This window comes from Vagococcus sp. WN89Y (genome assembly GCF_052220145.1).
In the GTDB taxonomy this organism is placed as follows: domain Bacteria; phylum Pseudomonadota; class Gammaproteobacteria; order Enterobacterales; family Enterobacteriaceae; genus Kosakonia.
In genome coordinates, this window is sequence record NZ_JBQPOM010000032.1 from 56,923 (window position 1) to 169,088 (window position 112,166).

Here is a 112,166-nt window from a genome sequence, read left to right on the forward strand (position 1 = left end):
ATCACCGCTATTTATAATAAGTTTGGCAAGAGTAAATGCCAGAGACTTTTTACTGGCTCCCACGGATGCGTGCTCTGCTGCTTTGCCTAACAGTTTTTCAACATGGGATACGAGATTGAAGCTTTTTTGTTCCCCAAGCCTTGTAAGAGTTTTCCGAAAGTAAATTTCAACCATATCCAGGACCACATCGTCTCTATGGTAAATTTCACTTACCGAAAACACTAACCGCTTGTCCTCTCTAAACATATCCCGGCAGGCGCTACGATAGTATTCATCAGGCATAAGGCAAGAACCATAGTTTACTAACCGCTGCCCGCCTTGTTTTACTTTTTCTATGGTGGCCATATGATCCGCATGCATGTCTTTTAATGCATGTGTCAGCGCGATAGCTAATTGCTTATTAGACTGCATTTTCAGTTGCAAGTATGTTTGTGCCATTTTATATAACCTTGCTGTATCATTATCATTCAATAATTGATCAGGGTAGCCAAAGAGGGCAAGAAGGAATATGAGAAAAGCCAAAAAAGTGCTAATTTATGTTCTTACCGTTATTATTTTCTTTCTCATTATTCCAGAGATCATTTTACGTGTTCTTTCTCCTGAACAGCTAGGTAGGCTGAGTGATTTTACAAGCCTGGGGGGGTTGATACATCCATTGCTTTCCTTGCTCATCTTTCTTGGTCTTTTCTCCATCGTTTTAGCTATCGTAACTGTGTCTGTAGTGGGTAAGATCTTAAGGATGAGGGCAAGATCAGAGAGCCAATGAGCCCTGAGTAATCCATGAATTAACCTTTCCGAAGCCATGCATGCATAACGTGTCTTAAATTGCATGCATTTCCTGGCTGTTTTCTTGGGGCTCCATGCCAGAGCTGGCGCGGTTCCAAGAGTCTCATGCAACTGCATTAAAACCGGCCCCTGAAGCGGGCAGGCGAGGCGGGGAAAGCACTGCGCGCGGGAAGTTAATACTTCTGCTTTTTTTTCATCTGCATTAAAATAAAAAGGCTTTGCTGATTACGCTAATAGAGCGAAACATTACCAGACATAGGATTAATGGTTGTATGGGAAGAAGAGTAGGAGACATGGGGCATAATGATTTTGCGAAGCTATGCTCTTCCGTTGGGTTGATCTGTAACAATTCGCAAAACAACGATTCCGCAGGATGGGATTCTTTTGTAGAGTTCCCGTTACCTTCCCATACAAGCTTGACAATGCAGCAACCTACGCAGCCTATACAATGTATGGTCCAAATTAAATCAACTGATAAAAATAAAAAATCAGTAAGCGTTAAGCTTTCTAATCTCAAAAGGTTTTGTGAGTCTCATCTTCCATGTTTTTTCTTTTTTGCTGAATATGGAAATGATATCAATCCGGTAGCGATCTATCTGGTGCATATTGATCGAGAATGGATCTTCAAAATTTTAAAAAAGGTAAGGGAGTGTGAAGTAAGCCAGGCCTCGAATCTTCATAAAAAAATGATGTCCGTCACATATAGTGATAAAGATAAAATTAGTGAATATAGTGGCGCTGCGCTTAAGAGAAAAATAGAATCTTATGTTCAGGATGGTATGGGAGCATATGCATCCAAAAAATTGGAACTTTTGAAAACGCTGGGGTACGAAAATGGTATTCTGGATTTAAGCTTTGACCTTGCCTCAAAAGATGATTTGAAAGCGATAGTAAAAGCCTCTCTTGGTTATGATAACGAAGTAAATATCACTAATATTAGAGGGTGGGATAAACGATTTGGTATTAAAATTAAAGTTGATAATCTTAGTCTTGAAAATGCAACTATAAAATTAACAGAGGTGGCGGCTAATTTCTGTGGTAACGTTTTCTTTGAAAAGGATAGTTTTGAATTAATGTTCCCTTGCCAGTGTTTTATGTCTCCTTTGGCTTTAAGTGCCCCTGAAGATTTGTCTGAATTTAGAGTGAAAGCTGATAACTTTGATTTGAATGTAGGTATAAAAAAGCCTATTGCAGAGATCATCTTTTCCTCGGAGGATAAGGTCGTTAATTTGCTTGAGTTAAGTGATTTATTGATGCTGAAAAAATATCTCTATTGTGACGCAAGTTCACTTAAAGTTCGCTTGGTTAATGGAGAGGGGAGGGAGTTCTGCTACAAAATAACCGGCAATGATAAAGTTGATAAAAAAGAGATAATAAAGCTTAAACTACTTCATGACACAATGAAAGATTTCGTTCTATTAGCGAACAAATATCATTTTGTAAAACATTGCCAGCTTAGTTTTAGGGATTTTTATGAAAATTTAAATAATATCAAAACTATGGTTTCTATGTTGAAAAATAATGGCTCTAGACCTGCATTGAGAATTAAATTCCCTGATGTTCAGTTTAAGTTTGATCATACAAAAAAAGTGCATACGTTCATTGCGATACCTCTTAATTTCACTTCTATGATCGTATGCCTTTTATTTACAGCGAGTGGGTTTGGATATTTTAATGATGACGAATATTTATTCTCGAGTTATGAAATTAAAATTAATAAGATGATGCATGGAAGAGATATTACTCAATTGCACAACCAGATAATAACGGTTGTGCAAGATTTCCGCAAAAGAAGTGAAAATGAAGATGCTTATTTCTATGACTCAGTTTCATCAAGTTTGCTTGAGTGTTAATTAAATTTCGAGGCTATAATTTTTAAACGTAATAACGTTTATTCTAAGCCAATCATTAACCTCGCGTATTCTGTCCTGCAGCGGCATAAGTTCATTACGCACAAATACCTTCGCGACCTTCTCAACATCTCCCACTGATCCGGCGTTCTCCGGTTTACATCCCATAAGCTGAAACGGTATGCGGTGTGCGTCGAGTAGATCACCGGCGCTGACCTTCTTGATATTAAAAAAGTCATCTTTTGTCGCTACCTCACTGAGCGGCACGATTTTAATGCCGTCTGATTTTCCATTCGGTGCGTAGAAAAACAGATTCTTAAAGTTGCCGAGCCCTTTCGAGCTGCGCATGGCGTCGCGCAGCGCCTCAACATCGGTACTGCTTTGCGCAGCGTCGGTGACGTACATGATGTAACCCGCATGCGCGCCGTTCTGGTAATACTTGCGGCGGAACAGCGTGGCGGATTCATTCAGCCAGGCCGAATTTAATGCGCTGAGGTATTCCGGCATCCCGTAAAGCTCCTGATTGATATCCGGCTCCAGCAGATGAAACACTGAGCCCGGCGCGAACGGCTGCGGCTGGTCAAATGACGGTACCCACCAGTAAACATCCTCCTCCACGCCCCGGCGGGTATATTTGGCCGGGGACGGCTCCAGTTTCATCACCTTGCCGGTGGCGCTGAACCGCTTTTCTAAAAAGGCGTTACCGAACACCAGAAAGTCGAGCACAAAGCGGCTGAAATCCTGTTGAGATAAGAGCGGATGCGGAATAAACGTCGAGGCCAGAATATTGCGCTTCACGTATATCGGCGAGCTGTGATGCACCGCAGCTCGCAGGCTTTTCGCCAGCCCGGTAAAGCTTATTGGCGGCTCGAACCATTTACCGTTACTGATGCACTCCACATAATCCAGAATATCGCGGCGGTCGAGCACCGGCAGCGGCTCGCCAAAGGTGAATGCCTCCATTTTCGGTGAGCTGGCAGTCATAGTGTTAACCGGCTTTTGCTGCGTTGCACGGCGCTTTTGTTTACTCATTAATTAAACTCCAGAATGGATGGGGATGCATGGCCGCTACCGGCGGTCAGCGGTTCGTTTAACAGCGCGTGCATGGTCGCCCACGCCACATCCGCGTGACTCGCTTCCTCGCTGCGGCTGGCCTCGTAGGTGGCACTGCGTCCGCTGCTGGTCATGGTTTTGCGGATTGCCATAAACGAAGTGGTGATATCGGTGGCGCTGACGTCATATTCGAGACAGCCTCGGCGGATCACGTCTTTCGCCTTGAGTACCATCGCGGTTTTCATTTCCGGCGTGTAACGTATGTCACGGGCGGCGGGATAGAACGAGCGCACAAGCTGGAACACGCCGACGCCGAGGCCGGTCGCATCGATACCGATGTACTCGACGTTATATTTTTCGGTGAGCTTGCGGATGGAATCGGCCTGTGTGGCAAAGTCCATCCCTTTCCACTGGTGACGCTCCAGAATGCGGAACTTGCCACCGGCAACCACTGGCGGTGCAAGCACTACGCATCCGGCGCTGTCGCCGCTGTGCGAAGGGTCGTAACCCACCCATACCGGGCGCGAGCCGAACGGATGCGCGGCAAAGGGCGCGAAGTCGTCCCACTCCTCCAGACTGTCGACCATACAGCGTTGCAGCTCCTCGAACGGAAACACCGACGCCTTGTCGTCAACGAACTCGCACATAAACAGGTTACGGAAATCCTCGGCGCTGTTTTCCTTGCGCAGCGTGTCCAGGTCAAACAGGGTACAGCCCCCGGCGAGGGCGTCCTCGATGGTGACAATCTGCCGCCACTGACCATCGTCACAGGCAACGCCACCGGCCAGCGCGGTATGGTTGATATCAATTTCAACACGCTCTTTTGCGCTGCTGCGCCCCTTGTTGAACAGGTCGCCAGACCAGAACGGGAAAGCGCCGTGCCCGAGGGTTGAGGGCGTGGAGAAGTAGGTCGAGCGCAGGTGTTTTTGCGAGGCCATGCCGGAGGCAACTTTGCGCAGCCGCTGGAAATTAGGTATCCAGAAAATCTCATCGACATACAAGTCGCCGTTATGGCTCTGCGCAGTGTTGGAGTTGGTGCCGAGGAAAATCAGCTTTGCGCCGTTGTTGCCGATGACAATCGGGTCGCCGCTCAGGTCGACATCCACCCGGCGCGCAAACTGGATGATGTATTCACGAAACACATACGCCTGCGTTTTACTGGCGGATAAAAATATCTGGTTATGGCCGGTTTTCAGCGCACGCAGCAGCGCCTCGCGGGAAAAATAAAATGTCGCGCCAATCTGGCGGGATTTCAGAATGTCGCGGATGCGGTGCGCCAGCCCGGCGCGATACCAGTGCAGCTGATAGTCGAAGGACTCCGCGAAAAAAATCTCCTCCAGCTTTTCGACAGCCTCGTCGCTGAAAAAATTCTTTTTCGGCTTTTTACGCTCGCCCTTGTTGCGGTTCGCCACGTTCGGATTCAGGTCAGCCTCGTTACCCGTCTGGCCGTAGCGGGTGATGCGCGCAAAGCGCTCCATCTGGCGCGCCAGAAAATCCGCCACCTTAAAATCATGCGCCGTCATTTCCGGCTTGGCGTACAGCTGGATTAACCGCGCTTCTAACGTGTTTTCAACCCGGTTAAGTGGTGCCGTTTCGTCCCACCCGTCGCGCTGTTTCCAGCTCTGCACCGTTGGCCGTTTGGTCTGCAACATCGCCGAAATTTGCGGCACGGAAAACCCCTGCCAGTAAAGCAGCGCAGCCTTTCTGCGCGGGTCGTGCAGGAGTGATGTGTCTGTGGTGATGGTCATGGATGCCTCGCCGTTGTTGGTACACGGCAAGGCTACTTAAGCGGGAGCGGCGATTCGCTAAGGTACTGATGTGTCGCGGGCAAGCCATCCGTGACTGATGGCGAACCAACGGACGAGCCGGGAAACTATCCCCTGAAAAACGTGAACCCTTCTCACACAATCAGGACTCCTGACGATGGCAAAAAAAGTATCAAAATTCTTTCGTATCGGCGTCGAGGGCGATACCTGCGACGGGCGCATTATCAGCGCGACCGATATTCAGGAAATGGCCGCTAGTTTCGACCCGCGCGTCTATGGCTGCCGCATCAACCTTGAACACCTGCGTGGCCTGCTGCCGGATGGCGCATTTGCCCGTTACGGCGATGTGGTTGAGCTGAAAGCGGAGAAAATTGAAGACGATTCCGTGCTTAACGGCAAGCTGGCATTGTTCGGCAAAATTGCCCCGCTCGACACACTGGTCGACATGGTGGCGAAAGGGCAGAAAGTTTACACCTCAATGGAGATCCAGCCGAATTTCGCCAACAGTGGCAAATGCTATCTCGTTGGTCTGGCGGTCACCGATGACCCGGCAAGCCTCGGCACCGAATATCTGGAATTTTGTCGCAACGCAAAACACAACCCGCTCAACCGCTTCAAAGCGAATCCTGAAAACCTGATTTCCGTGGCAACCCTCGCCGAACTGGAGTTCGAAGACCTGCCCGAAACAGTATTCACCGCCCTGACCGAAAAAGTGAAAGGCATTTTCAGCCGCAAGCAGGCCAGCGATGACGCCCGTTTTCAGGATGTACACGAAGCCGTGACCGCCGTCAGCGAGCATGTGCAGGAAAACCTCAGCGCAACGGATAAACGCATCGCGGAGCTGGAGACCTCTTTTACTGCGCTCAGGCAGGAGGTGACCAGCAAAGCCGAGCAGACCAGTCAGGCATTCACGCAGCTTAAAACCACGCTCGACAGTACCGAAAGCCTGACGCAACAGCGCCGTAGCAAAGCCACCGGCGGCAGTGGCGAAGCGATGCAGACCAACTGCTGACAGTGACCCGACAGGCCAGAGCCATAACCCGATAAATACCTTATTCAGGAAACCGTATGCGCCCCGAAACCCGATTTAAATTTAATGCTTTTTTGTCCCGCGTTGCCGAGCTGAACGGTATCGACGTCGGTGATGTGTCAAAGAAATTCACCGTTGAACCGTCCGTCACGCAAACGTTGATGGATACCGTGCAGGAGTCCTCAGACTTTCTGACCCGCATCAATATCGTGCCGGTCGGTGAGCTGAAAGGCGAAAAGGTTGGCGTCGGCGTCACTGGCTCGATTGCCAGCACTGCCGATACCGCTGGCGGAACCGCGCGCCAGACGCAGGATTTTGCGCAGCTTGAATCCAATAAATACGAATGCGATCAGATCAATTTCGACTTCCATATCCGTTACAAAACCCTCGACCTGTGGGCGCGTTATCAGGATTTTCAGTTGCGTATCCGTAACGCCATCATCAAGCGTCAGTCGCTCGATTTCATCATGGCCGGTTTCAATGGCGTGAAGCGCGCAGCCACCTCCAACCGTGCGGAAAACCCGTTATTGCAGGATGTCGCGGTCGGCTGGTTGCAGAAGTACCGCAACGAAGCCCCGGCGCGCGTATTCAGTAAGGTGACGGATGAAGAGGGGCAGGTCATTTCTGATGTGATCCGCGTCGGTCAGGGCGGGGACTTTGCCAACCTTGACGCCGTGGTGATGGATGCGACCAACAACCTGATCGCGCCGTGGTATCAGGAAGACCCTGACCTTGTGGTGATTGTCGGTCGTCAGCTACTGGCCGATAAATATTTCCCCATCGTCAACAAAGAGCAGGACAACAGCGAAATGCTGGCCGCTGATGTCATCATCAGCCAGAAGCGTATCGGCAATTTACCGGCGGTGCGTGTGCCGTTCTTCCCGGCTGACGCGATGTTTATCACCCGGCTCGATAATCTCTCCATCTACTTTATGGATGAGAGCCACCGCCGCGTGATTGATGAGAATGCGAAGCTCGACCGCGTGGAAAACTACGAGTCGATGAACATCGATTACGTGGTGGAAGACTACGCCGCCGGTTGCCTGGTGGAAAACATTAAAACCGGTGATTTCTCTGCGCCAGCAAAAGCCGCTGACGACACGAAAGCGGAGGCGTAACCGATGACGAGCCCCGCACAGCGTCACATGATGCGGGTCTCGGCCATCACGACCGCGCAGCGGGAAGACAACCCGCTGCGACATGCCACTGCCTATGAGCAGATGCTGGTTAAGCTGGCCGCAGACCAACGCACCCTGAAAGCCATTTACTCGAAAGAGCTGAAAGCCGTGAAAAAGCGCGAGCTGCTGCCCTTTTATCTGCCGTGGGTCAGTGGCGTGCTCGACCAGGGCAAGGGTGCTCAGGACGACATTCTGATGACGGTCATGCTGTGGCGTCTCGATGTCGGTGATATCGCCGGTGCGCTGGACATCGCCCGCTATGCGTTTAAGTACGGTCTCACCATGCCGGGCAGGCACCGCCGCACCCCGCCTTACATGTTCACCGAAGAGGTGGCGCTCGCCGCCATGCGCGCTCATGCCGCCGGTGAGCCGGTCGAGGTGAGTCAGCTACTCGACACGCTTGCCCTGACCGCTGCCGCCGATATGCCCGATGAGGTGCGCGCAAAGCTGCACAAAATCGCCGGGTTTGTCCTGCGCGAAGAGAAGCAATTTGCCGGTGCGCTCGAACATCTGCAACGGGCGATGCAGCTCGACTGTCAGGCCGGAGTGAAAAAAGAGATTGAACGGCTTGAGCGCGAGCTGAAACCGAAGCCCGCAGCCAGAGCACCCGTAAAAACACCGCGCAAAACAAAAAGCGCGACCCCGGCAAAACGCGGTCGCCCGCGAAAGAACGCCGGTTAACCGAATGCGCCCCGCGCCAGGGCGGCACGCCGGTCAATGCAGGTGGTTCACCTTCGCTGCGACCGGCGTCCACCGCCCACCTTTTCAGAGGTAGTCATGACGACGCTGATTATTCAAAAAAACGAGGAGCCGCAGCCTGTCGGCGGCACGGTGGTTATCCCACCGTCAGCGAGCGATGAGCCGGTGATAAAGAATACCTTTTTCTTTCCCGACATCGATCCGAAGCGTGTACGTGACCTGATGCGCCTTGAGCAGACCGTCGCCCCGGCGCGCCTGCGTGAAGCGATTAAATCCGGGATGGCCGAGACCAATGCGGAGCTGTACGAATACCGCCAGGCGCAGCTCGCCGCCGGGTTTAAACAACTGGCCGATGTGCCGTCAGACTCGCTCGATGGCGAAAACATGCGTGTGTTTCATTACGAGCGCGCGGTTTGTGCGATGACGACCGCCACGCTGTACGAACGTTATCGCGGCGTTGATGCGAGCGCCAAAGGCGACAAGAAAGCTGACAGCATTGATACCACGATTGATGAGTTGTGGCGTGATATGCGCTGGTCAGTGGCGCGCATTCAGGACAAACCCCGCTGCATTGTGAGCCAAATCTGATGAAGGTTTACGCGCAGCAGGGCGACACGCTCGATGTTATCTGCGCCCGGTATTACGGGCGCACGGAGGGCGTTTTCGAGACGGTGCTCGCCGCAAATCCGGGGCTGGCTGAGCTGGGGGCTGTGCTGGCGCATGGCACTGCCATTGAACTGCCTGCCGTCCAGTCATCACCCGTTACGGAGACCGTCAATCTGTGGGACTGAATATCGAACGGATCACCTCGTTTATTGCTTACTGGCTGAGTGCGGCGCTGGCCGCGTTCGGGGCGATGACGCCGCAGGATTTTGCCGCCTGGTTCGGTGTGCTGGGCGTCGTCCTGACCGTGGGCGTGAACTGGTATTACCGGCGCAAAAGTTATGCGCTGCTGTCGATGCAGCTTGAGCAACGCACCATCACCGGGGAGGCAATGCGTAATGTCATTAACCGTTAAACGTTGCAGTGTGGCCGCCGTGCTGGCGCTGGCGGCACTGGTGCCTGATTTTCGTTTACTCCATACCTCGCGGGAGGGGCTTGCCCTGATTGCAGACCTTGAAGGTTGCCGTCTGCGCCCCTACCAGTGCAGCGCGGGCGTATGGACATCAGGCATCGGCCACACTGCCGGGGTGGTACCAAAAGGAGACATTACCGGGCAACAGGCGGCCAGCAATCTGGTTGCGGATGTGCTGAACGTTGAGCGCCGTCTCGCGGTCTGCGTGCCGGTGGATATGCCGCCGCGCGTGTATGACGCCGTGGTGAGTTTCGCCTTTAACGTTGGAAGCGGCGCAGCGTGTAAGTCCACGCTGGTTTATTTCCTGAACCAGAAAAAATGGAAACAGGCGTGCAGTCAGCTCACCCGCTGGGTGTACGTCAACGGCTCAAGGAATAAAGGGCTGGAGAATCGACGCGCGCGGGAACTGGCGTACTGCATGAAAGGAGTAACCCAATGAAGAACGCTCTGATTTCACAGATTTTTAATGTCCTGTTGGCGCTGATGCTGTTCAGGGGACTGACAGCCCCGCAAAGCGTGGCGGTTAACTTTGTGGCTGCGTGGGCGCTCTTCGAGTGCCTGGTTTGTATTGTTATCAGCCTTGCCGGTGTGGCCGCATATGACCACTGGCTGAGAAACAGACACAAATCTGGCTCTCTGAATGACAGGGATATGAAGATTTTTCGCGCAGTCTTTTGTCGCGAACCCTCTGCGCTCAGCACCTTCTGGTCGTTGATGATTTTTGCTGGCACTTTCGCCTGCCTGGCCGGTGCAGGCTGGATTTTTACGGCGCTACTGTATGTGATGTGCGTGCAGATATTCAGGGCAGTGCGCACCTCTTACCGTCAGCGCATTGAGGAGGCTGGTCTGTGTCCAGACTTGCTGTGATATTTTTGACCGGGTTACTGGCGCTCGCCGGGATGCTGTGGCTGCGCCATGAAAACGGCAACCTGAGCCGCTCACTGGAAAAAGCTAACCGTGTCGCCAGTGAACAAAAAACAACGATCGGCATGCTGAAAAACCAGCTCATTGTTGCCAGTGACCGGGCGGATAAAAACGAACGGGCGCAGGTGGATTTACGCCAGAAGCTGAATGCCGCCAGTGAACGTGAGGCGCAGCGGGAGAAAACTATCACGAGGTTACTTAATGAGAATGAAGCCTTTCGCCGCTGGTACAGCGCTGATTTGCCTGATGCTGTGCGCCGGTTGCACAAGCGCGCCGCCTGCGCCAGCGCCGGTGATTGTTTACAACGCCTGCCCGAAGGTGAGCCTCTGCCCGATGCCGGGAAGCGATCCGCAGACTAACGGCGATTTAAGTGCCGATATCCGCAGCCTTGAGCGTGCATTAGAAAACTGCGCGTTACAGGTTGAAACTATCAAACACTGCCAGGACGAATTAAATGCTGAAACCCGACAGCCTGCGCCAGGCGCTTACTGATGCGGTGCCGGTGCTGCGCACCAATCCCGATATGCTGCGCCTGTTTATTGATAACGGCAAAATTGCCGCCACGCTGGCCGCGTCGCTGTCATTTGAAAAGCAATACACGCTCAATGTGGTAGTGACAGATTTCACCGGTGACTTTGACCTGCTGCTTGTGCCGGTGATGGCCTGGCTGCGCGAGCATCAGCCGGACATCATGACCACCGACGAAGGGCAGAAAAAGGGCTTTACCTTTTACGCCGACATCAACAATGACAGCAGTTTCGATATCAGCATCAGCCTGTTGCTGACCGAGCGCACGCTGGTTAAAGAAGTTGACGCTGCGCTCCATGTGCAGACGGTTGCCGAACCTCCACCGCCCGAGCCGGTCACCCGCCCGGTTGAGATGTATGTTAACGGCGAACTGGTGAGTAAGTGGCATGGATGAGTTCGCGCCGTTCGATAACAAGCTGGCCGGGCTGATCGCTGCGCTCTCACCAACCAGCCGCCGGAGTATGGCTGTCGATATTGCGAAGAAACTGCGCCAGCGCCAGCAACAGCGTATTAAAGCGCAGAAAGCGCCGGACGGTACTGCATATGCCCCGCGCAAGCCTCAGCCCATACGTGGCAAACAGGGGCGTGTTAAGCGTGAGATGTTCGCGAAGCTGCGCACGAATCGCTATTTGAAAGCCAGAGGGGATGACAACGAAGCAGTGGTCGAGTTTACCGGCAAGGTGCAGCGTATTGCGCGGGTGCATCAGTATGGACTTAAAGATAAACCGGCTCGTAACCATACCGCAGTCGTCTACTCTGTACGGCCGTTGCTAGGAGTCGAAAAAGACGACATCAATTTCATTGAAGAAAGATTACTGGACAGCTTAAGATGAACTGGAATGGCATATATAAAAATATCTGGGAGCTTAAATGAAGTTTTTGGTCTATTTAACGATTATTATATCGACTATATGGAGTACTGTTGCATTCCCTGAATGTTCTATTTTTGCATTTTTATATGCAAATATATTTGAGGCAATGTGGAATACTATTGTTGGTGCATATAAATATATACTACCATCTGTAATGTGGGTTGTGGTTTTAATATATTTTTATGATTTTGGTATGGCGATGCTTAATAAAGGCACACCTTATTTTAGAGAGCTTTATAAAAGTACAAGATTTGAGCTTTTTAACCTGCTGGCATTTTTAATGGTTATGGGCTTCATATATGCAACAACAGCGTCAAAACTTACAAACGTTACTATTGATATTAGTATGGCTGGATTTGGATTCATGCTTTTTGGGAATGTTAGCTTATTTAGGTTATTTAAATATAAAGTGGGGCGCAAAAAATATCCGAAGAAAGCGGCGATAGTTTTAACTACGATGAGCCTGTTAACATCTTGCTATTTCTTAACGGTGTCTTTTGATATTGCGAATGGTAAGTTCAATCTAATACAGTCAATATGGTGGCAAATTACCGTGTTGTGTTACTCAATATCATTATATTTCCTTGCCAAACATGTTGTTTTTGTGATGGATAAAGGGAAATTAGAAGCGTCACCTGTCCTCCGGAAACTGTTTGAGAGTTTCCCTGTAATAAATAATTTGTATGAGCAAGCAGCTATGGGTGTAGAACTGTGGAATAAACAAGCTGAAAAAGAACGAGCTATAACGAATTCGTTGGAACGAAAAAGAAGAAAGAAGCATAAAAATAAAAAGCGCTAACTAAAATGAGTGATGAAAGTAGCTCAATTTACGAGACTGGCGGCAGATATTTAGCCGCCATCGTTTTTAAAACTCTGTTTTCCTGCTTGCTGCTTTTATTTTCACGATTTCAGGTTCTGCGGTTATTTCACTCCTGGTATGCTTGCACATAATATATGTAATAACCAAAATGAGAAGGATAATGGAAATGAACTCTGACATTGTTGAGCTTGGCATTGCCATCAATATAAGCCATAAAACCATAGTGAAAAATGCGATAAATTGATTGATTTTAGATACGGAAAAATTCCCTGAATCATATAGATGATTTTTCCATTTTTTCTCTTTGGTTGTTAACGGTTTTTTATATAAGACGGTTTTGTAAAGAGGGCCAGTTATTTCATCTTCCAGTTTATCAATGTGAAATTCCCAATTCTCTTGCCAGAATTTGCTGCCTTTATTAAGAAGGAACCAACCATAAGAAAAGATAAATCCTGCAAAGGCAATTAAAATGAGATACCAATCGCCGTTTTGTATCGTTTTTTCAGAGTTTTTTGAGGCAAGCAGTATGTAACCTGCGAATATAGCAGCGATAATTGTCCAGAAATAAGTGGTTCGCTTCCAATATAAATCGATCTCAAATTTCCTAATCTCATGCGCCTTTTCAAGAGCAAGTTTGTTTTTTTCTATTTTGGTTCTGTGTGCTGAAAACTTTCTAATAGAAAATGCCTTATCATAATTATTCGAGTCCATTTCCTTTCCTTATGTTTTTTAAAGGATTACAAATCTTGTTTGGCTGATAGTAGAACGACATTTGATTGGTTGACAAGCATATATTTCGCACACTACGTACCATGAACACACTAGCAAACATCAACGAACTTGCCCGTACGCTGCGCAATATGATCCGCACCGGCGTTATTGTCGAAACCGACCATATTGCCGGTCGTTGTCGCGTGCAGACCGGCGGCATCTATACCGACTGGCTCCAGTGGCTGACGCACCGCGCCGGGCGCTCGCGTACCTGGTGGGCTCCATCCGTTGGCGAACAGGTGTTAATTCTGGCCGTGGGCGGCGAGCTTGATACCGCGTTTGTGCTGCCCGCTATTTTTTCCGATGACCATCCTGCGCCGTCAGCCTCGGCGGATGCCTGGCATATGTCTTTCCCGGATGGCGCAGTGATTGAGTACGAACCCGAAACCAGTGCGCTGACGGTCAGCGGCATCAGAACGGCTGACGTCACGGCATCCGAATCCCTGACCGCCACCGTGCCGGTGGTGACGGTCAAAGCTTCTTCCCGCGTTACGCTTGATACGCCGGAAGTGGTCTGCACAAACAAGCTGGTAACCGGTTCGCTGGAGGTGCAAAACGGCGGCACGATGCGCGGCAACATCGCGCATACCGGCGGCGCGCTGTCCTCAAACGGCAAGGTACTGCACACCCACCAACACCCCGGCGACAGCGGCGGCACAACAGGAGCGCCACTATGACCGCACGTTATATTGGCATGAGCCGAACCAACGGGCGCACCATTACCGATGCCGAACATATCAGCCAGAGCCTGAGCGATATCCTGCGCACGCCGGTCGGGTCGCGCGTAATGCGCCGTGATTATGGTTCGCTGCTGTCGGCGATGATTGACCAGCCGCAGACGCCTGCCCTTGAGCTGCAAATCATGGCCGCCTGTTATATGGCTGTCCTGAAATGGGAGCCACGTATCACCCTGACATCCGTCACCACGGAGCGCCAGTTTACCGGGCAGATGATTGTCAGCCTAACCGGCCAGCATACCGATACCGGCGAGAGCCTTTCTTTAACCATCCCTGTGAGTTGAAACCATGCCGATTATCGACCTGAGCCAGCTCCCCGCGCCTGATGTGGTCGAGCAGCCCGACTACGAATCCATTCTGGCTGAACGTAAGGCGACGCTGATTTCCCTGTTTCCCGAAGAGCAGCAGGAAGCAGTTGCCCGCACGCTGGCGCTGGAGTCCGAACCGCTGACCAAATTTCTGGAGGAAAATGCCTACCGTGAAGTGATCTGGCGTCAGCGGGTCAACGAAGCCGCCCGCGCAACGATGCTGGCCTATGCGGCAGGTAATGACCTTGACGTTATCGGCGCAAATTACAACGTTTCGCGCCTGATTATCACCCCAGCCGATGAGAGCGCCATTCCTCCTGTTGCGGCGGTGATGGAGTCGGACAGCGATTTTCGTCTGCGCATCCAGCAGGCACTGGAAGGACTGAGCGTCGCCGGGTCTACCGGTGCTTATGAATTTCATGGCCGCAGCGCCGACGGGCGTGTTGCAGATATTTCGGTTATCAGCCCGGAGCCTGCCTGCGTAACGGTCTCGGTATTATCGCGTGAGGGAAACGGCGCGGCATCGGACGAGTTGCTTGCCGTGGTGCGTAATGCGCTTAACGATGAGGATGTCAGGCCGGTGGCTGACCGCGTGACGGTGCAGTCAGCGGAGATTATTGATTATCAGATTAACGCCACGCTGTATCTCTACCCTGGCCCGGAGAGTGAGCCGGTACGTAGCGCCGCTGAAACAAAGCTCAAGGCCTACATCGGTGCGCAGCACCGCCTCGGGCGCGATGTACGCAAATCCGCCATATATGCGGCGCTGCATGTGGAAGGTGTGCAGCGCGTCGAGCTGGCCGCACCGGTGGCCGACATTGTGCTCGATAAAACTCAGGCGTCTTACTGCACCGATTATCAGATTGTGATCGGGGGCTCCGATGAGTGATTCGAGGCTGTTGCCGGTGGGCTCCTCGCCACTGGAAGTGGCCGCCGCGCGCGCCTGTGCGGATATCGAAAACACGCCGATACCGTTGCGCCGTCTGTGGAACCCGGACACCTGCCCGGTGAACCTTTTGCCGTATCTTGCCTGGGCTTTTTCGGTAGACCGCTGGGATGAGAACTGGCCGGAAGAGACCAAACGCGACGTGATCCGCAGCGCCTGCTTTATTCACAGCCACAAAGGCACTATCGGCGCAGTGCGCCGCGTGGTGGAGCCGCTCGGTTATGTCATCAAAATCACTGAGTGGTGGACGACCGGCGATCCGCCTGGCACCTTTCGCCTGGATATCGGCGTACTGGAAACCGGCATCAGTGAGGAGATGTATACCGAAATGGAACGGCTTATCGCTGATGCAAAGCCCGCCAGCCGCCACTTGCTCGGTCTGAATATCCTTCAGGATGTGCCCGGCAATATGTACACCGGCGGCGTCGCGTATGAGGGCGACATTATTACGATTTATCCCGGATAAACGAGGCGTCATGAGTAAAAAATACAGAACGGTGATCACCACCGCCGGTGCGGCAAAATTTGCCGCCGCTTCCTTACCGGACGGTAAAAAGGTCAATATCGTTGCAATGGCTGTGGGCGACGGCGGCGGCAAACTTACGCAGCCGGATACCAGCCAGACGGCTCTCGTTAATGAGGTCTGGCGTCACAGCCTGAATAAAATCAGCCAGGACAACAAGCACAAAAATTATATCGTTGCTGAACTGGTGATCCCGCCGGAGGTCGGCGGATTCTGGGCGCGTGAATTAGGTCTGTATGACGACAGCGGAACGTTGATTGCGGTTGCGAATATGGCGGAAAGCTACAAGCCTGAGCTGGCTGAGGGTTCCGGTCGTGCGCAGACCTGCCGCATGGTCATTATTGTCAGCGAACTTGAATTGATTGAACTGACCATTGATTCAAGCACCGTGATGGCAACGCAGGATTATGTCGACGACAAACTCGCGGAGCATGAGCAATCGCGCAACCATCCTGACGCCACGCTGAAAGAAAAAGGGTTTACGCAGTTGAGCAGCGCGACGGACAGCGACGCGGAGTCACTGGCCGCGACGCCGAAAGCCGTTAAAGCGGCTTATATGTTCGCCACGCAAGCGAACCAGAATGCAGAAAGTCGCGTACCAAAAGGCGCGGGGCTGAATACCTATGCGGAAAGTATCAGTAATGTTGCGACTGACCTGCGCCAGCGCTCCGGCTTTTTTAATGCCTCTGAGGCTGTCAACGGTATGCCCGGCGGACATGCCTGGAAGCATTATTTCAACGCCGCGCACAGTAACAGTCAGGGCTATAACACGACTATCGGCATTGATTTTAACGGCGAAATGATGGGGTTTGCTGCCGTGAGTGCGGGCGTTTTTAACGGCTGGAAAATGCTCCATCACGACGGCTATAACAACTGCCCGGTGGGGATGCCGATACCGTGGCCGTCCGATACGGTGCCGTCAGGCTATGCGCTGATGCAGGGACAAACCTTTGATAAAAGCGCTTATCCGTTACTGGCAGAGGCCTATCCTTCAGGCGTCATTCCTGATATGCGCGGCTGGATGATTAAAGGTAATCCTGCTGGCGGGCGTGCGGTTCTGTCGCAGGAACTTGATGACATAAAAGCTCATACACATAGCGCAAGCGTAGCCAGTACGGATTTAGGCTCGAAGAATACCACCACCTTTGACTACGGTTCAAAAGCCACCGGTGGGTTTGATTATGGGTGGAAAAGTACAGATAACACCGGCGCTCACTCACACGGTATTGTTTCCGGCACGACTGCATTTGGTGGGCGAGTCAGTGCCGGTACGAACACCAGTGCGGTTATGGCGTATTCCGAGGTGGCAGGGGCGCATGCACACAGCGTTTATATTGGCGCTCACAGCCATGATATTTCTATCGGTGCGCACGGGCATTCCATCACGCTTGGTTCTCACAGCCACGCCATCGTTATTAATGCCGCCGGGAATACAGAAAATACCGTCAGAAACATTGCGTTTAATTACATTGTGAGGCTTGCCTGATGTCCTTCAAAATGACCGGAGAAAACCGGACTGTCACTGTTTATAACCTGCGTGCGGACACGTATGAATTTATTGGTAAGGGTGACGCATTTATTCCTGCTCACACGGGATTACCAGCAAACTGTACGATGTCCGTTCCTCCGGAAACCAAAAAAGGATTTATCCCTGTGTTTGATACAGAAACACAACGGTGGAATATCAGCGAAGATCACCGGGGAGAAATTGTCTTTGATACTGAAACGGGCAATCAGTTTTATATCACTGAGCTCGGGGCTTATCCGTCAGGCACCACAACAATTGCCCCGTCATATCAGTGGCAGAAATGGGATGGTGATGCATGGGTGCTGGATGCCACAGCAGAGCGAACCGCATTAGTCAGCGAGGCTCAAACCACAAAAAGCAACAGCATGAAAATGGCGAATGAAATTATTGCCACCCTGCAGGATGCTGTTGATTTTGATATGGCAACGGAAGAAGAGAAAACGCGCCTTATTACATGGAAAAAATATCGGGTTTTGCTGAACCGTATTCAACCGGAGGATATGCCGGATATTGAATGGCCTCAACAGCCCGAATAACTGCCGGGTGGGCATCTGCCCACCTTTTCTTTTACCTGTTGTACCACTCCAGCCCCAACCCGGATAAATGGCGTCCGCTGATGGCGCACCGGACAATAACACTCACCCCATAACCCCGGAGTTAAACGGATGAGTGATTATCACCACGGCGTGCAGGTTGTCGAAATCAACGACGGCACGCGCGTTATTTCCACCGTCTCGACCGCAATTGTCGGCATGGTCTGTACCGCCAGCGATGCCGACGCGGCAACCTTTCCCCTTAATGAGCCGGTGCTGATTACCAGCGTGCAAAGCGCTATCGCCAAAGCCGGTAAAAAAGGCACCCTGGCCGCCTCCCTCCAGGCTATTACCGACCAGTCGAAACCGGTGGTCGTGGTCGTGCGTGTCGAAGAGGGAACCGGTGACGACGAGGAGGCTGCACTTGCGCAGACGGTTTCTAACATCATTGGCACCACGGATGAGAACGGCAAATACACCGGCCTGAAAGCGCTGCTGACTGCCGAGGCGGTGACCGGCGTGAAGCCGCGCATTCTCGGCGTGCCGGGCTTCGATACCCTCGACGTGGCGACCGCGCTTGCGCCTGTCTGTCAGAAACTGCGTGCCTTTGGTTACGTCAGCGCGTGGGGCTGTAAAACCGTCTCCGACGCCATTAAGTACCGCGACAATTTCAGCCAGCGCGAGCTGATGGTGATCTGGCCGGATTTTCTGGCGTGGGATACTACCGCGAACGTCACGCAAACCGCGCATGCCACCGCCCGCGCGCTCGGCCTGCGTGCGAAAATCGACCAGGAACAGGGCTGGCATAAAACCCTGTCTAACGTTGGCGTGAACGGCGTCACCGGCATCAGCGCGTCGGTATTCTGGGATTTGCAGGAATCCGGCACCGATGCCGACCTGCTCAACGAGGCCGGGGTCACGACGCTGATTCGCAAGGATGGCTTTCGCTTCTGGGGTAACCGCACCTGCTCGGACGACCCGCTTTTCCTGTTTGAGAACTACACCCGCACCGCGCAGGTTATCGCCGACACGATGGCGGATGCGCATATGTGGGCGGTCGACAGGCCGATCACCGCGACGCTTATTCGCGACATTGTTGACGGGATTAACGCCAAATTTCGCGAGATGAAAACCAACGGCTACATCGTGGATGCGACCTGCTGGTTTGATGAAGACGCCAACGATAAAGAGACCCTGAAAGCCGGGAAACTGTATATCGATTATGACTATACGCCGGTTCCCCCGCTCGAAAACCTGACCTTACGCCAGCGCATCACCGATAAGTATCTGGCGAATCTGGTCTCCTCGGTCAACAGCAATTAAGGAGCCTGATAAATGGCAATGCCACGAAAACTTAAATATATGAATGTGTTCCTCAATGGCTACAGCTATCAGGGGATCGCCAAATCCATCACGCTGCCGAAACTGNGATGAACGGTGCCGCGCCGGTTGACCTCGGTCTCGATGATGATGCCCTGTCGATGGAATGGTCGCTCGGCGGCTTCCCCGATGCGGCCATCTGGGAGCTGTACGGCGCAACCGGCGTCGATGCCGTGCCGGTGCGCTTCGCGGGCTCCTACCAGCGCGACGACACCGGCGAAACGGTGGCGGTCGAGGTGGTCATGCGTGGCCGCCAGAAAGAAATCGACACCGGCGAAGGCAAGCAGGGCGAAGACTCGGAATCAAAAATCTCGGTGGTCTGCACCTACTTCAAACTGACGATGGACGGTAAAGAACTGGTTGAAATCGACACCGTCAACATGGTCGAGAAGGTGAACGGCTCCGACCGCCTCGAACAGCACCGCCGCAATATCGGCCTGTGATTTCCCCCGGCCAGCAACCCTGGCCGGTTAACCCTGATTAAAGTGAGAACCCCATGAGCACAGAAAACATTATTACCCTGGAGAATCCCCTCAAACGTGGCGAGCAGGTTATCGGGGAAATCACGCTGATAAAACCCAACACCGGCACGCTGCGCGGCGTCAGCCTGGCGGCGGTGGCAAACTCCGAAGTCGATGCGCTGATTAAGGTGCTGCCGCGTATGACCGCGCCCTCCCTGACCGAGCAGGAAGTTGCCGCACTGGAGCTGCCTGACCTTGTGGCGCTTGCCGGTAAGGTGGTCGGTTTTTTGTCGCCGAGTTCGGTGCAGTAACGTTTCCGGCAGACCTGTCGGTCGATGACCTGATGGCGGATATCGCGGTGGTCTTCCACTGGCCGCCGTCAGAGTTAAATCCCCTGAGCCTGACCGAGCTCATCACATGGCGCGAAAAAGCGCTCCAGCGAAGCGGAAACACGAATGAGTAACAACGTTAAGTTACAGGTATTGCTCAGGGCTGTTGACCAGGCGACCCGCCCCTTTAAAGCCGTGCAGGCCGCCAGCAGAACGCTGGCGGGGAACATCCGCACGTCGCAGGGGGAACTGCGGGAGCTTAACGCGCAGGCTGGCCGCATCGATGGCTTTCGTAAAACCAGCGGTCAGCTTGGCGTCACCGGCACCGCCCTGAAACGGGCGCAGGAGGAAGTCGCGAGGCTTGCCGTGCAGATGCGCAGCACCGCCAGTCCGACCCGTGCGCAAATCAAAGCGTTTGAAGAGGCCAGACGCAGCGCCGCAGCGTTAAAAACAAAATACGACAGCCTGAAAGAGTCGGCGCAGCGCCAGCGTACCGCACTGAGGGAGGCGGGTATCGATACCCGTAACCTGTCCGGTGCCGAGCGGCGACTGCGCAACGATATCGCCCGCACGACCTCGACGATTGAGCAGCAGCGCGCGGCACTGCTTCGCGTCAGTCAGCAGCAGGAAAAGCTCAACGCGGTGAGTAAACGTTATGAGCGCGGCAAAGCCATCGCCGCTGGCGTGCGTAACACCGGTGCGGCTGCATTCGGTATCGGCACCGCCAGCCTGTATGCGGGGAGTCGCATGATGGCGCCGGTGGTGGAAACACAGAAAAACGGCACGCTGATTGCTGCCCGCCAGGGCGAGAGCGCTGAACAGGGGCAGCAGTACACGCGCATTATTCAGGATATTAACGGCTCCGGCGTCAGCGACAATATTGAGCAAATCACCGAAGCGCTGTCAGCGGTGCGCAGTACGCTCGGCACGATGGGCGCTACCGGCGAGGCTGAGCTCGACCGCATCACCCGTAAGGCGCTGGATATGCAGACCGCTTTCGGCAGCGACGTCCCGGAAAGCATTCAGATTGCCGCGATCATGATGAAAAACGGTCTTGCCGCCAGCAGCGATGAGGCGATGGATTTGCTCGTTTCCGGGATGCAGAAAGTCTCTGCGCAGATGCGCGGTGAACTGCCGGAAATCCTGCATGAATATTCGACCCATTTCCGCAATATGGGATTCAGCGGCGCGGAAGCGATGTCGCTGCTTGTCGATATGTCCCGCCAGGGAAAATTCGCGCTGGATAAAACCGGCGATGCGATAAAGGAATTCAGCATTCGCGGCTCGGATATGTCGAAAAACAGCGTGGAGGCTTACAAGAAGATTGGCCTGAACGCGGCAAAAATGTCGTCAGCGATTGCCAGCGGCGGGGACAAAGCCCGTCAGGCAATGCAGAAAACCGCACAGGGGCTGTTATCCATTAAAGACCCGGCAGAGCGGGCGAATACCGCCATTATGCTGTTCGGCACGCCGGTCGAGGATTTATCCGTCGACCAGATCCCGAAATTCCTCGCGGCGCTGGCGGGCACAAAAAACCAGCTCGGCGATGTCAGCGGAGCCGCTGAACGAATGGGCGGCACCCTGCGCAATAACCTGTCGGGTGATGTGGCAAAACTCCAGGGCGAGTTTTCGCGTCTGCGTTTTCAGGTCTTTGCTGAAATGGATACGAGCCTGCGCAAACTGACGCAGACCGTCAGCGGATGGCTGGAAAAGCTGAACACCTGGGTAAGTAAGAACCCGGAACTGGTGACAAAAATCGTCATGGTGACCGGTGCGGCCGCCGGGCTAATCGCCGTGCTGGGCGGGATCGGGCTGGTTGTCTGGCCGGTCATCACCGGTGTGAATGCCATCATTGCCGTGGCCGGTGTGCTGGGGACGGTGTTCGGCGCGCTGACCTGGCCGGTTGTCGCCGTGGTGGCGGCGATTGTCGCCGGTGCGCTGCTTATCCGTAAATGCTGGGAACCCGTCAGCGCTTTCTTTAGTGGCGTTATCGAAGGGATCACGGCTGCATTCGCGCCGGTCGCGGAAATGTTCTCGCCGCTCAAACCGATGTTTGACTGGCTGGGCGAAAAACTTAAAGCCGTATGCGACTGGTTTAAAAACCTGCTGGAGCCGGTTAAGTCCTCTCAGGAACAACTTAATGCCTGCAAAGATGCCGGGGTGCTGTTCGGCCAGGCGCTGGCGGATGCACTGATGATGCCGCTGAACGCCTTTAACAAGCTGCGCTCCGGCATCGACTGGGTGCTGGAAAAGCTCGGCATTATCAATAAAGAGTCTGGCGACCTTGACCAGAAAGCGGCGAAAGCCGATGCCGCTTCGCGCCGAAGCAGCTCGCCGGGAAGCGCACCGGGTTATAAGCCGGTGGTCGCCTCAGCGGGGCGCTCTTATGTCGACCAGAGCAAAAATGAGTATCACATCAGCGTGTCCGGTGCGGGTTCATCCGGCGCAGGGATAGACCAGCAGATTAAAGAGGCCATTGAAAAACGTGAGCGTGAAAAGCGCGCCCGCATGCGTGCCAGCATGGCGCACGACGGATGAGGAGATAACGAAATATGATGCTTGCTCTCGGGATGTTTGTATTTATGCGCCAGACGCTGCCTTACCAGAATATGCAGCGTGAAACGAGTTATCGCTGGCCGTCAAACAGCCGCATCGGTAAACGGGATGCCTTTCAGTTTCTCGGCGTCGGGGAGGAGAAAATCACGCTTTCCGGCGTGCTTTACCCTGAGCTGACCGGCGGCAGGCTGACCATGACCACGGTAAGACAGATGGCAGAGGAGGGGCGCGCCTGGCCGTTGCTGGACGGCAGCGGCACGATTTACGGCATGTACGTTATTAACAGCGTGAGCGAAACCGGAAGCCTGTTTTTTGCCGATGGTTCGCCGCGCAAAATTGACTTTACCCTGACCCTCACCCGCGTGGATGAATCGCTCGCTGCGCTGTATGGCGATATCGGCAAACAAGCAGAATCACTTATCGGCAAGGCCGGTGAGATGATGTCAAAAGTGACCGGCATGCTGGGGGCGGGCTAATGCTGGATGCGCTGACAACGAATGCCGGTGGCGCGCTGACGCCTGATTTTATGCTGCGCCTCGGGCAAAAGGATATCACCGCCAATATCAGCGACCGGTTGATAGCTCTCACGCTTACTGATAATCGCGGCTTTGAAGCTGACCAGCTCGACATTGAGCTGGATGATTCAGACGGGCTGTTTGAACTGCCAATACGCGGCGCGGTGCTGGATTTATTTATCGGCTGGAAAGGCGCTGCGCTGACGTCAAAAGGCAGCTTTACCGTTGATGAGGTGGAGCATCGCGGCGCACCGGACACCGTGACCATCCGCGCCCGCAGCGCTGATTTTCGTGGCTCATTAAATTCCCGCCGCGAGGAGTCCTGGCACGGCACCACGCTCGGCGCGATGGTGGAGGCAATCGCCAGGCGGAACAGGTTGACCGCCAGCGTCGCGCCGGTGCTGGCCGGGATTAAAATCCCGCATATCGATCAGTCGCAGGAGTCCGACGCGAAATTCCTGACGCGCCTTGCTGAGCGCAATGGCGGCGAAGTCTCGGTCAAGGCGGGAAAGCTGCTGTTTATGAAAGCCGGTCAGGGCGTGACGGCCAGCGGCAAACCCATCCCGCAGGTTACGATCACGCGTGGCGATGGCGACCGGCACCAGTTTTCTATCGCCGACCGTGGCGCGTATACCGGCGTCACGGCGAAATGGCTGCATACCAAAGACCCGAAGCCGCAAAAGCAGAAGGTGAAGCTCCAGCGGAAACCCAAAGCACAGACGACTGACGCAGCGAAGCACCCGAAAGCGAAAAAGGCCAAAGAGCCGGAAGCGAGGCAGGGCGAGTATATGACCGGTGAGGCGGATAACGTCTTTGCGCTCACGACCATCTTTTCCACCAAAGCCCAGGCGATGCGGGCGGCTCAGGCCAAATGGGACAAATTGCAGCGCGGCGTTGCTGAATTCTCAATCAGTCTCGCTGTCGGGCGGGCTGATCTCTACCCAGAGACACCGGTCAAAGTATCAGGCTTTAAGCACGTCATAGACGCGCAGGCATGGACAATTACAAAGGTAACACACGCGCTCAGTAATAACGGCTATACGACGGCGCTGGAGCTTGAGGTGCGGCTTATGGATGTAGAGTATGACGCGGCGAACGAACTGGAATAAACTCATTCTCAAATTGTGAAAAAGTGGGTATCATTCATTCACCAAGTGTGAATTGAGGGGCGTTTCATGTTCCATTGTCCGAAATGTAAGCACGCGGCACATGCGCGCACCAGTCGTTATCTCAGTGAAAACACCAAAGAGCGTTATCACCAGTGCACAAATATTAATTGCAGCTGCACTTTTGTGACGATGGAGTCGATAGAGCGCTTTATCGTAACGCCCGGGAAAGTGGATCACGCGCCACCGCATCCGGTTAGAGGTGGGCAACAGCCTATGTGGTTCTGAGACAAACCAGCTGATCCAGCCCACCGCGTGTGGGCTTTTTCTTATCTACACATGGGCAGGCGTAAAAAATCTATCGCCATTTTATCGCCACTATGAAAATCTCAAACAAAAAAGCCATCGCAAAGGATGGCCTAAATATATGATTCTATAAGGGAAATTTGGTGGCCCCTGCTGGACTTGAACCAGCGACCAAGCGATTATGAGTCGCCTGCTCTAACCACTGAGCTAAGGGGCCGTGGCGGAGAATTATAATGTAACTTATCCCCGCAATCCAGCATGAATTATCTGCTTGTTGTTTTTATAAACAATGCATTTTCAATCCCTTATACTTAGATAATCGTTTTTTATAAGGAGATGTGCATGATCAACGATATTCTGGCGCCGGGATTAAGAGTCGTGTTTTGTGGTATCAATCCGGGAAAATCTTCTGCCCACACAGGTTTTCATTTTGCGCATCCCGGCAATCGCTTCTGGAAAGTCATCTATCAAGCGGGGTTCACCGAACGACTGCTGCGCCCGGAAGATGAGCGACATCTGCTGGATACTCGCTGCGGGATAACGATGTTGGTCGAACGACCAACCGTGCAAGCCAGCGAAGTCGCACTCCATGAGTTGCGCACTGGCGGCAGGGAATTGATTAAAAAAATCGAAGACTACCAACCTTCTGCGCTGGCAATTCTGGGTAAAAAAGCCTTTGAACAAGCTTTTAGCGTGAGGGGAGTAAATTGGGGCAAGCAGCAAATGACCATCGGCGCGACGCAAATCTGGGTGCTGCCCAATCCCAGCGGGTTAAACCGCGCGACGCTGGATAAACTGGTGCAAAGCTATCGTGAGCTGGATGAAGCGCTGATCACGCGTGGGCTGTAGCGGCGCAATAAAAAAGGCTCCCCGCAGGCTAATGCCGATCGTTTAAGGATCGGTTGACCGATCCGGTGGCTGATGTAAAAAGGGTTCATGTCTTCACATGGACCCTTTTTAATGGAACTTTCACAGGCCCTCGGCATTATTAATTTTACCGCTCCCGATGAAGTTCAGAGTCTTGCCGACCTTCTTCCCCCTGACCTCATTCAGCAGGCCTTTACCCTCACGGATACCGTGACGCTACGTAAGCGAAGCTTCCCCTTGAATCCATGGTCTGGCTGGTTATCGGTATGGCGATATTCAACAACAAGCCCCTCTCTCATATCGTCAACCTGATGGATATCGTTGACCGTACCGGCAGACCCTTTACTGCGCCCGGTTCCGTCATTGCCCGCCGCAAAAAGCCGGGGGAAGATGCCATCCGTGAACTGTTCAACCTCACGCAACAGCACTGGCACAAGGCAGGTGAGAACCGCCACTGGCTGCTGCCGCTGAAGAAAGGCACGCAGTATGAAGTGATACGCAGACTGGGCAGGCAGGATGAACTGATAACGCTAAAGACCACCCGCAGGCCAGAAAACAGTGGGAAGGTCTGCCGGATGAATTCACTGTCCGGTTAATCAGGCGGAAGGTTAACGGCATGGAGCGTCAGGTTGTCACATCGATGACGGATGCGATGCGTTACCCGGCGGCAGACATAGCGGAACTCTATGAACACCGGTGGGAAATCGAACTGGGGTATCGTGAAGCGAAGCAGTTCCTGTGCGGCAACCGCTGGACGCTGAGAAGTAAATTACCGGAAATGGTCAGACAAGAGCTGTGGGGAATATTACTGACATATAACCTGGTGCGATATCAGATGGTGAAAATGGCGTTCAGCCTGAAAGGAGATTATCTGCCGTATCAGCTGAGCTTCAGTGGTTCGGTGGCAGAGATACTGCGGCTGTTAATCGGGCTGCCGTGGTCCTCACCGGGAGCAGTGCCGGGACATCTGAAGCACTTCTACAGCAATGCCGCGATGCTGAAACTCCCCCCGAGGCGTGAACGGGAATACGCAAGGGAAATCAGGGAGAAGATAGCTAAATATCCCTTAAAAAACAATGCCGGTCACCTTAAATGACCGGCATTACCCCGCAGGGAGCCTTCTTATTATTGCCTGAAACTTAATCGTCCAGGAAGCTGCGCAGCACTTCAGAACGGCTCGGGTGGCGCAGTTTACGCAGCGCCTTCGCCTCAATCTGACGGATACGTTCGCGGGTAACGTCAAACTGTTTACCCACTTCTTCCAGCGTATGGTCGGTATTCATATCGATACCAAAACGCATGCGCAGAACTTTCGCTTCACGTGCGGTGAGGCCAGCCAGTACATCGTGCGTGGCAGCACGCAGGCTCTCGGTGGTCGCAGAGTCCAGCGGTAGCTCGAGAGTGGTATCCTCGATAAAATCACCCAGATGCGAATCTTCATCATCACCAATCGGTGTTTCCATGGAGATCGGCTCTTTGGCGATTTTCAGCACTTTACGAATCTTATCTTCCGGCATCAGCATGCGTTCAGCCAGCTCTTCCGGCGTCGGTTCGCGCCCCATCTCTTGCAGCATCTGGCGGGAGATACGATTGAGTTTATTGATAGTCTCAATCATATGCACCGGAATACGAATGGTGCGCGCCTGATCCGCGATAGAACGGGTAATAGCCTGACGGATCCACCAGGTTGCATAGGTGGAGAACTTGTAGCCGCGACGATATTCAAACTTATCGACCGCTTTCATCAGGCCAATATTGCCTTCCTGAATCAAATCGAGGAATTGCAGACCACGGTTGGTATATTTCTTGGCGATAGAAATAACCAGACGCAGGTTCGCTTCAACCATCTCTTTCTTCGCACGGCGCGCTTTCGCTTCACCGATAGACATACGACGGTTGATATCTTTTACCTGTTCGATTGTCAGGCCGGTTTCTTCTTCAATCTGCTGCAGTTTCGCCAGGCTACGCTGAACTTCTTCTGCGACTTCGTGCAGTTTCTCTGACCACGGTTTATTCATGGCCAGCGCCGCATTGAACCAGGTTTCGCTGGTTTCGTTGCCGGTGAACAGCGTGATGAAGTTTTTCTTCGGCATTTTGCACTGTTCAACGCACAGTTTCATGATGATGCGTTCCTGAGTACGCACACGATCCATCATGACGCGCATGCTGTTCACCAGGTAGTCGAACTGCTTCGGCACCAGGCGGAACTGCTTAAACACTTCAGAAAGCTTAAGGATCTCTTCCTGAGCAGCGGCGTGGCTGCGACCTTTCGCTTTGATCGTGTCGCGGGTCAGTTCGTACTGCGTACGCAGTTCTGCGAATTTCTCACGCGCCAGCTCCGGATCGATGCTGTTGTCATCATCGCTGCTGTCGTCGCTATCTTCTTCGTCTTCTTCATCGTCCTCGTCATCCATTTCTTCGCTGGATAATTCAGAACCAACATGTGTCGCCGTCGGCGCCATATCTTCTTCAGCGTTAGGATCGACGAAGCCGGTGATAAGATCGGAGAGGCGAGCCTGCTCTGCTTCTACGCGGTCGTATTGTTCCAGCAGATAAGTAATCGCTTCCGGGTACTCGGCAACAGAGCACTGAACCTGATTGATCCCATCTTCGATACGTTTGGCGATGTCAATTTCGCCCTCGCGGGTCAACAGTTCAACAGTACCCATTTCACGCATGTACATGCGCACCGGGTCGGTGGTTCGCCCGATTTCAGATTCAACGCTGGAAAGTACCTGCGCAGCCGCTTCTGCTGCATCATCATCCGTGTCGGCGGTTGTTTCAGCGAGTAACAGATCATCAGCATCAGGCGCTTCTTCCATCACCTGAATGCCCATGTCGTTGATCATTTGGATGATGTCTTCGATCTGATCTGAGTCGACGATATCTTCCGGCAGATGGTCATTGACCTCGGCATAGGTCAGATAGCCTTGCTCCTTACCACGGGTGACAAGAAGTTTGAGCTGTGACTGCGGGTTTTGCTCCATAAGACGGTATCCACTCTTAAATTCATGAGGGTTGGTGTCGGTTAGCGAAATAAAACCGCCAACATTTAACTCGAGGGTATATTTATATTTTTGCCGCTGGCCCTCATCGCGGCTGTCGGGATCTACCCGATCGATTATCGGCACTTAAGCCGTTGAATTCACTTTTTTGCCAGTTCCTGGTTTAATTGCCAGAGTTCACGGCGTTCTTCGCTACTTAAACCATGCGTGCGATCGCGAGCTATCAACTCTTCTTGTCGCCGTTCAAGCATCGAATCAAACATATGATTGAGCGCGTCGGTGAAAGTCTTTTCCGCAATGTCCTTATCGGCTATATCGTCCCACATCGACAGTTTTTCAAGGGTTGCGGCTTCTTTTGTTCCGCGATAATGTTCCAGCAGCTGCCCTGTGGTCAGACCTGGCTGAGACAAACAAGTGTTGACCAATTCTTTAAATAAGCCAAGTCCAGGCAACCTTGAGGGGTCCAGACCACTCAGAGACGGTACCTGCGGCGCCAGCTCAGGATTTTGAATCAGCAACCCTATAAGTATACGCATGGTTGTGCGTTTTAGCTGCGGAGTCGGACGTGCGGCTGCGTTATCCGCAAGCCTTGGCATTAAACGATCGAGCTGTGTGTCGTCGAAAATGCCTATCTTATTCCCCAGTATCTGCCGCAGCTGGATGCGCAATGTCTCGCCGGGCACCTGGCTGATTAACGGCAGCGCCAGCGCGGCAAGCTGCGTTTTGCCATCCGGCGTCGTTAAATCCGCTTGCGGCAACAGGCTGTTAAACAAAAACGTGGAGAGCGGCTGAGCCTGCTCCATCCGCGCTTCGAACGCCTCTTTGCCCTCTTTACGCACCAGCGTATCCGGATCTTCACCGTCCGGCAGGAACATAAAACGCAGCTGGCGACCATCGCTCATATAAGGCAGCGCGGTTTCCAGCGCGCGCCATGCGGCATCACGGCCTGCACGGTCGCCGTCGTAACAACAGATGACGTTTTTCGTCACCCTGAACAGCAGCTGGATATGGTCAGCCGTGGTGGATGTCCCAAGCGACGCGACGGCATAATTGATGCCATACTGCGCCAGCGCGACCACGTCCATGTATCCTTCGACGACTAAAAGCCGCTGAGGTTCATCGTTATCCTGCTGCGCTTCATAAAGGCCATACAGCTGGCGGCCTTTATGGAAAATATCGGTTTCCGGAGAATTCAGATATTTCGGCGTATCGTTACCGAGCACGCGCCCGCCGAAACCAATCACCCGGCCACGCTTGTCGCGAATCGGGAACATAACCCGTTCACGGAAGCGATCGTAACTGCGCCCCTGATCGTTGGTTACCAGCATACCTGCATCGATCAGCGACTTACGGTTTTCGCTATTGCCACCAAAACGTTTTAAGACATTGTCCCAACCGGGCGGGGCGTAACCGATAGCAAATCGTGTAATAATTTCACTGCTCATCCCACGTTTTGCCAGATACTGGCGCGCGGATTCAGCGGCAGGTTGTGTCAACGATTGCTGATAAAATGCATTCAGGCCATCCATAAGTTGATAGAGATTTTGCCGCTGATGACGCTCTATCAGGCTTGGCCCGCTGCCTGCTTCGAATGGCACTTCAAGGTTATGCATGGCGGCAAGTTCTTCCACGCTCTCCACGAACTCGAGCTTGTCGTAGTTCATTAAAAAGTCGAGAGCATTTCCATGCGCGCCGCAGCCGAAGCAATGGTAAAACTGTTTCTCACCATTGACGGTGAAAGAAGGGGTTTTTTCGTTATGGAATGGACAGCACGCATGGTAATTCTTGCCCTGCTTTTTGAGCTTCACGCGCGCGTCGATAAGATCGACAATGTCGGTGCGTGCCAGCAGGTCATTGATAAAAACGCGTGGGATTCGTCCAGCCATAGGCCCCGTTTATTCAATATTCGTGGTCTTGCAAGTCGTCTCGTTTTGGCTGCTTTCGCGCACCGGCGCGCACACTATCTGTGCGACAAATGCGTGGCTTAGCTGCCGCTGTAGAAGCAACCCAGAGTCCAAAGAATAGTCAGCTTATAAACGAAAATAAGCCGCGCATTCCTTTCGGAAGCACGGCCTTACAACTTCAACTCGGTCTGCTATTGAGGACGCAGGTCCCCAACAGAATTAGTACAGACGAGTACGGCGTGCGTTTTCGCGAGCCAGTTTCTTCGCGTGACGTTTCACAGCGGATGCTTTAGCGCGTTTACGTTCGGTAGTCGGTTTTTCATAGAACTCACGACGACGAACTTCCGCCAGAACACCTGCTTTCTCGCAGGAACGCTTGAAGCGACGCAGAGCTACGTCGAACGGCTCGTTTTCACGTACTTTAATTACCGGCATGTGCCTCTCACCTTTGATTAAATCGGTTTGCCGCTGGCGTTCACGCCAGCTTATTTCAAAATGGTGCGGAATTTTACTGCAAGTGCTGCTGCTTTGTAAAGCACCGCCGCCCTTTTTGAAAGGGGACTTTTGTAAGGGGCGGAAGTATACACGAACTATGCTGAAGGAGTGAGCAAAGTTTTACATCGACCCGCATTCGCCCTACACTGCGCGGTATTGCAAAGAGGTAAACAGAGCCATGCGCGTACTGGGCATTGAAACATCCTGCGATGAAACTGGCATCGCAATCTATGACGAACAACAGGGGCTATTAGCCAACCAACTGTATAGTCAGGTAAAACTGCACGCTGACTACGGCGGCGTCGTGCCGGAGCTGGCCTCCCGCGACCATGTGCGCAAGACCGTGCCGCTTATCCAGGCGGCGCTGAAAGAGTCGGGTTTGAGCGCGAAGGATATTGATGCCGTCGCTTATACCGCAGGGCCAGGGCTTGTCGGCGCGCTGCTGGTAGGCGCGACCGTTGGGCGCTCTCTGGCTTTTGCCTGGGGGGTTCCGGCGATTCCGGTTCACCATATGGAAGGGCACCTGCTGGCACCGATGCTCGAAGATAATCCCCCCGCGTTCCCGTTTGTGGCGTTGCTGGTTTCCGGCGGTCATACGCAGCTTATTAGCGTGACCGGTATCGGGCAGTATGAGCTGCTCGGCGAATCTATTGATGATGCGGCAGGCGAGGCTTTTGATAAAACGGCTAAACTGCTGGGGCTGGATTATCCTGGCGGTCCGATGCTGTCTAAACTGGCTTCTCAGGGTGTTGCCGGGCGTTTTGTTTTCCCGCGCCCGATGACCGATCGTCCGGGGCTGGATTTCAGTTTTTCCGGCCTGAAAACCTTCGCAGCTAACACCATTCGCAGCAGTGGAGATGATGAGCAAACCCGCGCCGATATCGCGCGCGCTTTTGAAGATGCGGTTGTTGATACATTAATGATCAAATGCAAGCGCGCGCTGGAAAAAACCGGTTTTTCCCGTCTGGTGATGGCCGGAGGCGTGAGCGCTAACCGTACGCTGCGGGCAAAACTGGCGGAGATGATGCAAAAACGGCGCGGCGAAGTGTTCTATGCGCGCCCTGAGTTTTGTACAGATAATGGCGCGATGATCGCTTACGCGGGTATGGTGCGCCTGAAAGCGGGCACCAATGCCGGTCTCGGTGTAACGGTACGCCCGCGCTGGCCGCTGGCAGAGCTGCCTGCGGCGTAAGCGCCAGCCCGGCGGCGTGCGGCTTCCGGGCTACTCTCCCTGCGGTTTTTTCTTCTTTTTCAGCTTCGACCAGATTTTGGTTTCCTGGTGGCGCCACAGGCGCTGAATATTGTCGTGATGCCTTAGCAGGATCAGGCACGAAAGCATTGCTACCGGGAAAGTAAACTGCGGCTTAAACCACCAGACGTAAAACGGCGCGATCAGCGCGCTGACAATCGCGCCAAGCGAAGAGTAACCGCTCAGCAGCACCGTTAGCAGCCAGGTGCCCGCCATGACGCCGGTTAAATCCCAGCCGATAGGCGCAATGGCGCCAAATGCCGTCGCTACGCCTTTACCGCCCTGAAATTTAAAGAAAACGGGCCAGATATGCCCAAGACATGCGGCAATAGCGATTAGCCCCAGCCAGAACGGTGTCACGCCCAGTTCATAAGCGCCCCATACCGGCAGCATTCCTTTGAGAATATCGAAAACCAGTACCGCTAAGGCTGCACCTTTGCCGCCAATTCGTAACACGTTGGTCGCCCCGGGATTGCCGGAACCACTTTCGCGTGGGTCGGGCAGGCCAGCGATACGGCAGACCAGAATGGCGCTGGAAATTGAGCCACAAAGGTACGCAAGGATGATCATTCCAGGCGCGATTGCACTCATAACGCTGTTCCGTTTTGAAAATGTCGTTTAATTCTCTGCATCTGTGGATAATACGCATAAATTCAGAAAAGTGGTATCCAGGTGATGCTCAAAATATGACAGGCTGCAAGTGATGATGCGGTTTGAACGTAGATGAGATAACGAGTGAGGCGTGATGGACATCGTTTTTATAGAGCAACTTTCGGCAATCACCACAATTGGTGTTTACGACTGGGAACAGACCATCGAACAGCAGCTGGTGTTCGATATCGAAATGGCCTGGGATAACCGCAAAGCGGCAGAAAGTGATGATGTGAATGATTGCTTAAGCTACGCCGATATCGCAGAGGTGGTGATAAGCCATGTAGAAGGGGGGCGTTTTGCGCTGGTGGAACGTGTGGCGGAAGAGGTCGCCGGGCTGTTGCTGGCGCGCTTTAATTCCCCGTGGGTGCGCATCAAACTCAGCAAACCGGGTGCGGTTGCGCGGGCGCGTAACGTGGGCGTCGTGATTGAGCGTGGCCTAAATCCGAAAAAAACTATTTAAATTCATTACGGTTAAACCAAACGCTAGTATTCAGGTCATAGAGAGTGGCCTTTCGCGGTGCCTTCAAAGGCATACCGTGTTTTCTATCTTTTTAGGGGTTTAATTAATGAGCGATATGCATTCGCTGTTGGTCGCAGCCATTCTCGGGGTGGTTGAAGGGCTCACTGAGTTTCTGCCGGTCTCCAGTACCGGTCATATGATAATCGTCGGGCATCTGCTGGGTTTTGAAGGGAAGACGGCTGAAACCTTTGAGGTTGTCATTCAGTTGGGTTCGATTCTGGCTGTGGTGGTAATGTTCTGGCGGCGTCTGTTTGGTCTGATTGGCATCCACTTTGGTCATCCGCCGCATGAAGGAATGGGCAAAGGTCGTCTGTCGCTGGGCCATATCCTGCTCGCCATGATCCCGGCGGTGGTGCTGGGGCTGGTGTTCCACGATACGATCAAATCGTTATTTAACCCTGTCAATGTGATGTATGCGCTGGTGGTCGGCGGCCTGCTGCTGATTGCCGCTGAGGTGCTGAAGCCGAAAGAGCCGCGCGCGGCAGGGCTGGATGATATCACCTACCGGCAGGCGTTTATGATTGGCTGCTTCCAGTGTCTGGCGCTGTGGCCGGGTTTTTCGCGCTCCGGGGCGACTATCTCCGGCGGTATGCTGATGGGCGTCAGCCGTTACGCCGCCTCGGAGTTCTCTTTCCTGCTGGCGGTGCCTATGATGATGGGCGCAACGGCGCTGGATCTCTATAAAAGCATCGGGTTTCTCACCACGGGTGATATCCCGATGTTTGCCGTCGGTTTCGTGACCGCGTTTATTGTCGCGCTGATCGCTATCAAAACGTTCCTGCAATTGATCAAACGTATCTCGTTTATTCCGTTTGCTATCTATCGCTTTATCGTCGCGGCAGCCGTTTACGTCGTCTTCTTCTAAGGCTTGCGCCCTCAGTCTTTGGGCTGAGGGCAGTGCTGTTCTTTCCAGCGGGCAAGCGCATTGATTCGGCGGCGAGTCAGTTCTTCACGCACCGCCGGGCCTTTAAAACCGGCCTCAATCACCTCTTTCGTCGGTACCGCCCGCGCGACATCCCAGGCTTCGCGCAATAAACGCCCCTGAAAATAGTCGCAGGACTCAAACCCGGTACGCCCGCGCACATCGGCCTCGCTGGTCAGCGCAATTTGCTCGACCCGCTGCGGCTTACGCCAGGCATCGATGGAATCAAACAGTTTTACGATGGTTTTTGGCTGCAAAACTGGAAACGTGTGAATCAGGTCGTGAAACTCTGCCACCAGTTTTGCCAGGTCGCGGATCTCATTTGGCACGCGCAGACGCTGGCACAATTTTTCGACAAGCTTGACACCTGCCGGGCCGTGACCATGGTGGCGAGGCCAGAACTCTTTTGGCGTCAATCCTTTGCCCAGATCGTGGCACAAGGTGGCGAAACGCACGTCTACTTCAGGGCTGAGCATCGCCGCCATTGATAGCGTCATCAGCGTGTGCACGCCGGTGTCGATCTCCGGGTGCCATTTGGCCGGTGCCGGGACGCCAAACAGGGCATCCACTTCCGGAAACAGCACTTCCAGCGCGCCGCAATCACGTAATACCTGAAAATAGACCTGCGGATTGCGGGTGCGCAGCGCATTATCCGTCTCCTGCCACACGCGCTCCGGAGTCAAATGCGCCAGTTCGCCTGCGGCGGTCATCTCGCGCATCAGCGACATTGTTTCGTCAGCAATACGAAAACTGAGGTGGGCATAGCGTGCGGCAAAACGCGCCACGCGCAGCACGCGCAGCGGATCTTCGCCAAAAGCGGGGGAAACATGACGTAAAATACGCTGACGCAAGTCCTGCTGGCCGCCATACGGATCGATGATATGGCCGTGCTCATCTTGCGCCAGGGCGTTGACGGTTAAATCGCGGCGCAGCAAATCCTGCTCCAGGGTGACATCCGGCGCGGCGTAGCACGTAAAACCTGTATAACCAAAGCCAGACTTACGTTCCGTGCGCGCCAGCGCATACTCTTCGTGGCTTTGCGGATGGAGGAACACGGGGAAATCGCGGCCTACCTGCTGGTAACCCGCGCCAAGCATCTCTTCTGGCGTCGCTCCCACAACCACCCAGTCTCTGTCTTTAACTGGCAGGCCTAATAACCTATCACGTACTGCGCCACCAACCAGATAACTCTTCACGCCACCACTCTCCTTACCTATTTCGTTGCCAGATAATACGTAAGTGTAGAGAAGATGGCTAATTTGCTCAGTTCATCCAGCGATCTTTGCGTTTACGGCTAGGGATCATATGTGGCAGCAGCAGGCCGAGGATAAGACCGGCACCCAGCACGCCGCCGCCATACATAAACCATTGCATGATAATGGTGCGCTGTTTGTCATCCAGTTGCAGATTTGCCGCATTCACTTTCTTCTGCGCCACAATCAGTTCATTCTTAAGCTTCTGGTTTTCATCTTTCAGGCCGTTAATCACACCGTCGCTTTGGGCAACTTTTTGCTGCATTTCGGCGGTACGCTGGTTCCAGGTATTGTCGATATTGTCCAGTTTATCGGTCAACGTTTGGACCTGGTTTTCCAGTTCCGGCACGCGCGTACGCAGGCTGGGCTGCGTGTTCAGCTCTTTGAGCGGGATCCAGGCGGTGCGCCCGGAGCTATCGCGCACCTGGCCATAGTCGTTGTTTGACTGTAAAAGCACTACTTCCTCGCCGGCATTTACCGTGCCCACGAGGCGATAATTGTCGCCCGGACCGCTGCGAACCCAGGTATTGAGTTCATCGGAAACGTAACGTTTTTCTTCAGCGTGAATACCGGCAGACACGCTAAGAGCAAAGAGGGTTAATCCAATCAGGCGTAATTTTGGCATCAGTTAGTCGTTATTTTCGTTAAACGTGAATGATAAAGAGTGGGTGACAGTCTGACGACACCTTGCGGTTGGCATCAATCGGAATCTTCCGGGTCAAACTGAACCTGTATACGAACTTTTATCGCAGTCGGATTGCGCATTGCATGGCAATTTGGCACAAAATACTATCTACTGACAAACATCGGGCGCGTTAGTTCGCCGCATTTTTCACTGATATGACATAACCATAAGTGCAGACCATGGCTCAGGAAATCGAATTAAAATTTATCGTTAACGCTGACAGTGTTGAAACGTTGCGTCAACATCTTCACTCGCTAACCGAAGAGCATATCGCGCCCGGCCAGTTGCTGAACATCTATTATGAGACACCGGACAACTGGTTGCGCAGTCACGATATGGGGCTGCGTATTCGTGGCGTTGATGGCAAATATGAGATGACGATGAAAATTGCCGGTCGCGTTATCGGTGGTTTGCATCAGCGCCCTGAATATAACATTCCGCTGGAAAAGCCCGAGCTGGATCTGGCGCGCTTTCCCGCAGAAGTGTGGCCAGAGAGCACGCTGCCCGAGGATTTGCAGGCGCGCATGCGCCCGCTCTTTAGCACCGATTTCTGGCGTGAAAAATGGCTGATTAACGTGGGCGCAAGCCGCATCGAGATCGGTCTGGATATAGGCGAGGTGAAAGCCGGTGAGCTGGCCGAGCCGATTTGCGAGCTGGAGCTGGAACTGCTGAGCGGTGACGCGACCGATATCCTCAAGCTGGCGCGCCAGTTGGTCACGCTGTCCGGCCTGCGCCAGGGCAGTCTGAGCAAAGCGGCGCGCGGCTATCACCTTGCACAAGGCAACGCCCCGCGCGAGCCTCGCCCGGTAGATATCCTGACATTACCCCCTAAAGCCAGCGTCGAGCAGGGCTTCGCCAGCGCTCTGGAGCAGGCGCTGGGGTTGTGGCAATACAATGAAGAGGTGTGGCTGCGGGGTAATGAAGCGGCGAAACAAAATGTGCTGGATGCCATCGCGCTATTGCGCCACACGCTGATGCTGTTTGGCGGGATTGTTCCACGTAAAGCGAGCACTCACTTACGTGATTTGCTGACCCAGGCCGATGCAACGATAACCTCGGCAGTCTCGGCCAGCACTGCCGTGTGGAACCCGCAATCAGCAATGGCGAAGCTGCTGCTGACGGAATGGCTGGTCACCCAGGGCTGGCGTACATTCCTTGATGAGAAAGCGCAGGCGAAATTCGCCGATTCGTTTAAACGCTTTGCCGATATTCACCTTTCACGTATTGCCGCCGAGCTGAAAAAGGCGTTCGCCCAGCCGCTGGGCGACAGCTACCGTGACCAGCTGCCGCGCCTGGCGCGTGAGATAGACTGCGCGTTGCTGCTGGCGGGCTATTACGATCGGGCGCTGGTCATTCAGTGGCTGGAAAACTGGCAGGGTTTGCACCAGGCCATTGAAACGCGCCAGCGTATTGAGATAGAACATTTTCGCAATACTGCTATCACGCAGCCACCATTTTGGTTGCACAGCGGAAAACGTTAACGAAAGGATTTTAGGATGCCGCACGCCTCATTGTTATCGCAGCACTGGCAAACGGTACTTTCACGCCTGCCAGCGTCGCTAACCGAGAAATCGCTAAGCTCGCAGGCGCAGTCAGTGCTCACTTTTAGTGATTTTGTCCAGCACAGCATCGTGCTGCATCCCGAGTGGCTGGCGGAGCTTGAAAGCGCGCCGGTGCAGGAAGATGAGTGGCGACACTACGGCGCGTGGCTGCAAAGTGCGTTGCAGGAGGCCACGGATGAAGCCTCGCTGATGCGGGCGCTGCGCCTGTTTCGCCGCCGCATAATGGTGCGTATTGCCTGGGCGCAGGCGCTGTCGCAGGTCAGTGACGAAGCTATCCTGCAACAGCTCAGCGTACTGGCCGAAACGCTGATTGTCGCGGCGCGGGACTGGTTGTATGAAGCCTGCTGTCGCGAGTGGGGAACCCCCTGTAATCACGACGGCGTACCGCAGCCGATGCTGGTGCTGGGAATGGGCAAGCTGGGCGGCGGAGAACTGAACTTCTCATCGGATATCGATCTGATTTTCGCCTGGCCGGAAAACGGCAGCACGCGTGGCGGTCGGCGGGAACTGGACAACGCCCAGTTTTTCACCCGTCTTGGCCAGCGTTTGATAAAAGTGCTCGATCAGCCCACGCAGGATGGTTTTGTCTACCGTGTGGATATGCGCTTGCGTCCGTTTGGCGACAGCGGCCCGCTGGTGCTGAGTTTCGCTGCGCTGGAAGATTATTACCAGGAGCAGGGGCGCGACTGGGAGCGCTACGCCATGGTGAAGGCGCGCATTATGGGCGATAACGACAGCGCGCACGCCAGCGAGCTACGGGCGATGCTGCGGCCTTTTGTTTACCGTCGCTATATCGATTTCAGCGTTATCCAGTCGCTGCGCAATATGAAAGGCATGATTGCCCGCGAAGTGCGCCGCCGGGGGCTAAAAGACAATATCAAGCTCGGCGCGGGCGGCATCCGTGAGATTGAATTTATCGTGCAGGTCTTTCAGCTGATTCGCGGCGGGCGCGAGCCGTCGCTTCAGTCCCGCGCGCTGTTGCCAACGCTTGCGGCCATCGACCAGTTACATCTGCTGCCAGACGGGGATGCGGGCAGGCTGCGCGAGGCTTACCTCTGGCTTCGTCGGCTGGAAAACCTGCTGCAAAGTATTAATGATGAGCAGACGCAAACCTTGCCAGGCGATGAACTCAATCGCGCCAGGCTTGCCTGGGGGATGAGGGTTGCAGACTGGGAAACGCTGAGCGCTACGCTTGCCTGTCATATGGCGGCGGTACGCCGTGTCTTTAACGAGCTTATCGGTGATGATGAAACCGCGACGCCGGAGGAAGAGCTGTCCGAGCAGTGGCGCGAGCTATGGCAGGATGCGCTGAACGAAGAGGATACGACGCCGGGCCTGGCGCATTTGTCAGACGACGATCGTCGCCGCGTGGTGGCGCTGATCGCGGATTTTCGCAAAGAACTCGCCAGGCGCACCATCGGCCCGCGCGGACGGCAGGTGCTGGATCAATTGATGCCGCATCTGCTCAGCGATGTCTGTTCCCGCGACGATGCGCCGGTGCCGCTTTCACGGCTCACCCCGTTGCTGACCGGGATAATCACCCGAACCACTTATCTTGAACTGTTAAGTGAGTATCCCGGCGCGCTGAAGCATTTGATTTCGCTCTGTGCTGCCTCGCCGATGGTTGCCAGCCAACTCGCGCGCTACCCCATTTTGCTTGATGAGCTGCTTGATCCCAACACGCTCTATCAGCCGATGGCGATGGACGCCTACCGTGACGAACTGCGGCAATATCTGCTGCGCGTGCCGGAAGAAGATGAAGAGCAGCAGCTTGAAGCGCTGCGCCAGTTTAAGCAGGCGCAACTCTTGCGCGTAGCGGCGGCAGACATTGCCGGAACGCTGCCGGTGATGAAAGTGAGCGATCACCTGACATGGCTTGCTGAAGCCATTATCGACGCGGTAGTGCAGCAGGCCTGGGGGCAAATGGTGGCCCGTTACGGCAAGCCTGCGCATCTGCACGATCGTAACGGGCGCGGTTTTGCCGTCGTCGGTTATGGCAAGCTCGGCGGCTGGGAGCTGGGCTACAGTTCCGATCTTGATCTGGTGTTTTTGCATGACTGCCCGATGGATGTGGTAACCGATGGCGAGCGGGAAATCGATGGCCGCCAGTTCTACCTGCGTCTTGCCCAGCGCATTATGCACCTGTTCAGTACGCGTACCTCATCCGGCATTCTTTATGAAGTCGATGCGCGTCTGCGCCCCTCTGGCGCGGCCGGCATGCTGGTGACAACCGTTGAGGCCTTCGCTGATTATCAAAAAAACGAAGCCTGGACCTGGGAGCATCAGGCGCTGGCGCGCGCCCGCGTGGTCTACGGTGACCCGCAGCTGGCTCATGAGTTTGATGTGGTGCGCCGGGATATTCTGACCACGCCACGCGATGGCGAAAAACTGCAAACCGAGGTGCGCGAGATGCGTGAGAAAATGCGCGCCCATCTTGGCAACAAACACAAAGGCAGTTTTGATCTGAAAGCCGACGAGGGCGGGATCACGGACATTGAATTTATCGCCCAGTATCTGGTGCTGCGTTATGCCCACGATAAACCAAAACTGACGCGCTGGTCAGATAATGTGCGCATTCTGGAAGGTCTGGCGCAAAACGGCATCATGAAGGAGGACGAAGCGCAGGCATTGACCAACGCTTACACCACGCTTCGCGATGAGTTACACCACCTGGCGTTGCAGGAGTTGCCGGGTTTCGTGCCGCAAAGCTGTTTTACTGCTCAGCGGCAGTTGATTAAAGCCAGCTGGGATAAGTGGCTGGTGGAGCCGTGCTCCGCGCTGTAAGTGTGGTATTATCGCGCGCAAATTTTGTATCTCTCAGGAGACAGGAATGAAAGTTACGCTGCCAGAGTTTCAACAAGCTGGTGTGATGGTGGTTGGCGATGTGATGCTTGACCGCTACTGGTACGGGCCAACCAGCCGCATCTCTCCGGAAGCGCCGGTGCCGGTGGTCAAGGTTGATACGATTGAAGAACGTCCGGGCGGCGCGGCGAACGTGGCGATGAATATCGCCTCGCTGGGCGCAACGGCACGTCTGGTTGGCCTGACCGGTATTGATGATGCGGCGCGTGCGCTGAGCAAAGCGCTGGCAGACGTGAATGTGAAGTGCGACTTCGTTTCTGTGCCAACTCACCCGACCATCACCAAGCTGCGCGTGCTTTCCCGCAATCAGCAGTTGATTCGCCTGGATTTTGAAGAAGGGTTTGAAGGTGTCGATCCGCAGCCGATGCATGAGCGCATCAGCCAGGCGCTCGGCAGCATCGGCGCGCTGGTACTGTCTGATTATGCGAAAGGTGCGCTGACCAGCGTGCAGCAGATGATTGCGCTGGCGCGTAACGCTGGCGTGCCGGTGCTTATCGATCCGAAAGGGACGGATTTTGAACGTTACCGCGGCGCAACGCTGCTCACGCCGAATCTGTCCGAGTTCGAAGCCGTGGCGGGTAAATGCAAAAGCGAAGACGAGATCGTTGAGCGCGGCATGAAAGTTATCGCCGACTATGATCTCAGTGCGCTGCTGGTGACCCGTTCTGAGCAGGGGATGACGCTGCTGCAGCCGGGCAAAGCTCCGCTGCATATGCCTACTCAGGCGCAGGAAGTGTATGACGTGACTGGCGCAGGCGATACGGTGATTGGCGTGCTGGCGGCGACGCTTGCGGCCGGGAACTCGCTTGAAGAGGCCTGCTTCTTTGCCAACGCCGCCGCAGGCGTGGTGGTTGGGAAACTCGGCACCTCTACCGTGTCGCCCATTGAGCTTGAGAACGCGGTGCGCGGGCGGGCTGAAACCGGCTTTGGCGTGATGACGGAAGAGGCGCTGAAAGTGGCTGTCGCTGCCGCACGTAAGCGTGGCGAGAAGGTCGTGATGACCAACGGCGTGTTTGATATTCTGCACGCCGGGCATGTCTCTTACCTGGCAAACGCGCGCAAACTGGGCGATCGCCTGATTGTTGCGGTCAACAGCGATGCGTCCACCCGGCGTCTGAAAGGCGAAACGCGCCCGGTGAATCCGCAGGAGCAGCGCATGATTGTGCTGAGCGCGCTGGAGGCGGTGGACTGGGTGGTGTCGTTTGAAGAAGATACGCCGCAGCGCCTGATTGCCGGGATCCTGCCGGATCTGCTGGTAAAAGGCGGCGATTACAAACCTGAAGAGATTGCCGGTAGTGAAGAGGTCTGGGCGAACGGCGGGGAAGTGCTGGTGCTCAACTTTGAAGATGGCTGCTCGACCACTAACATCATCAAAAAAATTCAGAAGCAGAACGATTAAACGTATTGCCCGGTAGCGCAATGCTAACCGGGCATCACGGCGCTTATACCTGGCCGTCAACCGGCGGGATAGCCGGAGCGGGTTTGACTTCTGATACGTCGGCGGGACTGGCCACGGAAACATCTGCCGCTTTCCCCTGGTTTTCCAGCTCGCTCAGGCGCTGCTCAAGCATTGCCAGCTTTTCACGCGTGCGCAGCAGCACCTGCGTTTGCACGTCAAACTCTTCGCGGCTCACCAGATCAAGGCGGGTCAGCTGTGCCTGTAAAGTCTGGCGAATTTTCTTCTCAACGTCTTCCCCGAACTCACGGATCCCTTTCGGCATAGACTCGTGCACCTGGCGTGCGATCTGTTCGATTTTCTTTGGGTCGATCATTTTCAATTCCCTGTTCGGATAGGCTCTTATCTCTATTGTAGTGTGATAACCCGAGGTGATAAACCAGAATTGTGTGAAGGTTATGCATTGCCGAAGGTAATCATTGGCGCTATAGTTAACCCGCTTATTCTCAGGGCGGGGCGAAATTCCCCACCGGCGGTAAATCAGCGAACGCTGAAAGCCCGCGAGCGCTTCAGGCCAATGCCTGAAGGTCAGCAGATCCGGTGTAATTCCGGGGCCGACGGTTAAAGTCCGGATGGGAGAGAGTAACGATTCTGTCGGGCATTGTGCCCGCCCGCGTTATTTTTTTGTCGCTAAGTGACACTCCTAAGACTGCCCTGATTCTGGTAACCATAACTTTACTGAGGTCTTTTACCATGAATCAGACGCTGCTTTCTTCTTTTGGCACGCCTTTCCAACGTGTAGAACACGCGCTCGCCGCTTTGCGCGAAGGGCGTGGTGTGATGGTGCTCGATGACGAGGACCGTGAAAACGAAGGCGATATGATTTTCCCCGCCGAAACCATGACCGTTGAGCAAATGGCGCTCACTATTCGCCATGGTAGCGGTATTGTCTGCCTGTGCCTGACTGACGAGCGTCGTAAACAGCTTGACCTGCCGATGATGGTGGAAAATAACACCAGCGTTTTCGGCACCGGTTTTACCGTGACCATTGAAGCCGCGCACGGCGTCACCACCGGCGTTTCTGCCGCTGACCGTATCACCACCGTTCGTGCAGCGATTGCCGATGATGCAAAACCTTCTGACTTGAATCGTCCAGGTCATGTGTTCCCGCTGCGCGCGCAGCCTGGCGGCGTGCTGACCCGTGGCGGTCATACCGAAGCGACTATCGATTTAGTGACGCTGGCGGGTTTTAAACCGGCGGGCGTGCTTTGCGAACTCACCAATGACGATGGCACGATGGCACGCGCGCCGGAGTGTATCGCCTTTGCAAAACAGCATAATATGCCGGTTGTGACCATCGAAGATCTGGTCGCATGGCGGCGTGAGCATGAGCGTAAAGCCAGCTAACGCTTTACCGTGCTGATAAGAAATCCGAAGTCTGCGGCTTCGGATTTTTTTTGCCTGTTCTGTATCAAAGTTTGTCTTAGTTCTCTTCCTCGCGCATTGAAAAGCGCTCCCTCTACTTATAAAGTGGTATCTGGCGCAACGTGAATGGCGGCCTGCGCAGTAAACTATTTCTATTTTATTGATTTTATAAATATTAGTAGGGAGGCGGAATGTTTATCTCGTGGTACTGGCTGCTGGTCATTGCTTTATTCATCGCCGTCTATATTCATGCGCTCAAACGGAGCTGTAAAGCGTATCGGCAGGAGCGGGAGGCGCTACAAAAAGGCTACCAGCGGATGAGCAACGAGCTACAAAAACTCAAAGGCCTTAAGCAGGGCGAATAACGCGCCCTGCCTGTGATAAGGACAGCCCGCGCAGCATTAACCACCAAAACCCATCGCCTGAAGGGCAACGAGGCTTAGCCCCATCACGGACATACCGCACAGCACGCCATAGCTTGGGTTATTGTGAGGATCGATCTCTTTCGCCAGCGGCATCAGCTCATCAACCGATAGCGCGACCATAATTCCGGCGACTGCCGCCATAATTGCCGCCATCACGATCGGCGACACCAGGCTACCTAAAATCAACCATGCCAGTACCCCGCCCAGAATTTCCGCAAACCCGGAGATACCCGCCCAAAACACTGCGCTACGCTTCGAGCCTGTTGCGGCATACACTGGCCCTGCGACGGCAAGTCCTTCAGGAATATTGTGCAAGGCAACCGCCAGCGCAATCCCGAACCCCAGCTCCAGGTCGTTACTGGCGGTCACATAGGTCGCGATACCTTCCGGAAAGTTATGCAGGCTGATGCCCAGCGTCAGTAAAATCGCGGTACGACGAATGCCGGTGGTAAAAGGTTGCCGCTCATCCGGCTTCAAATCTTGCGGGTGTGCATGGGGTAATATTCTGTCGAGGGCGAAATAACCCAGCAGGCCGACAACAAACATGCCGTAACCGAGCATGGGCGGCATGTTCGGCGTACCAAGCGCAGCGGGAAGCATCTCCATCAACGAGATAAGCAGCATGATACCGGCGGCGAACCCCAGGGAAAACGCCAGAACGCGGTTTGATGGTTTCTGGCCTATCACCCCAAGAATAGCGCCGATGAAGGTCGCGGCGCCTGCTAATAAGGTCAGAATCAAGGGCGCTGACATGGACAACTCCTTTATGATAATCATTCTCAACAATGTAAGTTTTTACTGCCTGAAAAGCGAGACAGGCAGGTTGCCTTTACGTATTTCTTACATTCAAGTTTATTGAACAACTTCATCACGCTTATCAGAGTTCTTCCTGCCCGGAATCAGCGTAATCTGTCGCTAACAAAATGATACATATTTAAGGATACCATCATGTCAGCAATGCGTATGCCAGCACTGTTTTTAGGCCACGGTAGCCCGATGAACGTGCTGGAAGATAACGTTTATACCCGCGCGTGGGCGCAACTGGGTAAGACGCTGCCACGCCCGAAAGCGATCGTGGTGGTGTCTGCTCACTGGTTTACACGCGGCACCGGCGTGACAGCAATGGAAGCGCCGCAGACTATCCATGATTTCGGCGGCTTCCCGCAGGCGCTGTATGATATGCATTACCCCGCGCCTGGCTCTCCGACGCTGGCGCGTCATATCGTGGAGCTGCTGGCGCCGCTGCCCGTTATGCTCGATAAAGACGCCTGGGGTTTTGACCACGGCTCCTGGGGGGTTCTGATTAAGATGTACCCGGACGCCGACATTCCGATGGTGCAATTAAGCATTGATAGCAGCACACCGGCAGCCTGGCACGTTGAAATGGGGCGCAAACTGGCGGCGCTGCGCGATGAGGGCATTATGCTGGTGGCGAGCGGCAACGTGGTGCATAACCTGCGTACCGCGCGCTGGCACGGAGAAAATACCCCGTATCCCTGGGCGACGTCGTTTAACGATTTCGTGAAAGAGAACCTGACCTGGCGCGGGCCGGCAGAGCAGCACCCGCTGGTGAATTACCTCGACCATGAAGGCGGCTCGCTTGCGAACCCTACGCCGGAGCACTTTCTACCGCTGTTATATGTGCTTGGCGCCTGGGATGGTGAAGAAGCCGTAACTATCCCGGTCGACGGCATCGAAATGGGGTCCTTGAGCATGCTTTCAGTCCAGGTCGGCTAGCAAATGGCGCGTAATGCGCCATTTCCCCCAACGGCCTAAAACGGCAAATTCAGAGACAGATCGCAAAAAATAGCATCTGAAATAACGTTTTTTTGAAAATAAAATGAGCTATGCTGCAAAAATGAAACAGTGTGCTGAATTTAGATGTTTTTTGTGAAGAACATCCGCGCAAGAATTCCCGCCAGCCGCTACTCTTCAGACTGTCTGGTTTCTCAGACATATCAATAAAAAATTATTCGGAGTGTGTGACACGAGCAGTTTGTTCGTGCCAGGTATTGTTATGCGTAAAAAATAAATCCTCTGGAGAGACGGAAATATGAATACTGCGAAAAACTTGCTCATAGGTATCGGTTCTGCTCTGTTGTTTATCTCCCATTCCTCGCTGGCTCAAACGTTCCGTGCTGCCGATGTTCACCCTGCGGATTACCCAAATGTCGTGGCTGTAAAACATATGGGTGAGAAATTGAGTGCGGCAACCGACGGGCGTCTGGAAATTAAAACCTTTCCTGGCGGCGTGTTGGGTGATGAAAAACAGGTTATTGAACAGGCGCAAATGGGCGCTATTGATATTATCCGTGTCTCCATGACGCCGGTGGCGGCCATATTGCCTGAAATTAACGTCTTTACGCTGCCTTATATCTTTCGCGACGAAGATCATATGCATAAAGTGCTGGACGGCATGATAGGTCAGGAAATCGGCGATCGTTTATCGGCAAGCAGCAAATCCAGATTGATATTTCTCGGCTGGATGGATGCCGGTACCCGTAACCTGATAACCAAAGCGCCTGTGACCAAAGCGGAAGATTTAAAAGGCATGAAGATCCGTGTCCAGGGCAGCCCGATTGCGCTGGATACGCTGAAAGCGATGGGGGCAAACTCGGTTGCGATGGGCGTCAGCGAGGTCTTTAGCGGTATGCAGACCGGGGTGATTGACGGCACGGAAAATAACCCGCCGACCTTTGTTGCCCATAACTATTTACCGGTCGTGAAAAATTATACCTGGAGTAAGCATTTTATTATCCCGGAACTGTTTTTATTCTCTAAAACCAAATGGGACAAGCTGAAAAAAGAAGATCAAGCGTTGATCCTGAAGCTGGCAAAAGAGGCGCAGGCAGAACAGCGCGAGTTGTGGAAAAGCTATAACGAGAAATCGCTGGAGGCAATGAAAGCAGGCGGTGTGCAATTCCACGATATTGATACGGATGCGTTTTATAAAGCCACGCAATCGGTACGCGATAACTACGGGAAAGATCACCAGGATTTAATAAGCCGTATTCAGGCCGTGCAATAAATTTCGGCGGGCAAAGTTGCCCGCTTTTCCTCTTATTTCACCAGGACAATTTTTATGGCTAAGCGCTATTTGTCGTTGATGGATATTCTCTATCGGGTGTCTATGTGGGTTGCTGGTCTGGCATTATTAGTGATGGTAGGTGTTATTCCTGTCGGGATATTTGCCCGCTATATTCTCAATAGCGCCTTATCCTGGCCGGAGCCGGTTGCCATTATTTGTATGGTGACTTTTACCTTTATCGGCGCAGCGGTGAGTTACCGTGCCGGTTCGCATATTGCTGTTAGTATGGTGACCGACAGATTAAGCGAGCAGGCGGCCAGAATCTGTTTTATTTTCGCCGACTTAATGCTCATGGCCATCAGTATTTTTATCCTCTGGTACGGCGCAGCACTCTGTATTGAGCTGTGGGAGCAGCCGGTTGCTGAATTCCCGCTCTTTACTGCGGGCGAAAGCTATTTACCGCTGCCTATTGGCTCGGCGGTCACCATCCTTTTTATTATCGAAAAGATGGCGTTAGGCGCGCAATATCACCGCCCGGTGGTGATGCTGGGTTCAACGAGCTAATTCTCCTGTAAGGATAGTTTATGGATGCATTTATTCTGGTCTTTACTTTAGCCATTATGTTGGCGGTGGGTGTACCGGTCGCGTATGCCGTGGGTATTAGCGCAGTGCTGGGCGCGTGGTATATTGATATTCCCCTCGAAGCATTAATGATCCAGCTCACCAGTGGCGTGAATAAATTTTCTCTGCTGGCGATCCCGTTCTTTATTCTCGCTGGCGCAATTATGGCCGAAGGTGGCATTGCCCGCAGACTGGTGAATTTTGCCTATATCTTTGTTGGCTTTATTCGCGGCGGTCTGTCGCTGGTCAATATTGTCGCCTCGACATTTTTTGGCGCTATTTCCGGCTCGTCGGTTGCGGATACAGCATCAATTGGCTCGGTCATGATCCCGGAGATGGATAAAAAAGGCTACCCGCGCGATTTCGCGGCGGCGGTCACTGCCAGCGGCTCGGTACAGGCGATCCTGACGCCGCCCAGCCATAATTCGGTTATCTATTCGCTGGCGACCGGCGGCACGGTTTCGATTGCCGCATTGTTTATTGCGGGCATTCTGCCGGGTCTGTTGCTGAGTTTTACCCTGATGGTGATGTGCGTTGCGTTTGCCCATAAGCGAGGCTACCCGAAAGGGGAGCGCGTGCCGTTTCGCCAGGCGTTGAAGATTTTTGCCGACACCCTGTGGGGGCTGATGACAGTGGTGATCATTATGGGCGGGATACTGTCCGGGATCTTTACCGCCACCGAGTCTGCGGCCATCGCCTGCCTGTGGGCCTTCTTTGTCACCATGTTTATTTACCGGGATTATAAATGGTCAGAGCTGCCTAAACTGATGTACCGCACCGTCAAAACCGTGACGATCGTAATGATCCTGATTGGTTTTGCGGCTGCATTTGGCGCAATTATGACGTATATGCAGCTACCGGGGCGTATCACCGAAGCATTCACCCAAATTTCGGATAACAAGTACGTCATTTTGATGTGCATTAATATCATGCTGTTGTTGCTGGGCACGCTGATGGATATGGCCCCGCTGATCCTGATTCTGACACCGGTGCTGTTACCCGTGACCACGGCGCTGGGCATCGATCCTGTGCATTTTGGCATGATCATGCTGGTGAACCTCGGCATTGGTTTGATCACGCCACCGGTAGGATCGGTGCTGTTTGTGGCAAGCGCAGTGAGTAAACAGAAGATAGAACAGGTTGTAAAAGCCATGCTGCCGTTCTACTTAGTCCTGTTCATGGTGCTGATGCTGGTGACCTATATCCCCGCGATATCGCTCTATCTGCCGAAACTATTTGGCGTGATGTAATTTGCTGGCTGGAGACTGCAAATCATAACCTTGATAACCGCCGGTCAGGTTATGACGTTACAGGATAAAAAAGCACTTCGTTCCTGTTCGTTGCGCCAGGCGGTCTGTTATAACCGCTTTGGCGCAGCGAGTTTTATTCGACAAAGATATGTGGATAGAAACGTGATAAATCCTGGGTTATCAGCGCCCGATCTTCGCGAATACCAATACCGGCTGGCTGATCGTTAATAAGCCAGCTGCCGATCAACGTATAGCTGTCACCAAATTTCGGCAATGGGCAGAACTGCTGCACAATCATGCCTTCTTCGCCATAAGGCCCGTCGACAGCCTCCAGCGTTTTACCCTGCTCAATTATCGAGACATTCGCCCCTTCGCGGGAAAATATAGGCTTGATGACATATTTATCCATCTCTGGATGCGGGTCCTCGGCGAAGTAAGCAGGCAACAGATTGGGATGATCCGGGAACATCTCCCACAGCATCGGCAGCAGCGCCTTGTTAGAGATGATGCTTTTCCAGGCCGGTTCCAGCCAGCGAACACCGGCGTCTTCCAGCTTGGTAGAGAACATCTCGCGCAGCATATATTCCCACGGATAGAGCTTAAACAGGTTACCGATGACCTGATCCTGTAAATCGGTAAACTGGCCTTTTTCGCCCAGACCGATATCGTCGATATAGAGAAAATCCGTCGCCACGCCTGCTTCCGCAGCACAATCCTGCATATACTGCACGGTGCCCCGGTCTTCAACCGTATCGCGACAGCAAGTGAAGTGCAGCAACTGGAAGCCGTACTGCTCGCGCAGTTCGGCGAAACGCTCAATGAGCTTTTCCTGCAAGCTGTTGAACTGATCGCTTCCGGCGGGAAGCTGACCGGCGTTTAGCTGATCTTCGAGCCAGATCCACTGAAAAAAAGCGGCTTCATACAGCGAGGTCGGCGTGTCGGCGTTATTCTCCAGAAGCTTAGGCTCTCCTGCGCCATCCCACGCCAGGTCGAGGCGTGAATAGAGCGACGGCTGCTCCGTTGCCCAGGACTGGCGCACAAAACCCCAGGTATGCTTCGGAATACGGAACTTCGCCATCAGTTCATCGCTGGCGACGACTTTATCCACCACTTGCAGGCACATCTGGTGCAGGTTGGCGGTGACCTCTTCGAGCTTCTCAACCTGCGCCAGCGTCAGTTTGTAATACGCCTCTTCGCACCAGTACGGCTCGCCGTACATGGTATGGAAATTAAAGCCATATTCTGTGGCTTTCTCGCGCCAGTCCGGGCGCTCGACAACGGGAATTCTTTCCATGGCGATTAACCGCCCATTGAGCGGGAAGAGGTGCCGGAAGCGCTACGCTGCATGGTGGACTGTTTCGCCACGGACTCGCCAAAACCGCCACGGGTCACGGTGGTGGTGGTGGCGGGTTTCGGTGCCATGGCCGTTTTAGGCACCGTCATGGTGCGGCCCGGTTGCGCTGCGCCATACCCTTTACCGGAGGCGTCGGTGTACTGACCATAGGCAGGACTTGCCGGATTGCGCGAGCTGAACAACGGCTGCTGAGCAAAACCTGCGCCGCCGCCCATCAGTCGGCCCATCATATAGCCCGCCATCAGCGGCATCCAGAAGCTGCCGCTGGATTGCGCCTGCGCCTGGTTTTCCGGCGATGTGCCCGCCTGGACAGGAGCCTGCTGGCACTGCCCTTCACCAAACTCGGCGACGCAATCTTCACGCGTGGCGTATTTCGGCGCGGTGCGTTCGGCCTCTTTCAGCGCATTGTTATACGCTGTGGTGCACTCCGCGCTCTTGCCAGGATTCGCCGACGAGCAATCGTCTGCGTTTTGATAGAGGGAGACGGTTTCGTCACTTTTTTCACACCCTGCCAGCATAAACACGGCGCTGACCGCCAGCGCGACAGGCGTTAAATGGCGCGCGCCCCAGCTTTTGCGGAACGTCGCACGCTGAATATTTTTTGTCCGTTTCATTGTTTTTTACCCGAGCCCCAAAGACATGTATACATGCTCAGGATAGAGGATGAGGGGGGCAAATTAAAGCGAGGAAAGCGGGCCTTTACGTTGCCTTACGCAAAAACGGGGGCTGGATGCCCCCCGTCGACGTGCAGAACAGCGCTTAGTTCGTCCGCGCGGCGGCTGGTTGTACGCTGCCAGCCATGCGGTTAACGTTTTCCGCCTGCTGCGGATTTTCCGGCGCCACGCTTTCCGGAGAGGTCGGAATGGCTTTACCCAGCGTATTATTCAGCGCCACCAGATCCTGCTCGTTGAGCGAGCCCAGCGCGGATTTAATATTCAGCAGGTTGATTAAGTAGTTATAACGCGCGCTGGAGAGCTGGCGTTTGGCGTTGTACAGCGTGGTGGTTGCGTCCAGCACATCAACAATGGTACGCGTACCCACGGAATACCCGGCTTCCATCGCATCCAGAGAGCTTTGCGCAGAAACAACTGCTTGTTTGTAAGCGTTAATGGTGCTGATGGAGGCGTTCACATTATTAAAGGAAGAACGCACGGTCTGCACGACGCTGCGGTGCGCGCTTTCCAGCTGCTCGCTGGCACCGACAAAGTTGTACTGCGCCTGTTTCACCTGAGAGGTTACCGCGCCGCCGCTGTATAACGGCAGGTTAAAGCTCAGGCCGACGGAGTTCTGGCCAGCAGTGCGATCGTTGTAGGTGGACAGTGCAGAATTGTTGCGGGAAGAACCGCTGTAATTCGTATCCGAGAGACTGGTCGAGGCGGTCAGGCCGAGGGTTGGCAGATGGCCATCCTGCGCCTGGCGAATTTGCTCACGCGCCAGATCCTGATTCAGACGTGCCTGTAACAGCGACAGGTTACGGCTTTCTGCCTGTTTCAGCAGGGCATTCACCGCCTGCGGTTTTTCGGTCATAAAGCGGTCGACATTCAGCGACGCCAGCTCAGGGTAGTAGTTGCCGGTGACCTGGCGCAGGGATTCCACCGCGTTATCCAGATCATTGCGCGCCGCCACTTCGTTTGCCAGCACGGTATCGTACTGGGCACGGGCGTTTTGCACATCGGTAATGGCGACCAGACCGACGTTAAAGCGCTGTGTGGTCTGATCCAGCTGGCGATAGATAGCTTCTTTCTGCGCCTGGGTGTAAGAGAGCGCATCGATGGCGCTCAGCACGTTGAAGTACGCGGTCGCCGTGTTGAGAATCAAGGATTGTTGATCGGTCTGGAACGTGACATCCTGAATACCCGCGCTTTTTTCCTGCAGTGTGAGCGCACGCCATTTGGACATGTCAAAAATCGTCTGGGTCAACTGCAATGAACCGCTGGTAACCGTGGAGTCCGGAGCAGTGTTATCACGAAAACCATTGTTCCAGGTATAATCTGCACCCAAACCAAGCTGTGGCAGTAACGGGCTGCGCGCTTCGTTAATTTTTTCGAATGCCGCATCGCGTTCCGCAGCAGAACGGCGCAGGTCCGGGTTGCTTAAACGCGCCTGCTGATAAACCTGCAGCAGGTTTTCTGCCTGGCTCATAGCGCTGAAACCTGTCAGGCTCAGGCCGATAAGGAGGGGGAGCAATTTCTTCATTTGCATTCCTTGTTGTGAAGCAGTATTAGCGCTTTTCTAATTAGGAAAAATAATCGCCGATTCTATCAGAGAGTGGCACCGCGAAAGCTTGGCGTTACGTGCCATTGGCGTAAATTTGCCTCAATCTACCACATAGCGCTTGAAACGGCAGTTTTTATCATTATTTCAGGAGATGTCGCCATGAGTACGCCAGAAACGTCCGTCGTTACTTTCACAAAAAACGATGTAGAAATTATTGCACGAGAAAAACGTTACAGCGGTTTTTTTTCGCTTGATTTATATCGTTTTCGCCACCGTTTGTTTAACGGAGAAATGAGCGGGGAGGTGCAACGTGAAATTTTTGAACGCGGGCACGCCGCAGTCTTGCTACCCTTTGACGCAGTGCGTGATGAAGTTGTGCTGATTGAGCAGATCCGAATTGCCGCCTTTGATACCAGCGAAACGCCATGGTTACTGGAAATGGTCGCCGGTATGATAGAAGAGGGCGAAAGCGTTGAAGATGTGGTGCGCCGCGAAGCCGTTGAAGAGGCGGGTTTGCAGGTTGGGCGTGTCAAAAATGTGTTGAGTTACCTGGCAAGCCCTGGCGGCACCAGCGAGCGCTCAACAATATTGGTTGGCGAAGTGGACGCTACCGGGGCCAAAGGTATTCACGGGCTGGTAGATGAAAACGAAGACATTCGTGTTCATGTGGTGAGCCGGGAGCAGGCTTATCAGTGGGTAGAAGAGGGGAAAATCGACAACGCAGCCTCCGTCATTGCCCTGCAATGGCTACAGCTGCATCATGAGAGCTTAAAAAACGAGTGGAAAAAATGAAGCGTTACACACCTGACTTCCCGGAAATGATGCGCCTGTGCGAAACCAATTTTGCCCAGTTACGCCGCCTGTTACCCCGTAATGATGCGGCAGGCGAAGCGGTGAGTTATCAGGTGAACAATGCGCAATACCGGTTAACCATCGCAGAATCCACCCGTTACACAACGCTTGTGGAAATCGTGCAAACGGCCCCCACCATCAGCTACTGGAGCCTGCCGTCCATGACGGTGCGCCTGTACCACGATGCGATGGTGGCTGAAGTGTGTTCAAGTCAGCAGATCTTTCGCTTTAAAGCGCGTTATGATTATCCCAATAAAAAGTTGCATCAACGCGACGAAAAGCATCAAATTAACCAGTTTCTGGCCGACTGGCTACGTTACTGTTTAGCACATGGAGCAATGGCGATTCCGGTTTGTTAGCGTAGTGAAACCTAAGGACACCATTTGGAAAGCCTGTTAAACCTTCCTCTGGCTGGTGGGGCCAGGGTCAGGATCTTACAAATAACCGATTCTCACCTGTTTGCCGAGAAGCATGAGACGCTGCTGGGCGTCAATACCTGGGAGAGCTACCAGGCGGTACTGGAGGCTATCCAGGCGCAGCATCGTTCATGCGATCTGATCGTCGCAACAGGCGATCTGGCGCAGGATCATAGCGCCGCGGCCTATCAACACTTTGCCGAAGGGATCGCAAGTTTTAGCGCGCCCTGCGTCTGGCTACCTGGTAACCATGATTTCCAACCGGCAATGTACAGTGCCTTGCAGGAGTCGGGGATTTCATCGGCGAAGCGTGTTCTGATTGGTGAACGCTGGCAAATTCTGCTGCTGGACAGCCAGGTGTTTGGCGTCCCGCATGGTGAACTGAGCGAGTTTCAGCTCGACTGGCTGGAGCAAAAGCTGGCCGCCAGCCCTGAGCGTCACACGCTGTTGCTGCTGCACCATCACCCGCTGCCTTCTGGCTGTAGCTGGCTCGACCAGCACAGTCTGCGCAACGCCGGTGAGCTGTATAATGTGCTGCAAAATTTTCCCAGGGTGCAGCATCTGCTGTGTGGGCATATCCATCAGGAGCTGGATCTTGACTGGCATGGCCGCCGTCTGCTGGCGACGCCCTCCACCTGCGTACAGTTTAAGCCGCACTGCGCCAACTTCACGCTGGATACCATCGCACCCGGCTGGCGTTGGCTGGAGTTATATGATGACGGTACGTTGCAGACCGAAGTTTGCCGCCTGCAAAGTTCTGCATTCAGCCCGGATACCGCTTCAGAAGGATACTGATGTCAACGCTACTCTATCTGCATGGCTTTAACAGCTCGCCGCGTTCGGCGAAAGCGACGCAGCTAAAAGGCTGGCTGGAAGCCAACCATCCGGACATTGACATGGTGGTGCCGCAGCTGCCGCCGTACCCTGCCGACGCGGCAGAATTGCTGGAGTCTTTGGTGCTGAAGCAGGGCGGAGAACAGCTTGGCGTGGTGGGTTCCTCGCTTGGCGGATACTATGCGACATGGCTGTCGCAATGCTTTCTGTTACCCGCGGTGGTCGTCAATCCGGCGGTACGCCCGTTCGAATTGCTGGCAGATTTCCTCGGTAATAACGAGAATCCCTACACTGGGCAGCAATATGTGCTAGAGTCTCGCCATATTTACGAGCTCAAAGTGATGCAAGTTGACCCGCTTGAAGCGCCGGATCTTATCTGGTTGTTGCAACAAACCGGGGACGAAGTGCTGGATTACCGCCAGGCGGTGGCATACTACGATGCCTGCCGTCAGACTGTAGAAGAGGGCGGTAACCACGCTTTTGTGGGCTTTGAGGATCATTTCACACAGATAATCGATTTTCTTGGGCTATAGCGCAGGGAAACGATGCGGTCACTATCTACGAACAAACCATGACGCAATCCTATAACGCTGATGCCATAGAGGTACTCACCGGGCTTGAGCCGGTTCGCCGCCGTCCCGGAATGTATACCGATACCACGCGCCCAAACCATTTGGGTCAGGAAGTGATTGATAACAGCGTTGATGAAGCGCTGGCAGGCCACGCAAAGCGCGTGGAGGTTATCCTGCACGCCGATCAGTCGCTGGAAGTTATCGATGACGGGCGCGGTATGCCGGTGGATATTCACCCGGAAGAGGGCGTACCTGCCGTTGAGCTGATCCTGTGTCGTCTGCACGCGGGCGGTAAATTCTCCAATAAAAACTATCAGTTCTCAGGCGGTTTGCACGGCGTAGGGATTTCCGTGGTGAATGCCTTGTCGCGCCGCGTGGAAGTGACCGTTAAGCGTGACGGGCAAATCTACAGCATCGCCTTTGAAAATGGCGACAAAGTGCAGGATTTGCAGGTTATTGGTACCTGTGGCAAACGCAATACCGGCACCAGCGTCCATTTCTGGCCGGACGAATCCTTTTTTGACAGCCCGCGCTTCTCCGTTTCGCGCCTGACGCATCTGTTAAAAGCAAAAGCGGTGCTCTGCCCCGGCGTGGAGATCGTTTTTAAAGACGAAGTCAACAACGCCGAGCAACGCTGGTGTTATCAGGATGGTCTGAATGATTATCTGAGCGAAGCGGTTAACGGCCTGCCGACGCTGCCGGAAAAACCGTTTATCGGTAACTTCTCTGCCGAAACCGAAGCGGTAGACTGGGCGCTGCTGTGGCTGCCGGAAGGCGGCGAACTGCTGACAGAAAGCTATGTGAACCTGATCCCGACCCTGCAGGGCGGTACGCACGTGAACGGTCTGCGTCAGGGGCTGCTGGATGCGATGCGCGAGTTTTGCGAGTACCGCAATATTCTGCCGCGCGGCGTGAAGCTCTCGGCGGAAGATATCTGGGATCGCTGCGCTTACGTGCTGTCGGTAAAAATGCAGGACCCGCAGTTTGCCGGGCAGACGAAAGAGCGCCTCTCTTCGCGCCAGTGCGCCGCGTTCGTTTCCGGCGTGGTAAAAGATGCTTTCAGCCTGTGGCTGAACCAGAACATTCAGACCGCAGAATTGCTGGCCGAGATGGCGATTTCCAGCGCTCAGCGCCGGATGCGCGCAGCCAAAAAAGTGGTGCGTAAAAAATTAACCAGCGGCCCGGCGCTGCCCGGTAAACTGGCGGATTGCACCGCGCAGGATCTGAGCCGTACCGAGCTGTTCCTGGTCGAGGGTGACTCGGCGGGCGGATCGGCGAAACAGGCGCGCGATCGTGAGTATCAGGCGATCATGCCACTGAAGGGTAAGATCCTTAACACCTGGGAAGTCTCATCGGATGAGGTGCTGGCCTCGCAGGAAGTGCACGATATTTCTGTGGCGATCGGTATCGATCCGGATAGCGACGATCTGAGCCAGTTGCGTTATGGCAAGATCTGTATCCTTGCGGATGCGGACTCGGATGGTTTGCACATCGCCACGCTGCTGTGCGCGCTGTTTGTGAAGCATTTCCGCGCGCTGGTGAAAAACGGTCACGTCTATGTGGCGCTGCCGCCGCTTTACCGTATCGATCTGGGGAAAGAGGTTTACTACGCGCTAACGGAAGAAGAGAAGACTGGCGTACTTGAGCAGTTAAAACGCAAAAAGGGCAAACCGAACGTCCAGCGTTTTAAAGGGCTGGGCGAGATGAACCCGATGCAGCTGCGTGAAACTACGCTCGACCCCAATACCCGCCGTCTGGTGCAGCTGATTATCAGCGACGAAGACGAGCAGCAAACTAACGCCATGATGGATATGCTGCTGGCTAAAAAACGCTCTGAAGACCGGCGCAACTGGCTGCAGGAAAAAGGCGACAAGGCAGATATCGAAGCGTAATTTCCTGGCGCAGTACTCGCCACGCCACCCGCTCAGTTTCTGAGGCGGGTGGCGCTGCAGACATCGTCGCCGACCCCCATCACCGTTCCGGTAATCCTTTCATCCTCTACCTAATGCTCCTCATAAAGAGGTTTGATTTAGGTGTTTAAAATTCAACTGGCTTGATGATTCTTCCGATATTGCAGCGGTGTTTCGCCAATACCGCGCTTAAAGGCGCTGATAAAGTAGGTCACATCAGAAAAGCCTGTCTCGCAGGCTATCTCGCTGATCGAATGGTTGCTGTGCAGCAGGTAATCGCACGCTTTACGCAGCCGCAAGGTATTGAGGTACTGATGAATGGGTTCACCCGTTTCGTAATGAAACCGGCGCGAGACATAGCTTCGCGATTTGCCAAGCGCTTGTGCGAGCGTCGTAAGGCTAAATTTTTGCCGGTAGTTTTCATCGAGCCAGAACATCACCTCTGTGGCTATCCCGCTGCGGGGTTCCGGATGTTGTCGGCTATCGTCCGGTAACATATTTAATAAAGCCAGTAATAAGCAGGCGACTTGCTCACCGTTAAGACTCGCACTGGCAGCAAGGCGGGCGTAGCAGCTAAACAGGTGATCGATATGAGGGTGGATATCGGCGACATCCAGCACCAGCGCCGCGCCCCCGCGCGCAGAGAGCCGTGCTAAGCGCTGCTGATTGTGCGGGAAATGGCGCAGATATTTCACCACAGCATGCTGATCGACATGAATAATGGTGCGCCGGTAACAATCCTGCGCCTGGTCATCCACTATCACCCGGTGAAGCGTAAACGGCGGGAAGAAAAAAAGCCGCCCGGGGCGCATGGTGTAGTGCTGATTATCCACAATCACCACGCCAAAACCCTCCTCGACATACAACACTTCAAGGCACTGGTGCCAGTGATGATAGCGCACAGTATTGGCAAATAAACGGCTGAACGACACCAGCGCATCGTTAAGGGTGATCAGTTCTAACCGCTCCGCCTGCCAGCGTGTATCCATAGTGCAACCATTCTCAATTTTTACCGGGTGGAATTCATTTATAAACCACGGTTTTAAATTTCTTCAACTGCGGGTTTATCTAATCTTCACCGATGTGACAAAGCTAACATTTCCGCAGGCTGCTCATTAACTATCCTTCAGCGACACCATGAGGGAGAGCAAACTATGCCAGCAGCGCACGAGCAAACATCAAATCCATTGTCATCGCGTAGCGACGTTGTGCGCGTGCTGATGCACATGCTTGGCGCGCTGGATAAGCAGTTTCCTGACGGCACGTCGCGCTTCACTCTGGGCGATACCAGCGCGCATTACAGCGTGGCCATTGCTGAAATGGAGGGGCTATCCCGCGCGCTGTGGGGGCTGTTTCCGCTGATGGCTGGCGGCGATACGGAACCGTTTAGCCCGAAATACCTTGCCGCTATCGCAAAGGGGACCGATGCGAAAAGCGACGGCTTTTGGGGCGAAACCGGGCCTTACGATCAGCGGCTGGTGGAGATGGCTGCTTACGGTCTGGGGCTGGCATTGCTGGGCGATAAACTGACTGCAAAGTTCAGCGCGCAGCAGTTGCAAAACCTCCATCAGTGGCTCGACCAAATCACCGACGCGCAAATGCCGGACAGTAACTGGAACTTTTTCGCCATCATGGTGCAATTGGGTTTTAAACGCGCCGGACTTCCCTGGCAGCCCGAGGCCATCGCGCGGCGTTTTGCCATGATGGACGCGTACTATTTAGGCGATGGCTGGTATGCCGACGGCCCCGGTCGGCCAAAAGATTATTATATCTCGATGGCCTTTCATTTTTACGGCCTGGTGTATGCCACGCTTAATGGTGAAGAGGACGCTGCGCGGGCGGCAACGATTCGCGAGCGCGCGCGCCTGTTCGCCGGGGATTTTATCTATATGTCAGCGGCAAGCGGCGAGTCGGTGCCGTTTGGCCGCAGCCTGACATATCGCTTTGCGATGGTCGCCTTCTGGAGTGCCGTTGCCTTCTCCGGGCTGGATGTTTTCTCTCCCGGCATCGTGAAAGGGGTCATCCTGCGCCACCTGCGCTGGTGGTTAAAGCAGCCGATTTTCGATCGCGATGGCATCCTGACGCTCGGTTTCGCCTACCCAAATCTGGCGATGTGCGAAGACTATAATTCACCCGGCTCGCCCTACTGGGCGCTGAAAGTCTTTCTGATCCTGGCCTTACCCGACGCGCACCCGTTCTGGCAGGCGCCGGAACAACCGTTGCCAGTGCTTAACGCCCAGCGTACTGTTCCGCCAGCCGGGCAAATTCTCGTGCATAGCGATGGCTCAAAGCATGTCTGGATGCTGGCGTCCGGGCAGCTGGAGCTGAATAACTATGTTAATACCGAGGCGAAATACACCAAATTTGCCTACTCCAGCCTGTTTGGTTTCACCATTGAGCGCGGGCGTTATGGCATCAAGCACGCAGCCTGCGACTCGATGCTGCTGCTCAGCGATGGCGATAACTATTTTCGCGGACGCCGTGAATGCGAAGCGGTGGAGGTGAGCGAGGAGGGGATTTTCTCCCGCTGGTCTCCGTGGCACGACGTCCACATTGCGACCTGGCTTATCCCGTGCGGCGACTGGCATTTACGTGTGCATTGCGTGGATTCTGCGCGTCGGCTACAGAGCGTCGAAGGCGGTTTTGCGGTGTTCAACGCGCCGCACCGTAGCACGCAGGGCGGTAGCCTGATAACAGCGGAAAATGGCGTCAGCGGTATCTTTGAATTACTCCATGATGCGCCGCGAGAAGCGGACAGTGTGGTGACGCCGCCCAACAGCAGCATCATGTTTGCACCCTGCGCCGCCATCCCGGTGTTGCGCGGGGAAATTGCGCCTGGCCGCAACTGGCTGGCGTGCGCGGTGCAGGCGGCTGCGACGCCCGGCGCTTTTTGCCATGACCTACCCGAACTACAAATAGCAGAACATGCGCTGGTTATTCATCAACTAGGGCAGACAAAAACAACACGCCTTACTTTTAACTTCTGAACCTTACATACTTTGTCGAGGATAGTATGGACAAGACCGCTATCAATAACAAAACCGAGTATTACAAAATCAGTTCATTTATATTTCTCTACTTCTTTACCTGGTCCGCAAGTATTGGTTTGCTGGCTATCTGGCTGGGGCAAAAAGCCAATCTCAGCGGTACCGTAATCGGTACGGTATTTGCCGTGAACGGTATTTTCTCTGTCATTCTTAAACCTATTTATGGCTATATTCTCGATAAAATAGGCATGAGTAAATACCTGCTCTATTTTGTCGTGGCAATGTCTGCTTTAATGGCGCCCTTTTTTATTTATATCTATCAGCCGCTGCTGATTTCAAATACGCTGATGGGAATTATCGTCGGGGCGATTTATTTAAGTTTTGCCTGGTACGCTGGCGTTGCCGCCTGTGAATCTTATACCGATCGCTACAGCCGTTTAAATGGCATGGAATTTGGCCAGATAAGAATGTGGGGATCGCTTGGCTGGGCGGTGGCGTCGTCTTTCTCCGGGCTGCTGTTCAACCTTTCTCCGGCGTATAACTTTATTATGGGATCGGTTGCGTCGCTTATTATGCTGGCGGTGCTGCTGAGCCTGAAAGTGAACGTTCACTCAGCTCACGCCAGCGAGGTTCTGACCAAAGAGAAAATCGTGCCGGCGGATGTCTATGCGCTGCTGCGCAACCGCAAATTCTGGGCCTTCTGCCTGTATGTTGCGGGCGTAGCGTGGATGATGTTTATCGCGGAGCAGCAGTTCTCCCGCTATTTCGTCACCTTCTTTGATGATATCCATCAGGGCAACGCAGTGTTCGGTTACCTCGGCACGGTGCAGTCCGGCATGGAATTTGTCATGTATATGGTTATCCCGCTGTTCGTAAACTTTATCGGCGCCAAACGTGGTTTGTTAATTGTCGGCATGGTGGTCGGCGCGCGGTTAATTATCTCCGGGTTGTGCGAATCCCATCTGCTTATTTCAGTGTTAAAACCGCTGTATGGTCTGGAAATTTGCCTGCTGCTGGTGTCGGTATTTAAATATATCGCCGAGCATTTCGATAAACGCGTCAATGCCACCATGTATTTATTAGGGTATCAGGCAATGCTGTATGTCGGGAATGTGGTGGTTTCGTCACCGGCGGGAATATTGTACGACCGCATCGGCTTTGAAAATACCTATATTATTATGGGCGGCGTGGCGCTGGTATTTACGCTTGTCTCATTATTTACCTTATCTGCCTGCCAGAGTAAATGGCGACCTGTTAATGCCCTGGATATGGCGCAAGATAATGTTACGCGCTAAGGCTGTACTTATTTTCTGTAAAAAGAAGGAACCGAAATATGTTAAGTAAAATCGTTGAGGAACCGTTACGTGATTATCCCGGCGCGCCGATTGATGTACAGATATTTCGTAATGAACTGGCGAGCGCACGTAACCATACCCTTGAACTGATTCGCCATCATTTAACACAATTCGGTGAAAAGTTTCCCGCCGAAACCTGTGTGCAGGGCTATTACCCGTTAACGGATAATATTGAATGGACGACCAGTTTCTGGACCGGGCAATTATGGCTGGCGTGGGAAATGAGCGGCGAAGAACCCTTTCGCGCGCTGGCAGAGCGCCACGTCCGCTCCTTTGGGCTGCGCATCGCCGGGCGGCAGGATACCAATACTCACGACCTCGGTTTCTTATATACGCTCTCTTGCGTGGCAGCCTGGCGGCTAACCGGCAATCAGCAGGCGCGCGGTTTCGCGCTGCTGGCCGCCGAAGCGCTACTGGAGCGTTTTCATCAGCAAGCACACATCATCCAGGCCTGGGGCGATCTCAACGATCCGGAGCAGGCCGGGCGCATGATAATCGACTGCAATATGAATCTGCCGCTGCTCTACTGGGCCACGGAGCAGACCGGCGATCGTCGCTTTGCCGAGGCCGCCCAGGCGCATGTCCATCAGGCGGCGAAATACCTGGTGCGTGAGGACGCGTCTACCTATCATACTTACTATATGGATGTGCAAACCGGCGCGCCGCGCTACGGCAACACGCAACAGGGCTATGCCGACGACTCGTGCTGGTCACGCGGCCAGGCGTGGGGGATTTATGGCTTTTTACTGAGCTTCATCTATACCGGCGATACACAAATGGTGGCGCTGTCAAAAAGGCTGGCTAACTACTTTATCAACCGCCTGCCGGAAGATGCGGTGTGCCACTGGGATCTGGCGCTGGTCAATACCGATGCGTTGCGGGACTCTTCCGCTGCGGCGATTGCGGTGTGCGGCCTGCTGGAGCTGGTCAAACACCTGCCGGTGAGCGACCCGGACAGAGAGCGCTACCAGCTATGGGCAATGCGCATCATGTCTTCGCTTGGCAAACACTACCTGGCGGGGAAAGACGAAGAGACCACCGGGCTGCTGAAGCATTCGGTTTATCATCTGTCGAGCCATAAAGGGGTGGATGAGTGCTGTAGCTGGGGAGATTACTTTTACGTTGAAGCATTGATGCGCTTTTCACAAAGCTGGAAGAGCTACTGGTAAGCAATTTCCCTCTCCTTATCAGGGAGAGGGTGGGCAGGATGCGGGAAACTCAAAGACCCGATTCGAGGATACGGATTTGGGTTTCCAGCACATCGCCTTTTACCGCTTCGCTCCATGCTTTCATATGGGGCGTTCGCAGGTGGGCTTCCAGATGCGCCACGCTTTCCCAGCGCTCCACCATCACGATGGAATCTGGCGCAGAGGTCTGAAAGCTAACGCCCGCAGCATGATCCACCAGCGGTTCATAGCCGTGGCATCCCTCTTCCTGCAACACGACAGGAACGATTTTCGCAAATTGATCGAGTACGGCCTGGCGATGATGTTGACCAGGGCGGGTACGAATTTCTGCAATGACTGTCAGCATGGTTGGTTAGCTCCCTACGCTTTATCCTTTAAGCTGTCTGTTCCGGTTGCATCTGTTCACCAGACGCAGCCTTACCGCCTTGAAGCATTATTGATAATTATGCATTGAGGCCTGCAACAGTTAAGCAAAAATTTCCGCCAGATGCTTGCGATATTGTTCGATATAGGCCGGTACGTTCGGATCTTTAATCACATCGTTGACGATAAAGGTCGGCAGCGCGTCCATCCCGAGGAATTGATTCGCTTTATGGAACGGCAGGTAAACGCCGTCAACACCGACGCCGTGGAAGAACTGCTCTTTATCGGTGAACGCTTCCATTGGCGCATTCCAGGTCAGGGAGAGCATGTAGGTTTTGCCCTGAATTAACCCGCCGGAACCGTACTTTTTCGACGGATCTTTGCGGGTACGGCCATCGCTGGCGTACAACGCGCCGTGACCTTCGGTGAACACATCATCCATATATTTTTTGACGGTCCAGGGCGCGCCCATCCACCAGCCCGGCATCTGCCAGATAACGGTGTCGGCCCAGAGGAAGTTTTGCACTTCGGCTTTCACATCGTAATCGCTGTCGGCACGCACGGTTTTAACATCGTGCCCGGCGTCGCGCAGGAAGGTTTCCGCGACCTCGGTCAGGGTGTCATTCAACTGACCGTTAGAGTGGGCGAACTTTTTCGCGCCATTGATAATCAAAATATTGCTCATGAATTGCCCTCATTTGAGACATATGTCACAAATTCTACCGCTTTCATCGGAACGGGAGAACTGACAAATTCGGCAAAGTCTTTTGCTGCTGGCGCAATAATGCGCTTTATGGCCGTTTTTATTGCACAAACGAGGCGAGACGACCACAATAAACGCGTGGAATTATTTTTTCACGTCAGGACATTTATCAGTACGGGCTGGTTGAATGGATACAGCCCGCAACAAAATGGAGGAAAGTTATGCATAAACTCGCGGCATTTTCATTGATTTTCGCGCTCGGCACATTACCGGCTATTGCAGCGAATCAGGGCGGTTTTACCGGCCCGAGCAGTAAGGCCACGGTTGCCACCGCGAAAACCCTCAGTGATGACGCTATGGTTACGCTGCGCGGCAATATCATCGAGCGTATTTCTGGCGATACCTATATCTTTAAAGACCCGACCGGCACCATTAATATTGAAATCGACGACAATCGCTGGAATGGTGTGACCGTCGGCCCGGATGATCTGGTCGAAATTCACGGCGAAGTAGATAAAGACTGGAACTCGGTCGAAATCGATGTCAAACAGATCAGTAAGGTCGCTAAATAACCCCCCTGAGGCGTGAAAAATTCGCTCTTCGCTATGATTCCTTGCCGCAGATAAGGTAGTATCTGCGGCAATATTGCCGCCGTACAGGCGGAGATACATGTTGAGGAATCACGATCAATGAGCGATATGGCAGAGCGCCTTGCGCTACATGAATTTACGGAAAACGCCTACCTGAACTACTCCATGTACGTCATCATGGACAGGGCGTTGCCGTTTATCGGTGATGGTCTGAAACCTGTTCAGCGTCGCATCGTTTACGCAATGTCTGAGCTCGGGCTGAATGCCAGCGCTAAGTTCAAAAAATCAGCGCGTACCGTGGGCGATGTGCTGGGTAAATACCACCCGCACGGCGACAGCGCGTGCTATGAAGCGATGGTGCTGATGGCGCAGCCGTTCTCGTACCGCTATCCGCTGGTGGATGGCCAGGGGAACTGGGGCGCGCCGGACGATCCGAAGTCCTTCGCCGCCATGCGTTACACCGAATCTCGCCTGTCTAAGTATGCCGAGCTGCTGCTGAGCGAATTAGGCCAGGGCACCGTTGACTGGATACCCAACTTTGATGGCACGTTGCAGGAGCCGAAAATGCTGCCTGCGCGTCTGCCGAACATTCTGCTGAACGGTACCACCGGTATCGCCGTGGGTATGGCGACGGATATCCCGCCTCACAACCTGCGCGAAGTCGCCAGAGCCGCTATCACGCTGATTGAGCAGCCGAAAACGACGCTCGATCAGCTGCTGGATATCGTGCAGGGGCCGGACTACCCGACCGAAGCTGAAATCATTACCTCGCGCGCGGAAATTCGCAAAATCTACCAGAATGGCCGTGGTTCGGTACGTATGCGCGCCGTGTGGAAAAAAGAGGACGGCGCTGTGGTTATCACCGCGCTGCCGCACCAGGTCTCCGGCGCGCGCGTGCTGGAGCAAATCGCCAGCCAGATGCGCAATAAAAAGCTGCCGATGGTTGACGATCTGCGCGACGAGTCGGATCACGAAAACCCGACGCGGCTGGTGATTGTCCCGCGCTCCAACCGTGTGGATATGGATCAGGTGATGAACCACCTGTTTGCCACCACCGATCTGGAAAAGAGCTACCGTATCAACCTGAACATGATCGGTCTGGATGGTCGCCCGGCGGTGAAAAACCTGCTGGAAATCCTTACCGAGTGGCTGGCGTTTCGCCGGGATACGGTGCGCCGCCGCCTGAATCACCGTCTGGAGAAAGTGCTCAAACGCCTGCATATCCTTGAAGGTTTGCTGGTGGCGTTTCTCAATATCGATGAAGTGATTGAGATTATCCGCACCGAGGATGAGCCGAAGCCAGCGCTGATGTCGCGCTTTGGCATCAGCGAAACCCAGGCGGAAGCTATCCTTGAGTTGAAACTGCGCCATCTTGCCAAACTGGAAGAGATGAAGATTCGCGGCGAGCAGAACGAACTGGAAAAAGAGCGCGATCAGCTGCAAGCGATTCTGGCCTCCGAGCGCAAGATGAACAACCTGCTGAAAAAGGAACTGCAGGCCGATGCCGACGCATTCGGCGACGATCGCCGCTCACCGCTGCAGGAGCGCGAAGAAGCGAAGGCGATGAACGAGCACGATATGCAGCCTTCCGAGCCGGTCACCATTGTGCTGTCGCAAATGGGCTGGGTGCGCAGCGCCAAAGGCCACGATATTGACGCGCAAGGGCTGAGCTATAAAGCCGGTGATAGCTGGAAAGCGTCGGTGAAAGGCAAGAGCAACCAGCCGGTAGTGTTTATTGATACTACCGGGCGCAGCTATGCCATCGACCCGATTACGCTGCCGTCTGCGCGCGGGCAGGGCGAACCGATCACCGGTAAACTTACGCTCCCGCCGGGCGCGACCGTTGAGCATATGGTGATGTGCAACGATGACCGCAAACTGCTGATGGCCTCCGATGCCGGTTATGGTTTTGTCTGTACCTTTAATGATTTAGTGGCGCGTAACCGTGCCGGTAAAACGCTAATCAGCCTGCCTGACAACGCACGGGTGATGCCGCCGCTGGAGATTGAGAACGACGACGATATGCTGCTGGCGATAACCCATGCTGGCCGCATGTTGATGTTCCCGGTCAGCGATCTGCCGCAGCTTTCGAAAGGTAAAGGCAACAAAATCATCGGTATCCCGTCGGCGGATGCCGCGAAAGGGGACGACGGCCTGGCGCATTTGTATTTGCTGGCACCGCAAAGCACGCTCACCATCCACGTCGGTAAACGCAAAATCAAACTGCGCCCGGAAGAGTTGCAAAAAGTGCAGGGCGAACGCGGCCGTCGCGGTACGCTAATGCGCGGCTTGCAGCGAATCGACCGTGTAGAAATTGATGCGCCCGCCCGCCCGGGCACCGGCGACAGCGAAGAATAATCTTCGTCATCTTGTCCCCCACCAGCCGGTGGGGGATATGTATCGTGTAAAATTTCCCGTAAAAGCGTTGTTTATTCGCTGATTGCGATTAACAATACGTTTTTACAGGCCTGCAAAAAAAAACAAACGCCCTGGCCGGACTGGCTGCGCGTGGCACCGCCCGTTTGCATAATCTGGCGTGCAAATCATGCTCAAAGGTATGGGCTTTCGAGGACGCTATGCTATTCATTTTTCGCGTAATTATTGTTGTTATCTACTCTATTCTGGTCTGCATATTTGGCTCTATTTACTGCCTGTTCAGCCCACGTAACCCGAAGCATGTCGCTACCTTCGGCCATATGTTTGGCCGCCTGGCGCCGCTGTTCGGCCTGAAAGTCGAAACCCGTTTGCCGCCGGATGCGTCACAGTTTGGCAATGCTATCTACATCGCTAATCATCAGAACAACTACGATATGGTAACGGCTTCTAACATTGTGCAGCCGCCGACCGTTACCGTGGGCAAAAAAAGCCTGCTGTGGATCCCGTTCTTTGGCCTGCTTTACTGGCTGACCGGCAACCTGTTGATTGACCGTAACAATCGGACGAAAGCGCACGGCACCATTGCGCAAGTGGTGAAGCATATCCAGAAGCGCAATATCTCTGTCTGGATGTTTCCGGAAGGGACACGCAGCCGGGGCCGCGGGTTGCTGCCGTTTAAAACCGGCGCGTTTCACGCAGCGATTGCCGCCGGAGTGCCTGTCATTCCGGTGTGCGTGTCGAATACCTCGAACAAAATCAACCTTAACCGCTTGCGTAACGGTCTGGTGATTGTCGAGATGCTGCCGCCGATTGATATCACGCAGTATGGCAAAGATCAGGTGCGCGAGCTGGCCGTGCATTGCCGTGAAGTGATGGCGCAGAAAATCGCCGAACTTGATAAAGAAGTAGCAGAACGTGAAGCGGCCGGTCGGCTTTAATTTTTTGATTTATAGCAAGTCCAGCGAAGTGAATTTCTCTGGCGATGTGAGTCAGTTTTACACGGAGCAAATATGTCACTCAGTCGGCGTCAGTTTATTCAGGCATCCGGTGTTGCGCTTTGTGCAGGCGCATTACCGCTGAGGGCAAATGCTGCCGGCAAGCAACCCCCGCTGCCCGTGCCTCCACTGCTGGAGTCGCGCCGCGGGCAGCCCCTGTTTCTCACCTTACAGCGCGCGCACTGGTCTTTTGCCAGCGGCACGCGCGCGCAGGTTGCCGGTATCAACGGGCGTTACCTCGGGCCGACGGTTCGCGTCTGGAGCGGGGATGACGTCAAACTTATTTATAGCAATCGGCTGACGGATAACGTTGCGATGACGGTCAGCGGTTTACAGGTGCCAGGCCCACTGCTTGGCGGCCCCGCGCGGATGATGTCGGCCAGTAGCGACTGGGCGCCGGTGCTGCCGATTCGCCAGAGCGCCAGCACATTGTGGTATCACGCCAACACGCCTAACCTTGCCGCCCAGCAGGTGTATAACGGGCTGGCGGGCATGTGGCTGATAGAAGATGAGGTCAGCAAATCGCTGCCTATCCCGAATCACTACGGTGTCGATGATTTCCCGGTCATTATTCAGGATAAACGTCTGGATAACTTCGGCACGCCGGAGTATAGCGAGCCGGGCAGCGGGGGCTTTGTTGGCGACACGCTGATGGTGAACGGCGCACAAAGCCCTTACATGGAAGTGTCTCGCGGCTGGGTACGCCTGCGCCTGCTGAACGCCTCCAATGCGCGCCGTTACTTGTTGCAGGCAAGCGATGGCCGCGCACTGCATGTGATTGCCAGCGATCAGGGCTTTTTACCAGCGCCAGTGGCGGTCAAGCAACTGGCGCTGGCGCCGGGCGAGCGGCGTGAAGTGCTGATTGATATGACCAATGGTGATGAAGTATCGATAACCTGCGGCGAAGCGGCGAGCATTATGGACAGACTGCGCGGTTTCTTTGAGCCGTCGAGCATTCTGATTTCGACGCTGGTGCTAACGCTGCGCCCGACCGGGCTGCTGCCGCTGGTCACCGATACGCTGCCGATGCGCCTGCTCCCTGACGATGTGCAGGCCGGTACGCCGGTTCGCAGCCGTGATATCACGCTGGGCAGTGACCCTGGGATCAACGGCCAGCTCTGGGATACCCAGCGTATTGATATGACCGCCCAACAAGGGAGCTGGGAGCGCTGGACGGTTCGTGCGGATATGCCGCAATCGTTCCATATAGAAGGCGTGATGTTTATCGTGCGCAACGTTAATGGCGCGGCACCTTTTCCTGAAGATCGCGGCTGGAAAGATACGGTTTGGGTCGACGGGCAGGTGGAGCTACTGGTGTGGTTCGGCCAGCCTTCCTGGCCGCATTTTCCTTTCCTGTATCAAAGCCAGACGCTGGAAATGGCCGATCGCGGCTCGGTTGGGCAACTGCTGGTGAACCCGGCACCGTAATCTCCCTCTTTCTTCGCACATCGTCGGTGAATGCACAGAAACGTTGTGCGATATACCTTCATATACCCACACAAAGCGGCGTATAATCGCCGCCCTTTGTTGAATTTTTTACCACCCCGGAAGCAAGATGAGCGCAATATCCCTGATCCAGCCGGATCGTGACCTTTTCTCCTGGCCCCAGTACTGGGCGGCCTGTTTCGGCCCTGCGCCGTTTTTACCGATGTCGCGTGAAGAGATGGAACAGCTCGGCTGGGATAGCTGCGACATTATCCTGGTGACTGGCGATGCGTATGTCGATCACCCGAGCTTCGGTATGGCCATCTGCGGGCGTATGCTGGAAGCCCAGGGGTTTCGCGTGGGGATCATTGCCCAGCCGGACTGGAGCAGCAAAGATGACTTTATGCGTCTGGGCAAACCGAACCTGTTCTTCGGCGTGACCGCCGGCAATATGGACTCGATGATCAACCGTTACACCGCCGATCGTAAACTGCGCCATGACGACGCCTATACGCCGGATAACGTTGCCGGTAAACGCCCGGATCGTGCCACGCTCGTCTATACCCAGCGCTGCAAAGAGGCGTGGAAAGATGTGCCGGTTATCTTAGGCGGTATCGAAGCCAGCCTGCGCCGCACGGCGCATTATGATTACTGGTCTGACACCGTGCGTCGCTCGGTGCTGATTGATGCCAAAGCCGACATGCTGATGTTTGGTAACGGTGAACGCCCGCTGGTGGAAGTGGCGCACCGACTGGCGGCGGGTGAGCCCATTGCGCAGATCCGCGATGTGCGCAACACGGCAATCGTGGTCAAAGAAGCGCTGCCTGGCTGGAGCGGTGTCGATTCCACGCGTCTCGACACGCCGGGTAAAATCGACCCAATCCCGCATCCGTACGGTGAAGACTTGCCGTGCGCGGATAATAAGCCCGTGGTACCACAGGCGCAGGAAGCCCGGCGCGTGACGGTTCAGCCGCCGCGCCCGAAGCCCTGGGAGAAGACTTATGTTTTGCTGCCCTCTTTTGAGAAGGTCAAAAGCGACAAAGTTTTATATGCTCACGCCTCGCGCATTTTGCACCATGAAACCAACCCAGGTTGCGCCAGGGCGCTGATGCAAAAGCATGGCGATCGCTATATCTGGATAAACCCGCCGGCTATCCCGCTCTCCACCGAAGAGATGGACAGCGTGTTTGCCCTGCCGTATCAGCGCGTGCCGCACCCGGCCTATGGCAAAAGCCGCATCCCGGCTTACGACATGATCCGCTTTTCAATTAATATTATGCGCGGCTGTTTTGGCGGCTGCTCTTTCTGCTCGATTACCGAACACGAAGGGCGCATTATTCAGAGCCGCTCACAAGAGTCGATCATTAATGAGATCGAAGCCATTCGCGACACGGTGCCCGGTTTTACCGGTGTTATCTCCGATCTTGGCGGCCCGACGGCCAATATGTATATGCTGCGCTGTAAATCGCCGCGCGCCGAACAGACCTGCCGCCGCCTCTCGTGTGTCTACCCGGACATTTGTCCGCATATGGATACCAACCACCAGCCGACCATCGATCTCTACCGCCGCGCGCGTTCTCTCAAAGGCATTAAAAAGATCCTGATTGCCTCCGGCGTGCGTTACGACCTGGCGGTGGAAGATCCGCGCTACGTGAAAGAGCTGGCGACGCACCATGTGGGCGGCTATCTGAAGATTGCCCCGGAGCACACGGAAGAGGGGCCGCTGTCGAAAATGATGAAGCCGGGCATGGGAAGCTACGATCGCTTTAAACAGCTTTTCGATACCTATTCCAAAGAGGCGGGCAAAGAGCAGTATCTGATCCCGTACTTTATCTCGGCGCACCCCGGTACGCGTGATGAAGACATGGTTAACCTGGCGTTATGGCTCAAGCGTCACCGTTTCCGCCTCGATCAGGTGCAGAACTTCTATCCTTCGCCGCTGGCGAACTCGACGACGATGTATTACACCGGCAAAAATCCGCTGTCGAAAATCGATTACAAGAGCGAAGAGGTGGTGGTGCCGAAAGGGGACAAACAGCGCCGCCTGCATAAAGCGCTGCTGCGCTATCACGATCCGGCAAACTGGCCGCTGCTGCGCCAGGCGCTGGAAGCGATGGGCAAAAAGCACCTGATTGGTTCGCGCCGCGAGTGCCTGGTCCCGGCGCCGACGCTGGATGAGATGCGTGAAGCGCGTCGGCAAAATAGCCGCGCGCAGCCTGCGCTTTCCCGCCATACAGCGATTGCGCACCAGCGCAGTAACGGCAAACAAACGCCTGTTGCGGCGAAGAAGAAAGCCCCGCGCGTGCGCTGATCCGCACATAAAAAAGCCCGGCGGGTTGCCGGGCTGATATCAGACGGGCGCGTTAGCCGCCGAACTGATCCGGATCCGGGCCGAGGCGTTTGCCCTGGTCCAGTTTGGCGATTTCGCCCAGCTCGTCTTTATCGAGGCGGAAATCCCAGACACCGAAGTTTTCCGCAATACGCGCCGGGGTGACGGATTTTGGAATCACGACCAGGCCACTGTCCAGATGCCAGCGGATCACAACCTGCGCCGGGGTTTTGCCATATTTATCTGCCAGTTCACGGATGATTTTCTGATCGAAAACCCCTTCGCCGCCTTGTGCCAGCGGGCTCCAGGACTCGGTCTGGATCTTATGCGTGGCGTTCCAGGCGTGTAGCTGGCGCTGCTGCATCAGCGGGTGCAGTTCGATTTGGTTGATAACCGGGGCCACGCCGGTCTCATCGATAATTTTTTGCAGATGCGGGATCTGGAAGTTACACACGCCGATACTTTTAATCAGCCCCTGCTTTTGCAGTTCGATCATGCCTTTCCAGGCGTCCACATAATGATCGATGGCCGGTACCGGCCAGTGCATCAGATAGAGATCCACATAGTCGAGCTGAAGCTTTTTCAGGCTCTCTTTTAAGGCTTCCGCCGGGCGTTTCTGGTCATCATTCCAGAGCTTGGTTGTAATGAACAACTCCTCGCGCGCCACATCTGCACTGGCGAGTGCTTTACCGACGCCCTCTTCATTTTTATAGGCGGCGGCGGTGTCAATTGAGCGGTAACCCACTTCCAGTGCTTTATGAATAGCGGTAACCACTTCCTCGTTGCTTGCTTTCCACACGCCCAGGCCTAATTGTGGCATCAGGTTGCCGTCGGATAGCTTAATCACCGTTGGTTGTGTCATGCATCTCTCCTTTCAAAAGGCTTACCGGGACGAACCCGGTAAGGTGGTGTGCAATTAAGTGTGGTCGAAAAAACCAAAAACGAAAGCCTTGCTTTTGTGGCGCTTAGCGTGCGGCTTCGTAAATACGACGGCTGACATCCAGCGTAATATCCTGGTGCTCGCCAAGTTGCGTCATGCCGTGCTCTTCCAGTTTTGCCAGCAGTGCCGGGATGGAACTGCCGTCCAGGCCGTAGGCAGACAGGCGTGTTGGTACACCCATACGTTCGAAGAAATCACGGGTGGCGGCAATGGCCGCATCAATGCGTTCCTCTTCCGTCCCTTCGGTAATGTTCCACACGCGTGCGGCGTATTGCAGCAGCTTGGCGCGCTTGGCTTCACGCTTCTCATTCCACAGGGCAGGCAGGACGATTGCCAGGGTTTGCGCGTGGTCGAGGCCATGCATCGCGGTCAGCTCATGGCCCAGCATATGCGTTGCCCAGTCCTGCGGGACGCCTGCGCCAATCAGGCCATTTAACGCCTGGGTCGCAGCCCACATCACGTTAGCGCGCACGTTGTAGTTTTCCGGCTCCTGCAACGCTTTGGGGCCATCTTCAATCAACGTCAGCAAGATGCCCTCGGCAAAGCGATCCTGGATTTTGCCATCAACCGGGTAAGTCACGTATTGCTCAACGGTATGTACGAAAGCATCAACGACACCGTTCGCCACCTGGCGCGGCGGCAGGGTGTAAGTGTAGACCGGGTCGAGCACGGCAAACAGCGGCTGAACGAACGGCGAATGGAAGGCTTGCTTATCGCCCGTGGTTTTACGTGACACCACCGCGCCTTTGTTCGACTCCGAACCAGTGGCCGGTAACGTCAGCACGGAACCCATCGGGATAGCGCTTTTGATTTCGCTGCCGCGGGTTTGCAGGATATGCCAGGGATCGACACCTTCAGCATAGTGGGCCGCCGCTGCGATAAATTTGGTGCCATCCAGCACGGAACCGCCGCCCACAGCCAGCAGGAACGTTATCTTTTCATCACGCGCGATCTTGACCGCTTTCATCAGCGTTTCATAAGACGGGTTGGGTTCGATACCGCTGAATTCACGAACGTCCAGGCCATCCAGCGCGCGGTAAACGTGTTCCAGCACGCCGTTCTTTTTCACACTGCCGCCGCCGTAAGTTATCAATACGCGCGCGTCTGCCGGGATTTGCTCACGCAGGTCGGCAATCGCACCTTTACCAAACAGGATGCGGGTCGGGGTGTGTAAATTAAAATTGTTCATCGTTCGTTCCCTTATGAGTGGGTGTTACCTGATAAGCAATATTGTGGGTGCAGGGGATATATCGCTCAATGCACATTCCTGCCTATGTCTTGCCTGTTTCTCTTTACGACTGGAGAAAAAGCACAAAACTTTGCACACTGTAGCGGTCGAATCAGCCTGCCGGAGAGGCAAAAAATGAACCGTGACGAGATTTGCCTGCAATTAACTGAAAAGATTAAGGCTCTGAAAAATAATGAAAACAGGCTTAACGCTTTGCTGCCCGATATTCGCTTACTGTATGGCACTCAGCCGGGTACCCGCACGCCGGTGATGTACCAGCCTGGCATCGTGTTTCTCTTTTCCGGCCACAAAATTGGCTATATCAATGAGCGAATGTTTCGTTATGACCCCAATGAATATTTGCTGCTGACGGTACCGCTGCCGTTCGAATGCGAAACCTTCGCCACGCCCCAGGTGCCGCTGGCCGGGATCCGGCTGAATGTGGATATCCTGCAATTACAGGAGCTGCTGATGGATATCGGCGAAGATGAGCATTTCCATCCGCGGGCTGCGGCGAGCGGGATAAATTCAGCGACGTTATCTGACGAGATTTTGTGCGCCGCCGAACGGCTGCTGGATGTGATGGAACGCCCGCTGGATGCGCGCATTCTCGGCAAACAGATTATTCGCGAGATGCTTTACCACGTCCTGACCGGGCCGTGCGGCGGCGCGCTGCTGGCGCTGGTGAGCCGCCAGACGCACTTCAGCCTGATTAGCCGCGTGCTTAAGCGTATTGAGAGCCAGTACACGGAAAGCCTTAGCGTTGATCAGCTGGCGGCGGAGGCCAATATGAGCGTCTCGGCGTTTCACCACAATTTCAAGTCGGTGACCAGCACCTCGCCGCTGCAATACCTGAAGAGTTACCGCCTGCATAGAGCGCGGATGCTGATGGTGCACGACGGTATGAAAGCCAGTGCGGCGGCGCTGCGTGTTGGCTATGAAAGCGCCTCGCAATTCAGCCGTGATTTTAAGCGCTACTTTGGGCTGACGCCCGGCGAGGATGTGGCGAGAATTCGCATGATACAGGGAAGTTAACGCGCGTCCCTCTTCGCGGGAAGAGGGAACGAAATCAGGCGTACTTTTTCTTAATAACGACGGCAATGGTGCCAATCAGCCCAGCAACCAGCAGGAAAACCGGCAGCAGCATCAGGATGGTCATCACCTGATCTTCATGGCGTTTAACGAACGGGATCATGCTGATGGCATAACCCAGCGACATCACCGCACCGACCCACAGCAGTGCGCTCAGCCAGTTAAATAGCTGAAAACGGCGGTTTGATAAGCCCGAGATACCGGCCATCGTGGGCAGCAGGGTACGCACAAAAGCGAGAAAACGCCCGGCCAGTAGCGCCAGCAAACCGTGGCGGTCAAACATATATGTCGCTCGCTCGTGGTACTTTACCGGCAGCTGGGAGAGCCAGCTTTTCACCACGCGCGTATTGCCAAGCCATTTGCCCTGTAAATAGCTCAGCCAGCAGCCGAGGCTGGCGGCGACCGTCAGAATAAACAGCGTCGGCACGAAGTCCATGCACCCGCGCGCAATCAGCGCGCCTGCCAGTAACAGCAAGCTGTCGCCGGGTAAAAATGAAGCAGGCAGTAAACCATTCTCTAAAAAGAGCGTGGCAAACATCACAATATAAACCACGCCGACAACATGAGGATTTGCCAGCGCCGCAAAGTCGTGTTGCCAGAGCGCAGCAATAATATTTTGAAAAACAACCATGGACTTTCCTGTGGAACCGCTTTGAAGCGGCTATTATACTCCTCTCGCGCCCGAAACACCTTGATCGTGGGCGCAAGAAATACAGGGTTTTCTGTGGATGCCCCACTTTACACGATGCGCTGGAAACCTGCTGCTAAATCCTCTTTCAAATCGTCAACGTTTTCTAAACCAATATGGAGACGAATAAGGGTACCGCTAAAATCGACTTCGCCGTCCGGACGAATGGCGGCAAGTTGATCCGGCTGATTTGCTAAAATTAATGATTCGTACCCGCCCCACGAATAGGCCATGCTGAATAACGAAAAGTGGTCGAGATAGTTTGCCAGCTCTTCATTATTTAAACGTTTATTTAACACAAAGGAGAACAGCCCGCTGCTGCCTGTAAAGTCTCGCTTCCAGTACTCATGGCCTTTGCTGCCCGGTAAGGCCGGGTGATTCACGCGCGCGACCTGCGGGTGCTCCGCCAGCCATTGCGCGATCTTCAGGCTGCTTTCATGGTGCTGGCGCAGGCGCACGCTGAGGGTGCGCAGCCCACGGCTGGTCATATAAGCGGTGTCGGCATCGACCATTTGCCCCATCAGATAGGCGTTCTCGCGCAGCTGCTCCCAGCAGCGGGCGTTAGCGACGGCGGTGCCAATCATGCCGTCTGAATGACCAATCAGATACTTTGTCGCCGCCTGAATAGAAATATCGATATCAAACGCCAGCGCTTTAAACAAAATGCCTGCCGCCCAGGTGTTATCAATCATGATGATAGCCTCGGGCGCGACGCTTCTGACCGCCTGCACGATAGCGGGAACGTCATGGACTTCCATGGTGATAGAGCCGGGAGATTCCAGGAACACCACTTTGGTGTTGGGCTGAATAAGCCGCACGATACTTGCGCCGATCAGCGGATCGAACCAGCTGGTGGTCACGCCCAGCCTGGTGAGAATTTTGTTGCAGAAGTCCTGGCTTGGCTCATAAGCGGTGTTGGTCATCAGCACATGATCGCCTTGCTCAACAAAGGCCAGAATGGTGTTTGCCACCGCAGCCGCGCCGCAAGGGAACAGAGCACAGCCCGCGCCACCTTCCAGTTCGCACATCGCTTCCTGTAATGAGAAGTGCGTCAGCGTCCCGCGACGCCCGTAGAACAGCTCGCCGTTGGCGCGGTTACGGGTGGCGTGTCGTTTGGCTTCTACCGTGTCGAAAACCAGGGAAGAGGCGCGCTGAATCACGCTATTGACCGCTCCCTGCGTATATTTCTTGCTGCGCCCTGCGTTAACCAGAGCAGTATCAATATGCTTCGCCGTCATGTTTGCTAAACCTGTTTTATACGTCTGGATGTCCAGACTACCATGAAAGATTGCGGATGCCTCCTGCTTAAGAGAAAGCGCGTTAATTTTTTCTTATAAATGTTCACAGGCGTTTATTTACTGCGTAAGCGCAAAGAAAAGGGCTTACATTTCAGGCAGTATGTAAATACTAATGAGAACTACTATCAATTCGGCGAAGTTTTGATATTATTGCGCTCAGATTTTGTGATTTGCGTCTCGGAGATACACAGTGGGTAATAATTTGATGCAGACTGATCTATCCGTGTGGGGTATGTATCAGCATGCCGATATCGTTGTGAAAATTGTGATGATCGGCCTGATCCTGGCTTCTGTCGTCACATGGGCTCTTTTCTTCAGCAAAAGCGTTGAGATGATTTCTCAAAAGCGCCGCCTTAAGCGCGAGCAGCAGCAGCTGGCTGAAGCCCGTTCTCTGGATCAGGCCAGCGAAATCTCCGCCTCTTTCCACGCAAAAAGCCTTAGCACTCTGCTGATTAATGAAGCCCAGAATGAACTGGAACTTTCTGAAGGCAGCGAAGACAACGAAGGTATCAAAGAGCGCACCGGTTTTCGCCTGGAGCGCCGCGTTGCCGCAACCGGTCGTTATATGGGGCGCGGAAATGGTTATCTCGCCACCATCGGCGCAATCTCTCCGTTCGTGGGCCTGTTTGGTACCGTCTGGGGCATCATGAACAGCTTTATTGGTATTGCGCAAACGCAAACCACTAACCTTGCCGTCGTTGCACCCGGTATCGCTGAAGCGCTGCTGGCTACGGCTATTGGCCTGGTTGCCGCTATCCCCGCCGTGGTTATCTATAATATTTTCGCGCGTATGATTGGCAGCTATAAAGCGACGCTCGGCGATGTTGCGGCCCAGGTTCTGCTGCTGCAAAGCCGCGATCTTGACCTGGCTGCCAGCGCCTCATCCCAGCCGGTTCGTTCCGCTTCGAAATTACGTGTAGGTTAATAGCAATGGCGATGCGTCTTAATGAAAACCTGGACGATAACGGCGAAATGCATGAAATCAACGTGACGCCGTTTATCGACGTTATGTTAGTGCTGCTGATTATCTTTATGGTCGCCGCGCCGCTTGCTACCGTTGATGTGAAGGTTAATCTTCCGGCATCATCCAGCCAGCCGCAGCCGCGCCCGGAAAAACCGGTTTACCTGTCGGTGAAAGCAGATAACACCATGTTTATCGGTAACGATCCGGTAACGGATGAGACGATGATTGCTGAGCTGAATGCGCTGACCGAAGGTAAGAAAGATACCACCATCTTCTTTCGCGCGGATAAAACCGTAGATTACGAAACAATGATGAAAGTGATGGATACGCTGCATCAGGCCGGTTATCTGAAAATCGGTCTGGTGGGGGAAGAGGTCGCGAAAGCGAAGTAACGCCCGGGCAGTAAGTAAAAGGCTGGCAGCGATGCCAGCCTTTTCTGTTTCTGAGCGAAAATCGGTTTAGCCCAGGTGTTCGCCGCCGGTTACACCGTGAACCTCTGCGGTAACATAGCTTGATTCCTGGCTCGCCAGGTAGACATAAATCCCCGCCAGTTCTGCCGGTTGCCCGGCGCGTTTCAGCGGCGTTTGCTGGCCAAATTGCGGCAGTTTGTCCTGTGGCTGACCACCAGAAATCTGCAACGCAGTCCAGATTGGCCCTGGCGCGACGATATTCACGCGAATCCCTTTCTCAGCCACCTGTTTCGCCAGTCCGCGGCTGTAGTTAAGGATGGCGGCCTTCGTTGATGCGTAGTCCAGCAGATGGGTACTCGGCTGGTAGGCCTGAATAGACGACGTGGTGATGATGCTACCGCCGGGCGGCAATATCGCGACCGTTTCTTGCGTGATCCAAAAGAGCGAGAAGACGTTAAGTGTGTAGGTTTGCACAAATTGCTCGGTCGTCAGGTTCGCAATCTCTTCAATGGCTGTTTGGCGACCGGCGACCAGCGCCAGCACATCCAGCCCGCCGAGCTGCTCTTTCGCTTTATGCGCCAGCGCGCGGGCAAAAGACTCATCGCTCAGATCGCCTGGGATCAGCACCGCTTTACGACCGGCCTCCTCGATCAGGGCTTTAACCTGCTGCGCGTCCTCTTCCTCTGCGGGCAGGTAGTTAATAGCAACATCTGCACCTTCACGCGCATACGCAATTGCTGCCGCGCGTCCAATCCCGGAGTCGCCGCCTGTCACCAGAGCCTTACGGCCTTTCAAACGCCCGCTACCCACGTAACTGTTTTCGCCACAGTCAGGAACAGGTTCCATTTTGGCCTGCACGCCTGGGTAGGGCTGCTTCTGTTTCGGGTATTCACCTGTGTAATACTGGGTGGTGGGATCCTGAATTTTCGTTTGATCGGTAGACATTAAGTACCTCCATTTCGATTAGTGTCAGTACTTAAGGGTAGAACGCTGAGGAGGATGCGCAGGAAATTCAGTTTTTTCTTGAAAAGAAATAAAAGCAACAAACCGTGATCGCTATTTCACTTTTGCGTTTTTGTTCGCGAGGTCTTCAGTTAATGCAACGGTCGTCACGTTTGAGGTGCGGTATTCGCCATCGCTAAGTTTGCGGCTCAGGCGCAGCGTCGCGGACTCTCTTTCGAGGATATATTGATAGTTCGCTTCCAGGCGGCCCATGATTTTCTCCAGCAGCTCTGGCTTTTGCGCAATGACGGCATTAATGACCGCGCCATAAATTTCCTCTTTGACCTGCAAAGGGTATATTTCGCGGCGGTTTTGCCATTTCAGACGCACCAGCGTCGCAGGGATCGACACCAGTTCCTGAGCGATACGCTCAATGGTTTCGTTTTTACTGGATACCAGTGCTTCCATATTTTGCTTTAAGATAAATTCATCACTATTTCTGTCACTGAAACTCAAATAAACATTATTATTATCGAGTTCTTTCACTTTATTCATCTCCGAGCGTATAAAACATCGGTGCATCTTTTTCGCGCGTTATTAAATTAAGCCAAATTTCATTTCCAGCGTCGTTTATTTGTTGTGTTTTATCGACAATTAATTGGCTTAATGTTTGAGCATCAATCTCGCCTTCTTCTTGTAAGTCATTAAGCAGGCGAGCAAAGGTCTCGATTTTTACTACCCGGAATAAGCGCTCTTTAATATGCCGATCGCGCTCTTCCAGCAGCATATTTCGCGACTGGCCGGTATGACTGACATTCGCTAATATATCGTTGGCATGTTCGCAGAGCGTTCTTTTCCCCTGAGTTAAATTTGTTTCTTTTGCTTCTTCTCCAGACTTATTTTCAACGGCAGAAAGATGAAATCGTGCCGGAACAAGATTCTCGGGGAGCATTCTTAATATCCTTTATTATCAACAAGGAAGGAATAATTCAGGCGTGAGGTTCGTTGACAATATCATGGCGCAAATTTAAAATCAAAAAAAATGGAGCTGCTCATGAACAGTATTTTTTATTCTGTTATTGCACTATTGCTGCTAACAGGCGGCGTGCTTTTATTGATGCGCGAGTACAATAAAAAACCGCCCCTGAGTGAAATTGATAATCTGCAATCTCAGCTACAGCCTTTGTCAAAAGAGGAAGGCGAAGATCATTTTTCTGTGTTAATGAACGCGATTACCCCGGTGTGGTACTGGCGCGTCAACCATGAATATATCGATTTTCTCCATGCGACAATTAAGCGCATGAATATGGCGGAAATAAATAGTACGCCTGGTTTATTCGAGGCGCAGCGCCGCTGTAGCGATCTGAATTCGGCGGTGTATAAGTATTATGACAATATAAAAAAACGCTGCCTCAACGGTGAGAAAGTCCCGCATGCGGATCTGGATGTACTGAACCTGCGCCAGTGCTTTCGCGAATTCAGCATGGAGGCTTATCCGGCGCTGGTTGTGCTGGTGTGGCCGGAGAACCAGAGGCCGTGGATTAACCCCGGGGAGGTGTGATTTTACCCGCTGCCGCTGTTGCTATTTGGTTGCTACACTGAGATATACTGTGCGCCCGTTTAGCAACAGACAGGATACGACAGGATGGAACGCTTTCTGGAAAATGCAATGTACGCCTCGCGCTGGTTACTCGCACCGGTCTACTTTGGCCTTTCCCTTGCCATGTTGGCTTTGACGATAAAATTCTTCCAGGAGATTTTACATATTCTGCCCAACATCTTTTCACTTGCTGAGGCAGACCTGATCCTGACTTTACTCTCCCTGGTCGATATGGCGCTGGTCGGCGGGCTGCTGGTGATGGTGATGTTCTCCGGTTATGAGAATTTTGTTTCGCAGCTTGATATTGCAGAACACAAAGAAAAACTGAGCTGGCTGGGGAAAATGGATGCCACTTCGCTCAAAAATAAAGTTGCGGCATCTATTGTTGCTATCTCTTCCATTCACCTGCTGCGTGTTTTTATGGACGCAAAGAATGTCCCGGATAACAAACTGATGTGGTATGTGCTCATCCACCTGACGTTTGTGCTCTCGGCCTTTGTGATGGGCTATCTCGATCGTTTAACCCGCCACCACCATTAATTTGCCCGGCCCGGTTTGCCGCCGGGCCGTGCGCAGTTATTTATCTGACGAGGCCTGCCACAGGTTTAACTCGCCATCGGCGATATGCTTATCGATTTGCGCTAACTCCTCTGCGCTAAAGCTCAGATTATTCAGCGCCTGAACGTTTTCTTCTATCTGCTCCGGGCGGCTTGCGCCAATCAATACGGACGTCACGCGTTTATCTTTCAGTAGCCAGCTGAGCGACATTTGCGCCATTGATTGCCCGCGACGCTGTGCCATCTCATTCAACAGGCGCAGGCTGTTGAGGTTCTCTTCGGTAAGCATTTTCTCCGTCAGACCGCGCACTTTTTTGCCCTCCCGCTGCATACGCGAACCTTCAGGAATACCGTCGAGGTATTTCCCGGTGAGCAGCCCTTGCGCCAGCGGGGTAAAAGCGATACAGCCGACGCCGTCATCATCCAGCGCATCGAGCAGACCGGTTTTATCGACCCAACGGTTAAGCAAGTTATAAGAAGGCTGATGGATCAATAACGGAATTTTCCATTCGCGCAGCAGCGCGGCCATCTGCCGGGTTCGTTCGGTCGAGTAAGATGAGATGCCCACATAGAGTGCTTTGCCGCTTTGCACGGCCTGCGCTAACGCGGAGGCGGTTTCTTCCATCGGCGTCTTTTCATCAACCCGGTGCGAATAAAAAATATCAACATATTCCAGCCCCATTCGTTGCAGGCTTTGGTCGAGACTGGCGAGTAAGTACTTACGTGAACCGCCGGAGCCGTAAGGCCCGGGCCACATATCGTAACCCGCTTTGGTCGAGATAATCAGCTCGTCACGGTAACAGGCAAAATCACTGCGTAATAAGCGGCCAAAGTTTTCCTCCGCGCTGCCCGGCGGTGGCCCGTAGTTGTTTGCTAAATCGAAATGGGTAATGCCAAGATCAAATGCTTTACGCAGCAGAGCGCGCTGCGTATCCAGCGCGTGCTGGTGTCCAAAACTGTGCCACAAACCAAGCGATAAGGCGGGCAGTTGCAGGCCGCTTTTACCGCAGTAGCGGTATTGCATGTGTTCGTAGCGTGTCGGGCTTGCGAAACCAGGCATGATGTCTCCTTTCTTCTCTATGAATTTGAAACAGCGTTTCCATATTACACAGCATCCAGTGATTATGCTTATATCAGACGATAATTTGTGCAAAAAATAGACTGCTGTGCTTTGCTTAGAAAGCCATAATTTCACGGAGACAAACCATGACGCGTTTAACAGCGAAGGATTTTCCGCAGGAATTGCTCGATTACTACGACTACTATGCACACGGCAAAATCAACAAGCGTGAATTTTTACAGCTTGCCGGTAAATATGCGGTGGGCGGTATGACCGCGCTGGCCTTGTTTAATCTGCTCAAACCTGACTACGCCCTGGCAACGCAGGTGGAGTTCACCGATCCAGACATTCACCCGGAATATATAACTTACCCTTCACCAAACGGGCATGGTGAAGTGCGTGGTTATCTGGTCAAACCGGCAAACGCGACGGCAAAAGTACCGGTCGTAGTGGTGGTGCATGAAAACCGGGGGTTAAACCCTTATATAGAGGACGTCACGCGGCGTGTTGCCAAAGCGGGCTATATTGCTCTGGCACCGGACGGGCTAAGTTCGGTGGGCGGTTATCCTGGCAATGATGATGAAGGGCGCGAGCTACAGCAGAAAGTTGATCCGACCAAACTGATGAATGATTTCTTTGCCGCGATTGAATTTATGCAAACGCACCCGGACGTCACGGGCAAGGTAGGGATCACCGGCTTCTGTTACGGCGGCGGCGTTTCCAACGCGGCGGCAGTCGCTTACCCGGAGCTGGCCTGCGCAGTGCCGTTTTATGGCCGACAGCCGCCTGTCGCGGATGTCGCAAAAATCCGCGCGCCGCTTTTGCTGCACTATGCACAGCTGGATAAGAACATCAATGAAGGCTGGCCTGCGTATGAAAAGGCGCTGAAGGCTGCAAATAAAGTATACGAAGCCTGGATATATCAAGGTGTGAACCACGGTTTTCATAATGACTCCACCCCGCGTTATGACCAGGCTGCGGCTGAACTGGCCTGGCAACGCACGCTGGCTTGGTTTGAGAGGTATTTGCGTTAAGGTGGGTTTTTCCGGCAGGGATGCCGCGAAGCGAGCGATAAAATCTTTTTTTCAGAAAATATTTTTACACTCACCAACATAAAAGCGGAGCCGGGGAGGCAAAAGCGTCGTTTTTATTGTGCTGGTGAAATGTTTAATTACCGTTTTAATTTTCCTTAAGCCCGCCATAGTAGCTGCGAAAATTCCTGGTAAATGATGCAAAAATCATCGGCCACGAAAAGGTTGTATGCTATTTAAAATATCCACATTGTATACATATATAAACAATATCGGTTATCTCTGCGGTGCGAGGCGCCTGCCTGTCTGTATGATTTTAGAGCAAGTCAGGGTTCGCAGGGCGCATCGGGACTGCTTTTGTGACTTTTTACTCTGTTTTATAACATTGATGCAACAATAAAGTTAAGTGTTGTTTAAATAAACATTTAACATTGCTTAATAGTGCTTGTTTTTTATTCTAACGAATCTGTCAGGCCTCCTGTTTTTTATTTTTCAGTTGGCGCTATAAAGTGTAAATTAATATTTTTTGTGGAGGTTGTTAAACTTGTATTTTTTATTGATGAGAAGTTTTAGTTTATATTATGGTTTTATTGTTTGATGATGAAAAAATAAAACAATGACTGAAACATGAAATATATTCAGGTGCTGGTATCAAATAGTTATATAATTAAATTAACGTTATTTTTCATTGTGTTATATGTAATTTAACAAAGTTACTACTTTTTTAGGTAGGTTATAACGGCAAAAAAAAGTTAGCAGAATAGTAATTAGATAGCAGCGGTAAAGCCTGGTTTTATCGTGGGATTTATTAGAGTGCTTGATGGATTTTTTTTTAGTTAACCCATACAAGTTTTCTAAAGATTGCCGATAAAGAAGATAACTCTCACCCGCAGGTGAGAATGTAACTTCACTGCCAGGAAAATATTATGGGTATGCTTCGTAACTTTACTATACGAACCGTTATGCTGGTGATCCTCGGGATTTTCGGTTTGCTGTGGTCCGGTGTCGGCTTATATAGCGTTTTTTCTCTGTCAAAAGTGGCGCAGGGAAATGAGGTAGATCGTCAGCTCGTCACGCAGATGACGCTGCTGAGCCAGGGCAACGATCAGTATTTTCGGTTTGTTACGCGTTTAAGTCGTGTTATGGAGGCCAAAGCTGCGGGTGGCTCGCCGGATATGGCACCTGTACAGCAGGCGCTTGATAACATGGCGAAGAAACTGGCGGATTTTAAAGCTGTGTCGCCAGGCCCGATGGACCCTGCCGTTTCTGAAAAAGTGGTTTCTGGCTGGCAGGCCTTACTGGAAAACGGCGTCACGCCGCAGATGCAACTGGCGCAGCAGGGTACGGCGGAAGCGTATCGCAAGCAGGCAACCGGGGTAACGCCGGAACTGAGCCGTAACTTTGGCAGCGCCACGGAAAGCTTTAACAAAACGGCGAGCGATATGCTCGATCAGACCCGCGTGCTGGTTGATGCTCAGACCAGCAGTACCCGCGCAGCGCTGATTGCGGCAATGGTGTTAGGTCTGCTGATTTTGCTGTTTACCGATCGCTACCTGGTCACCATGCTGGTGAAACCGCTCAACCGTATCCGGGCGCACTTCCGCCTGATGGCGCAGGGCGATCTCAGCCAGCCAATAGAAGATTTTGGCCGTAACTGTGTCGGCCAGGTTGTGCCGCTGCTGTTAGCAATGCAGGACAGCCTGCGCGAAGCGGTAAGCAGCATTCGCCACGGCAGCGACAATATCTGGCGCGGCGCAACGGAAATTTCGACCGGCAATAACGATCTCTCTTCGCGTACCGAAGAGCAGGCGGCGGCGCTGGAGCAGACCGCAGCCAGTATGGAAGAGTTAACCGCAACGGTGAAACTGAACGCGGATAACGCAAGCCATGCCAGCGAACTGGCCGAAGTTGCTTCCGTCACAGCCAGTAAAGGTGGTGCGCTGGTAAAAGAAGTCGTCAGCACCATGGACGGCATCTCGGGCAGCTCGAAGAAAATCGCTGAAATCACCAATGTGATTAACAGCATCGCCTTCCAGACTAATATCCTTGCGCTCAACGCGGCAGTTGAAGCGGCGCGTGCAGGAGAACAGGGGCGCGGCTTTGCTGTCGTTGCCGGGGAAGTGCGTAATCTTGCCAGCCGCAGCGCCGGTGCGGCAAAAGAGATAGAAACGCTGATTGCGGATTCCGTCACCCGCGTGGAAAAAGGGGCGCAGTTAGTGAATGACACCGGTGCCACGATGGAAGGCATTTTGCGAGCCGTCACGGAGGTGACCACGATCATGAAGGAGATTGCCACCGCCTCTGCTGAGCAGAGCAAAGGGATCTCCCAGGTTGGCGTTGCGATTACACAGATGGACAACGTGACGCAGCAGAACGCCGCGCTGGTTGAACAAGTTTCTGCCGCCGCCGCCGCGCTGGAGCGCCAGACTGAAGAGCTACAGCGCTCCGTGCAGCAGTTCCGTCTCTCTGGCGATGAGCAGCAGAAACCTGCCGCTCCCGCGCTGGTGACGCCGGATTTGTCACGCGGCAGTGCGAAGAAAACGCCAGCTTCGCAGGATGAATGGGTCGCGTTTTAAACAACGCTATCACCCCCGGAAAAGATCGCTATATAATTAATTATATAGCGATAGGGGGTGGTAACGATGAACAACCATTTTGGAAAGGGTTTGATAGCCGGGCTGAATGCCGCGCAGGCGGACAGCGCCAGTAATGTCGCGCATTTCTGCCCGGACTATAAACGTGGGTTTGTACTCGGGTTTTCGCATCGCATGTTTGAAAAAACCGGCGATCGGCAACTCAGCGCGTGGGAAGCAGGGATACTTACCAGGCGCTACGGGCTGGACAAGGACATGGTGATGGACTTCTTTCGCGAGAGTCACTCCAGCACCGTTATCCGATTTTTTATGGCGGGATACCGCCTGGAAACATAAAAATAAGCTTTGCTCAATGTGTAGTTCTCTTTATATGAAAGTTACTTTGTCGAGGTGACTTTCATTTTTTTTTATCTATTTGTGCCCTAAAGCGCCATCGCTTGCGTGCATACTGCACAAATTGCCTGTTTTTTGTCTTATACCCTTTGCTTTTGTGTGCCTAATTGTTGAAGCTATTGCACAATCTTCTCCTGAAAGGGAAGAAGCCATGCTTAGCCTGGACAAAGGACATAACAAAAAATGGCAGCAGAGAACCTACTTTTTGCATCCCAGGGTGTGAGTCGTCGTGATTTTATGAAGCTGTGTGCTGCGCTTGCAGCCAGCATGGGGCTTAGCAGCAATGCTGCTGCAGCCATTGCGCACGCAGTCAGTAGCCCACAGCGTCCGCCGGTCATCTGGCTTGGCGCGCAGGAGTGCACGGGCTGTACCGAATCGTTACTTCGCGCAACCCATCCCACGCTGGAAAATCTGTTACTGGAAACCATCTCTCTGGAGTACCACGAGGTGCTTTCCGCCGCCTTCGGGCATCAGGCCGAAGAAAACAAACGTCATGCGCTGGAGCAGTACAAAGGCCAGTACGTGCTGGTGGTCGACGGTTCGATTCCGCTGAAAGATGGCGGCATCTATTGCACGGTGGCGGGCGAACCCATTGTTGACCATATCCGTCACGCGGCTGAAAACGCGGCAGCGGTGATAGCCATCGGTTCTTGCGCCGCCTGGGGCGGTGTCGCGGCGTCGGGTGTGAACCCTACCGGCGCGGTGAGCCTGCAAGAGGTTCTGCCCGGTAAAACCGTGATTAATGTTCCGGGCTGCCCGCCGAACCCGCAAAACTTCCTCGCCACGGTGGCGCACATCATCACCTTCGGCAAACCCCCGGCGCTGGATGCGCAAAATCGTCCGCACTTCGCCTATGGCAGGCTTATCCACGAAAACTGCGAGCGCCGTCCTCATTTTGACGCCGGGCGGTTTGCAAAAGAGTTTGGCGATGCCGGGCACCGTGAAGGCTGGTGTCTGTACCATTTAGGCTGTAAAGGCCCGGAAACGTACGGCAACTGCTCCACATTACAATTTTGCGATCTGGGCGATGTCTGGCCAGTCGCTATCGGCCATCCTTGTTACGGTTGTAATGAAAAGGGCGTCGGTTTCCATAAAGGGATCTTCCAGCTGGCGCATGTGGAAAATCCGACGCCGCGCGATGCAAAACCGGATGTTAACCTTCCCGAAGGCGGGAAAGTGTCAGCCACGGCGGTCGGCCTGCTTGGTGGTGTGGTTGGTCTGGTCGCTGGCGTAACAGCGATGACGGTGCGTGAGCTGGGGCGCGAACAAAAGAAAAACGACGCTGACTCACAGGGAGATTAACCGTGAACAGACGTGATTTTCTCAAAGTTGCCACCGCCGGTGCGCTGCTGGCTGGCAGCCCGGTGCCTGTGAGGGCGGGGGCACAAAACCGCCCGCCTGTTCCTGGTGCTGTAGGGATGCTGTATGACTCCACGCTCTGCGTTGGCTGCCAGGCGTGCGTCACGCGCTGCCAGGATATCAACACCCCGGTGCGCAACCCGCAAGGGCCGCAAACCTGGTCCAATAACGACAAACTCTCCCCTTATACCAACAACATTATTCAGGTCTGGCACAGCGGCAACGGGCAGCACAAAGATCAGCTGGATAATGGCTACGCCTATATCAAACGCCAGTGTATGCACTGTGTCGATCCGAACTGCGTCTCCGTTTGCCCGGTGCAGGCGCTGACCAAAGACGCGAAGACCGGCATTGTTCACTATAACCCGGACGTCTGTACCGGCTGTCGCTATTGCATGGTGGGCTGCCCGTACAATGTGCCGAAGTATGATTATGACAACCCGTTTGGTCAGATTCATAAATGCGAGTTATGTAATCAACACGGTGTCGGGCGCATCGATAAAGGCGAATTACCAGGCTGCGTGGAGGTGTGCCCTACCGGCGCGGTGATTTTTGGCACCCGTGATGCGTTGCTTGTCGAGGCGAAAAAACGCCTCGCGCAGCAGCCCGGAACGGAATACCCCTACACCCGCCAGACGCTGGAAACCCACGACACCTATCTGCACCCGGTCGCCCATTACTACCCGCATCTTTACGGGGAAAAAGAGGGCGGCGGCACGCAGGTGCTGGTTCTGACGGGCATTCCTTACCAAAACCTTGGCTTACCGAAGCTTGATGAGTTGTCTACCGGCGCACGCTCAGAGCACGTCCAGCACACCATTTATAAAGGCATGGTGCTGCCCCTTGCGGTGCTGGCAGGGCTGACGGTGCTGGTACATCGCCACACAAAAAAAGGAGATGACGATGAGTCATGATCCGAAACCGATGGGCGGCAAATTGCTGAACAAACCGGTGATGCTGTTCGCCCCGTTTGTCCTGCTGTGCGGGATCTTTATCGTCAAGCGCCTGATCTTCGGCATCGGATCCGTCTCGGATCTCAACGGTGGTTATCCCTGGGGGATCTGGATCGCTTTTGATTTATTGATCGGCACCGGTTTGGCCTGCGGAGGCTGGGCGCTGGCATGGCTGGTGTATGCTTTTAACCGCGGCGAGTACCACTCGCTGGTGCGCCCGGCACTGCTGACCAGTCTCTTTGGTTACTCGCTGGGTGGCTTGTCGATAACCATCGATGTTGGTCGTTACTGGAACCTGCCTTACTTCTACATTCCTGGCCATTTCAACGTGAACTCGGTGCTGTTTGAAACTGCCGTCTGTATGACGATTTACATTGGGGTGATGGCGCTGGAGTTTGCGCCTGCATTGCTGGAGCGCCTCGGCTGGAAAGTGTCGCTGCGGCGTCTGAATAAAGTGATGTTTTTTATCATTGCGCTCGGCGCGCTGTTGCCGACCATGCACCAGTCGTCAATGGGTTCACTGATGATTGCCGCCGGTTATAAGGTGCATCCGCTGTGGCAAAGCTATGAAATGTTGCCGCTCTTCTCACTGCTGACCGCTTTTATAATGGGCCTGTCGGTGGTGATTTTTGAAGGTTCGCTGTTGCAGGCGAGCCTGCGCGGAAAAGGGCCGGATGAGAAGCATTTATTCAGTAAATTGACCGGCACGCTAAGCATCCTGCTGGCGCTGTTTATCCTGCTGCGCTTTGGCGAAATCGCCTGGCGCGATAAGTGGCGCTACCTGTTTGCCGGGGACTTTTATAGCCTGATGTTCTGGCTGGAGATCGCGCTTTTGGTGTTCCCGCTGCTGGTACTGCGTGCGCCACGCCTGCGTAATGATTCGCGCTGTTTATTTATCGGCGCATTAAGCATGCTGTTTGGCTGCGCGCTGTGGCGCCTCTCCTACTCGTTGCTGGCCTTTGACCCAGGCAACGGCTACCGCTACTTCCCGACGGCGGAAGAGTTATTGATTTCTCTCGGATTTGTGGCAATTGAGGTTTGTGCGTACATCTTACTCATACGCCTGTTGCCGATTATTCCGCCCTTAAAACAACAACGACACGAGGCGAGTGAAGCATGAGTCAACGCATTACTATCGATCCGGTAACCCGTATCGAGGGGCATTTACGTATTGATTGTGAAATCGAAAATGGCGTGGTGACCAAAGCCTGGTCATCCGGCACCATGTGGCGCGGCATGGAAGAGATAGTCAAGAGCAGCGATCCGCGCGATGCGTGGATTATTCTCCAGCGTATCTGCGGGGTGTGCACGACTATTCATGCCATCGCTTCCGTGCGAGCGGTGGAAAATGCGCTGGATATTAAGGTGCCGATGAATGCCCAGTACATCCGTAATATCATTCTTGCCGCGCATACCCTGCACGATCATATTGTTCATTTTTATCAGTTATCCGCCCTCGACTGGGTCGATATCACTTCCGCGCTAAAGGCTGACCCGGCCAAAGCCGCAGCCTTACTTAACGGTATCTCCGACTGGCCGCTGAACAGCGAAGGGGCATTTAAGGAAGTCCAGGATAAGATCAAAGCGCTGGTGGCGAGCGGGCAGATGGGGATTTTCGCCAACGGTTACTGGGAACACCCGGCGATGAAATTGCCGCCGGAGGTCAACCTGATAGCGGTCGCGCACTATCTGCAAGCGCTGGAGTGCCAGCGCGATGCCAACCGTATCGTGGCGCTGCTTGGCGGCAAGTCGCCGCATATTCAGAACATGGCGGTGGGCGGCGTTGCCAACCCCATCAATCTTGACGGCATCGAAGTACTCAACCTCGAACGCCTGATGTATCTCAAATCATTTATCGACAAGCTGCATGGTTTTATCGAGCAGGTCTACAAAGTGGATACCGCCGTGATTGCGGCGTATTACCCGGAGTGGCTAAATCTCGGCAAGGGCGCAACGAACTATCTCAGCACGCCAGAGTTCCCTACCGATGGCGAGAACGGCAGCTTCCTCTTCCCTGGCGGGTATATTGAAGGTGGCGATCTCAGCAGTTGGCGCGAGGTGAACAGCTATAACGATCCCTGGCTTATCAAAGGCATTCAGGAGAGCAATAAACACGCCTGGTATAAAGAGGATGCGCCGCTGGAACCCTGGCAGGGCAGCACGCAACCTGAGTACACCGGCTGGCAGGAGGAGGGGAAATATTCATGGGTTAAATCGCCCACCTTCTACGGCAAAACGGTGGAAATGGGGCCGCTGGCCAATATGTTTTGCAAACTGGCGGCCAAAAATCCCACCACATGGCGCAAACTCGACGATATTCGCGGCATTTACACTAAACTTACCGGCAAAACCATCGAGCTTGCGCAACTGCACTCAACGCTTGGGCGCATCATTGGGCGCACGGTGCACGCTTGTGAACTGCATGAAGTGCTGGATAATCAGTACCAGGCGCTGCTCGATAATATTGGCAAAGGTGATGTGCAGACCTTTATCAAACCTGTCATTCCACAAAGCGGCGAGCTTAAAGGCGTTGGTTTCCTTGAAGCGCCGCGTGGCATGTTGTCGCACTGGGTGGTGATTAAAGATGGCAAGATTGCCAATTACCAGGCGGTGGTGCCATCCACCTGGAACGCCGGGCCGCGCAACTTTAATGATGAGCCGGGGCCGTATGAGCAATCGCTGGTCGGCACGCCAGTTGCAGATCCGCAAAAACCGCTGGAAGTGGTGCGTACCGTCCATTCATTCGACCCGTGCATGTCTTGTGCGGTGCATGTGGTGGATGCCGAAGGCCAGGATGTGGTGTCAGTGAAGGTGCTGTGATGTCGATTTTAGTACTGGGAGTGGGCAATATTTTGCTCTCCGACGAGGCAATTGGCGTACGCGTGGCGGAGGCGCTGGAGCAGCGTTACCACTTGCCGGAAAATGTTGAGGTGGTGGACGGCGGCACCGCCGGGATGGAGCTGATGGAGGCGATGGCGAACCGTGAGCACCTGATTATTGCTGATGCTGTCGTTACGCGCAAAGACGCGCCGGGCGCGGTTGTAGTCCTGCGTGACGACGCGGTGCCGACGCTGTTTTGCAATAAAATCTCTCCGCATCAACTGGGCTTATCTGATGTGCTGTCGGCGCTGCGTTTTACCGGAGAGTTTCCGCAAAAGCTCACGCTTATCGGCGTGATCCCGGCCTCGCTGGAGCCGCACATCGCCTTGACACCCACGGTCGCCGCAAGCCTGGACCGCGCTTTGCAGGCGGTGCTTGAGGCGCTGGCGGAGTCCGGCGTGATGCTTACGCCACGGGAGGCGCAACATGCAAAATGAGCAGCAAGGGTTCCTCACTTCACCGCATGGCGAGGTGCAGGCCGCGTTTTGCGATATCGCGCAGGGTGAAATGCATGGCCTGCCATTTGTGCACCCCAATATGCCGGTTTATGTCACGCCATTTACCCTGTTTGAAGACCAGTGGCTAGGCTGCGTGCTCACGCCGTGGATGCTGAGCCTGGTTATCTTCCCCGGCCCGCAGCAGTGCTGGGCGCAGCGTAACATCAGTGAAAGGCTGGGGCTGAAGCTGCCCTATGGCGAGATGACGTTTCTGGTGGGAGAGCTGCCTGCGCTTGGGCAGTATCTGAGCTGTTCCCTGCTCTCGCCGCTGCCACGCGAGCTTAGCCCGGAGCAGGGCAGGCAGCTGGCGCAAGATTGCCTGAAGATGGTGCAATCGTTGCCGGTTAGCGATGCGATGAGCCGCCGTGGGCTATTGTTTGGCCGCCGGGGTGAACAGCATGCATGAGCTTTCTCTGTGCCTGAATGCGGTGGAGATAATCACGCAGCAGGCCCGGCGCAGCGGCGCGCAACGCGTAACCGGCGTATGGCTGGAAGTGGGCGCGCTTGCCTGTGTTGAAGAAAGCGCGCTGCGTTTTAGTTTTGACATGGCCTGCCGGGAAACGCTGGCGCAGGGGTGCCAGTTACATATTATTCATATACCTGCACAGGCCTGGTGCTGGAATTGCAGCGCTCAGGTGGTGGCGACCCGGTACGACGAGTGCCCGCAGTGCCATCTTCCGACCCTGCATATCGAGCGCAGCGATGGCGTGCAGATAAAAAGTATCGAAGTGGAGTAATCAGCATGTGTATAGGCGTGCCAGGGCAAATCGTGGCGGTAGGGGAGGATTTGCATCAGCTTGCGCAGGTGGATGTGTGCGGCGTACGGCGCGAGGTTAATATCGCGCTGGTCTGTGAAGGCGAACCGCAGGCGTTGCTGGGGCAGTGGGTGCTGGTGCATGTGGGGTTTGCTATGAGCGTGATTGATAAAGCTGAAGCGCTGGCGACGCTTGAGGCATTACAGCGGATGCAGCTGGAGGCGTTTGCGCCCGACGCGCGGGCATAAAAGAGCGGGCGAAAACCGCCCGCTGCGGGTTATGCGTTGCGTTTATCTTGCGTATTGGTATCAAAGTCGCTGGCATCGTGGCGCTCATGCAGCTGCTCGTGCGGCTCCCCGAACGTGCGGTTCACTATCCGCCCACGCTGCACCGCCGGGCGTGCGAAAATATCCTTCGCCCAGCGCTGCACATTGGTGTAGCTGCCTGCATCCAGGAACTCTGCGGCATTATAAACGTTGCCCAGCACGACGTTACCGTACCACGGCCAGACCGCCATATCGGCGATGGTGTACTCATCACCGGCTACAAACCGGTGCTGCGCCAGCTGTTTATCCAGAACATCGAGCTGGCGTTTCGCTTCCATCGTAAAACGGTTGATGGCGTACTCAATTTTCACCGGCGCGTAGTTATAGAAATGGCCGAAACCGCCGCCGAGAAACGGGGCCGAGCCTTGTAACCAGAACAGCCAGTTCAGCGTTTCGGTACGTTTGGCCGGATCTTTCGCCAGAAAGTGGCCGAATTTCTCTGCCAGATAAAGAAGAATATTCCCGGACTCGAACACGCGGGTTGGCGGCGTGGTGGAGTGGTCGCGCAGCGCCGGGATTTTTGAGTTAGGGTTAACCTCAACAAACCCGCTGGAAAACTGATCGCCTTCGCCGATGTTAATCAGCCATGCGTCGTATTCCGCCTCTTTCACCCCTTTCTCCAGCAGCTCTTCAAGCATGATGGTAACTTTCTGGCCGTTCGGCGTCCCGAGCGAATAAAGCTGAAGTGGGTGCTTACCTACCGGTAAGGCTTTCTCATGTGTGGGGCCAGAAACCGGGCGATTAATGTTGGCGAATGCGCCGCCGCCGGTTTTATCCCACGCCCAGACTTTGGGGGGCTGATAATCGTTTGACATAATTGCCTGCCTTTTCGTTGAAGTAGTGAGGAGCAACTGCAAAGCAGTGTAGCAGGTGCTCTGTCGTAAAACCTGGCTCAGGCTAGGATGCGCTGCGCCCAGGTGCCAACGTCATCGCCGCTGCCGAGATCGGGTTGCACCAGCCCGTTAACCATAAAGGTTGGCGTCACATGAATACCGTTCTGACGGGCATATTTGCTGTGCCATTTGATCTCTGTTTGCAGCGCCGGCTGAGCGAAGGCTTCCGCCAGTTTCACTCCGCTGTACTGCTCAATGCGCGCAATAATTTGTTGCGGCGTGGCATCCATATTCGGGCCGCTGCAATGATCGGTAAATTCGAACTCTTCACGATGATCCGCGACCGCCTGTAGCACGTTACGTGCGGCAACTTTGCCGTCGGGCAGGGTGGATGCGGCAAGAATGCAGCGCACAATCACCCCGGAAAACAGATGCCAGGGCTGGGATTGCAGGCGGATTTTCACTGTGACGTTGTCCTCGCCTGTTTCCTTGAGCAAGGCATCCAGCTTGTTAAACGCCCGCACCGAGAAAGGACAGGTCGGTTCTATAAATATTTCAAAGATGCGAGGCCCGTGCCCCCAACTTAAGGCGTGTTGGCTCATTTTCACTCCTGGTCGTCTGCGTGTTATTTCTCAGAGAGTAACAGGATGTCGCAAGTGAAGGGAGCGCACTTTGCGCTATATATATAAGAAACGGTTCGCCAAAAAGCCATTAGTAGTGAGTGTTTACTGATTATTATGGCGACCCGTGAACTTAAAGCAGATTTATTATATTCAAAGCTATTTAAAGTAAAATTTTAATGATTTTTAGCGAAGATTACTTAGTTGTATTTCGTCTGAAAAATAAACAGCTAAACTATTATTGTTATTAATATGTTTCAGCGCGGAGTCGATAATCGTTGTGAGAGGCTTTTTTTTGACTCAGTTCGGAGGAGTCATTGGCGAATCATCAGGGTAATAAAGGCGGAGATAATAATGCATGAGATTCAGGCGATACAGGCAAGCACACACCTTACTGATACCAAAGAAAATACCACGTATAAAACCGGTTTGACGACAGCCTCCGACAGTGACGCCAGGAATACGTCACACCAGGATGACAGCACCAAAGTTACGCTTTCCGGGCGGGTCGATAATCATAAAGAAATAAAGGATATTGATACTGCACAGCAGGTTCAGGAAGTAAAAAAGGTGGAAAATCAAGAGATTGATTATTCACTGGCGATGTCCGGCATTCCACAATATGGCGGGCATCTGGTGACGCTGGTGAAATATCCTGACGGAAGAACAGAGATGGTGGATGCATTTTCCGGGAAAAAAGTCACCCAGCAAGATTTAGAACTGGCGCAACTGGCAAAGGAGAATAGCCAGCCCGCTCAGCAGCGTCTGGAAAGTAAAAAGACGCCGCAAGACGTTCAACGTAATATGCCAGGCGAATCGCAACCTACAGACATGGATTAATATTTACTTTAAAAAATTACACTGGCAGGTATTTTTGCATCAACAGCGGTTTTGTTACCTGTTCTTTACCACAGTATGATAGCGTTATTGGTCTGCGCTATGCTTCTGCCGCCTGGTTTACAGGCGGCAGAGCGCCATCATGACGGGTACCACGGCGTGCTTTTATATCTCATAGCGGGCTTGTTTACACAGTTTCATTCAGAAGAGAGGTTTTACCAGCACGCTAACGAATATATTATGCATCGTGCTCTGATATTATTTGGCAGGGATTTGTCTGGAGCTGATAAAGAAATTATAAAGTTTAAAGTTTAACGTTTATTGATTTTGTTATATTTTTCTTTATAGTCAGCTATTGCCTGGTTAATATTTTCTGTGTTGAAGGAATCGATTTTTTCATCTTCACAAAAGACCACGTATTGACCTGACTCATATTTAAAGGTCACTATTTTTCCCTGAAAGCGGACTCGCTTCTCTTTTACTGATAAGCCCCTGTTGCGCATCGCAACTTTGGCCATTGTGTCTATCTTTTTATTTTGCATGGTTCTGTTGTCTTACCTTTGCTGTTGGTAGCGTGATACAGGGTATAATCACATTGAATGTAATGGTATTTTTATCTCCTGAACAGCACATAGCGATAGCCTGAACATCCACATTAATAATAGATGAAATATTTTTTAGCGCCTCAAGTAAATCTTAAGATAATGTTAACCGGTAATATTAGTCAGAGATAATAATTTATATTTCCGTATTTCCTGATATGAATTTGCAATAGCGCAAACCGATAATAATTTTTATTCTCATCCTCTCAAAGCGCCAGCTTATGTTTACCCGCGTTGCCGGGCGAGAAAGTGAGTAAAGCGCGATGTATGTAGCGCAGCGCCAGAGCTGCCTGCTACTTTTGTTGGATTTTTGAACATGGTCTCAAAACGTAAGTTTGTAATATGTGAAACTGCATTCTGTTTTGAAAAAAGACAATAAATTAAAGCGTTGCCTTTTACGGAATCTCTCCGGTGCATGATTTGCTCTACATCCAGGAACAGAAGCTCACCCTGAGCCCGGCTGCGAAGACCGGGAAAACCTGTTCCGGGAGAAACTATGCAATACCCTCTGGGATTTGGCCTGTTGCTGCACTGCTTACCTGGCCGTGCGGCTGTCGCAACCATGCGACACAGGATAGTGACTGGCGATGTTCCGCAGCTGGCGGCTGCCATCGGAGTAAGCGACAGGCCTGGCACATATATTATCCCTCAAACTGAGGGTGATGGGCGCTATTCCCCGCAAGCTAAATGCCTGCGCAATGATCTCCCGGGTGTGCAATGTATGGCTTTATGGTTACTCCGCGTACACAAAACTCCCCCTTTTACCGATCGGTTAGTCTCTGGAATTTCCACAGAATTCGTATTTATCGGCCCTCAGCAATGGAGCGGGCGTGGTTCGCCTGGCATGTTGCAGGCTGAACGTTTGACCGTACCCTGGCTTCTTGCCTAAAACACTAAGGAGAGTCTGATGAAACCTCTGCATTACTCTGTGCTACTGCTGGCCTGTATTGGCTCACAGCCTTTTTCGGCACAGGCTGAAACATGGAACGCCACAGTCTCTTCCGCGCCGCAGGCGGGAGAGTATGCAACCATTCGCCAGGCGCTGGACGCTGCGCCCGCCAGCGGCGTACCGTGGCGTATTTTGATCAAGGAGGGGCGCTGGAATGAGCGTTTAGTGATAGAAAAACCGGTAACGATAATCGGCGCATCGCAAGAAAAAACACACATTGAGGCCAATACCCCGGCCGGGGCGCTGGATGAAAGCGGCAAAAAGCTCGGTACCGGACGTACCAGCACCGTGGAAATCCGTGCTTCTGGCGTGACACTCGAAAATCTGACCATCCGTAACAGCTTTGATTTCCCGGCGAACGCGGCGCTAAGCGACAGCGATCCGCAAAAACTCAAAGATACGCAGGCCGTTGCGCTGATGGTTGCGGAAAATGTAGACAAAGCCCGCTTCCGCCATGTGCGGCTCGAAGGCTACCAGGACACCTTTTACAGCAAAAGCGGTAGCCGTAGCTATTTCACCGACTGCACGGTGAGCGGCCATGTGGATTTTATCTTTGGCCCCGGTATCGCGGTGTTTGACCGCTGCGAGATAATTGCCCGCAACCGTAGCGATATCGCGCCGCCCTATGGCTATATCACCGCCCCCGCTACGCCTGCGTCTGAAAAATTCGGCCTGTTTATTATCAACAGCAGACTCAGTAAAGAGCCGGGGGTTCCGGCGAAAAGCTTTGCGCTCGGGCGGCCCTGGCATCCGACAACTCAGTTTAGCGATGGACGCTATGCCGATCCGAACGCAATAGGTCTGGCTGCTTTTATCAACTGCGAGATAGACGATCATATCTACGGCTGGGACAAAATGTCCGGCAAAGACAAAGCGGGAGAAAAGATCTGGTTTTATCCCGAAGACAGCCGTTTTTATGAATTCGGCAACCGTGGAAAAGGCGCAGATCAGGGCGGCAAACAGTATCAATTAATTGCAGCCCAGGCGGAGCAGTACAAACCGGCGACAATCCTCGCCGGGTGGGAACAAGGTGTACTGGAGTAAACGACCATAGCGCCCAGGCGAGGGGCGCTTAGTAACGCAGGAATATTACTGACCGCATCAGAATCCGCCATTAAATTATTACGCAGTAATGAAGCCAATCATAATCTTTTCCCTTGGGGAAATAGACGATAACGCGGCGCAAATATTACAGTTGCCATCGCTGTCTTTCGTTTGCCACGCCCACCGTCAGCAGCATAATTATATTGCCTGCTGATGGCGTACATAATCCGTAGCGGTATATGCATTTTTCGGCAATCCAGTGCAAAAAATCTTGGTTTGGCCTGTGCCGGTTTTGCGTTTAACTGACAAGGTCAATCTATGTCGGAGAACGCACTGATGAAAACCGTACTGCAAAAGTGGTTTGAGCGATTGATCCCAAACGGCTCTCTGGCGGTAGAAGTCCATGAATATGATTCTGGCCGCCACGTGGCGATGATGATCCCGCTTGGGCTGCTTTATGGGCTGGATTATCATCCTGCAGTCTGGATCTATGATGAAAAATAATCGCTACCATCTGGTAATGCGTTACAGCTACTGGAATGAACTGTGCGCGCTAAAATAAAATCCGCCTGATTGTCTCCGGCGGATTTTTTGTCACCATCGTGGTGCAAAGGTTTTTTCTAACTGTGAATCCCCTTTTTACCTGCTGATGAGCGCCATAGTTTTCTGGTATCTTTTCAACGTCATCAATTTTTTGAACATCTTCTCAAATTTCTTTTTTTAAGATTTTACCTGGGCGAGTTTCTTCATTTTCCGCCAGTGCTCACAATTCGTTAATTTAATCTTGTATGGTAGTAGACTTTTATTGTTTTAGAGAGATACCGTGAAGCCGTTAAAGCGATCGCCTTTCTGCATTTGTTGGAAAGGTACAGCGTTAAAAACGATTACGGAGTGAATATGTCTCTGATAAATAAAAAGAAGAAAATCACCATACCCGTGAGTATTGGCTATGGTATGACGGATATAATGGGGGGCGGGGCGTTTACCGTTATTGGTGCCTGGTTACTCTTCTTTTATACGACTTTTGTTGGATTATCGCCTATTGAAGCGGCTTCAATTGTGGCTATCGCGCGTATTGTCGATGCCATTGTTAGCCTGTTTATGGGCAGCTTCACCGATCATTTTTATAAAAACTATTTCGGTAAAAAATTTGGCCGACGTCGTTTTTTCCTGCTGATTGGCGCACCGCTAATGCTGGTGTATATCTTGTTGTGGCTGGATGGCATGAGTTATGGCTTTTATCTTAGCGTCTATCTGGCCTTTGAGATTATTGCGGCAATGGTATTAATCCCGTGGGAAACGTTGCCTTCTGAAATGACCAAAGACTTTAATGGCCGCACGAAACTTTCAACGTGCCGGATGTTCCTTTCTGCCTGCGGCACATTTCTGGCAACCTTTATTCCCGGCGTGCTGATTGGGTGGCTGGGGGAAAATAACGCAGATGCTTACTTAATTAACGGTATTGTGTTTGCTGTGCTGTTTATGATCTGCGTATTTATCTCCTGGAAAGTGACCTGGGAGCGTGAACTTACGCCAGATATGCTGGCCAGTATGGAAAAAGCGCGCCAGGCGACGCCGGTTATGAAGAAGCTGGCAACGGGTGCCGACTTATTCAGAGAGTATGCATCCACGCTGAAAGTTCGCGCTTTTCGTAAACATCTGGCAATTTATCTTTTCTCTTTCACGGCAAAAGATATTTATAACACGGTGTTCGTCTTCTTTTGCGTCTACTGCCTGCACGTCTCTTCTTCGCTTGCGGGCACGTTGCTCTCAATGAGTATTGTCGGGCTGCCGGTCACACTGATAGCGGGTGTTGCCATTATTAAATATGGTCCTTCCCGACTTTATGCCTTTGCGTATTGTCTGATGCTACTTTGTCTCGTGGGCTTCTTTCTGGTTTACCAGTTTCCGACGCAGCACAATGTTGTGTTGTTAGTTATCCTTGCCGGTATTTATCAGGTGGGGCGCTGCGTACTGGAATTTACGCCGTGGAATGTTTTCCCGTTTATTCCGGATATTGATGAAATGATAACACGCCAGCGTCGGGAGGGGTTGTTTGCGGCGGTGATGACATTTTCGCGTAAAACAACCATCGCGATAGCGACTTTCGCCGTTGGCCTGTTGTTGCAAAGCGGTGGGTTTGTTAAAGGCAGCCAGCTACAGCCGCAGGAAGCCATCACCACGATCGTTTTGTTGTTGTTCGTTGGCACGGGCGGGCTGCTGCTGATTGCACTCTGGCAGGCGCTCACTTTCAGGCTCAATAAACGCACCCATAAAATTTTCGTCGAAGAAGTTGAGCGCCTCAAAGCCGAGGGAAGTAAGCAGGACGCAACACCCCAGGCGCGGCATATTGTGGAGGATTTGACCGGTTATTCCTATGATGCGCTCTGGCAGCAACCGGTAGTCAATGAAACCGCGCAGGCCGTCCCCTCATCGCAGGCAGGGTAAGCCTGCCGCCTGGTTGGTTTTTAACATCCTGATCTATAGTCGTACTCTATGTTCAACCAAAGGAGAATATGTGATGCGAATAGAAAAAGACGATCCACGCGAAGCGCCGGAATCAGGTGATAAAAAACCCCGGCCGGTGAAGAAGTAATATTAATCAGCTTTATTCATTATGTGCGTGATCTAAATTTATTTTAATTAATTTAGATCACCGCATTGTTATATTATGTTGCTATTCGTAACGGCATCGTAGCTGTGGAGATTGCCAGCGCGATGAATTAACATCTATTTTTCTTTTTCAGAATCGTCACTCTGCAAAATCCTCTTCGTCTGCCAAAATTATACTGAAAAACGTATAAAATTATTCTGCGAGTTATATACGTTCCGGTAACCGCTCTCTATCTGGGCGAAATAATGCTTTTTAATTAAAAAGGCGTGGCAAATATTATTTAATTAAACAATTGGAATAATAGATATGTCCTTACTATCTAATCCACTAACTGATGCGATAAATGCTGCGAGGCAAAAAGAGGTTGAACGGATATTACCGAATGTCGAGCATGCTTACGAAAACTACGAAAAAATAGAGACAGAAACCGCACTCTTCCTTGCACAAGCGCGAGAGAAGTTAGATCAGCTTGCCGTCATTGCTCCTGCTAAGGCTGAGGAAATCGCGCAGTTCCGGCAAGCTCTGGATGAATTAGAGAATGCTGTGACGCTTTGGACATTAAATTCAAAATATCAGTTGTCAACGTTAGTGAATTAAAATCTATTTTCAACAGAAAATAGTAAGGCGCCGATTTTTCATTATATCATAATTAATGACTGACAATGAAGGTGAGGTTAACATGGATTCTCTTGACAATATAGTGCAAATTGAACTGAAAAAAATCCATGACGTTAGTGAGGAGACTATCCGGGGCATGGCTGAGCAGAATAGTGCAAATATTGCCTCGATTATAGGTGTTGATATGAGTGATGACGGAGATATTTTTTCTGATTCAGATACACCTCAGGAAGCCACTTTAACAGGAGAAATCAAAACGCTGTTAAATGAATATCAAAAACTAACGCAACAGCTTGTTGCTGATGCTGAAAAAAATCTTAACGATATTTTTGCACCATAACTTTGCTGCTTTTTGTATTAATTATCGACTTTTCGCTACTTTATGTTCCCGGTGCCTATACTTTACAGAGGGGGTTGCGGTCTCAACCTGGCTTATAGCAGTGCTTTGACGTAAAGGCGCCGGGATATCACAGCAGATAGTTCAATACTGCGGCCAATGGATGGAGCGCAGTACAAGGGGAGCAGGGATGGCGAACCAGATACAGAAAATGACGACCGACAAAATCCTTGAGTTTATTGATAAGGAGGTGGAGAGCGGTCGTCGCATGGATATTGAAACCATCGAGGCTTTCTCCGGCTACAGTCGCAGACATTTGCAGCGCCTGTTTTTCGCCGAAACAGGCATCAGCCTGGGGGGGTATATTCGCCGCAGAAGGCTCAACCGCGCGGCATTGCTGCTCAAGTTTTCCCGGCGCAGTTTTCACGATATTGCGCTCAGCCTGGGTTTTGACTCGCAGCAATCTTTTAACCGTGAGTTTAAAAAAGCCACCGGTTTTACACCCAGGCAGTACCGCTACCAACCCGATTGGGTACTTTTCCCTCTGGTTGGCCGGATACGCAAAACGTACGATATTCCGCCACCCGAAAAGGTGATGTTGCCCGGGGGAACGATCGTGGGCGAGGAACTGATCTTCTACAGCACCGTGGGTTCTATGCCGGAAAACGCTTCTTTTCAGACTTATCTGGAACGTATATTTAGTGCCCAGGCGCACCGCGAATGCGAACTGTGGATGGTGGTGAGCATTACCCCTGTCGAAGATTTTGAATACCATTACCAGGTGAACTGTGGTCTGGGCCAGCCCGGCAAGAAAACCGGCAGAGTGTTTTCGTATAGCAGCGGGGAATACCTGAAGTTCACATTTGAAACTACCCGCGAAACACATGTGGGTAAGACGCATCACATCTACCTTAATATGCTTTCCGGTAGCAATGCGGTCAGGCGGGAAGGCTCGAAGGTGTTGGTTTTTGTTTATGCGAAGGGAAAGGTTGCCTGCACGCTTTACATTCCCGTCGTGTCACTGAACCCCAGGCCCCACCTTCTCTGAATTTTGGGGCATCTCTCATAGGGTATCTATTTACTATGTCCCAATATGCCAATACAGTGCTGGCATGCTATCTTAAAATTATGCGCTATTATTTAGTCATACCGTACTGCGATTTTATTTCTGGGAAGACCTATGAAAGAGAATTACATTAAGATAATTCAGTATTTACTTAAGCAAAAAGGCGTAAATATGCTCCAGATCAAAACTCGTGATGTGGCAGATGCCGTTGAGCTGACGATATATCAGGCTCGGCAGTACCTGATTCATCTTAATAAGGCGGGGGTTGTTGAAAGAGTAACCCAGGGTAGAGGAAGGTCTACATTATGGCAGCTAATAAGTCATTCTGCTGATTAAATTTCTGGTGAGTTATTTATGTATTAAGATTCACCGCTCTTATAATACCTGCAAGTATTGATACGAAAACGGCTACGGACTGCGTATTCTGTCATCTCCTTATGTTGCGCGTAATGTAGCCGTATTTGTATTTTTTGTTATATATCTTCATGCGTTGCATTCTATGCATATCATTTAATTTATAAAGTTACTTTTTTTATAGTGACATTTTTCTGTTTTGGTATCTGCAAGTTATCTTCCTTTCACTTTATTTGTTACTGACGTGATTTATAAATAACTCACTGAATGTGGTTTCGCTATTGCGTTATTTCCCTCTTTCGTCTGCATACCTTCAGCCTATCTCTTTATTACCCTCTGTTTTAATCATGCTCGAAATTTTATTTCTGTTGTGAGAAATTTGTTAATGATGATTTATTTTTAACCGAATAAAAGTAAAAAATTAAATAAATAGATTTTTTTGTGGTCTTGCTATGTCGCGATAATTTGTTCCAGCGCCAGGTAAAGTCGCGATTTCAAATATCGCAGATCGCGAGGTGATTGTTGATATATATCGTTGAGAATGCCTGTTTTGGAGTTTTATATCCCTTTATGGAGTTTTTTTAGAGAAAAAGATCGACTAGAGTTCATTTCACCCGCTGGGGAGCAATATATGTCCTTGAGTTGGGTGTGATTAATGCGTTCATTTAATTGATATGGGAAATCTTTTTTATGAAAAAAAGTATCATTGCATCTGTTGTTGCACTGGGTCTGGTCTCCGGTCTGGCTCAGGCTGCTGAGAAGGAAATTGAGTTCGTCGGTTCTGTAACCAAAGTCACCTGCAGCATTGTCCCGGTTGTTGATGGTGCTATCACCCTGAATCCGTCCGTCATCAAGCTGGGTAACGTTCAGCCGAACGCACGTGGTAAGGTTGTGAATTTCGCCTTTAAACCGAATCCGACCGCAACCAACCGCGATGTTTGCAACGCGATGGATGATAACGGAACGGCTGTTCTGACCTGGAGCGGCGACAAGTTTAGCACTCAAGGTCTGCAGGGGATTTCCGGCTCCGCAACTGATGCTGTCGTTGAGATTAAAGCAGTGAATACCAAAACGGGCGCTAGCGACATTGTTACCGCCAGCGGCACGCAGCATGAGTTCGCTCCCAGCCTGCTGAAAAAAGGTGGCGAAGGCCTGAAATACAAAGCTCAGTTAGTGTCCGGTATTCAGGCAGGCGACTTCAAAACCGCAGCTAAATTTAACTTTAGTTACAAATAATCCTGCTCTGTTAGTCGGATAACCCTGAAACCGGTAACAAAGGGGGGGAGTTCTCCCCTTTGTTACCCGCTTTTATAAACCCTCTTTTATTGATTTTGCTTATGCGAAAGGGGATGGTTTTGTCCTGTCCACAGATATTCAGATTATCAGCGCTCAGCCTGGGGTTGCTCCATGCCACTCTCGGCGCTGCGTCAGAGTCAGTGGCGGATGGAGACACTGAGCTGGAGACGGCCTTCCTGCAGGGAACGGCGGTTGTGCCCTCGGTGCTCAAAAAAGGCATGATGTATCCCGCCGGTGAGTACTACGTCGATGTGGTTGTCAATAATGAAAATGTTGGCAAGACACGGCTGAACATCTCTTCACAAGAAGAGAAGGCAGGAATGTTATGTCTGTCGCCAGAGTGGCTCAAACGTGCAGGTGTACCGATTCGTCTTGAAAGCTATTCGCAGGAATACAATGCGCAGGCTGACTGTTATGAACTGGCCCGCAACCCATACACCCGCGTGGATTTTCATTATGGTAACCAGAGCCTGATATTCAGCATTCCGCAGTCGCTCGTTATTAGTCAAACCGATCCCAGCCAGTGGGATTACGGTGTGGATGCCTTGCGCCTGAAATATGACGGTAACGTCGGCCATCAAAGCGGTCAGCAAACCAGCGCTTACGGTAGCGCGTTGCTCAATGTGAACATGGGGCGCTGGGTATTTGACAGCAGCATGAGTGGTTCACGTAATAGCGATGGCAAAACGGATTTCGCTGTGCGGGATGCCACGCTCTCTACCGCGCTGAGCGCGCTGCGTAGCGACCTGCGTTTCGGTAAGTCCTGGACCCGTAACGACCTGTTTTCTGATTTTGGCTTTTACGGTGCCACGCTGCGCTCAAACAGAGATATGACGCCCTGGGAGACACGTGGTTATGCACCGCTGATAAGCGGTGTGGCGGCGTCCACCTCACGCATCACGGTCACCCAGAACGGTTACACGCTGTATTCACGCATGGTGCCGCCAGGGCCGTATGAACTCGATGATCTCCGCCCGGTGGGCAACGGTGACCTGGAGGTGACAATAGAGGATGACAGCGGGCGTAGAACCGTGACGCGTTATCCGGTCACCACGCTGCCGACGCAGCTGCGACCCGGCGAGTTGCAGTATGACATCTCGGTGGGCCGCAAATCGTCACAGAGTGATATCGAGAAACCGTTTTCAGACGGTGATCGGGGCGTGTTCTCGTCCGCCAGCCTGGCATACGGCTTTGGTTCCACCACACTCAGCACTGCAACAATCCTGCATAACAAATACCGTGCTGGCGGCGTGAGCGTCACGCAGCAGCTGGGGGAATTGGGCGCTATCTCCGTGGGCGGCTCGCTTGCGCAGGCGAAATACGACCACCACGGCATCAAACGCGGGCACAGCATCAGCGCCAAATACGCCAGAAGCTTTGCCGATACCACTAACCTGAGCCTGATAGCCTTGCGCTATCAGAGCAAGGGATATGTGGAGTTTGCGCAATTTGATCCGACGGATCGTTACGGACATTACCGTTACAACCAGAAGTCGCGTTATGAGATGCAGCTTACGCATCGTTTGACGAAGTACAGCAACCTTAGTCTGTCGGCGTGGCGCGAAGATTACTGGCAGCAGCCAGGGCATGCCGTTGGCGCCGCGTTGGGAAGCGGTATAACCCTGTTCGATGATGTCTATTTTTCGCTAAATGCCGGGTACAACAAATACCCGTACCAGGAGAAAAAAGATTACACGGTCTCACTGAGCATGAGCGTGCCCTTCACCCTGGGCGGCATCCGCCATTACAGCAACAGCTCGGTGAGCCACAGCTCCATATCCGGCACGCAGTTCCAGGCCTCAGCGACCGGGATGCCCTCAGACCGCCTGAACTACAGCGTCAGCGCTGGTGCATCGGATAAAGGAAGCCGCAGCGCGTCGGCGAGTGTGAACTATGGCTTTGACGCCGTGCAGACAGGCATGAGCGTATCGCAGAGCCGAGACAGCACCAGCCTTACCGGCAACATCTCCGGAACGGTCGTGGCCACGGCGCAGAGCGGGCTGCTGTTGACCCGCGATCAGAGCGACACCATGGGCGTGGTGCGCGTCCCGAATGTGGCGGGCATGCGGTTCAACGGTTCCCCGGCCACCAACAGCAAAGGCTACACCGTGGTGGGGCTATCAGATTACAGCCAGAACCGTATCGATGTTGATATGGAGAATGTTCCGGATGATCTTGACCTGGATGTGACCTCCTACAGCGTGGTGCCGACAGAAAAAGCGGTGGTGTATCGCGAGTTTGGCGCGAACTATGTGAAGCGTTATTTCCTGCTGGTGAAAGACCGCATGGGACGCTTGCTCAGCGGCGGCGATGCCCGCACGGAGCAGGGGCTGGATGCTGGATTCATCTCCCGTAACGGCGTGCTGTCGATGAGTTTGTTGAGTGAACCCAAAGAAGTAAAAGTCAGCCTGGGCGAAGGGCGCGAATGCCGCATTCCCATGGCAGGCATTAAACCCGGCGTTGAAAAGGTACAAGAGGTACATTGTGAATAAAGTTGCGAAGTGGTGCTTAACCTCCCTTCTTTCCTTAACTCTGAGCGGCCAGGCGCTGGCTGCCTTTACGGTCAGCGGAACACGTTTTATCTACGAAGAGGGTAGAAAGAATGTGCCGTTTGAGGTGACCAATAACGCGGACGACGCCTATGGCGGCCAGGTCTGGGTGGACAACATCAGCCAGAGCGAAGGCGGGGTGTATATGGTGCCGACACCGCCGTTCTTTAAAGTTGCGCCGAAGCAAAAGCAGATCGTGCGCATTATGAAAACAGACGATGGCACGCTGCCGTCTGACCGGGAGTCCCTATTCTGGCTGAATGTTCAGGAGATCCCACCGAAGCTGAAGACCGACGAAAATGCCCTACTGGTGGCGGTGAACACGCGCGTGAAAGTGTTTTATCGCCCGAAAAGCCTGATCGCAGATCGTAAAAGCGCAGAGAAAAAGATCCAGCTGGAGCGCCGTGGCGGTACCACCGTCCTGAAGAATCCAACGCCTTATTACTTTGCGATTGCGAAGGTGCGGGTGAATGGCAGTGAGGTGAAACTGAGCAGCGCTGAGGATAAGAATCTCGCTATTTTTGCGCCGATGAGCGAAGTGACGCTGAGTAACATCCCGGCGGGCAAATTCAGCGTCGATGCGATCAATGACTGGGGCGGTGTGGAAAATTACGAACTGCAAGGGTGAGCGCATGGCGAAATTTCGATATTGCCGGATGAAGCGAGGCATGGTTGCCCTGACGCTATTGGCTATTGTATTCATCGCGATGTCCGCCGATGCAGCCTCTGTCCATCAGAGTTCGCGGAGTAACGCTACGATAACCGTCCCGGTGACCCTGGTAAATATTCAGCCCACTTGCGATGTCACCTTCAGTGGCGCAGGGCTTGGCAGCAATGGCGGGACCTATAAACTTGGCTCGCTGCTGCCGGGAGACTCCCGTGCTCATATGCCTTTTAAGGCCACGATAGGGTGTAAAGATGTGGAGGGCGCCGGGGAGATGAGTACGGCGCTGACAGCGTCGGCGCGAGGGAACGTGGTGACGGACAACCGTATAAGGATGCAGCTGAACGGTAAGACGAATGAAAACGCACCGGAGCTATGGCTGGAAACGGGCGGGCAGCGCGTACCCATGGACGGGAACAGCGCATTTTGCAAGGGGCAGGGACTGAACACTAATGTGTGCACTCTGACGCCTGTTACCCGTGTGCCGGACAGCAGCCCTGGCGGTAAAGTCTCGGCTACGGTGGTGTTTAACGTTACCTATGTGTGATGCCGGGCAGATTGTCGGCATTGTGCAGGTCAGAGCAAATATGATGAAACTGAGAAATGCAATGAAACATGCACTCGCGTTATCGCTCAAAAGTGCTCTGCTGGCGACGCTCCTGCTCAAACCAGGCGCGGGGATCAGCGGGACAGTAACGCTGTTAGGGCATCAATACAAAGCCACCGTGGTGGTGGTATCCAGCGTCGAACCCCAACTTAATGTTGATGCTGAAAAAGCCTACGGAACGCTCTGGTTATGGGCCAACACGGAGGCAGGACGCGTGCCTATTGGGCAGTCGTATAATTGCTGGAGCAATTCAGGAGAGGCAATCACGCAAACTGTAAACAGCAGCACAACGCAGTATATCTGGGGGCCGGTTCGCTCCCGCACGACGATGCAATGCATCGGCGAGGCTATGTTGCGACCGGATACGCAATCCATTACGGCCGCGCTAAGAGGAGGCCAGAACAGTGCGGTGAAGCCCGTTTCGGTCAGCATCGCACTGGCGGAGCATGGGCAAACGCCAACGTATTGCGACGACAATGATAACCAGTGCACGGCGACCTATGTGCTGAACCGCAAAGCGGCGAGCGAAGTCCGCGCCGAACTGTCGTACCCGGATTCGATCGTATTAAAAAAATCCGAACGCGCTGAATTGCTGAAAGTAAACGCCACATCGAACGCAAATGGCGTGTGGGTGAAGGTGGTGCCATCGGCGTCCATACAACCCTGGGTCAATGTTCAGGCTGGCAATGCCGTCGTGGATTTCGCTCAGCCCAAGTGGATGGCGAACGGTAGCGTGCTGGAGCTGGTCGCGCAAAATATCCCCGTGGGTGTTCGCGAGGGCCATATCAACGTGGAAGTCTCTGTACTCTGAATCATCAGGCTGCGCCACCTAAATAATTGATCGTGAAAATTGAGGGAAAAGAGATGCACCGTCGCCATTTTCTGGCGCTCTGTATGGGCCTGATCCTGGTTCCGTCGTTGGCCTGTGCCGGAAGTAAAAACGATACGCTCGCGGGGAAATATCACCTTCTTGAAACACCTGTTAAGGTGGCCGGGGAGCCAGCAGTGGTGGAGTTTTTCTCCTTTTACTGCCCGCCCTGTTATGCCTTTGCAAACCAATACGGCATCGAGCAAGGTATCCGCAAGGTTCTGCCTGCCGGTAAACGAATGATCAAATACCATGTCGCCTTTCTTGGGCCGCTCGGCGCAGAGCTGACGCAAGCCTGGTCGGTGGCGCAGGTGCTTGGCATCGAGGCAAAAGTGGAGCCATTACTGTTTGAAGCCGTTCAGGTTTCCCGCTCGCTGAAGACGCGAGAGGATATCCGTGCCGTATTCGGGCGCGCTGGCGTAGATGGCGCGGAATATGACCGGTTGCTGGCCAGTGAAGCCGTCAGAGCGAAGACCGAAGAGCAGCACCGGCTATTTCGTGAGTTTGGCGTAACAGGCACTCCGGCGGTGTTCGTGAATGGGCGCTACCGGGTGGACAATCGCGGCTTTCGCGGTGAATCGGTGGCGCAGTTTCGTGAAGAGTTTGTGGCTGCGGTGGACGCCCTGCTGAAGAAAGGAGCGTAAACGTCGGCGAAAAACACGGCGAGCTTATGGCCCGCCGCAAAGCTGGGCAAATCCATTGCGCCTTTACGCGGGCCGTGTTTTAGCGCTTAACCTCTGATGTCTACCTGTACCGCGCCTGCGATCAGCGAAGCGAAAGCGTCCACAGCTTCGTTCTGATCCAGCCGCCCGCGGGTGAGCGCTACGGAAAGCGCTTCGCCCGCGCCAACCAGGCCGATACAGCACTGTAGCAACGCGCGCGGCGGCATGCTTACACAGGGTTTCAGGACTGACACGAACATATCGACGCAGTTATCCAGCAGTTCCTGAAAAACCGCCGATTTCTCTTCGCTGCCCGCCATCGCGGCACCCACGGCGTGAAACTCGTCGGTGATATCCGATGCACAAAGAATGTAAGCGCTCGCCAGCATCCGTATGGTTTCCTGTGGATCCGCGGGCTGAGCTGCCATTGCATCTGTGAATGCTTTCACCCGCTCGGTATCAATCCATTTATATAGCTCAATCAACAGAGCTGAGCGCGTCGCAAAATGATCGTAGACCACCGGTTTGGAGACGCCAGCGCGCTCGGCAAGGTATCCAAGCGTCAGGCGATCCGCATTTTCCTGACGCACAATTTGCAGCGCAGTGCTGAGAAGCTGCTTTCGCCGCTTCGCCTTCGATAACCTCCGTGCAGGAGCGCCAGAAACTGGAGAGTTGTTTTTTTCCATCATCTCATCTAAACCTACTAATAGTAACTTATCGCTGGCGGGTGTTCATACACCTACAAATGGTAGCCTAACACGTAAACAAGGAAACACACTTATGACAGTTGATCCTGTTCTACTTTTGGGCGGCTCAGGTGCAATTGGTCACCAGGCCGCACGGGCGCTACGCGCTATTTATCCGGATATTCCTCTGATGATTGGCGGTCGTAACCTGGCCCGCGCGCAAGGCAGCGGCGGAAGCTGGCGATGCGCAGGGTGTCGTCATTGACCTGGATCTCACCGATTTGGGGCTTGGTGCACGCAAAGTGAGTGCTGTGGTCGTCCTTTACAAAGATCACTCACTGGCAACACTCCGCTTTGCGCAATCACGAAGCGTGCCGTATCTGAGCATCTCTTCCGGCGTGTTTGAAATCGCGCCGGAAGTGGCGAGCGTGATGAACGCACCGGGTGCCGCGGCGGTGGTGCTGGGCTACGAATGGCTGGTCGGCGCCACAACGGTACCTGCACTCGATCTGGCTCGCAGATTCGCCAGGGTGCATGAAATTCGTATTGGTGTTCTGGTCGATGAAGAAGATGGCGGTGGCCCTACCGTCGCTGCGGATTTCGACTATCTGAATCACTTTATGCCTGCCGCGCTGACGCGCAAATCGGGTACCTGGCAGTGGCGAGAAGACAATGATGCAAAGGCCGTGTTTTCAGCGATTGATGGCACCGAAATTGATGCCACGGGCTTTTCATCAATTGACGTCGTCGGGCTGGCAACGTCAACGGGCGCGCACAGTGTTGAGTTCAACCTCGGTAATGGAATCAGTTCAAGCCGTCGCAAAGGTGAAGCATTTTCAACCGAAATCATCATTGAAATGAATGGATTGGACCTGTCGGGGCAGGCGCTTCGCACACGGCATGCGGTAGTGCATCCTGGCGGAGCGGCTCCGCTGACAGGCATGGGGATAGCCCTGCTCCTTGAGCGACTGATAGGGCTGGATGGAAAGCCGCCGGTCGCGCCTGGCCTCTATTTTCCCTGGCAAATACTTGATGCATCGCGCTATCTGGCGCATTTGGCGCACGAGGGAGGGCAGATAATGGAGCTGCCGCTTTTATAAGACGAACCACCGACGAGCTTGCCCTGCGTTCGCCGGTGTTACGCAGGGCAAGCTCGCGTTTTGGGTCGTTGAGATTATGTGCGTGCCACAGCGGCAGAATGTTTTTTGAATGTTAATTATTCACTGCGTGAATTTAAGTGGCGTTTTTTTATATTAATTTCTATGTTGATATTTGATAATTGAATCAATATTTTTTATGGTAAATTATTATGACTAAAATTTCTGGTTCAAACGGCGTACGCGATTTAATTAGTAAACTTGAAGGGAAAAATAGCGCTTCTTCTCATAGCAATAAAAAATCCGCAAGCGGGATAAATAAAATTGCCAGCATTAAAAATGATCAGGCGAATTTACTCTCTCAAAAAAGAAAATTCAGTTCATTACAACCATCAAACATATTATCCACACCTCTCGCGCAAAATGCCATGAGGAAAGAGGTTAATCGTGGTGATGTAAAGCAACCATCTTCGAAAGGGGCGGGCAGTATCCAAAAAACGGCACCAAAAGAAATAGCTGTATTTAAAAATGGGATACCTAAAGAAATACATTTCGCCTGGGAAGGGAAAAATATTCCTGAAGACGCCATGGCAAATATTCTCTTAAACGCAAAATTAGCGCCGGATTTTAATGTAAATATTTGGACGACTAAACCTTCGTTGATTTTTTCAACCCTGGACAAGATGGCGAATAGTGAAAATAATGCTTCACACAGATTTCTGGCCCAAAAATTTGGCCCGTCACTTTCTGTCAATGACACCAAAGAATTATATACTGACCTGAGTAAAAAGTTAGATAACACTGAAGGGCTGGCAGAGGTGCGTGATGGTGAGTATCTCTCTACGATGTTTTACAGAGAAATAAATGGCGCATATCAAAACTTTGCTGCGGCAAGTGATATAACCCGTGCTGCTTTGATGTTTTTGAAAGGCGGCTGCTATATGGACGTCGATGTCGTATGTCATTCACTGCATGAGCTTGAGCAAAATAATATCCCTAACGGTTATTTGATAGGCAACTCAAAAGATAAAAGAAGCTTTCCAAATGCTCTGCTGATCTCTCTTCCTGGTTCTAATTTGTCCAAAGATATTCTGGCGCAAATGGCGTATGAAATGTTATCCCTGGAAC

General features: G+C 53.1%; 116 protein-coding genes, 1 tRNA gene, 2 pseudogenes and 1 riboswitch (2 of these 120 only partly in view). Of the genes and pseudogenes, 88 read left to right on the top strand and 31 right to left on the bottom strand.

From position 1 onward, the window contains the following. On the bottom strand, positions 1–438 hold the 5' portion of the coding sequence (locus tag ACTU3N_RS13955) for a hypothetical protein (protein ID WP_443086742.1). It extends 273 nt beyond the left edge of the window; the window shows 438 of its 711 coding nt (coding positions 1–438); it begins with the start codon at positions 436–438; its stop codon lies beyond the left edge, outside the window. A 620-nt stretch (positions 439–1,058) separates the two neighbouring features. On the opposite strand from ACTU3N_RS13955, the gene ACTU3N_RS13960 reads away from it, so the two are divergent. Then, positions 1,059–2,639, top strand: coding sequence for a hypothetical protein (locus ACTU3N_RS13960; protein WP_443086743.1), 1,581 nt, complete (start codon positions 1,059–1,061; stop codon positions 2,637–2,639). Here ACTU3N_RS13960 and ACTU3N_RS13965 read toward each other — a convergent pair whose 3' ends face one another. Both ACTU3N_RS13965 and ACTU3N_RS13970 read right to left on the bottom strand, forming a co-directional pair. Beyond that, entirely contained in the window at positions 2,640–3,668 is a 1,029-nt protein-coding gene (locus tag ACTU3N_RS13965) for a phage portal protein (protein ID WP_443086744.1), read from the bottom strand. It abuts the gene before it with no gap. Continuing rightward, entirely contained in the window at positions 3,668–5,437 is a 1,770-nt protein-coding gene (locus ACTU3N_RS13970; RefSeq protein WP_443086745.1) for a terminase ATPase subunit family protein, read from the bottom strand. Before ACTU3N_RS13970 ends, ACTU3N_RS13965 begins: the two co-directional genes overlap by 1 nt. 175 nt (positions 5,438–5,612) lie before the next feature. Here ACTU3N_RS13970 and ACTU3N_RS13975 point away from each other — a divergent pair, with 175 nt between their 5' ends. From ACTU3N_RS13975 to ACTU3N_RS14035, 13 genes are all read left to right on the top strand, one after another. Then, complete coding sequence (locus tag ACTU3N_RS13975; RefSeq protein WP_443086746.1) at positions 5,613–6,467, top strand: GPO family capsid scaffolding protein; 855 nt, start codon at positions 5,613–5,615, stop codon at positions 6,465–6,467. A 56-nt stretch (positions 6,468–6,523) separates the two neighbouring features. Then, positions 6,524–7,603 carry a phage major capsid protein, P2 family gene (locus tag ACTU3N_RS13980; protein WP_443086747.1) on the top strand — a complete coding sequence of 360 codons (1,080 nt, stop codon included), beginning with the start codon at positions 6,524–6,526 and terminating at the stop codon, positions 7,601–7,603. Between the two features lie 3 nt (positions 7,604–7,606). Continuing rightward, positions 7,607–8,344 carry a terminase endonuclease subunit gene (locus ACTU3N_RS13985; protein ID WP_443086748.1) on the top strand — a complete coding sequence of 246 codons (738 nt, stop codon included), beginning with the start codon at positions 7,607–7,609 and terminating at the stop codon, positions 8,342–8,344. Positions 8,345–8,440: 96 nt separating this feature from the next. Then, complete coding sequence (locus ACTU3N_RS13990; protein WP_443086749.1) at positions 8,441–8,950, top strand: head completion/stabilization protein; 510 nt, start codon at positions 8,441–8,443, stop codon at positions 8,948–8,950. Next, positions 8,950–9,153 carry a tail protein X gene (locus ACTU3N_RS13995; protein WP_443086750.1) on the top strand — a complete coding sequence of 68 codons (204 nt, stop codon included), beginning with the start codon at positions 8,950–8,952 and terminating at the stop codon, positions 9,151–9,153. The genes ACTU3N_RS13990 and ACTU3N_RS13995 overlap by 1 nt, the downstream gene beginning before the upstream one ends. Next, entirely contained in the window at positions 9,144–9,380 is a 237-nt protein-coding gene (locus ACTU3N_RS14000) for an HP1 family phage holin (RefSeq protein WP_443086751.1), read from the top strand. Before ACTU3N_RS13995 ends, ACTU3N_RS14000 begins: the two co-directional genes overlap by 10 nt. Further along, positions 9,364–9,876, top strand: coding sequence for a lysozyme (locus ACTU3N_RS14005; RefSeq protein WP_443086752.1), 513 nt, complete (start codon positions 9,364–9,366; stop codon positions 9,874–9,876). Before ACTU3N_RS14000 ends, ACTU3N_RS14005 begins: the two co-directional genes overlap by 17 nt. Next, entirely contained in the window at positions 9,873–10,304 is a 432-nt protein-coding gene (locus tag ACTU3N_RS14010; RefSeq protein WP_443086753.1) for a DNZ54_00345 family protein, read from the top strand. Before ACTU3N_RS14005 ends, ACTU3N_RS14010 begins: the two co-directional genes overlap by 4 nt. Next, positions 10,286–10,720: an Rz-like lysis system protein LysB gene (lysB, locus tag ACTU3N_RS14015; protein ID WP_443086754.1), complete on the top strand. Its 435-nt coding sequence runs from the start codon at positions 10,286–10,288 to the stop codon at positions 10,718–10,720. Before ACTU3N_RS14010 ends, lysB begins: the two co-directional genes overlap by 19 nt. After that, entirely contained in the window at positions 10,608–10,853 is a 246-nt protein-coding gene (lysC, locus tag ACTU3N_RS14020) for an Rz1-like lysis system protein LysC (protein WP_443086755.1), read from the top strand. The genes lysB and lysC overlap by 113 nt, the downstream gene beginning before the upstream one ends. Next, entirely contained in the window at positions 10,816–11,283 is a 468-nt protein-coding gene (locus ACTU3N_RS14025) for a phage tail protein (protein ID WP_443086756.1), read from the top strand. Before lysC ends, ACTU3N_RS14025 begins: the two co-directional genes overlap by 38 nt. Next, positions 11,276–11,722 (top strand): phage virion morphogenesis protein, encoded by a 447-nt coding sequence (locus tag ACTU3N_RS14030; protein ID WP_443086757.1) that lies wholly within the window; start codon positions 11,276–11,278, stop codon positions 11,720–11,722. The genes ACTU3N_RS14025 and ACTU3N_RS14030 overlap by 8 nt, the downstream gene beginning before the upstream one ends. Before the next feature lie 37 nt (positions 11,723–11,759). Further along, positions 11,760–12,560 (top strand): hypothetical protein, encoded by an 801-nt coding sequence (locus tag ACTU3N_RS14035; RefSeq protein WP_443086758.1) that lies wholly within the window; start codon positions 11,760–11,762, stop codon positions 12,558–12,560. Between the two features lie 66 nt (positions 12,561–12,626). Here ACTU3N_RS14035 and ACTU3N_RS14040 read toward each other — a convergent pair whose 3' ends face one another. Next, positions 12,627–13,292, bottom strand: coding sequence for a RipA family octameric membrane protein (locus tag ACTU3N_RS14040; RefSeq protein WP_443086759.1), 666 nt, complete (start codon positions 13,290–13,292; stop codon positions 12,627–12,629). A 101-nt stretch (positions 13,293–13,393) separates the two neighbouring features. On the opposite strand from ACTU3N_RS14040, the gene ACTU3N_RS14045 reads away from it, so the two are divergent. The 14 genes and pseudogenes from ACTU3N_RS14045 to ACTU3N_RS14110 all read left to right on the top strand — a co-directional run bounded on the left by ACTU3N_RS14045 (position 13,394) and on the right by ACTU3N_RS14110 (position 24,562). Continuing rightward, positions 13,394–14,029, top strand: a complete 636-nt coding sequence (locus ACTU3N_RS14045; protein ID WP_443086760.1) for a phage baseplate assembly protein V — start codon at positions 13,394–13,396, stop codon at positions 14,027–14,029. After that, positions 14,026–14,373, top strand: coding sequence for a GPW/gp25 family protein (locus ACTU3N_RS14050; protein ID WP_443086761.1), 348 nt, complete (start codon positions 14,026–14,028; stop codon positions 14,371–14,373). Before ACTU3N_RS14045 ends, ACTU3N_RS14050 begins: the two co-directional genes overlap by 4 nt. Positions 14,374–14,377: 4 nt before the next feature. Beyond that, a complete protein-coding gene (locus tag ACTU3N_RS14055) occupies positions 14,378–15,286 on the top strand; it encodes a baseplate assembly protein (protein WP_443086762.1) in 909 nt (302 codons plus the stop codon). Then, positions 15,279–15,809: a phage tail protein I gene (locus ACTU3N_RS14060; protein WP_443086763.1), complete on the top strand. Its 531-nt coding sequence runs from the start codon at positions 15,279–15,281 to the stop codon at positions 15,807–15,809. The genes ACTU3N_RS14055 and ACTU3N_RS14060 overlap by 8 nt, the downstream gene beginning before the upstream one ends. Before the next feature lie 10 nt (positions 15,810–15,819). Beyond that, entirely contained in the window at positions 15,820–17,352 is a 1,533-nt protein-coding gene (locus tag ACTU3N_RS14065) for a phage tail-collar fiber domain-containing protein (RefSeq protein WP_443086764.1), read from the top strand. Continuing rightward, positions 17,352–17,930: a tail fiber assembly protein gene (locus tag ACTU3N_RS14070; RefSeq protein WP_443086765.1), complete on the top strand. Its 579-nt coding sequence runs from the start codon at positions 17,352–17,354 to the stop codon at positions 17,928–17,930. Before ACTU3N_RS14065 ends, ACTU3N_RS14070 begins: the two co-directional genes overlap by 1 nt. Before the next feature lie 129 nt (positions 17,931–18,059). After that, positions 18,060–19,250 (top strand): phage tail sheath protein, encoded by a 1,191-nt coding sequence (locus tag ACTU3N_RS14075; RefSeq protein WP_443086766.1) that lies wholly within the window; start codon positions 18,060–18,062, stop codon positions 19,248–19,250. 39 nt (positions 19,251–19,289) lie between these two features. Then, positions 19,290–19,750, top strand: a pseudogene (locus ACTU3N_RS14080) (phage major tail tube protein). 53 nt (positions 19,751–19,803) lie between these two features. Next, positions 19,804–20,079, top strand: a complete 276-nt coding sequence (locus ACTU3N_RS14085; protein ID WP_443086767.1) for a phage tail assembly protein — start codon at positions 19,804–19,806, stop codon at positions 20,077–20,079. A 32-nt stretch (positions 20,080–20,111) separates the two neighbouring features. After that, positions 20,112–20,231, top strand: a complete 120-nt coding sequence (locus ACTU3N_RS14090; protein WP_443086768.1) for a GpE family phage tail protein — start codon at positions 20,112–20,114, stop codon at positions 20,229–20,231. Beyond that, positions 20,224–22,635, top strand: a complete 2,412-nt coding sequence (locus ACTU3N_RS14095; RefSeq protein WP_443086769.1) for a phage tail tape measure protein — start codon at positions 20,224–20,226, stop codon at positions 22,633–22,635. Before ACTU3N_RS14090 ends, ACTU3N_RS14095 begins: the two co-directional genes overlap by 8 nt. A 14-nt stretch (positions 22,636–22,649) precedes the next feature. Next, on the top strand, positions 22,650–23,129 hold the full coding sequence (locus tag ACTU3N_RS14100) for a phage tail protein (RefSeq protein ID WP_443086770.1): 480 nt from the start codon (positions 22,650–22,652) through the stop codon (positions 23,127–23,129). Continuing rightward, positions 23,129–24,277, top strand: coding sequence for a phage late control D family protein (locus ACTU3N_RS14105; RefSeq protein WP_443086771.1), 1,149 nt, complete (start codon positions 23,129–23,131; stop codon positions 24,275–24,277). The genes ACTU3N_RS14100 and ACTU3N_RS14105 overlap by 1 nt, the downstream gene beginning before the upstream one ends. 66 nt (positions 24,278–24,343) lie before the next feature. Continuing rightward, on the top strand, positions 24,344–24,562 hold the full coding sequence (locus ACTU3N_RS14110; protein WP_443086772.1) for a DNA-binding transcriptional regulator: 219 nt from the start codon (positions 24,344–24,346) through the stop codon (positions 24,560–24,562). Positions 24,563–24,721: 159 nt separating this feature from the next. Here the strand turns inward: ACTU3N_RS14110 and ACTU3N_RS14115 are convergent. Beyond that, positions 24,722–24,797, bottom strand: a tRNA-Ile gene (locus ACTU3N_RS14115). Positions 24,798–24,922: 125 nt separating this feature from the next. On the opposite strand from ACTU3N_RS14115, the gene mug reads away from it, so the two are divergent. Both mug and ACTU3N_RS14125 read left to right on the top strand, forming a co-directional pair. Next, positions 24,923–25,429: a G/U mismatch-specific DNA glycosylase gene (gene mug, locus ACTU3N_RS14120; protein WP_443086773.1), complete on the top strand. Its 507-nt coding sequence runs from the start codon at positions 24,923–24,925 to the stop codon at positions 25,427–25,429. Positions 25,430–25,540: 111 nt separating this feature from the next. Further along, a pseudogene (locus tag ACTU3N_RS14125) lies at positions 25,541–26,543 on the top strand (IS4 family transposase). Between the two features lie 43 nt (positions 26,544–26,586). Here ACTU3N_RS14125 and rpoD read toward each other — a convergent pair. The 3 genes from rpoD to rpsU form a co-directional block, all read right to left on the bottom strand. Beyond that, positions 26,587–28,578, bottom strand: coding sequence for an RNA polymerase sigma factor RpoD (rpoD, locus tag ACTU3N_RS14130; protein ID WP_443086774.1), 1,992 nt, complete (start codon positions 28,576–28,578; stop codon positions 26,587–26,589). A gap of 14 nt (positions 28,579–28,592) precedes the next feature. Further along, positions 28,593–30,338, bottom strand: a complete 1,746-nt coding sequence (dnaG, locus tag ACTU3N_RS14135) for a DNA primase (RefSeq protein WP_443086775.1) — start codon at positions 30,336–30,338, stop codon at positions 28,593–28,595. A gap of 237 nt (positions 30,339–30,575) precedes the next feature. Then, positions 30,576–30,791, bottom strand: coding sequence for a 30S ribosomal protein S21 (rpsU, locus tag ACTU3N_RS14140; RefSeq protein WP_001144069.1), 216 nt, complete (start codon positions 30,789–30,791; stop codon positions 30,576–30,578). A gap of 238 nt (positions 30,792–31,029) precedes the next feature. Here rpsU and tsaD point away from each other — a divergent pair, with 238 nt between their 5' ends. Further along, positions 31,030–32,043, top strand: a complete 1,014-nt coding sequence (gene tsaD, locus ACTU3N_RS14145) for a tRNA (adenosine(37)-N6)-threonylcarbamoyltransferase complex transferase subunit TsaD (protein WP_443086776.1) — start codon at positions 31,030–31,032, stop codon at positions 32,041–32,043. A gap of 30 nt (positions 32,044–32,073) precedes the next feature. On the opposite strand, the gene plsY is transcribed toward tsaD, so the two are convergent. Next, entirely contained in the window at positions 32,074–32,691 is a 618-nt protein-coding gene (gene plsY, locus ACTU3N_RS14150) for a glycerol-3-phosphate 1-O-acyltransferase PlsY (RefSeq protein WP_443086777.1), read from the bottom strand. 154 nt (positions 32,692–32,845) lie between these two features. Here plsY and folB point away from each other — a divergent pair, with 154 nt between their 5' ends. Continuing rightward, entirely contained in the window at positions 32,846–33,214 is a 369-nt protein-coding gene (gene folB, locus ACTU3N_RS14155; protein WP_443086869.1) for a bifunctional dihydroneopterin aldolase/7,8-dihydroneopterin epimerase, read from the top strand. A 106-nt stretch (positions 33,215–33,320) separates the two neighbouring features. Next, positions 33,321–34,139 (top strand): undecaprenyl-diphosphate phosphatase, encoded by an 819-nt coding sequence (gene bacA / locus ACTU3N_RS14160; RefSeq protein ID WP_443086778.1) that lies wholly within the window; start codon positions 33,321–33,323, stop codon positions 34,137–34,139. An 11-nt stretch (positions 34,140–34,150) separates the two neighbouring features. On the opposite strand, the gene ACTU3N_RS14165 is transcribed toward bacA, so the two are convergent. Beyond that, the gene (locus tag ACTU3N_RS14165; protein WP_443086779.1) at positions 34,151–35,392 is read right to left on the bottom strand and encodes a multifunctional CCA addition/repair protein; all 1,242 of its coding nucleotides are present in this window, start codon (positions 35,390–35,392) and stop codon (positions 34,151–34,153) included. A 67-nt stretch (positions 35,393–35,459) separates the two neighbouring features. Next, on the bottom strand, positions 35,460–36,074 hold the full coding sequence (locus tag ACTU3N_RS14170) for a TIGR04211 family SH3 domain-containing protein (protein ID WP_443086780.1): 615 nt from the start codon (positions 36,072–36,074) through the stop codon (positions 35,460–35,462). A 239-nt stretch (positions 36,075–36,313) separates the two neighbouring features. On the opposite strand from ACTU3N_RS14170, the gene ACTU3N_RS14175 reads away from it, so the two are divergent. From ACTU3N_RS14175 to hldE, 3 genes are read left to right on the top strand one after another with little or no spacing between them, the layout of a single operon-like run. Further along, positions 36,314–37,615 (top strand): CYTH domain-containing protein, encoded by a 1,302-nt coding sequence (locus tag ACTU3N_RS14175; protein ID WP_443086781.1) that lies wholly within the window; start codon positions 36,314–36,316, stop codon positions 37,613–37,615. Positions 37,616–37,630: 15 nt separating this feature from the next. Next, complete coding sequence (gene glnE / locus ACTU3N_RS14180) at positions 37,631–40,480, top strand: bifunctional [glutamate--ammonia ligase]-adenylyl-L-tyrosine phosphorylase/[glutamate--ammonia-ligase] adenylyltransferase (protein ID WP_443086782.1); 2,850 nt, start codon at positions 37,631–37,633, stop codon at positions 40,478–40,480. A gap of 46 nt (positions 40,481–40,526) precedes the next feature. Further along, positions 40,527–41,957 (top strand): bifunctional D-glycero-beta-D-manno-heptose-7-phosphate kinase/D-glycero-beta-D-manno-heptose 1-phosphate adenylyltransferase HldE, encoded by a 1,431-nt coding sequence (hldE, locus tag ACTU3N_RS14185; protein WP_443086783.1) that lies wholly within the window; start codon positions 40,527–40,529, stop codon positions 41,955–41,957. Positions 41,958–42,000: 43 nt separating this feature from the next. Here hldE and ubiK read toward each other — a convergent pair whose 3' ends face one another. Next, a complete protein-coding gene (gene ubiK, locus ACTU3N_RS14190) occupies positions 42,001–42,330 on the bottom strand; it encodes a ubiquinone biosynthesis accessory factor UbiK (protein WP_443086784.1) in 330 nt (109 codons plus the stop codon). 122 nt (positions 42,331–42,452) lie between these two features. After that, positions 42,453–42,602: riboswitch (FMN riboswitch) on the top strand. A gap of 105 nt (positions 42,603–42,707) precedes the next feature. Between ubiK and ribB the strand changes: the two genes are divergently transcribed. Beyond that, on the top strand, positions 42,708–43,361 hold the full coding sequence (ribB, locus tag ACTU3N_RS14195; RefSeq protein WP_443086785.1) for a 3,4-dihydroxy-2-butanone-4-phosphate synthase: 654 nt from the start codon (positions 42,708–42,710) through the stop codon (positions 43,359–43,361). A gap of 209 nt (positions 43,362–43,570) precedes the next feature. Beyond that, on the top strand, positions 43,571–43,744 hold the full coding sequence (locus tag ACTU3N_RS14200; RefSeq protein WP_443086786.1) for a hypothetical protein: 174 nt from the start codon (positions 43,571–43,573) through the stop codon (positions 43,742–43,744). Between the two features lie 36 nt (positions 43,745–43,780). Here ACTU3N_RS14200 and zupT read toward each other — a convergent pair whose 3' ends face one another. Further along, a complete protein-coding gene (zupT, locus tag ACTU3N_RS14205; RefSeq protein ID WP_443086787.1) occupies positions 43,781–44,557 on the bottom strand; it encodes a zinc transporter ZupT in 777 nt (258 codons plus the stop codon). Between the two features lie 195 nt (positions 44,558–44,752). Here zupT and ygiD point away from each other — a divergent pair, with 195 nt between their 5' ends. The 4 genes from ygiD (at position 44,753) to ACTU3N_RS14225 (ending at position 48,703) form a co-directional block, all read left to right on the top strand. After that, the gene (gene ygiD / locus ACTU3N_RS14210) at positions 44,753–45,541 is read left to right on the top strand and encodes a 4,5-DOPA dioxygenase extradiol (protein ID WP_443086788.1); all 789 of its coding nucleotides are present in this window, start codon (positions 44,753–44,755) and stop codon (positions 45,539–45,541) included. Between the two features lie 316 nt (positions 45,542–45,857). Further along, a complete protein-coding gene (locus ACTU3N_RS14215; RefSeq protein ID WP_443086789.1) occupies positions 45,858–46,832 on the top strand; it encodes a TRAP transporter substrate-binding protein in 975 nt (324 codons plus the stop codon). 54 nt (positions 46,833–46,886) lie between these two features. After that, positions 46,887–47,396 (top strand): TRAP transporter small permease, encoded by a 510-nt coding sequence (locus ACTU3N_RS14220; protein WP_443086790.1) that lies wholly within the window; start codon positions 46,887–46,889, stop codon positions 47,394–47,396. 20 nt (positions 47,397–47,416) lie between these two features. Next, positions 47,417–48,703 (top strand): TRAP transporter large permease, encoded by a 1,287-nt coding sequence (locus ACTU3N_RS14225; protein WP_443086791.1) that lies wholly within the window; start codon positions 47,417–47,419, stop codon positions 48,701–48,703. 133 nt (positions 48,704–48,836) lie between these two features. Here the strand turns inward: ACTU3N_RS14225 and ACTU3N_RS14230 are convergent, their stop codons facing one another. From ACTU3N_RS14230 to tolC, 3 genes are all read right to left on the bottom strand, one after another. Beyond that, positions 48,837–49,997: a glutathionylspermidine synthase family protein gene (locus tag ACTU3N_RS14230; RefSeq protein ID WP_443086792.1), complete on the bottom strand. Its 1,161-nt coding sequence runs from the start codon at positions 49,995–49,997 to the stop codon at positions 48,837–48,839. Positions 49,998–50,002: 5 nt separating this feature from the next. Continuing rightward, positions 50,003–50,671: a DUF1190 family protein gene (locus ACTU3N_RS14235; RefSeq protein ID WP_443086793.1), complete on the bottom strand. Its 669-nt coding sequence runs from the start codon at positions 50,669–50,671 to the stop codon at positions 50,003–50,005. 145 nt (positions 50,672–50,816) lie between these two features. After that, positions 50,817–52,253 carry an outer membrane channel protein TolC gene (gene tolC / locus ACTU3N_RS14240; RefSeq protein ID WP_443086794.1) on the bottom strand — a complete coding sequence of 479 codons (1,437 nt, stop codon included), beginning with the start codon at positions 52,251–52,253 and terminating at the stop codon, positions 50,817–50,819. 180 nt (positions 52,254–52,433) lie between these two features. Here tolC and nudF point away from each other — a divergent pair, with 180 nt between their 5' ends. From nudF to parE, 5 genes are read left to right on the top strand one after another with little or no spacing between them, the layout of a single operon-like run. Next, positions 52,434–53,066, top strand: a complete 633-nt coding sequence (gene nudF, locus ACTU3N_RS14245) for an ADP-ribose diphosphatase (protein ID WP_443086795.1) — start codon at positions 52,434–52,436, stop codon at positions 53,064–53,066. After that, on the top strand, positions 53,063–53,485 hold the full coding sequence (locus tag ACTU3N_RS14250) for a DUF1249 family protein (RefSeq protein ID WP_443086796.1): 423 nt from the start codon (positions 53,063–53,065) through the stop codon (positions 53,483–53,485). The genes nudF and ACTU3N_RS14250 overlap by 4 nt, the downstream gene beginning before the upstream one ends. 24 nt (positions 53,486–53,509) lie before the next feature. Further along, positions 53,510–54,337 (top strand): 3',5'-cyclic-AMP phosphodiesterase, encoded by an 828-nt coding sequence (gene cpdA / locus ACTU3N_RS14255; protein ID WP_443086797.1) that lies wholly within the window; start codon positions 53,510–53,512, stop codon positions 54,335–54,337. Further along, positions 54,337–54,909 (top strand): esterase YqiA, encoded by a 573-nt coding sequence (gene yqiA, locus ACTU3N_RS14260; protein WP_443086798.1) that lies wholly within the window; start codon positions 54,337–54,339, stop codon positions 54,907–54,909. The genes cpdA and yqiA overlap by 1 nt, the downstream gene beginning before the upstream one ends. 38 nt (positions 54,910–54,947) lie before the next feature. Next, positions 54,948–56,840: a DNA topoisomerase IV subunit B gene (gene parE / locus ACTU3N_RS14265; RefSeq protein WP_443086799.1), complete on the top strand. Its 1,893-nt coding sequence runs from the start codon at positions 54,948–54,950 to the stop codon at positions 56,838–56,840. Positions 56,841–56,992: 152 nt separating this feature from the next. Here the strand turns inward: parE and ACTU3N_RS14270 are convergent, their stop codons facing one another. After that, on the bottom strand, positions 56,993–57,847 hold the full coding sequence (locus ACTU3N_RS14270) for an AraC family transcriptional regulator (protein ID WP_443086800.1): 855 nt from the start codon (positions 57,845–57,847) through the stop codon (positions 56,993–56,995). A gap of 165 nt (positions 57,848–58,012) precedes the next feature. Here ACTU3N_RS14270 and ACTU3N_RS14275 point away from each other — a divergent pair, with 165 nt between their 5' ends. Genes ACTU3N_RS14275 through ACTU3N_RS14285 form a run of 3 tightly spaced genes read left to right on the top strand, consistent with a single transcriptional unit; the run spans position 58,013 to position 62,369 of the window. Then, entirely contained in the window at positions 58,013–59,845 is a 1,833-nt protein-coding gene (locus tag ACTU3N_RS14275; RefSeq protein WP_443086801.1) for a DUF2264 domain-containing protein, read from the top strand. A 26-nt stretch (positions 59,846–59,871) separates the two neighbouring features. Next, complete coding sequence (locus ACTU3N_RS14280) at positions 59,872–61,140, top strand: oligosaccharide MFS transporter (protein WP_443086802.1); 1,269 nt, start codon at positions 59,872–59,874, stop codon at positions 61,138–61,140. Between the two features lie 38 nt (positions 61,141–61,178). Next, complete coding sequence (locus tag ACTU3N_RS14285) at positions 61,179–62,369, top strand: glycoside hydrolase family 88 protein (protein ID WP_443086803.1); 1,191 nt, start codon at positions 61,179–61,181, stop codon at positions 62,367–62,369. 49 nt (positions 62,370–62,418) lie between these two features. Here ACTU3N_RS14285 and ACTU3N_RS14290 read toward each other — a convergent pair whose 3' ends face one another. Further along, positions 62,419–62,733, bottom strand: coding sequence for a putative quinol monooxygenase (locus tag ACTU3N_RS14290; RefSeq protein WP_443086804.1), 315 nt, complete (start codon positions 62,731–62,733; stop codon positions 62,419–62,421). Between the two features lie 120 nt (positions 62,734–62,853). Then, complete coding sequence (locus ACTU3N_RS14295) at positions 62,854–63,435, bottom strand: NAD(P)H-dependent oxidoreductase (protein WP_443086805.1); 582 nt, start codon at positions 63,433–63,435, stop codon at positions 62,854–62,856. Positions 63,436–63,674: 239 nt separating this feature from the next. Between ACTU3N_RS14295 and ACTU3N_RS14300 the strand changes: the two genes are divergently transcribed. The 5 genes from ACTU3N_RS14300 to ACTU3N_RS14320 all read left to right on the top strand — a co-directional run bounded on the left by ACTU3N_RS14300 (position 63,675) and on the right by ACTU3N_RS14320 (position 71,150). Continuing rightward, positions 63,675–64,025, top strand: coding sequence for a YgiW/YdeI family stress tolerance OB fold protein (locus tag ACTU3N_RS14300; protein ID WP_443086806.1), 351 nt, complete (start codon positions 63,675–63,677; stop codon positions 64,023–64,025). A 117-nt stretch (positions 64,026–64,142) separates the two neighbouring features. After that, entirely contained in the window at positions 64,143–66,401 is a 2,259-nt protein-coding gene (gene parC / locus ACTU3N_RS14305) for a DNA topoisomerase IV subunit A (protein ID WP_443086807.1), read from the top strand. A 218-nt stretch (positions 66,402–66,619) separates the two neighbouring features. Next, positions 66,620–67,357, top strand: coding sequence for a 1-acylglycerol-3-phosphate O-acyltransferase (gene plsC / locus ACTU3N_RS14310; protein ID WP_443086808.1), 738 nt, complete (start codon positions 66,620–66,622; stop codon positions 67,355–67,357). A 72-nt stretch (positions 67,358–67,429) separates the two neighbouring features. Beyond that, on the top strand, positions 67,430–68,842 hold the full coding sequence (ftsP, locus tag ACTU3N_RS14315) for a cell division protein FtsP (RefSeq protein WP_443086809.1): 1,413 nt from the start codon (positions 67,430–67,432) through the stop codon (positions 68,840–68,842). Between the two features lie 127 nt (positions 68,843–68,969). Continuing rightward, a complete protein-coding gene (locus ACTU3N_RS14320) occupies positions 68,970–71,150 on the top strand; it encodes a YgiQ family radical SAM protein (protein ID WP_443086810.1) in 2,181 nt (726 codons plus the stop codon). Positions 71,151–71,202: 52 nt separating this feature from the next. On the opposite strand, the gene dkgA is transcribed toward ACTU3N_RS14320, so the two are convergent. Next, positions 71,203–72,030 (bottom strand): 2,5-didehydrogluconate reductase DkgA, encoded by an 828-nt coding sequence (dkgA, locus tag ACTU3N_RS14325; protein WP_443086811.1) that lies wholly within the window; start codon positions 72,028–72,030, stop codon positions 71,203–71,205. Positions 72,031–72,133: 103 nt separating this feature from the next. Further along, entirely contained in the window at positions 72,134–73,297 is a 1,164-nt protein-coding gene (gene yqhD, locus ACTU3N_RS14330) for an alcohol dehydrogenase (protein ID WP_443086812.1), read from the bottom strand. A gap of 174 nt (positions 73,298–73,471) precedes the next feature. Between yqhD and ACTU3N_RS14335 the strand changes: the two genes are divergently transcribed. Further along, the gene (locus ACTU3N_RS14335) at positions 73,472–74,371 is read left to right on the top strand and encodes an AraC family transcriptional regulator (RefSeq protein ID WP_443086813.1); all 900 of its coding nucleotides are present in this window, start codon (positions 73,472–73,474) and stop codon (positions 74,369–74,371) included. Between the two features lie 34 nt (positions 74,372–74,405). Here ACTU3N_RS14335 and ACTU3N_RS14340 read toward each other — a convergent pair whose 3' ends face one another. Then, on the bottom strand, positions 74,406–75,059 hold the full coding sequence (locus tag ACTU3N_RS14340) for a DedA family protein (RefSeq protein WP_443086814.1): 654 nt from the start codon (positions 75,057–75,059) through the stop codon (positions 74,406–74,408). 107 nt (positions 75,060–75,166) lie between these two features. Next, the gene (gene metC / locus ACTU3N_RS14345; RefSeq protein WP_443086815.1) at positions 75,167–76,354 is read right to left on the bottom strand and encodes a cystathionine beta-lyase; all 1,188 of its coding nucleotides are present in this window, start codon (positions 76,352–76,354) and stop codon (positions 75,167–75,169) included. 265 nt (positions 76,355–76,619) lie between these two features. On the opposite strand from metC, the gene exbB reads away from it, so the two are divergent. Further along, positions 76,620–77,339, top strand: coding sequence for a tol-pal system-associated acyl-CoA thioesterase (gene exbB, locus ACTU3N_RS14350; protein WP_443086816.1), 720 nt, complete (start codon positions 76,620–76,622; stop codon positions 77,337–77,339). A gap of 5 nt (positions 77,340–77,344) precedes the next feature. After that, positions 77,345–77,770, top strand: a complete 426-nt coding sequence (exbD, locus tag ACTU3N_RS14355; protein WP_443086817.1) for a TonB system transport protein ExbD — start codon at positions 77,345–77,347, stop codon at positions 77,768–77,770. Between the two features lie 66 nt (positions 77,771–77,836). Here the strand turns inward: exbD and ACTU3N_RS14360 are convergent, their stop codons facing one another. From ACTU3N_RS14360 to ACTU3N_RS14370, 3 genes are all read right to left on the bottom strand, one after another. Then, positions 77,837–78,733, bottom strand: a complete 897-nt coding sequence (locus tag ACTU3N_RS14360) for an SDR family oxidoreductase (protein ID WP_443086818.1) — start codon at positions 78,731–78,733, stop codon at positions 77,837–77,839. A gap of 111 nt (positions 78,734–78,844) precedes the next feature. Next, a complete protein-coding gene (locus ACTU3N_RS14365; protein ID WP_443086819.1) occupies positions 78,845–79,198 on the bottom strand; it encodes a hypothetical protein in 354 nt (117 codons plus the stop codon). Positions 79,199–79,277: 79 nt separating this feature from the next. Continuing rightward, entirely contained in the window at positions 79,278–79,682 is a 405-nt protein-coding gene (locus ACTU3N_RS14370; protein WP_443086820.1) for a hypothetical protein, read from the bottom strand. Between the two features lie 102 nt (positions 79,683–79,784). On the opposite strand from ACTU3N_RS14370, the gene ACTU3N_RS14375 reads away from it, so the two are divergent. Both ACTU3N_RS14375 and ACTU3N_RS14380 read left to right on the top strand, forming a co-directional pair. Beyond that, on the top strand, positions 79,785–80,291 hold the full coding sequence (locus ACTU3N_RS14375) for an ESA_00282 family adhesion-associated protein (protein WP_443086821.1): 507 nt from the start codon (positions 79,785–79,787) through the stop codon (positions 80,289–80,291). A gap of 84 nt (positions 80,292–80,375) precedes the next feature. Continuing rightward, positions 80,376–80,870, top strand: coding sequence for a TIGR00645 family protein (locus ACTU3N_RS14380; RefSeq protein WP_443086822.1), 495 nt, complete (start codon positions 80,376–80,378; stop codon positions 80,868–80,870). Between the two features lie 36 nt (positions 80,871–80,906). Here the strand turns inward: ACTU3N_RS14380 and ACTU3N_RS14385 are convergent, their stop codons facing one another. Further along, positions 80,907–81,947: an aldo/keto reductase gene (locus ACTU3N_RS14385; protein ID WP_443086823.1), complete on the bottom strand. Its 1,041-nt coding sequence runs from the start codon at positions 81,945–81,947 to the stop codon at positions 80,907–80,909. A gap of 146 nt (positions 81,948–82,093) precedes the next feature. Between ACTU3N_RS14385 and yghX the strand changes: the two genes are divergently transcribed. From yghX to hybG, 11 genes are all read left to right on the top strand, one after another. Then, positions 82,094–82,981 (top strand): YghX family hydrolase, encoded by an 888-nt coding sequence (gene yghX / locus ACTU3N_RS14390; RefSeq protein WP_443086824.1) that lies wholly within the window; start codon positions 82,094–82,096, stop codon positions 82,979–82,981. A gap of 923 nt (positions 82,982–83,904) precedes the next feature. Next, positions 83,905–85,554, top strand: a complete 1,650-nt coding sequence (locus ACTU3N_RS14395) for a methyl-accepting chemotaxis protein (RefSeq protein ID WP_443086825.1) — start codon at positions 83,905–83,907, stop codon at positions 85,552–85,554. A 66-nt stretch (positions 85,555–85,620) separates the two neighbouring features. Continuing rightward, positions 85,621–85,908, top strand: a complete 288-nt coding sequence (locus tag ACTU3N_RS14400) for a DUF2623 family protein (protein WP_443086826.1) — start codon at positions 85,621–85,623, stop codon at positions 85,906–85,908. Between the two features lie 240 nt (positions 85,909–86,148). Next, positions 86,149–87,267 carry a hydrogenase 2 small subunit gene (hybO, locus tag ACTU3N_RS14405; RefSeq protein WP_443086827.1) on the top strand — a complete coding sequence of 373 codons (1,119 nt, stop codon included), beginning with the start codon at positions 86,149–86,151 and terminating at the stop codon, positions 87,265–87,267. Between the two features lie 2 nt (positions 87,268–87,269). Beyond that, complete coding sequence (hybA, locus tag ACTU3N_RS14410; RefSeq protein WP_443086828.1) at positions 87,270–88,238, top strand: hydrogenase 2 operon protein HybA; 969 nt, start codon at positions 87,270–87,272, stop codon at positions 88,236–88,238. After that, positions 88,228–89,397, top strand: coding sequence for a Ni/Fe-hydrogenase cytochrome b subunit (gene hybB, locus ACTU3N_RS14415; RefSeq protein WP_443086829.1), 1,170 nt, complete (start codon positions 88,228–88,230; stop codon positions 89,395–89,397). Before hybA ends, hybB begins: the two co-directional genes overlap by 11 nt. After that, complete coding sequence (gene hybC / locus ACTU3N_RS14420; RefSeq protein WP_443086830.1) at positions 89,394–91,097, top strand: hydrogenase 2 large subunit; 1,704 nt, start codon at positions 89,394–89,396, stop codon at positions 91,095–91,097. Before hybB ends, hybC begins: the two co-directional genes overlap by 4 nt. Further along, positions 91,097–91,594: a HyaD/HybD family hydrogenase maturation endopeptidase gene (locus ACTU3N_RS14425; RefSeq protein WP_443086831.1), complete on the top strand. Its 498-nt coding sequence runs from the start codon at positions 91,097–91,099 to the stop codon at positions 91,592–91,594. Before hybC ends, ACTU3N_RS14425 begins: the two co-directional genes overlap by 1 nt. Further along, complete coding sequence (gene hybE, locus ACTU3N_RS14430) at positions 91,584–92,060, top strand: hydrogenase-2 assembly chaperone (protein ID WP_443086832.1); 477 nt, start codon at positions 91,584–91,586, stop codon at positions 92,058–92,060. Before ACTU3N_RS14425 ends, hybE begins: the two co-directional genes overlap by 11 nt. Beyond that, positions 92,053–92,391, top strand: coding sequence for a hydrogenase maturation nickel metallochaperone HypA (hypA, locus tag ACTU3N_RS14435; RefSeq protein ID WP_443086833.1), 339 nt, complete (start codon positions 92,053–92,055; stop codon positions 92,389–92,391). The genes hybE and hypA overlap by 8 nt, the downstream gene beginning before the upstream one ends. A 5-nt stretch (positions 92,392–92,396) precedes the next feature. Next, positions 92,397–92,657 (top strand): hydrogenase maturation factor HybG, encoded by a 261-nt coding sequence (hybG, locus tag ACTU3N_RS14440; RefSeq protein WP_443086834.1) that lies wholly within the window; start codon positions 92,397–92,399, stop codon positions 92,655–92,657. A gap of 29 nt (positions 92,658–92,686) precedes the next feature. On the opposite strand, the gene yghU is transcribed toward hybG, so the two are convergent. Together yghU and ACTU3N_RS14450 are read right to left on the bottom strand one after the other, a co-directional pair. Next, positions 92,687–93,550 (bottom strand): glutathione-dependent disulfide-bond oxidoreductase, encoded by an 864-nt coding sequence (yghU, locus tag ACTU3N_RS14445; protein WP_443086835.1) that lies wholly within the window; start codon positions 93,548–93,550, stop codon positions 92,687–92,689. A gap of 77 nt (positions 93,551–93,627) precedes the next feature. Next, positions 93,628–94,170: a DsbA family protein gene (locus ACTU3N_RS14450; RefSeq protein ID WP_443086836.1), complete on the bottom strand. Its 543-nt coding sequence runs from the start codon at positions 94,168–94,170 to the stop codon at positions 93,628–93,630. 372 nt (positions 94,171–94,542) lie between these two features. Between ACTU3N_RS14450 and ACTU3N_RS14455 the strand changes: the two genes are divergently transcribed. Beyond that, on the top strand, positions 94,543–95,028 hold the full coding sequence (locus ACTU3N_RS14455) for a hypothetical protein (protein ID WP_443086837.1): 486 nt from the start codon (positions 94,543–94,545) through the stop codon (positions 95,026–95,028). 308 nt (positions 95,029–95,336) lie between these two features. On the opposite strand, the gene ACTU3N_RS14460 is transcribed toward ACTU3N_RS14455, so the two are convergent. Then, complete coding sequence (locus ACTU3N_RS14460; protein ID WP_443086838.1) at positions 95,337–95,543, bottom strand: hypothetical protein; 207 nt, start codon at positions 95,541–95,543, stop codon at positions 95,337–95,339. A 991-nt stretch (positions 95,544–96,534) separates the two neighbouring features. On the opposite strand from ACTU3N_RS14460, the gene ACTU3N_RS14465 reads away from it, so the two are divergent. The 13 genes from ACTU3N_RS14465 (at position 96,535) to ACTU3N_RS14525 (ending at position 109,237) form a co-directional block, all read left to right on the top strand. Next, positions 96,535–97,620: a pectinesterase family protein gene (locus ACTU3N_RS14465; protein WP_443086839.1), complete on the top strand. Its 1,086-nt coding sequence runs from the start codon at positions 96,535–96,537 to the stop codon at positions 97,618–97,620. Between the two features lie 318 nt (positions 97,621–97,938). Continuing rightward, entirely contained in the window at positions 97,939–98,124 is a 186-nt protein-coding gene (locus tag ACTU3N_RS14470; protein WP_443086840.1) for a hypothetical protein, read from the top strand. Between the two features lie 393 nt (positions 98,125–98,517). Beyond that, positions 98,518–100,068, top strand: a complete 1,551-nt coding sequence (locus tag ACTU3N_RS14475; RefSeq protein WP_443086841.1) for an MFS transporter — start codon at positions 98,518–98,520, stop codon at positions 100,066–100,068. 472 nt (positions 100,069–100,540) lie between these two features. Then, positions 100,541–100,831, top strand: coding sequence for a hypothetical protein (locus ACTU3N_RS14480; RefSeq protein ID WP_443086842.1), 291 nt, complete (start codon positions 100,541–100,543; stop codon positions 100,829–100,831). A gap of 82 nt (positions 100,832–100,913) precedes the next feature. Continuing rightward, entirely contained in the window at positions 100,914–101,192 is a 279-nt protein-coding gene (locus ACTU3N_RS14485; RefSeq protein ID WP_443086843.1) for a hypothetical protein, read from the top strand. A gap of 187 nt (positions 101,193–101,379) precedes the next feature. Next, positions 101,380–102,237, top strand: coding sequence for a helix-turn-helix domain-containing protein (locus tag ACTU3N_RS14490; protein WP_443086844.1), 858 nt, complete (start codon positions 101,380–101,382; stop codon positions 102,235–102,237). A 132-nt stretch (positions 102,238–102,369) separates the two neighbouring features. Continuing rightward, positions 102,370–102,591, top strand: a complete 222-nt coding sequence (locus tag ACTU3N_RS14495; protein ID WP_443086845.1) for a FaeA/PapI family transcriptional regulator — start codon at positions 102,370–102,372, stop codon at positions 102,589–102,591. A 708-nt stretch (positions 102,592–103,299) separates the two neighbouring features. After that, entirely contained in the window at positions 103,300–103,845 is a 546-nt protein-coding gene (locus ACTU3N_RS14500; RefSeq protein WP_443086846.1) for a fimbrial protein, read from the top strand. 119 nt (positions 103,846–103,964) lie between these two features. After that, on the top strand, positions 103,965–106,397 hold the full coding sequence (gene pefC / locus ACTU3N_RS14505) for a PefC/AfrB family outer membrane usher protein (RefSeq protein WP_443086847.1): 2,433 nt from the start codon (positions 103,965–103,967) through the stop codon (positions 106,395–106,397). Further along, a complete protein-coding gene (locus ACTU3N_RS14510) occupies positions 106,390–107,082 on the top strand; it encodes a fimbrial chaperone (RefSeq protein WP_443086848.1) in 693 nt (230 codons plus the stop codon). Before pefC ends, ACTU3N_RS14510 begins: the two co-directional genes overlap by 8 nt. 4 nt (positions 107,083–107,086) lie before the next feature. Further along, positions 107,087–107,665, top strand: coding sequence for a hypothetical protein (locus ACTU3N_RS14515; protein ID WP_443086849.1), 579 nt, complete (start codon positions 107,087–107,089; stop codon positions 107,663–107,665). A gap of 61 nt (positions 107,666–107,726) precedes the next feature. Then, on the top strand, positions 107,727–108,536 hold the full coding sequence (locus ACTU3N_RS14520; RefSeq protein ID WP_443086850.1) for a hypothetical protein: 810 nt from the start codon (positions 107,727–107,729) through the stop codon (positions 108,534–108,536). A gap of 53 nt (positions 108,537–108,589) precedes the next feature. Further along, the gene (locus ACTU3N_RS14525; RefSeq protein ID WP_443086851.1) at positions 108,590–109,237 is read left to right on the top strand and encodes a DsbA family protein; all 648 of its coding nucleotides are present in this window, start codon (positions 108,590–108,592) and stop codon (positions 109,235–109,237) included. An 86-nt stretch (positions 109,238–109,323) separates the two neighbouring features. On the opposite strand, the gene ACTU3N_RS14530 is transcribed toward ACTU3N_RS14525, so the two are convergent. After that, positions 109,324–109,944 carry a TetR/AcrR family transcriptional regulator gene (locus ACTU3N_RS14530; RefSeq protein WP_443086852.1) on the bottom strand — a complete coding sequence of 207 codons (621 nt, stop codon included), beginning with the start codon at positions 109,942–109,944 and terminating at the stop codon, positions 109,324–109,326. A gap of 91 nt (positions 109,945–110,035) precedes the next feature. Between ACTU3N_RS14530 and ACTU3N_RS14535 the strand changes: the two genes are divergently transcribed. The 3 genes from ACTU3N_RS14535 to ACTU3N_RS14545 all read left to right on the top strand — a co-directional run. Further along, positions 110,036–110,206: a hypothetical protein gene (locus ACTU3N_RS14535; RefSeq protein WP_443086853.1), complete on the top strand. Its 171-nt coding sequence runs from the start codon at positions 110,036–110,038 to the stop codon at positions 110,204–110,206. After that, complete coding sequence (locus ACTU3N_RS14540) at positions 110,136–111,041, top strand: hypothetical protein (RefSeq protein ID WP_443086854.1); 906 nt, start codon at positions 110,136–110,138, stop codon at positions 111,039–111,041. The genes ACTU3N_RS14535 and ACTU3N_RS14540 overlap by 71 nt, the downstream gene beginning before the upstream one ends. Positions 111,042–111,250: 209 nt before the next feature. Further along, positions 111,251–112,166: the 5' portion of a glycosyltransferase gene (locus ACTU3N_RS14545; RefSeq protein ID WP_443086855.1), read on the top strand. Its footprint extends 320 nt past the window's final position; only the first 916 of its 1,236 coding nucleotides appear in the window; its start codon is at positions 111,251–111,253; the stop codon falls past the right edge of the window.

What these genes read in the sequence shown, in the direction of transcription:
- ACTU3N_RS14275 (WP_443086801.1), top strand. Translation starts at nt 58,013, where the DNA reads ATGCCAGCAGCGCACGAGCAAACATCAAATCCATTGTCATCGCGTAGC.
- ACTU3N_RS14395 (WP_443086825.1), top strand. Translation starts at nt 83,905, where the DNA reads ATGGGTATGCTTCGTAACTTTACTATACGAACCGTTATGCTGGTGATC.
- ACTU3N_RS14030 (WP_443086757.1), top strand. Translation starts at nt 11,276, where the DNA reads ATGGATGAGTTCGCGCCGTTCGATAACAAGCTGGCCGGGCTGATCGCT.
- ACTU3N_RS14335 (WP_443086813.1), top strand. Translation starts at nt 73,472, where the DNA reads ATGAACCGTGACGAGATTTGCCTGCAATTAACTGAAAAGATTAAGGCT.
- ACTU3N_RS13995 (WP_443086750.1), top strand. Translation starts at nt 8,950, where the DNA reads ATGAAGGTTTACGCGCAGCAGGGCGACACGCTCGATGTTATCTGCGCC.
- ACTU3N_RS14250 (WP_443086796.1), top strand. Translation starts at nt 53,063, where the DNA reads ATGAAGCGTTACACACCTGACTTCCCGGAAATGATGCGCCTGTGCGAA.
- hybE (WP_443086832.1), top strand. Translation starts at nt 91,584, where the DNA reads ATGCAAAATGAGCAGCAAGGGTTCCTCACTTCACCGCATGGCGAGGTG.
- ftsP (WP_443086809.1), top strand. Translation starts at nt 67,430, where the DNA reads ATGTCACTCAGTCGGCGTCAGTTTATTCAGGCATCCGGTGTTGCGCTT.
- yghX (WP_443086824.1), top strand. Translation starts at nt 82,094, where the DNA reads ATGACGCGTTTAACAGCGAAGGATTTTCCGCAGGAATTGCTCGATTAC.
- ACTU3N_RS14365 (WP_443086819.1), bottom strand. Translation starts at nt 79,198, where the DNA reads ATGGAAGCACTGGTATCCAGTAAAAACGAAACCATTGAGCGTATCGCT.
- ACTU3N_RS14320 (WP_443086810.1), top strand. Translation starts at nt 68,970, where the DNA reads ATGAGCGCAATATCCCTGATCCAGCCGGATCGTGACCTTTTCTCCTGG.
- ACTU3N_RS14490 (WP_443086844.1), top strand. Translation starts at nt 101,380, where the DNA reads ATGGCGAACCAGATACAGAAAATGACGACCGACAAAATCCTTGAGTTT.
- rpsU (WP_001144069.1), bottom strand. Translation starts at nt 30,791, where the DNA reads ATGCCGGTAATTAAAGTACGTGAAAACGAGCCGTTCGACGTAGCTCTG.
- ACTU3N_RS14050 (WP_443086761.1), top strand. Translation starts at nt 14,026, where the DNA reads ATGACCGCACGTTATATTGGCATGAGCCGAACCAACGGGCGCACCATT.
- ACTU3N_RS14520 (WP_443086850.1), top strand. Translation starts at nt 107,727, where the DNA reads ATGAAACATGCACTCGCGTTATCGCTCAAAAGTGCTCTGCTGGCGACG.
- hybG (WP_443086834.1), top strand. Translation starts at nt 92,397, where the DNA reads ATGTGTATAGGCGTGCCAGGGCAAATCGTGGCGGTAGGGGAGGATTTG.
- ACTU3N_RS14360 (WP_443086818.1), bottom strand. Translation starts at nt 78,733, where the DNA reads ATGTCTACCGATCAAACGAAAATTCAGGATCCCACCACCCAGTATTAC.
- ACTU3N_RS14060 (WP_443086763.1), top strand. Translation starts at nt 15,279, where the DNA reads ATGAGTGATTCGAGGCTGTTGCCGGTGGGCTCCTCGCCACTGGAAGTG.
- ACTU3N_RS14170 (WP_443086780.1), bottom strand. Translation starts at nt 36,074, where the DNA reads ATGCCAAAATTACGCCTGATTGGATTAACCCTCTTTGCTCTTAGCGTG.
- ACTU3N_RS14455 (WP_443086837.1), top strand. Translation starts at nt 94,543, where the DNA reads ATGCATGAGATTCAGGCGATACAGGCAAGCACACACCTTACTGATACC.
- ACTU3N_RS13980 (WP_443086747.1), top strand. Translation starts at nt 6,524, where the DNA reads ATGCGCCCCGAAACCCGATTTAAATTTAATGCTTTTTTGTCCCGCGTT.
- parC (WP_443086807.1), top strand. Translation starts at nt 64,143, where the DNA reads ATGAGCGATATGGCAGAGCGCCTTGCGCTACATGAATTTACGGAAAAC.
- folB (WP_443086869.1), top strand. Translation starts at nt 32,846, where the DNA reads ATGGACATCGTTTTTATAGAGCAACTTTCGGCAATCACCACAATTGGT.
- tolC (WP_443086794.1), bottom strand. Translation starts at nt 52,253, where the DNA reads ATGAAGAAATTGCTCCCCCTCCTTATCGGCCTGAGCCTGACAGGTTTC.
- yqiA (WP_443086798.1), top strand. Translation starts at nt 54,337, where the DNA reads ATGTCAACGCTACTCTATCTGCATGGCTTTAACAGCTCGCCGCGTTCG.
- ACTU3N_RS14385 (WP_443086823.1), bottom strand. Translation starts at nt 81,947, where the DNA reads ATGCCTGGTTTCGCAAGCCCGACACGCTACGAACACATGCAATACCGC.
- ACTU3N_RS13975 (WP_443086746.1), top strand. Translation starts at nt 5,613, where the DNA reads ATGGCAAAAAAAGTATCAAAATTCTTTCGTATCGGCGTCGAGGGCGAT.
- yghU (WP_443086835.1), bottom strand. Translation starts at nt 93,550, where the DNA reads ATGTCAAACGATTATCAGCCCCCCAAAGTCTGGGCGTGGGATAAAACC.
- ACTU3N_RS14010 (WP_443086753.1), top strand. Translation starts at nt 9,873, where the DNA reads ATGAAGAACGCTCTGATTTCACAGATTTTTAATGTCCTGTTGGCGCTG.
- ACTU3N_RS14375 (WP_443086821.1), top strand. Translation starts at nt 79,785, where the DNA reads ATGAACAGTATTTTTTATTCTGTTATTGCACTATTGCTGCTAACAGGC.
- ACTU3N_RS14515 (WP_443086849.1), top strand. Translation starts at nt 107,087, where the DNA reads ATGGCGAAATTTCGATATTGCCGGATGAAGCGAGGCATGGTTGCCCTG.
- exbD (WP_443086817.1), top strand. Translation starts at nt 77,345, where the DNA reads ATGGCGATGCGTCTTAATGAAAACCTGGACGATAACGGCGAAATGCAT.
- yqhD (WP_443086812.1), bottom strand. Translation starts at nt 73,297, where the DNA reads ATGAACAATTTTAATTTACACACCCCGACCCGCATCCTGTTTGGTAAA.
- ACTU3N_RS14225 (WP_443086791.1), top strand. Translation starts at nt 47,417, where the DNA reads ATGGATGCATTTATTCTGGTCTTTACTTTAGCCATTATGTTGGCGGTG.
- ACTU3N_RS14460 (WP_443086838.1), bottom strand. Translation starts at nt 95,543, where the DNA reads ATGGCCAAAGTTGCGATGCGCAACAGGGGCTTATCAGTAAAAGAGAAG.
- ACTU3N_RS14525 (WP_443086851.1), top strand. Translation starts at nt 108,590, where the DNA reads ATGCACCGTCGCCATTTTCTGGCGCTCTGTATGGGCCTGATCCTGGTT.
- ACTU3N_RS14465 (WP_443086839.1), top strand. Translation starts at nt 96,535, where the DNA reads ATGAAACCTCTGCATTACTCTGTGCTACTGCTGGCCTGTATTGGCTCA.
- ACTU3N_RS14485 (WP_443086843.1), top strand. Translation starts at nt 100,914, where the DNA reads ATGGATTCTCTTGACAATATAGTGCAAATTGAACTGAAAAAAATCCAT.
- ACTU3N_RS14200 (WP_443086786.1), top strand. Translation starts at nt 43,571, where the DNA reads ATGTTTATCTCGTGGTACTGGCTGCTGGTCATTGCTTTATTCATCGCC.
- dkgA (WP_443086811.1), bottom strand. Translation starts at nt 72,030, where the DNA reads ATGACACAACCAACGGTGATTAAGCTATCCGACGGCAACCTGATGCCA.
- ACTU3N_RS14110 (WP_443086772.1), top strand. Translation starts at nt 24,344, where the DNA reads ATGTTCCATTGTCCGAAATGTAAGCACGCGGCACATGCGCGCACCAGT.
- ACTU3N_RS14535 (WP_443086853.1), top strand. Translation starts at nt 110,036, where the DNA reads ATGACAGTTGATCCTGTTCTACTTTTGGGCGGCTCAGGTGCAATTGGT.
- glnE (WP_443086782.1), top strand. Translation starts at nt 37,631, where the DNA reads ATGCCGCACGCCTCATTGTTATCGCAGCACTGGCAAACGGTACTTTCA.
- ACTU3N_RS14100 (WP_443086770.1), top strand. Translation starts at nt 22,650, where the DNA reads ATGATGCTTGCTCTCGGGATGTTTGTATTTATGCGCCAGACGCTGCCT.
- ACTU3N_RS14045 (WP_443086760.1), top strand. Translation starts at nt 13,394, where the DNA reads ATGAACACACTAGCAAACATCAACGAACTTGCCCGTACGCTGCGCAAT.
- ACTU3N_RS14270 (WP_443086800.1), bottom strand. Translation starts at nt 57,847, where the DNA reads ATGGATACACGCTGGCAGGCGGAGCGGTTAGAACTGATCACCCTTAAC.
- ACTU3N_RS14295 (WP_443086805.1), bottom strand. Translation starts at nt 63,435, where the DNA reads ATGAGCAATATTTTGATTATCAATGGCGCGAAAAAGTTCGCCCACTCT.
- ACTU3N_RS14235 (WP_443086793.1), bottom strand. Translation starts at nt 50,671, where the DNA reads ATGAAACGGACAAAAAATATTCAGCGTGCGACGTTCCGCAAAAGCTGG.
- parE (WP_443086799.1), top strand. Translation starts at nt 54,948, where the DNA reads ATGACGCAATCCTATAACGCTGATGCCATAGAGGTACTCACCGGGCTT.
- lysC (WP_443086755.1), top strand. Translation starts at nt 10,608, where the DNA reads ATGCTGTGCGCCGGTTGCACAAGCGCGCCGCCTGCGCCAGCGCCGGTG.
- ACTU3N_RS14040 (WP_443086759.1), bottom strand. Translation starts at nt 13,292, where the DNA reads ATGGACTCGAATAATTATGATAAGGCATTTTCTATTAGAAAGTTTTCA.
- ACTU3N_RS14025 (WP_443086756.1), top strand. Translation starts at nt 10,816, where the DNA reads ATGCTGAAACCCGACAGCCTGCGCCAGGCGCTTACTGATGCGGTGCCG.
- ACTU3N_RS14290 (WP_443086804.1), bottom strand. Translation starts at nt 62,733, where the DNA reads ATGCTGACAGTCATTGCAGAAATTCGTACCCGCCCTGGTCAACATCAT.
- ACTU3N_RS14475 (WP_443086841.1), top strand. Translation starts at nt 98,518, where the DNA reads ATGTCTCTGATAAATAAAAAGAAGAAAATCACCATACCCGTGAGTATT.
- ACTU3N_RS14070 (WP_443086765.1), top strand. Translation starts at nt 17,352, where the DNA reads ATGTCCTTCAAAATGACCGGAGAAAACCGGACTGTCACTGTTTATAAC.
- ACTU3N_RS13970 (WP_443086745.1), bottom strand. Translation starts at nt 5,437, where the DNA reads ATGACCATCACCACAGACACATCACTCCTGCACGACCCGCGCAGAAAG.
- ACTU3N_RS14230 (WP_443086792.1), bottom strand. Translation starts at nt 49,997, where the DNA reads ATGGAAAGAATTCCCGTTGTCGAGCGCCCGGACTGGCGCGAGAAAGCC.
- ribB (WP_443086785.1), top strand. Translation starts at nt 42,708, where the DNA reads ATGAATCAGACGCTGCTTTCTTCTTTTGGCACGCCTTTCCAACGTGTA.
- hybO (WP_443086827.1), top strand. Translation starts at nt 86,149, where the DNA reads ATGGCAGCAGAGAACCTACTTTTTGCATCCCAGGGTGTGAGTCGTCGT.
- mug (WP_443086773.1), top strand. Translation starts at nt 24,923, where the DNA reads ATGATCAACGATATTCTGGCGCCGGGATTAAGAGTCGTGTTTTGTGGT.
- ACTU3N_RS14340 (WP_443086814.1), bottom strand. Translation starts at nt 75,059, where the DNA reads ATGGTTGTTTTTCAAAATATTATTGCTGCGCTCTGGCAACACGACTTT.
- ACTU3N_RS14095 (WP_443086769.1), top strand. Translation starts at nt 20,224, where the DNA reads ATGAGTAACAACGTTAAGTTACAGGTATTGCTCAGGGCTGTTGACCAG.
- ACTU3N_RS14075 (WP_443086766.1), top strand. Translation starts at nt 18,060, where the DNA reads ATGAGTGATTATCACCACGGCGTGCAGGTTGTCGAAATCAACGACGGC.
- ubiK (WP_443086784.1), bottom strand. Translation starts at nt 42,330, where the DNA reads ATGATCGACCCAAAGAAAATCGAACAGATCGCACGCCAGGTGCACGAG.
- metC (WP_443086815.1), bottom strand. Translation starts at nt 76,354, where the DNA reads ATGACGGCGAAGCATATTGATACTGCTCTGGTTAACGCAGGGCGCAGC.
- ACTU3N_RS14285 (WP_443086803.1), top strand. Translation starts at nt 61,179, where the DNA reads ATGTTAAGTAAAATCGTTGAGGAACCGTTACGTGATTATCCCGGCGCG.
- plsY (WP_443086777.1), bottom strand. Translation starts at nt 32,691, where the DNA reads ATGAGTGCAATCGCGCCTGGAATGATCATCCTTGCGTACCTTTGTGGC.
- bacA (WP_443086778.1), top strand. Translation starts at nt 33,321, where the DNA reads ATGAGCGATATGCATTCGCTGTTGGTCGCAGCCATTCTCGGGGTGGTT.
- ACTU3N_RS14470 (WP_443086840.1), top strand. Translation starts at nt 97,939, where the DNA reads ATGTCGGAGAACGCACTGATGAAAACCGTACTGCAAAAGTGGTTTGAG.
- ACTU3N_RS14425 (WP_443086831.1), top strand. Translation starts at nt 91,097, where the DNA reads ATGTCGATTTTAGTACTGGGAGTGGGCAATATTTTGCTCTCCGACGAG.
- ACTU3N_RS13990 (WP_443086749.1), top strand. Translation starts at nt 8,441, where the DNA reads ATGACGACGCTGATTATTCAAAAAAACGAGGAGCCGCAGCCTGTCGGC.
- ACTU3N_RS14105 (WP_443086771.1), top strand. Translation starts at nt 23,129, where the DNA reads ATGCTGGATGCGCTGACAACGAATGCCGGTGGCGCGCTGACGCCTGAT.
- ygiD (WP_443086788.1), top strand. Translation starts at nt 44,753, where the DNA reads ATGTCAGCAATGCGTATGCCAGCACTGTTTTTAGGCCACGGTAGCCCG.
- exbB (WP_443086816.1), top strand. Translation starts at nt 76,620, where the DNA reads ATGCAGACTGATCTATCCGTGTGGGGTATGTATCAGCATGCCGATATC.
- ACTU3N_RS14500 (WP_443086846.1), top strand. Translation starts at nt 103,300, where the DNA reads ATGAAAAAAAGTATCATTGCATCTGTTGTTGCACTGGGTCTGGTCTCC.
- hypA (WP_443086833.1), top strand. Translation starts at nt 92,053, where the DNA reads ATGCATGAGCTTTCTCTGTGCCTGAATGCGGTGGAGATAATCACGCAG.
- ACTU3N_RS13965 (WP_443086744.1), bottom strand. Translation starts at nt 3,668, where the DNA reads ATGAGTAAACAAAAGCGCCGTGCAACGCAGCAAAAGCCGGTTAACACT.
- ACTU3N_RS14370 (WP_443086820.1), bottom strand. Translation starts at nt 79,682, where the DNA reads ATGCTCCCCGAGAATCTTGTTCCGGCACGATTTCATCTTTCTGCCGTT.
- ACTU3N_RS14085 (WP_443086767.1), top strand. Translation starts at nt 19,804, where the DNA reads ATGAGCACAGAAAACATTATTACCCTGGAGAATCCCCTCAAACGTGGC.
- ACTU3N_RS14090 (WP_443086768.1), top strand. Translation starts at nt 20,112, where the DNA reads ATGGCGGATATCGCGGTGGTCTTCCACTGGCCGCCGTCAGAGTTAAAT.
- ACTU3N_RS14055 (WP_443086762.1), top strand. Translation starts at nt 14,378, where the DNA reads ATGCCGATTATCGACCTGAGCCAGCTCCCCGCGCCTGATGTGGTCGAG.
- ACTU3N_RS14035 (WP_443086758.1), top strand. Translation starts at nt 11,760, where the DNA reads ATGAAGTTTTTGGTCTATTTAACGATTATTATATCGACTATATGGAGT.
- ACTU3N_RS14220 (WP_443086790.1), top strand. Translation starts at nt 46,887, where the DNA reads ATGGCTAAGCGCTATTTGTCGTTGATGGATATTCTCTATCGGGTGTCT.
- zupT (WP_443086787.1), bottom strand. Translation starts at nt 44,557, where the DNA reads ATGTCAGCGCCCTTGATTCTGACCTTATTAGCAGGCGCCGCGACCTTC.
- ACTU3N_RS14280 (WP_443086802.1), top strand. Translation starts at nt 59,872, where the DNA reads ATGGACAAGACCGCTATCAATAACAAAACCGAGTATTACAAAATCAGT.
- ACTU3N_RS14065 (WP_443086764.1), top strand. Translation starts at nt 15,820, where the DNA reads ATGAGTAAAAAATACAGAACGGTGATCACCACCGCCGGTGCGGCAAAA.
- ACTU3N_RS14175 (WP_443086781.1), top strand. Translation starts at nt 36,314, where the DNA reads ATGGCTCAGGAAATCGAATTAAAATTTATCGTTAACGCTGACAGTGTT.
- hybC (WP_443086830.1), top strand. Translation starts at nt 89,394, where the DNA reads ATGAGTCAACGCATTACTATCGATCCGGTAACCCGTATCGAGGGGCAT.
- ACTU3N_RS14480 (WP_443086842.1), top strand. Translation starts at nt 100,541, where the DNA reads ATGTCCTTACTATCTAATCCACTAACTGATGCGATAAATGCTGCGAGG.
- ACTU3N_RS14400 (WP_443086826.1), top strand. Translation starts at nt 85,621, where the DNA reads ATGAACAACCATTTTGGAAAGGGTTTGATAGCCGGGCTGAATGCCGCG.
- nudF (WP_443086795.1), top strand. Translation starts at nt 52,434, where the DNA reads ATGAGTACGCCAGAAACGTCCGTCGTTACTTTCACAAAAAACGATGTA.
- ACTU3N_RS14495 (WP_443086845.1), top strand. Translation starts at nt 102,370, where the DNA reads ATGAAAGAGAATTACATTAAGATAATTCAGTATTTACTTAAGCAAAAA.
- ACTU3N_RS14530 (WP_443086852.1), bottom strand. Translation starts at nt 109,944, where the DNA reads ATGATGGAAAAAAACAACTCTCCAGTTTCTGGCGCTCCTGCACGGAGG.
- ACTU3N_RS14300 (WP_443086806.1), top strand. Translation starts at nt 63,675, where the DNA reads ATGCATAAACTCGCGGCATTTTCATTGATTTTCGCGCTCGGCACATTA.
- plsC (WP_443086808.1), top strand. Translation starts at nt 66,620, where the DNA reads ATGCTATTCATTTTTCGCGTAATTATTGTTGTTATCTACTCTATTCTG.
- tsaD (WP_443086776.1), top strand. Translation starts at nt 31,030, where the DNA reads ATGCGCGTACTGGGCATTGAAACATCCTGCGATGAAACTGGCATCGCA.
- ACTU3N_RS13960 (WP_443086743.1), top strand. Translation starts at nt 1,059, where the DNA reads ATGGGAAGAAGAGTAGGAGACATGGGGCATAATGATTTTGCGAAGCTA.
- hldE (WP_443086783.1), top strand. Translation starts at nt 40,527, where the DNA reads ATGAAAGTTACGCTGCCAGAGTTTCAACAAGCTGGTGTGATGGTGGTT.
- ACTU3N_RS14380 (WP_443086822.1), top strand. Translation starts at nt 80,376, where the DNA reads ATGGAACGCTTTCTGGAAAATGCAATGTACGCCTCGCGCTGGTTACTC.
- ACTU3N_RS14215 (WP_443086789.1), top strand. Translation starts at nt 45,858, where the DNA reads ATGAATACTGCGAAAAACTTGCTCATAGGTATCGGTTCTGCTCTGTTG.
- ACTU3N_RS13985 (WP_443086748.1), top strand. Translation starts at nt 7,607, where the DNA reads ATGACGAGCCCCGCACAGCGTCACATGATGCGGGTCTCGGCCATCACG.
- ACTU3N_RS14005 (WP_443086752.1), top strand. Translation starts at nt 9,364, where the DNA reads ATGTCATTAACCGTTAAACGTTGCAGTGTGGCCGCCGTGCTGGCGCTG.
- hybB (WP_443086829.1), top strand. Translation starts at nt 88,228, where the DNA reads ATGAGTCATGATCCGAAACCGATGGGCGGCAAATTGCTGAACAAACCG.
- dnaG (WP_443086775.1), bottom strand. Translation starts at nt 30,338, where the DNA reads ATGGCTGGACGAATCCCACGCGTTTTTATCAATGACCTGCTGGCACGC.
- ACTU3N_RS14450 (WP_443086836.1), bottom strand. Translation starts at nt 94,170, where the DNA reads ATGAGCCAACACGCCTTAAGTTGGGGGCACGGGCCTCGCATCTTTGAA.